The sequence below is a fragment of the Streptomyces sp. BK208 genome (genome assembly GCF_004364245.1).
Classification (GTDB): Bacteria; Actinomycetota; Actinomycetes; order Streptomycetales; family Streptomycetaceae; genus Streptomyces.
This window is the reverse complement of sequence record NZ_SOAV01000008.1, coordinates 114670-230012: the sequence shown is the minus strand read 5'-3', so window position 1 is coordinate 230012 and position 115343 is coordinate 114670. Positions and strand designations below refer to the sequence as shown.

The window sequence follows — 115343 nt, the reverse complement described above, 5'->3', positions numbered from 1 at the left end:
AGACGCCGAGGTCGAACAGCACGCCCTGGACGCGGGGCACGCCGAGCCGGTCGAGCACGTCGGGCAGCTCGTCGTAGACGGCGTGCACGAGGGTGGCGCGTTCGCCGTAGGCGGCCAGCCGCTCCCCGGACAGGCGCAGGGCCTCCTTGTCCCGGTCGAGGGCGACGAGCCGGGCCTCGGGGAAGCGTTCGAGGAGCGCCTCGCTGTGGCCGCCGAGTCCCAGCGTGCAGTCGACGACCACGGCTCCCGGCTCCTGGAGAGCGGGCGCCAGCAGGTCCAGACACCGCTGGAGCATCACCGGGACGTGTCGACTCTGGCTCAAGTGGGGCGGCCTCTCAGGTCCGGCACGGCGACACGCACTGCCGGGTCCCCTCCCGCTCGCATCCGAAGGGGAGGCCTGCCGGCGCCAAAAGCGTCGGCCGGCCGGGAGCGGGAGGAGGCCGAGCCGTACGTACGCGCCGCGCACGTGGGGAGATCTGGCGGGGCGTCGCCCAGGTCTCCGGGGATTCCAGTCCAGCAGGGAGACCCTCGCCTCCCGCTTCGCGTCACTTTAGTCCACCGTGTCGCCCGGTCAATCAACCGGCCTGCGCGTCGCGGGCGCCGGCGTCCGCAAACCGGTGCCGGACGCCTTCTCACTCGTACGGCGGCATCGCACCGCCCTGTGGAGTGGCTCACAACAAGCCGCGATGATGTTCTTTGTCCCCCTTCACAGCGGGCCACCGGCAGGGACGGCCGTTAACGTCATGGATATGACGACTTCTGCATCGGTACCCGCAGGCTCCGAATCCCCCATAGAGGACGGCTCGTCCGCCATCGGCCGGTTCGTCGAGGCGAACACCCGTTACGCCGCCGAGTTCGCCGACGCCGAACTGGCGGGCCGCCCCGCGCTCCAGGCGGCCGTGGTGGCCTGCATGGACGCGCGTCTGGACGTGACCGCGGCGCTGGGCCTGCGCAACGGCGACTGCCACGTCATCCGCAACGCGGGCGGGGTGGTCACCGACGACGTGATCCGCTCCCTCACCATCAGCCAGCGCGCCCTGGGCACGCGCAGCGTGATGCTCGTCCACCACACGGCGTGCGGCATGGAGACCCTCACCGAGGACTTCCGGCACGACCTGGAGCGTGAGGTCGGCCAGCGTCCGGCCTGGGCGGTGGAGTCCTTCCAGGACGCGGAGCAGGACGTGCGCCAGTCGCTCGAGCGGGTGCGCACCTCGCCCTTCCTGCCGCACACGGACGACGTGCGCGGCTTCGTCTACGACGTCAAGACGGGTCTGCTGCGCGAGGTCGACCCCGCCTGACCCGGTGGCCCACCCCGTCGATCCCGCCGGGCAAGCGCCGCAAAGGCCGTAAGGGCCGACATATCGCGGTCAGTTGTCCACAGGCGAGTGACACGAATCGGTAACGGCGGCAAGAATGCGGGAAGCGGTGTCGCGCGGAACCTTTTCCGGGCGGCGTCCGTGATTCGGGGTGGGCCGGTCCGCGCAGCGGGACCGGCCCGGCAAGTTGGGGTACCCCCGCTTCCCGGGAAGCGCGGGGAAAGGCCGAGGAGGGCCGGGTGACGACCTATGACGACCAGGCGAGCCGTGGGGGCACCGCCGCGCGAGCGTACGGGAGCGTGGGGGAAGATCTGACCGCTGTGGTCGAGCGGGTCCGCGCCTCGGTGGAGGGCGTGATCGAGGGCAAGCCGGAGGTCGTCCGGCTCTCGCTGACCGTGCTGCTGGCCGAGGGGCACCTGCTGATCGAGGATGTCCCGGGGGTCGGCAAGACGATGCTGGCCAAGGCGCTGGCCCGGTCCATCGACTGCTCCGTGCGCCGGATCCAGTTCACGCCCGACCTGCTGCCCTCGGACATCACCGGCGTGTCCATCTGGGACCAGCAGCGCAGGGACTTCGAGTTCAAGCCCGGCGCGATCTTCGCGCAGGTGGTGATCGGCGACGAGATCAACCGCGCGTCGCCGAAGACCCAGTCGGCGCTGCTGGAGTCGATGGAGGAGCGTCAGGTCACCATCGACGGCCAGACCTACGAGCTGCCCAGCCCGTTCATGGTGGTGGCGACGCAGAACCCGGTCGAGATGGAGGGCACCTATCCGCTGCCGGAGGCCCAGCGGGACCGTTTCATGGCCCGGGTGTCCATCGGCTATCCGAGTCCGGACGCCGAGTTGCAGATGCTCGACGTGCACGGCGGGGTCAGCCCGCTGGACGATCTGCAGCCGGTGGCGCACGCGCACGAGATCCTGAAGCTGATCGAGGCGGTCCGCGGCGTCCACGTGGCGGACCCGGTCCGGCGGTACGCGGTGGACCTGGTCGCCGCCACCCGCGCCCACCCGGACCTCAGACTCGGCGCCTCGCCGCGCGCCACGCTGCACCTGCTGCGCGCGGCGAAGGCGTCCGCCGCCCTGAGCGGCCGGGACTACGCGCTGCCGGACGACGTGCAGGCCCTCGCGGTCGCCGTCCTGGCCCACCGGCTGCTGCCGACCGCGCAGGCCCAGCTCAACCGCCGCACCGCCGAGCAGGTCGTCCAGGAGATCCTGCAGCGCACCCCGGTGCCCGCGGAGCCGCAGCAGCAGACGGGCCTCGGCATGGGCCGCGGCACGTCGCCGTACGGTCAGCAACCGCCGCGGAGGCTGTGATGGACGCCGGGGGGACGGCCGGGGGCGCGGAAGGCCGGGGCGAGGGCGGCGGGGTCCGGACCGCGCTGGCCGGTCTGACCACCCGCGGACGCTCCTTCCTGGCGGCCGGCATCGCCGCCGCGGCCTGCGCCTACGTGCTCGGGCAGAGTGATCTGCTGCGCGTCGGGCTGCTCCTGGGCGTGCTGCCCCTCGTGTGCGCGGCCGTCCTGCACCGCACCCGCTACCGGGTCGCGGGCAGTCGCCGGCTCTCCCCCGAGCGGGTGCCGGCGGGCAGCGAGGCCCGGGTCCACCTGCGCGTCGACAACGTCTCCCGGCTGCCCACCGGTCTGCTGATGCTCCAGGACCGGGTGCCCTACGTGCTCGGCCCGCGCCCCCGCTTCGTCCTCGACCGGGTGGAGCAGGGCGGCCGCCGCGAGGTGTCCTACCGGGTCCGTTCGGACCTGCGCGGCCGCTATCCGCTGGGTCCGTTGCAGCTGCGCCTGACCGACCCGTTCGGCCTGTGCGAGCTGACCCGCTCCTTCTCGACGTACGACACCCTGACGGTCGTCCCGCGCGTGGAGGCGCTGCCCCCGGTGCGGCTGAGCGGCGAGGCGAAGGGGTACGGCGAGGGCCGGCAGCGCTCGCTCGCGCTGGCGGGCGACGACGACGTGATCCCGCGCGGGTACCGGTACGGCGACGACCTGCGCCGCGTGCACTGGCGTTCCACCGCTCGCTACGGCGAGTTGATGGTGCGCCGCGAGGAGCAGCCGCAGCGGGCCCGCTGCACGGTGCTCCTGGACACCCGGGTCGTGGCCTTCGAGGGCGCGGGCCCCGACTCGGCCTTCGAGTGGGCGGTGTCGGGCGCGGCGTCCGTGCTGGTGCACATGCTGGAGCGGGGCTTCTCCGTCCGGCTGCTCACCGACGCGGGCGACTCGGTGCCGGGCGAGGGCGCCGACGGGTTCGCGGGTGCGAGCCAGGGCACGGCCGACGCGGCCGGCCTGATGCTGGACACCCTCGCCGTGATCGACCACTCCGACGGCACGAGCCTGTCCTCGGCGTACGACACGCTGCGCGGCGGGAACGAGGGGCTGCTGGTGGCGTTCTTCGGGGACCTGGACGAGGAGCAGGCCACGATCGCCGCGAAGATGCGGCAGCGCAGCGGCGGCGCCCTGGCCTTCGTCCTGGACAGCGAGACGTGGTCCCGGGAACCGTCCGACGTGCCCGGCCCGTCGGGCGAGTGCGGGGAGCGGCTGCGCATGCTGCGCGAGTCGGGCTGGACCGCCGTGGCCGTCCCCCGGGGCGTCGCGGTCGAGGAGATGTGGCGCACGGCCGACCAGGAGCGCACCACCCTCACCACCCCGGCCGGCGGAAGGGCGAGGCGATGAGCGGGCGGGCCCGGTTGGCGGTGTGTGCCTGGGCGGCCACGGTGATGGCGGCGTGTGCGTTGCTGCCCCTGGTCGATCCGGCCACCTGGATCCTGCAGGCGGCGGTCCTGCTGGCGGTGCAGTCCGGGGTGGGCGCGGTGACGCGGCGGGTGCCGCTGGCACGGCCGCTGACCGTCGCCGCCCAGGCCCTGGTCGCGCTGCTGCTGCTGACCCTGGTCTTCGCCCGGCAGCAGGCGGTCGGCGGGGTGCTCCCCGGCCCGCAGGCCTTCCAGCACTTCGGCGACCTGCTCCGGCAGGGCGGCGACGACATAGCCCGGTACGCGATCCCGGCGCCGCTGGAGTCCGAGGGCATCCGGCTGATGCTCGTCGGCGGCGTGCTGGTGATCGGGCTGCTGGTGGACACCCTCGCGGTGACCTTCCGCAGTGCCGCTCCGGCGGGTCTGCCGCTGCTCGCGCTGTACTCGGTGGCCGCGGGGCTGTCCGAGGGCGGTGCCGACTGGCTGTGGTTCCTGGTCGCGGCGGCCGGTTATCTGATGCTGCTGCTGGCCGAGGGGCGGGACCGGCTCTCGCAGTGGGGCCGGGTCTTCGGCGGCTCGCCGCGCACTCCGGGCGCGGTGGACCAGGGGCGCGCGCTCGCCCCGGTCCGCACCGGACGGCGCATCGGCGCCTTCGCGCTGGGCATCGCCCTCGTGGTGCCGCTCGCCCTGCCGGCGATGGACGGCGGGCTGCTGGACGGCGCCCGCGGCGGCGTGGGCTCCGGGACCGGGGGCGGCGGCACGATCTCCGCGGTGAACCCGCTGGTCTCCCTGCGGGACAGTCTGAACGTCGACGAGAACCGCGAGGTCCTCAGCGTCCAGACGGACTCCGAGGACCTGTCCGACCTCTATCTGCGCATCGTCTCCCTGGACGACTTCGACGGCTCCACCTGGAAGCCGTCCAAGCGGCACATCACCGGCGTGCCGGACGGCACGTTCCCCACCCCGGCCGGGCTCGGCCCCGACATCAGGCGCACGGAGATCCGCACCATGGTCGCGGCCGCCGACTGGTACGCGCAGACCTGGCTGCCCATGCCCTACCCGCCCAGCGGTGTGCGCGTCGCGGGCAACTGGCGCTACGAGCCCGTCGGCATGACCCTGGTCGGCGACCACGGCCAGAGCACCCGCGGGCTGACGTACGAGGTGCGGAGCCTGAGCGTGCAGCCGACGGCACAGCAGCTCGCCGCGGCGCCGCAGCCGCCGGCGGCACTCCTGCGCGAGTACACGGCGCTGCCGGACTCCCTGCCCGAGGTGGTCTCCCGCACCGCGCGCGAGGTCACCGCCGGTGCCGCGAACCCCTACGAGCAGGCGGTCGCCCTCCAGGAGTACTTCGCGGTCGACGGCGGCTTCGAGTACGACACCCAGGTCAAGGTCGGCAGCGGCCCGGACGCGATCGCCACGTTCCTGAAGGACAAGGAGGGCTTCTGCGTCCACTTCTCCTTCGCCATGGCGGCGATGGCCCGCACCCTGGGCATTCCGGCCAGGGTCGCGGTCGGCTTCGCGCCGGGGGCCCCGCAGGCGGACGGCTCGGTGTCGGTGGGGCTGCGGGACGCCCACGCGTGGCCCGAGCTGTACTTCGAGGGCGTGGGCTGGACCCGCTTCGAGCCGACGCCGACGCGTGGCTCGGTCCCGCCGTACACCGTCGCGGACCGGCCGGGCAGCTCGGTGCCGGATCCCGCCCAGCCGTCCCGGAGCGCGCAGGCGGAGCCGTCGGCGGCGCCCTCGGAGAGCGCCGTCTGCTCCCCGCAGGACAAGAAGCTGGGCGCCTGCGCCACCGAGTCCGCGGTGGCCGTGCCCGTCACCGGCGGCGACGGGCCGAAGTGGTACGCACTGCTGGCGTGGGCCCTGGCCGGAATGGTGGTGCTGCTGGTCCCGCTCGCGCCGATGCTGTGGCGGCTGCGTGCCAGGGCGGCGCGGCTCGGGGCGCACGGTCGGGCCGAGGCCGACGCGGGCCCGCACACCCTCGTGGTCTGGCAGGAGCTGACCGACACCGCGTGGGATCTGGGGATCCTGCCGGAGGAGTCGCAGACCACCCGCAAGGCGGCGGCCCGCATCGTCCGGCTGGGCGGGCTCGAACCGGCGGCCGCCGCGGCGGTGCACCGGGTGGCGGACGCCGTGGAGCAGGTTCTCTACGCGCCCCGCCCGCGTCCGACGGCGGGGCTGACGCAGGACGTCCGGCTGGCCACCGCCGGTCTGCGTGCCGCGGCCGGCCGCGGTGCGCGGTCGCGCGCACTGCTCGCCCCGCGTTCGGCCGTTCGGGTGACCTGGGCGGCGTCGGCCCGGTGGGCGGCTCTGAAACGCCGGGTGACGGCCGCCCGGCCGGTATGGCGGAGGACGTCGGACCAGCAGGGCTGAACGGGGGTGTGGGGCCGTCCCGGGACGCCCGCCGACCCGGAGTGCCCGCCGCCCCAGGGCGCCCGAGTCGCGGGGAAGCCCGGGGCCATCAACGGGGGGCACGGGCATCGCGGGGGCCGTGCCCCCTGTCCATCCGTGCGACGGGCGCGCGGCCATCCCCGCGGCGGGCACTCGGGAAGCACCGGCGGCGAGCGCTCCGACACCACCACGGGGAGTGCTCGGGGACCCGTGAGGACCCTCGGACACCCCCACGGCGAGCGATCGAGGAACCGCCGGGCGTGCGCCGGGCACACGGCCGACGCCCCGGCTCGCCCCGGGCGCCGGCTCACGGCGCACGCGTGAGGGGGTGACCACCGGACGGTGGTCACCCCCTCACGCGGGATGTTCTGGTGAGCGGCGGCTCGGGCGCTACTGGCCGCCCTGCTGCTCGTCTCTGCGGCGCTGCCAGCGTTCGTCGATCCGGTCCATCATGGAGCGTTTCTGCCGTACTTGGCGGCGCGCTGTCTGGGGGCCGGCACCGGCCGCCTGCTGCTCGCCCGGCTTGGGGGCCTTGCGCCAGCCGGTCACGGCGAGCACCGCGCACCCCAGCATGACGAGGAAGCCCACCACACTGAGCCACACCTGCTGGGCGACCATACCGGCCATCAGGAGCGCAATACCCACGAGGAAGCCCGCGACCGCCTGGTAGACCCGTCGCCGGGTGTACGTACGCAGCCCGCTTCCCTCGAGCGCTGTCGCGAACTTGGGATCTTCGGCGTACAGCGCTCGCTCCATCTGCTCGAGCATGCGCTGCTCGTGCTCCGAGAGCGGCACGGAGTCCTCCTCATCGTGCAGTCGCCGGGGCGACCCGGGGGGTCCCTTCAGGATAGGCAGGGAATCGCCCCCGTGAAACCCGCCCCTCTGCGCCAATTGACCAACCGGACTCCGTCATGGCCGTGCCGGCTCGCTGAAGTTCCCATTCCCCAACGGCCGACCCGTCATGCCGGGCCGTCTCCCTCGATCATACGGCGACTGCCCCCCGTTCGGGGGGCCTGTGGCGTACTCCATCTGCCGTCGCGCCGCTGATCAGCGCCTTACCCCACCGGGCGCTCAGGCCTCCTCGGCACCGCGCGTCTCACCGAGCACATGCAACTGGGTGGCGACGGCGTGGAAAGCGGCGATTTCGGCCGCCGCGGCCTCCAGCTTCAGCAGGGCGTCCATCGCGCCCGGCTCGGTGTCGACCAGTCCGCCGGGAACGAGGTCGGCGAAGACGCGGACGCCGTGCACGGCGCCGATCCGGAGCCCGGCGGCCTCGACCAGACCGGTGAGCTGCTCGGCGGTGAACCGGCGCGGCACGGGGTCGCCGGTGCCCCAGCGGCCGTCCGGGTCGGACAGGGCCTGGCGGGCCTCCGTGAAGTGGCCGGCGAGGGCACGCGCGAGCACGGCGCCGCCCAGGCCCGCGGCGAGCAGGCTGAGGACGCCCTCGGCGCGCAGGGCCGCCACCGCGTTGCGGACGCCCTCCGCGGGGTCGTCGACGTACTCCAGGACGCCGTGGCACAGCACCGCGTCGTAGCCGCCGCGCTCGACCACGTCGAAGAGGCCGCCGGCGTCTCCCTGGACGCCCCGCACCCGGTCGGCGACGTCGGCCTCGGCGGCGCGGCGCTCCAGGGCGAACAGGGCGTTGGGGCTCGGGTCCACGACGGTGACGCGATGGCCGAGCTCGGCCACGGGCACCGCGAAGTTGCCGCTGCCGCCGCCGGTGTCCAGGACGTCCAGTGCCTGCCGGCCCGTGGCCTTGACCCGGCGGTCCAGGGCGTCCCGGAGGACGTCCCACACCACGGCGGTGCGCAGGGCCGCCCGGGAGCGGGAGGGCTCGGAGCGCGGCGACGCCGTCTGCGGTCGGGGGTGGGAGGCGGGCGGGCGCATCGGGTCCGACACGGCAGTTGTCTCCTCGGCGCGGCACCGCCTCGGACACGGGCGGAGCGAACGGGCTGCCGCCCCCGCCCGGTGCGGGGAGGGGGAGGCTTCAGGCGTCTCCCACCCTATTGCCTCCGTCGGGCCCGCCGGTCACCCACTCACGACCCGGTCATCCCGCGTCCGGCAGGTCCCGGCCCGGGTGGCCGGACTCGGGGCGGTCGGGGTGCTCCGGGCCCGGTGGGTCCGCGTCCGGGCGCGGCTGGGGCAGCACCGGCTGGAGGACCAGCATCCGCTCCACCAGCCGCAGGAACATCGCCACGTCGCGTATCAGGTCGTCGGCGTCCCGGCGGCCCGCCGCGCCCTGGATGCCCGCCTCGGCCCGGGCCCGGCGGCTCGCGCCGGAGGCGAACAGGGCGCTCCAGTCGGACAGCTCGGGCGCGATCTCGGGCAGCACCTCCCAGGCACTGCGGATGCGGGCCCGGGCCCGTGGGCTGGTCTCCGGGCGGCCCCGGGCGGCCAGCACCGCCGCGGCGGTGCGCAGGGCGGCGAGATGGGCCGTCGCGTAACGCTCGTTCGGCGTTTCGAGGACGGCTGCCTCGTCCAGTCCGGCCCGGGCCTGGGCGAGCAGGTCGAGGGCGGCGGGCGGGGCCGTTGTCCGGCGGAGCACGGGGTGCACGTCGCTCGCCGGTCCGGTCAGTGAGGGTGCAGGGCCGGCTGCGCGGCGCCGCCGGGCGGCGGCTGCGGACGAGTGGGCCATGACGATCCTCCTGTCGTCTCCGTGACGGCACGTCCTGGCAGGAGGTGCCGTATGTGCCCATCGTGAGGTATGGCACTGACAATCCGTTCTGACCTGGGCTTTCCGTTCGATCGGCCGTTCGGTTCGGCGGGCCGGGCCGCTCGGGGCCCGGGGCCTGCGGTGACATCCCCGGGCGGGGTGCTGTGAGAATCGGACCATGGAAAGCAGCAACACCGCGTCGCAGAGCGGCAGCCGTCGCGAGGCCACCCGGCAGAGGCTCTACGAGGCGGCGGTCACCCTGATCGCCGAGCAGGGCTTCTCCGCCACCACCGTGGACGAGATCGCCGAGCGGGCCGGGGTCGCGAAGGGCACGGTCTACTACAACTTCGCCAGCAAGTCCGTCCTCTTCGAGGAGCTGCTGCGGCACGGTGTCGGCCTGCTGACCGCCTCGCTGCGCGAGGCCGCGGAGCGGGCGGCCCGGGAGGGGCGCGGCCGGGTCGACGCCCTGGACGCGATGATCCGCGCGGGGCTCGTCTTCATCGACCGCTATCCCGCCTTCACCCAGCTGTACGTGGCCGAGCTGTGGCGCACGAACCGGGCCTGGCAGTCGACGCTCCTGGTGGTCAGGCAGGAGGCCGTGGCGGTGGTGGAGGGCGTGCTGCGCGAGGGCGTGGCGAGCGGGGAGTTCAGCGAGGAGATCGACGTGCCGCTGACCGCCGCCGCGCTGGTCGGCATGGTCCTGGTGGCCGCGCTGGACTGGAAGGCGTTCCAGGCGGAGCGCTCCCTCGACGACGTGCACGCCGCGCTGTCGCGGCTGCTCCAGGGGCGCGTGAGCGGCCGGGGCTGACCGGCCCGGGCCGAGCGCCCGGAGCCGAGTGCCCGGGCGGGGCCGGGCACGGGCCGGGCGGGGCCGAGCGTGGGCCAGACGGGGCCGGGCACGGGCCGGGCGGGGCCGGGCACGGGCCAGACGGCGCCGGGCACGGGCCGGGCGGGCCCGAGCGCGGGCCAGACGGCGCCGGGCACGGGCCGGGCACGAAGAACGCCGGTCCGTGGTGGCCGCGTCCCCCGCGGGCCGCCGTCGGACCGGCGCCTTCTCCTGCTCCCCCGTACGTCCCCCCGTCGGAACTCCCGTCGCCGGTCGTCCCTCCGGGCTCCCCCGTCTCGCTCCCGCCGACCACGGCCGGCGGAAGGAGCGGATCGCGGGCCCGGCTCCGTTCCGGCGCCCCGTGCCGCCGGTTCCGGAGCCGTGCCCCTCTCCGTGTCTCCACTCTCTCGTTCCCGCAGGTCGCGGCCCATCCGCGCGCGTACTCATCCGGCGGACTAGGTACACCTACTCACGGCTGGGCATCCCGCCTCACGGCGCGGCCTCGCCGACCGGTCACCGGGACGTCCGTCGCGGTGCTCAGCCCTCGCACGGGCGGTGCCGGCCGCGGCGGATAAAGTCCCTGGCATGGCACGGATTGCGGTGATCGGCGCCGGGATGGGCGCGATGGCGGCGGCCGCCCGGCTCGCCGTCGCGGGCCACCGGGTGGTGGTGTACGAGCGGACGCCGGCCTACGGCGGAGCCCTGGGCCGCTTCGAGCGGGACGGGTTCGCCTTCGACACCGGCCCCGGTCTGCTCCCGCTGCCCGCCGTCTGGCGCGACCTGTTCGTGAAGACCGGCAGGGAGCCGCTGGAGTCGTGCGTCGAGCTGGTCCAGGTCGACCCGTCGTCCCGGCACGTCTTCGCGGACGGTACGGAGGTCTCGCTGCCGAACGCCTCCCGGGCGGGTGTGGTCGCCGCCCTGGACGCGGCGCTCGGGGCGGGCGCGGGGCAGCGCTGGGGCGACTTCCTGGTGCGGGCCAGGGAGACCTGGGACCGCACACGCCGCCCCCTGCTGGAGGAGCCGCTGTGGCCGAACTGGCGGGTGCTGGCCGAGCGGGAACCCTATCCGGCGGTCCCGCACAAGCGGCTGCTGCGCACCCGCCGGGCCGGCACGCTCGCCGAGATCGGCGCCCGGGAGCTGCGCGATCCCCGGCTCGCCGCCCTGCTGGAGAGCCACGCGCTCGCGTACGGCCTCGATCCCCGCGCCGCCCCGGCGAACGCCGCCGTGCTGCCGTACATGGAGTACGCGTTCGGCACCTGGTACGTGCGCGGCGGCGGCCTGCGGGAGCTGGCGCGGGCGGTGTACGAGCGGTGCCTGGCCCGCCGGGTCGAGTTCCGCTTCGGGACCGAGGTCACCGGGATCGTCGAGAAGGACGGCCGGGTGGTGGGTGTGGAGTCGGCCGAAGGGGCCCTGGAGGAAGCCGGGTTCGTGGTGTCCGGCGTCGCGCCGGACGTGCTGGACCGCCTCCGCGGCGGTTCGCCGGCAAGGGGCGTGGACGAGGTGCCGGCGCAGCGCGGCGGGGCGAGCCGGCTGACGGTGCTGCTGGCGCTGCGGGGCGGTCGCCCCGAGGGCACGGTGCACCGGACGACGGTGCACGCGGCGGACCGTGAGGCCGAGCTGGACCGTCTGTTCGGCGCCGCTCCCGGGACGTCCGCGCGGCCGACCGTCACCGTCCTGCGGCCCGACGACCCGGCCCTGGTGCCGGACGCGGACCACGAGGCGGTCACGCTGTCCGCGACGGTGCCCGCCCTGAGCGGTGGTCAGGACCGGGCCGCGACCGAGGTGTTCGGGCGCCTCGCCGAGCAGTTGATCGACGCCGCAGAGCGGGCGGTCCCCGGTCTGCGCGACCGGCTCCTGTGGCACGAGGTGCGCACCCCCGCCGAGGTGGCGGCGGACACCGGCGTGGCGGACGGCGCGATCCCGGTGCCGGCGTTCGCGGGCGCCGCCGGGCGTCTGCTGCACCCGGCGAACGCGACGCGCACGGAGGGCCTGTTCACGGTCGGTGGCTGGTCGCACCCCGGCGGGGGCCTGCCGCACGCGGGCATGTCGGGCGCGCTGGTCGCCGGACTGGTCGTCGAGGGGCCGGAGTTCCGCGGCTCGCAGTGAGCGGCCGGGGAGGGGGCCCGTGGCCGCCGCTCGGCGCCCGGGCCCGCGTGCTCCTCAGAAGCGGTACTGCTCGTCGTAGCCCTGGTTCTGGCCCTGCGTCCGGTCCTCGCCCTGGTAAGGGTAGGACTGCTGCTCGGGCGGGAGTTCACCGCCGTAGGGGTCGTCGGTGCTGCGCTGCTGCGGCACCCACACGCCGCCGGCCGGGGTCTCGCCGCCGTAACCGCCGGGCGCGCCGGTGGCGTACGGGTCCTGCCCGTAGTCCTGCTGCCCGTACTGCTGCTGCGCGCCGGTCGCGTCGTAGCCGCCGGTGTCGTACGCACCGCCGCCGTACTGGTGGGTGCCGATGTACGGGTCGGAGTACGCGGCGTACTGCTGCTGGGCACCGGGGTCGTAGCCGTAGCCCTGCTGCTGCCCGTAGCCCGAGTAGTCGTAGGCGTAGGCCTGGTCGGCGCCCGGCGCGGCCGCCGCCTGCTGCTGGCCGGTGCCGTAACCGGAGTCGGCGTACACGCCGTAGGAGCCGGTGTCGTCGGGCATGGGCTGCGGCTCGTAGACGGCGGTGGTCTCCGCGGCGGAGGGGTCGGCGGCGGGGCGGGCCGGGGTGAAGACGTCGTCGCGGTCGTAGTCGTCGGGCCCGTACAGGGGGGCGTCCTGGACCGGGACGTGGCCCTGGGCGTGCTGGTCGTAGCCGTCGTGGTCCTGGCCGCCCTCGGCGGGCCCGGCCGCGGGGACCTCGGGCACCGGCTCGCGGCGGCCGCGTTCGGGACGCGCGCGCTTGCCGACGAGGCTCACCGGGGCGTTGACCGCCCAGCCCGCCTCGAAGCCGCGGCGGAACGAGAGGGTGACGTAGGTCTGGCCGACCGCGAAGGCCGCGGCGCCGAGACCGATGACGAGCACGTTCGACATCAGTACGCCGGCCACGACGCCGACGAAGCCGCCGAAGGCCAGCAGCCGCCAGCGCAGCCGCGCTTTGTACTGCAGCAGCACCTCGCCGAGCAGCCACAGCGCGACGACGCCGAACGCGATGTAGAGGACCGTCCAGCCCATGTACGCCCCTCTCCCAGTGGCCGTTACGCAGTGTGTCGCAAATACGTGCGGCCGGTCTAGGCCCGCGGGGGATGGTGCAGGCCCAGGTTCTCGTAGATTTCCAGCGTCGCGGTGGAGTTGTTCAGCGTGATGAAGTGCAGTCCGGGCACACCCTCTGCCAGCAGCCGCGCGCAGAACTCCGTGGCGAACTCGATACCGATCGAGCGTACCGCCGCCGGATCGTCCTTGACCGCGAGGATCCGCTCTTTCAGCTCCGCCGGGAACGAGGCGTTGCTGAGCTTCGGCAGTCTCTCCAGCATCTTCACACTGGTCACCGGCATGACCTCGGGGATCACCGGGGTCGCGCAGCCGGCCGCGGCGACCCGGTCGCGCAGCCGGAGGTAGGACTCGGCCTGGAAGAACATCTGGGTGATCGCGTAGTCGGCGCCGGCCCGGCACTTGTCGACGAAGTGCGCCACGTCCGTGTCCCAGTCGGCGGAGCGCGGGTGCATCTCGGGGAAGGCCGCCACGCCGACACAGAAGTCGCCCGACTCCTTGATGAGCCTGACCAGCTCGGCGGCGTAGGTCAGGCCCTCGGGGTGGGCGATCCAGTCGGCGCCCGGGTCGCCGGGCGGGTCGCCGCGCACGGCCAGCATGTTGCGGATCCCGGCGTCGGCGTACTGGCCGATGATGTTCCGCAGCTCGGCGACGGAGTGGTCGACGGCGGTCAGGTGGGCCACCGGGGTCAGCGTGGTGTCGGCGACGATCTGCTGGGTCTCGCGGACCGTGCCCGCGCGGGTGGAACCGCCGGCGCCGTAGGTCACGGAGACGAAGTCCGGGGCCACGGCCTCGACCCGGCGGAGCGCGCTCCAGAGGTTCTTCTCGCCCTTGGGCGTCTTCGGCGCCGAGAACTCGAACGAGTACGTCGTCTTGCCGGTGGCGAGGATGTCACGCACCGTGCGGGCGCGGTCAGTCCTCGTGCTTGCGGTTCCGAGGGCCATACCGGCAGGTTAGCCAGGGTGTGACGGTCACCCAACCGGATGCGGGATATTTGTCCCTATTGTCGAGTTGTTGTCCATCTTTTGGACACTCGGCCCGTCCTCGGCTCCGTGCGGCCCCGTGCGGCTGCGCGCTGCTCCGCGCGGTTGTGTCCGGCTACTTCCCGGCCGGCGACGCCTCCCGCAGCCGCTTCGCGAACTCGGCCGCCGCCGCGCCCGGGTCCTCGGCGGCGGTGATCGCGCGGACGACGACCGCGCGCCGGGCGCCGGCGGCCAGCACCTCGTCGAGGTTGCCGAGGTCGATGCCGCCGATGGCGAACCAGGGGCGGTCGGTGCCCAGGGCGGCCGTGTACCGGACCAGGTCGAGGCCGGGGGCGTGGCGGCCGGGCTTGGTGGGGGTGGGCCAGCACGGACCGGTGCAGAAGTAGTCCACGCCCTCCTGGGCGGCGGCAGCGGCGGCCTCGGACTCGGCGTGCGTGGAGCGGCCGACGAGGACGTCGGCGCCGAGGATCGCCCGGGCGGCGGGCACCGGCAGGTCGCCCTGACCGAGGTGCAGCACGTCGGCACGGGCGGCGTGCGCGACGTCCGCCCGGTCGTTGACCGCGAGGAGCTTGCCGTGGCGGGCGCAGGCGTCGGCGAAGACCGCCAGGTGCTCCAGCTCCTCGGCCGCCTCCATGCCCTTGTCCCGCAGCTGCACGATGTCGACGCCGCCGGCGAGCACGGCGTCCAGGAACTCGGGCAGGTCGCCCTGGTCGCGGCGGGCGTCCGTGCAGAGGTAGAGGCGGGCGTCGGCGAGCCGGGCGCGGGCGGTGGTCGGGGCGGTGTCGGGCATGCGGGTGTCCCCCCGGTTCGGTGGCGTGGGCCCACGACGGGCCGCGCGATTCTGGCACACGGCCGCGGACCCGGCCCCTCCCGGGCCCTGGTCCGCGGCTCGTGTGCCGGGCGGTGCGCCGGGTCAGACGGCGAGCGCCTGGGCGCGGCGCTTGACCTCCGTACCGCGGTTCTCACTCAGCGCCTGGGCGGGGGTGCCGGGCAGGCTCGGGTCGGGCGTGAAGAGCCATTCCAGCATCTCCTCGGCCGTGAAGCCGTCGTCCCGCAGCAGCGTCAGGGTCCCGACCAGGCCCTTGACGACCTTGTCCTCGTCGATGAAGGCCTCGGGGATGTGCAGCGCGCGGTTCTCACCGCGGCGTACGGCGATGAGCTGGCCTTCCTTGATCAGCTGGCGTACCCGGGTCACCTCGACGCCGAGCTTCTCGGCGATGTCGGGAACGGTGAGCCAGGCAGGCACGAGAGCATCGATCTTTGCGTCAATCTCGGTCACGCCCCCCAGACTGCCACCTGGCACTGACAGTCGGAAACCGGGCTGCGCCCGACCGCGCCCGGCTACGCCGTCGCGGCCGCCGCCTTCAACGGTCTGGCCGGATCTGCCAGCAGCTCGGGGTCCATCGTGGTGCCCGCCTGGATCAGCCGTCTGCCCTGCGCCAGGTCCCGGGGGCGTCCCACCGCCAGCAGGGCCACCAGACGGCCCGCGCGCAGCCAGCAGACCGTCCACGCGGGGCTCGTGGGGTCGCCGCGCCACAGGGTGGTGTCGGCGGCCGTGTGGTGACCGGCGTACTGGACGAAGCGGCCGAACTGCTCGGACCAGAAGTACGGCACCGGGTCGTAGGCCGGCGGGGTCTCGCCGCCCGGGGCGCCGACGATGTCGGCGGCGACCGTGCGCGGGCCCTGGAGGGCGTTGTCCCAGTGGTGCACCAGCAGCCGCTCGCCGTAGCGGGCGGACGGGAAGGACGCGCAGTCGCCCACCGCGTGCACGTCCGCCGCGGAGGTGCGCAGGCGGTCGTCGGCCAGGACCTCGCCGTGCGTGCCGAGGGCGATGCCGGAGCCGGCGAGCCAGCCGGTGGCCGGGCGGGCGCCGACGCCGACGACGACCGCGCCGGCGGGCAGCCGGGTGCCGTCGTCGAGGACGACGCGGGCCGGCCCGCCGGGGCCGCCCGGCTCGACGCGCTCCACGCGCGCGCGGGTGCGCAGTCCGGCGCCCGCGTCGGCGTACCAGTCGGTCATCGGCGCGGCGACCTCGGCGGGCAGCGCGTCGGCCAGCGGCCGGTCGGCGGCCTCGACCACGGTCACCGCGCAGCCCGCCTCGCGCGCGGCGGTGGCGAACTCGGCGCCGATCCAGCCCGCGCCGACCACCACGACGTCGTGCTGCCGGGCGAGCACCGGGCGCAGCCGTTCGGCGTCGTCCAGGGTGCGCAGCAGGTGGACGCCCGGCACGTCCTCGGTGCCGGGGAGCCGGACCGGTTCGGCGCCGGTCGCGAGGACGAGGGAGTCGTAGGGGACGGGGCCCTCGGAGGTGTCCAAAACGTGGTCGCCCGGGCGGACGCCCAGGGCCTCGCAGCCCAGCCGCAGGGTGATGCCGAGCGCCTCGAAGTCGACGTCGAAGGCGGAGCCCTCGGCGGTGCCGAGCAGGACGGCCTTGGACAGCGGGGGACGGTCGTACGGCTGGTGCGGCTCCGCGCCGATCAGGATCACCGGGCCGGTGAAGCCCTGCTCCCGCAGGGCGACCGCGGTCTGCACCCCCGCCATCCCGGCGCCCACCACGACCACACGGCGCTCCGCGTCCGCCACCGGCTCCCGCCCCCGCTCGTTCGTCTGCTCGCTCACCCGATCACCATAGTTACCCGCGGAACGCCGGTCAGTGCCCCTGCGCGGTGATCTGCTCCACGACACTCGTGCCGCTGCCCTGCTGCGACTCCCACTCCCAGGTCTCCTCCAGGCGCACGCGTCCGTCCGGCAGCTCCACGACGGTCGAGACGCAGTGGCCCGACGAGGTGCTGCCGTCGGTCTTCAGCTGCACGTACCGGAAGTCGAGGCGGTCGCCCTCCCTGGTGCCCACCAGACGGCCGCGCACGACGTCACCGCCGGCGTACTCGGCCCACACGGCGCCGTCCTGCTCGTGGTAGGCGAACCGGGTGCGGGTGCCCACCTGGCCGGGCGCCTGGTCGGCGACCGGCGCGAGGACGAGACCGTCGAGCGAACGGGTCATGGGCACGGGCTCCCTTACAAGTGCGATGCCCTGCGGGCTAGGGTGGCCAACGTAAAGCACTCGCGGGAGCCCGGACGCACCGGGCTGAGAGGGAGGCTGGCGGCCTCCGACCGTACGAACCTGATCCGGGTCATGCCGGCGAAGGGAGGGGCTGGACGCCCATGTCGTCTCCACCACTCGCATCCCGTACTCCTGGTACGTCTCGTGCGCCCGACGTCCTGGTCGTCGGCGGCGGGGTCGTCGGGCTGGTCACGGCCTGGCGGGCCGCGCAGCGCGGGCTGGCCACGGGCCTCGTCGACCCCCAGCCGGGCGGCGGTGCGGCCCAGGTGGCGGCCGGGATGCTGGCCGCCGTCACGGAGCTGCACTACGGCGAGGGGACGCTGCTCGCCCTGAACCTGGCCTCGGCCCGCCGGTACCCCGCGTTCGCGGCCGAGCTGGCCGATCTCACCGGTCACGACCTCGGTTACCGCCGCTGCGGCACGCTCGCCGTCGCGCTGGACGCCGACGACCGCGCCCACCTGCGCGAACTGCACGCGCTCCAGCAGCGCTCCGGCCTGGACTCGGAGTGGCTGTCGGGGCGCGAGTGCCGACGTCTCGAGCCGATGCTCGCGCCGGGCGTGCGCGGAGGGCTGCGGGTGGACGGCGACCACCAGATCGACCCCCGGCGCCTGGCCGGCGCACTGCTGGCCGCCTGCGAGCACGCGGGCGTGGTCTTCCACCGGACGTGGGCCGAGCGGCTCACCGTCGGGCGCGGGGACCGCGCCACCGGTGTCGTCACCTCCGACGGCACCGCGCTGGAGGCCGGACAGGTGGTGCTGGCCGGGGGCAGTCTGAGCGGGCGGCTGACGGGCGTGCCGGAGGCCGTGCTGCCGCCGGTGCGGCCCGTGAAGGGCCAGGTGCTGCGGCTGACCATGCCCAGGACCCGGCCGCTGCTGCACCGGACGGTGCGCGCCGTGGTGCGCGGCAACTCCGTCTACCTGGTGCCCCGCGAGAGCGGTGAGCTGGTCGTCGGCGCCACCAGCGAGGAGCTGGGCTGGGACACGACGGTCACCGCGGGCGGCGTCTACGAGCTGCTGCGCGACGCCCACGAGCTGGTGCCCGGCATCACGGAGCTGCCCCTGACGGAGACCCGGGCGGGCCTGCGCCCGGGCTCCCCGGACAACGCCCCGCTGCTCGGCCCGACCGCTCTGGACGGCCTGTTGCTGGCCACCGGGCACTACCGCAACGGCGTCCTGCTCACCCCCGTCACCGGCGACGTCATGGCGGACGTCCTGACCACCGGGGAGCTGCCCGAGGAGGCCCGCGCCTTCACCCCGCGGCGCTTCGGCACCGACCCCGCCCTCCTCCGCCCTTCGGCCCCCTCGGAACGGACGGAGCAGCCCGTATGACTCCCGTGACCATCTCCGTCAACGGCCAGCCCCGCGAGGTGGCTCCCGGCACGGCCCTGGACGCGCTGGTGGGCACCCTCACCGCGGCACCGTCCGGCGTCGCCGCCGCCCTGAACGAGACCGTCGTCCCGCGCGCGCAGTGGTCCGCCACCGCCCTGGCCGACGGCGACCGCGTCGAGGTCCTCACCGCTGTGCAAGGAGGCTGACCATGGCCGACGATCCCTTCGTCCTGGGCGGTACGTCGTACGGCTCCCGCCTGATCATGGGCACGGGCGGGGCGCCCAGCCTCGATGTGCTGGAGCGCGCCCTGGTGGCCTCCGGTACGGAGCTGACGACCGTCGCGATGCGGCGGGTGAACGCCTCGGTGCACGGGTCGGTGCTGTCCGTCCTCGACCGGCTCGGCATCCGCGTCCTGCCCAACACGGCCGGCTGCTTCACCGCCGGGGAGGCCGTCCTGACCGCGCGGCTGGCGCGCGAGGCGCTGGGCACGGACCTGGTCAAGCTGGAGGTCATCGCCGACGAGCGCACCCTGCTGCCGGACCCGGTCGAGCTGCTGGACGCGGCGGAGACGCTGGTCGACGACGGGTTCACGGTGCTGCCGTACACCAACGACGATCCGGTGCTCGCGCGGAAGCTGGAGGACGCCGGATGCGCGGCGATCATGCCGCTGGGTTCGCCGATCGGGTCCGGGCTTGGCATCCGCAACCCGCACAACTTCCAGCTGATCGTGGAGCACGCGCGTGTGCCGGTGATTCTCGACGCGGGAGCCGGTACGGCGTCGGACGTGGCGCTGGCGATGGAGCTGGGGTGCGCGGGTGTGATGCTGGCCTCGGCGGTGACCCGGGCGCAGGAGCCCGTCCTGATGGCCGAGGGGATGCGGTACGCGGTGGAGGCGGGGCGGCTGGCCCGGCGGGCGGGGCGGATCCCGCGCCGGCACTTCGCCGAGGCGTCGTCTCCGGCGGAGGGCCTCGCCGTGCTGGACCCGGAGCGGCCCGCCTTCTAGGTCCTGCCGGCAGCCGGGGCGGGTGCCCGCCCCGGCTGCCGCGGCGGTCGCGGCCGGCTACGTCACAGGTGCGCTGCAGTCGTGGTGCGATTCCGGGCGGCGGCGCGGGGTGTCCGTGCCGGCTCGTAGACTCCCCTGCGTGGACACGACCCTTCAGGACCCTCTCGTCGGGCAGGTGCTCGACGGCCGGTACCGCGTCGAGGCGCGGATCGCGGTGGGCGGGATGGCCACGGTCTACCGGGCCGTGGACACCCGCCTGGACCGCGTGCTCGCGCTGAAGGTGATGCACCCGACGCTCGCGACCGACGCCACCTTCGTCGAGCGGTTCATCCGCGAGGCCAAGTCGGTGGCCCGGCTCGACCACCCCAACGTCGTCCAGGTCTTCGACCAGGGAGCCGAGGGGGCGTACGTCTACCTGGCGATGGAGTACATCGCGGGCTGCACCCTGCGGGACGTGCTGCGCGAGCGCGGGGCGCTCAGGCCGCGGGCCGCGCTGGACATCCTGGAGCCGGTGCTGGCCGCGCTCGGCGCCGCGCACCGGGCGGGGTTCGTGCACCGGGACATGAAGCCGGAGAACGTGCTGATAGGCGACGACGGCCGGGTCAAGGTCGCCGACTTCGGTCTGGTCCGGGCCGTGGACACCGTCACCAGCACCACGGGCTCCGTCCTCGGCACCGTCTCCTACCTGGCGCCCGAGCAGATCGAGAGCGGCACCGCCGACCCCAGGGTCGACGTCTACGCCTGCGGTGTCGTGCTCCACGAGATGCTGACCGGAGCCAAGCCGCACGACGGGGACTCGCCCGCCGTCGTGCTCTACAAGCACCTGCACGAGGACGTGCCGCCGCCGTCGGCCGCCGTGCCGGAGATGGCGTACGAGCTGGACGAGCTGGTCGCCGCGGCGACCGCCCGCAACCCTGAGATCCGCCCGCACGACGCCGTGGCGCTGCTCGCGCGGGCCCGCGAGACGCGGGAGGCGCTGAGCGCGGACCAGCTGGACGCGGTACCGCCGCAGGCGCTCGCCGCGGAGCACGACGGCGCCGAGGACCGTACGAGCGTGATCCCGCGCGCACTGACCATGCCCCGGCCGCTGCCCGTCGACGAGGACGAGGGCGAGGACGGCCGCCCGGCCGGGGCGTTCCCCTCGGACGGGATCGACCGCACCAGCCGGCTGGCGGCTCCCCCGCCGGCCCCGCCCCGCTCCCGCCTGTCCCGGCCGCGACGCGGTCCGCTGGCGATCGTCGTGGCCGTCCTGCTGCTGCTCGGCGTGGGCACGGGCGTCTGGTACATCAACTCCGGCCAGTTCACCAAGGTGCCGCCGCTGCTGTCCAAGTCCGAGGCGCAGGCCCGGGACCGGCTGGACGACGCCGGGCTGGACGTCGGCAAGGTGAAGCACGCCTACAGCGACACCGTGGAGCGCGGCAAGGTCATCAGCACCGACCCCGGCGTGGGCGACCGCATCCGGAAGAACGACTCCGTGTCGCTCACGGTCTCCGACGGCCCCGACACCGTGAAGCTGCCGGACGTGTCCGGCTACCGGCTGGACCGGGCCCGGAGTCTGCTGGAGGACGAGGGTCTCGAGCCCGGCATGGTGACCCGGGCGTTCAACGACGAGGAAGCCGAGGGCTTCGTGATCTCCACCAAGCCCGGGTCGGGCACCACGGTGCGCGCGGGCTCCGCGGTCGCCCTGGTCGTCAGCAAGGGCAGCCCGGTCGACGTCCCGGACGTCACCGGTGACGACCTGGACGACGCGAAGGCCGAGCTGACCGACGCCGGCCTGGAGGTGGAGGTCGCCGACGAGCAGGTCGAGTCGGAGTACGACAGCGGCCAGGTGGCCCGGCAGACACCGGAGCCGGGCGGCCGGGCCGCCGAGGGCGACACGGTGACCCTCACCGTGTCCAAGGGCCCCCGGATGATCGAGGTCCCGGACGTGGTCGGCGACAGCGTCGACGACGCCAGGCAGACGCTGGAGGACGCGGGCTTCGAGGTGGACGAGGACCGGGGGCTGCTCGGGCTGTTCGGCGACACCGTCAAGGAGCAGTCCGTGGACGCCGGGGACACCGCTCCCGAGGGGTCCACCATCAAGATCACCATCAGGTGACGGGGCGCCGTCCGCCGCATGACACCCTGGACGGGTGAAGAGTCGACAGCCCGCCCCCTCGGCCACCGCCTCCGCCGCCCTCCCCCGCAACCCCGTCGGCGGCCACGTCCCGGTGGCCGGCGGGCTGCACTCCGTCGGGCTGTCCTACGCCCGTGAGCTGCGGGCGGAGGCCGTGCAGGTCTTCGTCGCCAACCCGCGCGGCTGGGCCACCCCGGCCGGCCGCCCCCAGCAGGACGAGGCCTTCCGGGAGGCCTGCGCGGCCGGGTCGATCCCCGCGTACGTGCACGCCCCGTACCTGATCAACTTCGGCTCGCACACCGAGGCGACGGTGGAGCGGTCGGTCGAGTCGCTGCGTCACTCGCTGCGGCGCGGGCGCGAGATCGGGGCGCTCGGCGTGGTGGTGCACACCGGCAGTGCGACCGGCGGCCGGGACCGCGGGGTGGCGCTGAAGCAGGTGCGGGAGCACATGCTGCCGCTGCTGGACGAGCTGACCCACGAGGACGACCCGTACCTGCTGCTGGAGTCGACCGCGGGGCAGGGCGCCTCCCTGTGCTCGCGGACCTGGGACTTCGGGCCGTACTTCGAGGCGCTGGACGCCCATCCGAAGCTGGGCGTGTGCCTGGACACCTGCCACATATTCGCGGCCGGCCACGACCTGACCGGACCGTCGGGCATGCACCAGACCCTCGACCTGCTGGTGGACACCGTAGGCGAGGGCCGGCTGAAGCTGATCCACGCCAACGACTCCAAGGACGTGGCGGGCGCGCACAAGGACAGGCACGAGAACATCGGCGCCGGTCACATCGGCGAGGACCCGTTCCGCGCGCTGATGACGCACCCCGCGACCGAGGGGGTGCCGCTGGTCATCGAGACGCCCGGCGGCAAGGAGGGGCACGCGGCGGACGTGGAGCGGCTGAAGAAGCTGCGCGACGGCTGACCCCCGAGGGGGCCGCGAGGGGTCACGCCTCGGGGCCGTCCCCGGGCTCCTCCTGGTAGGAGTAGCGCTGCTCCCGCCACGGGTCGCCGATGTTGTGGTAGCCGCGCTCCTCCCAGAAGCCGCGCCGGTCGGCGGTCATGTACTCGATGCCGCGGACCCACTTCGGGCCCTTCCAGGCGTACAGGTGCGGGACGACCAGCCGCAGCGGGAAGCCGTGCTCGGCGGTGAGCAGCTCGCCGTCCTTGTGGGTGGCGAAGAGGGTGTGCTCGGCGGCGAAGTCGGACAGCCTGAGGTTGGAGCTGAAGCCGTACTCCGCCCACACCATCACGTGGGTGACGGCGGGCGCGGGCGGGGCGAGGTCGAGGATCGTGCCGGCCGGGACGCCGCCCCACTCGGCGCCGAGCATGCTGAACTTCGTGACGCAGTGCAGGTCGGCGACGACCGTGGTGTAGGGCAGGGCCGTGAACTCGTCGTGGGTCCAGCCGTGCTTCTCGTCGTCGGTGGTGGCGCCGAAGACCCGGAACTCCCAGCGCTCGGGACGGAACTTGGGGACCGGTCCGTAGTGCGTGACGGGCCAGCCGCGCTGCAGTCGCTGCCCGGGCGGGAGCTCGAACCGCGACGTTCCTTGCGAACCGTCTTCTCCCGATCCGTGTTCCACCGGCTGACCCATGTCTCCATCCTGACAGACCCGGACCGATGCCCCTGACCCACCCCACTTACATTCGGTCAAAGAGCAATAAACGCGACGAATACAACTAAGCCTGTCCTTACTTACTAAGTCAAGACTTACTGGACGATCTTCGACGGCGGTGCAATCATGCCGCGCAACACGCCTGTTCCCGTTCGAAGGAGCGTCAAGCGATGCAGGGCGACCCGGAAGTCATCGAGTTCCTCAATGAGCAGCTGACCGCCGAGCTCACGGCCATCAACCAGTACTTCCTGCACGCGAAGCTGCAGGACCACAAGGGCTGGACGAAGCTCGCGAAGTACACGCGGGCGGAGTCCTTCGACGAGATGCGCCACGCCGAGGTGCTCACCGACCGCATCCTGCTCCTGGACGGCCTGCCGAACTACCAGCGGCTCTTCCACGTACGGGTCGGCCAGAGCGTGACGGAGATGTTCCAGGCAGACCGGGAGGTCGAGCTGGAGGCGATCGACCGGCTGCGCCGGGGCATCGAGGTGATGCGGGCCAAGCACGACATCACGTCGGCCAACGTCTTCGAGGCGATCCTCGCCGACGAGGAGCACCACATCGACTACCTGGAGACCCAGCTCGACCTGATCGAGAAGCTGGGCGAGTCGCTGTACCTGTCGACGGTCATCGAGCAGACCCAGCCGGACCCGTCGGGGCCCGGGTCGCTCTAGGTCCCGTCGTCAGCACCCGGCGGGCGGGCGCCGGGCTCAGGCCGCCTCGGGAAGCTCCGCGAGGACCGGCGCGCCCTGGTCGGCCAGCTCCCGGCGGGGGCACGCGCCCCGGCCGAGCAGGGCCTGGATCCGGCGTACGCAGCCGCCGCAGTCGGTGCCCGCCTTGCAGGCGGAGGCGATCTGCCGGGGCGTGCACGCGCCGGCCTCCGCGTGGCTCTTCACCTGTTCCTCGGTGACACCGAAGCAGCTGCAGACGAACACGCGGTTCACCTCCCGGACGGGTACAAGGTCGTGCCGTACCGACGACGACCAGGGGCCCGACTGACGGTGAGGCAAACCTAACCTTACCCATCGCGCCAGGCCGGCAAAAGTGGGAGGGGCGCGGATCCCGTGTGACCCGCGCCCCATTTCACCCGCCCCTCGCGAGGCGGACCGTCACTGGTCCCGGTACATCTCCGCCACCAGGAACGCCAGGTCGAGCGACTGGCTGCGGTTCAGCCGGGGGTCGCAGGCCGTCTCGTAGCGCTGGTGCAGGTCGTCGACGAAGATCTCGTCGCCGCCGCCCACGCACTCGGTGACGTCGTCACCGGTCAGCTCCACGTGGATGCCGCCCGGGTGGGTGCCGAGCGACTTGTGGACCTCGAAGAAGCCCTTGACCTCGTCGAGCACGTCGTCGAAGCGGCGGGTCTTGTGCCCGGAGGCCGCCTCGTAGGTGTTGCCGTGCATCGGGTCGGTGATCCAGGCGACGGTGGCACCGGACGCGGTGACCTTCTCCACCAGCTCGGGGAGCTTGTCGCGGATCTTGTCCGCACCCATCCGGACGATGAAGGTCAGCCGGCCGGGCTCGCGGTCGGGGTCCAGGCGCTCGATGTACTGCAGCGCCTCCTCGGCCGTGGTGGACGGGCCGAGCTTGATGCCGATCGGGTTGCGGATGCGCGAGGCGAACTCGATGTGCGCGTGGTCGAGCTGCCGGGTGCGCTCACCGATCCACACCATGTGCCCGGAGACGTCGTACAGCTGCCCGGTGCGCGAGTCGACGCGGGTGAGGGCCGACTCGTAGTCCAGCAGCAGCGCCTCGTGCGAGGAGAAGAACTCGACGGTCTGGAACTCGGCCGGGTCCGTCCCGCAGGCCCGCATGAAGTTCAGCGCGTTGTCGATCTCCCGGGCCAGCTGCTCGTAGCGCTGGCCGGAGGGGGAGGACTTCACGAAGTCCTGGTTCCAGGCGTGCACCTGGCGCAGGTCGGCGTAGCCGCCGGTGGTGAAGGCGCGCACCAGGTTCAGCGTGGACGCCGAGGCGTGGTACATGCGCTTGAGGCGCTCCGGGTCCGGGATCCGGGCCGCTTCGGTGAAGTCGAAGCCGTTGACGGAGTCGCCGCGGTAGGTCGGCAGGGTCACGCCGTCGCGGGTCTCGGTGGGCTTGGAGCGCGGCTTGGAGTACTGGCCGGCGATCCGGCCGACCTTCACCACGGGCACGGACGCGGCGTAGGTGAGGACGGCGCCCATCTGCAGCAGCGTCTTCAGCTTGTTGCGGATGTGGTCCGCGGACACCGCGTCGAAGGCCTCGGCGCAGTCGCCGCCCTGGAGGAGGAACGCCTCTCCCTTGGCGACGGCCGCCATCCGGGCACGCAGCTGGTCGCACTCGCCCGCGAAGACGAGCGGCGGATACGACTCGAGGTCCGCGATCACTGCGCGCAGAGCCTCGGTGTCGGGGTACTCGGGCTGCTGCGCCGCGGGCAGGTCTCGCCAGGTGTTGCCAGCGCTCGGGCTGGTCTTAGCGTTCACGGTCACCCCTCAACACTAAGGGGTCACGCCACGCGCTCTTCGCGTGGCTCGACAGATGAGACGGGCCCCCGGTGCGGGCGGCGGTCGACGGGTTGGTAACCTCACGCGTTTCCTGGGATCGCGTCCCAGGCATCGCAGACATCACAGCTGCACACGTACATGTTCATACCGAGCGCATACCGGGGTGGGGTTTTGAGCGCTGAGCATCGAAGAGACCGCAAGAAGAAGAGACTGCTGGTCTACGGCGTCGCCACGGCGGTGGTCGTCGCCGCCACGGCCGGCACCCTGGCCCTGGCCTCGCCCGGCCTCCTCGGCTCGGACACCGCCGAGGCGGCCGTACCGGCGGGAGCACGGCTGCAGACGGAGTTCGAGCAGGCCGCCGAGGAGTTCGACGTCCCGCAGAGCGTGCTGATGGCGGTCTCGTACCGGCAGACGCGCTGGGAGGACCACGACGGGCTGCCGAGCACCACCGGCGCGTACAACGTGATGGGGCTCACGGACGTCGACGCGGACAGCCTGGAGAACGGCGGCGCCGCCGAGGAGCGCGAGCACCGGCTCGAGCACATGAACCGCAGCGGTGACCCGGTCGTCGAGAAGCACTTCGACGCCGACAAGGCGCTGGAGAGCCTCGACGAGGAGCCGGTCGACACCGACGATCCGCGGCTGCACACGCTGGACGAGGCGGCCGGTCTCATCGACACCTCCGCCGAGAAGGTGCGGAGCGACACCGGCGAGAGCATCCGGGCGGGCGCCGCGCTGCTGGCCGAGTACCAGAAGGACGCCACCGGTTCGCTGCCCGAGGACCCCGGCGCCTGGTACCCGGCGGTGGCCCGTGCCAGCCAGTCCCCGGACACCAAGGGCGCGCAGCTCTTCGCGCAGCGCGTGTTCGACTCGGTCAGGACGGGTGAGCAGCGCGTCACCGCCGACGGCCAGACCCTGGTCCTCCCCGCCGACCCGGCCGTGAAGCCGCGGCAGACGACGGACCTGGAGCTGGCCGCGGGCTCCGCCGCCCCGGCCCCCGAGTGCCCGTCAGGTCTGCGCTGCGACTTCCGTCCCGCCGCCTACAAGCAGAACGGCGCCATCGACGACTGGGGCAACTACAACATCGCGAGCCGCCCCACGGCCGGCCACGAGATCACCTCGATCGTGATCCACGACACCGAGGGCAGCTACAGCAGCGCGCTGGGCGTCTTCCAGAACTCCCTGTCGTACGCCAGCACCCACTACCTGGTCCGCGCCTCCGACGGTCTGGTCACCCAGCTGGTCGAGACGAAGAACGAGGCCTGGCACGCCGCCAACAAGACCCTCAACATGCACTCGATCGGTATCGAGCACGAGGGTTACGCGATCAAGGACGGCAGCTGGTACACCGAGCCGCAGTACGAGTCGTCGGCCGCGCTGGTGAAGTACCTGGCCGGCAAGTTCGGCATCCCGCTGGACCGTGAGCACATCATCGGCCACGACGAGATCCCGGGCGTCCTGGACGGCAACGTGAAGTCCCAGCACTGGGACCCGGGCCCGTTCTGGGACTGGAACCACTACATGGGCCTGCTGGGCGCCCCCACCGGCGCCGAGGGCCCGGGCGGCCCGTACAAGGCCGGCCAGGTGGTCCGCGTCGTCCCGCCGTTCACCACGGCCAACCAGCCGAAGATCACCAACAGCGGCTCCTCGGTCCCCAAGCAGCCGGCGAACTTCGCGTACCTGTACTCCTCGCCGTCCACCTCGTCGGCCACCCTCACCGACCCCTACCTGGGCAGCCAGACCTGGAGCGAGGGCTGGAACTGGGGCAACAAGGTCCTGGCCGGCGGCGAGTACGTGGTCGCCGAGGCACGGCAGGACTGGACGGCCGTCTGGTACGGCGGCAAGAAGGCCTGGTTCTACAACCGGGGCGGCCAGTTCGCCACGGCCGCCGGCACGCCGGACGTGATCACGCCCAAGGCGGGCGCGAGCTCGGTCCCCGTGTACGGGCGGGCCTACCCCGAGGACAGCGCGTACGCGGGCACCGGGGTGCCGGTCCAGAGCAAGAACAACGAGTCGCTGACCAAGTACGGCGTCCTCGCCGGGCAGAAGTACACCCTCGCCGGTGGCGCCCTGAAGGGCTCGTACTACAACAGCGGCAACATCGACGGGTCGGGCACCGGCTCGCGCACGGTGGTCGTGGGCAACACCACGTACTACCCGATCCGCTTCAACCACCGCGTCGGTTACGTCCGCACGGCCGACGTCCAGCTGGTCAAGGGCGCCGCGCCCGACCCGGGCACCAACCGGTACGACATCCTCGGCCGGGACGCCTCGGGCGTGCTGTGGCAGTACCAGGGCACCGGCACCGCGTCCTCGCCCTTCTTCGGCCGCTTCCGCATCGGCGGCGGCTGGAACACCTACGACGCGGTGACGACGCTGACGGCGCTGCGCGCCGACGGCACCGGCGACATGGTGGCCCGCGACAAGAGCGGCGTGCTCTGGTACTACAAGGGCACCGGCGACCTGGCAGAGCCGTTCGCCGCGCGCACCCGGGTCGGCGGCGGCTGGTCCGTCTACGACACGATCACCGGCGCCCGCGACCTCACGGGCGACGGCAAGCCGGACCTGGTCGCCCGCGACAAGAGCGGCGTGCTCTGGCTCTACAAGGGCACCGGCACGGCCTCCGCGCCCTTCGAGAGCAAGGTCAGGATCGGCGGCGGCTGGAACATGTACAACGCGCTCGCCGACACCGGTGACCTCACCGGCGACGGCAAGCCGGACCTGGTCGCCCGCGACAAGAGCGGCGTGCTCTGGCTCTACAAGGGCACGGGCAAGGCGTCGGCCGTGTTCGAGTCCCGCACCCAGATCGGCCGCGGCTGGTCCGTCTACAACGCGCTGCTCGGCCCCAGCGACCTGAACCGGGACGGTGTGCCCGACCTCGTCGCCCGGGACAAGGACGGCGTGCTCTGGTTCTACCAGGGCACCGGCAGCGCCTCGGCACCGTTCAAGGCCCGGACCCAGATCGGCGGCGGCTGGAACACCTACGGCATGCTGATGTGAGACACCCGCCGGTGACCCGGCACACCGTCCGCGGCGCCCCGGCCGTCCCGCATCGCGGGACGTGCCGCGGCGCCGCGCGGCGGATGCGCTAGGGTCGGCGGCATGTTCGCGCACTCGACCCAGAACTGGTGGTGGACCGCTCGTCCGGCGGCCCACTGACAGCGCGCGACACACGACTCCGCGAAGGCCGCCCGAGGGGCGGCCTTCGGTGTTTCCGCGGCCGGGACCGTCCCTCACCGACAGAGGGACACCACCCATGACACCGCCCCCCGCACCGCGCACCGGTCCGCTCGACGGACTGACGGCCGACTCCCGCCCGTTCGCCCTGCTCCGCCGCCGCACCCCCGGCCACGACCACGACGTGGTCGAGCTGCTGATCGGCCCGGTCGCGCAGCACGACGGACTCGCCGACCTGCCCGACGAGGGGCTGGCACTCGTCCCCTTCCGGCAGATCCGCGAGCGCGGCTTCGACGTCCGCGACGACGGCACGCCCCTGCTGGTGCTCACCCCCGAGGAGCGGTACGACATCCCGCTGGCCGAGGCGCTGGCGCAGTTGCCCGCGCACGAGGTCCGGGTCGAGGGCGGCGGCTTCGACGTCGGCGACGAGGAGTACGCGCGGATCGTCGGGCGGGTCCTCGACGAGGAGATCGGGCGGGGCGAGGGCGCCAACTTCGTGATCCGGCGGACGTACGAGGGCCGCGTCCCCGGGTTCGGGCGGGCCGACGCGCTGGCCCTGTTCCGGCGGCTGCTGGTCGGCGAGCGGGGGGCGTACTGGACGTTCGTGGTGCACACCGGGGACCGGACGCTGGTGGGCGCCAGCCCCGAGGTGCACGTGCGGATGTCCGGGGGCACGGTCGTCATGAACCCGATCAGCGGGACGTACCGCTATCCCGCCGAGGGGCCGACGCCGGAACACCTGCTGGACTTCCTCGCCGACGGCAAGGAGACCGAGGAGCTGTCGATGGTCGTCGACGAGGAGCTCAAGATGATGTGCACCGTCGGCGACATGGGCGGGGTGGTCGTCGGCCCGCGGCTGAAGGAGATGGCGCACCTCGCGCACACCGAGTACGAGCTGCGCGGGAAGTCCTCCCTGGACGTGCGGGAGGTGCTGCGGGAGACCATGTTCGCGGCGACGGTCACCGGCTCGCCGGTGCAGAACGCCTGCCGGGTCATCGAGCGGCACGAGTCCGGCGGGCGCGGCTACTACGCGGGCGCGCTGGCGCTGCTCGGGCGGGACGCCGGGGACGGGACCGGCCGGCCGGGCGGTCACCAGACCCTCGACTCCCCCATCCTGATCCGCACCGCCGACATCGACGCCGAGGGGCGGCTGCGGGTGCCGGTCGGCGCCACGCTGGTGCGTGGTTCGGACCCGGCGGGCGAGGTCGCCGAGACCCACGCCAAGGCGGCCGGGGTGCTGGCGGCGCTCGGCGTACGTCCGTCCCGGCCGCGTGCGGAGGCCGGGCGGCCCCGGCTGGCCGACGATCCCCGGGTGCGGGCGGCGCTGGACGGGCGCCGCGCCTCGCTGGCCCCGTTCTGGCTGCGGATGCAGGAGCCGTCGGCCGCGCTGACCGGGCACGCCCTGGTCGTCGACGCGGAGGACACCTTCACGGCGATGCTCGCGCACGTGCTGCGCTCCTCGGGGCTCGCGGTGAGCGTACGGCGCTACGACGAGCCGGGGCTGCGCGAGGCGGTGCTCGGGCACGAGGGCGGGCCGGTGGTGCTGGGGCCGGGACCCGGCGACCCCGGTGACCCCGCCGACCCGAAGATGCGCTTCCTGCGGTCCCTGACCGCCGAGCTGCTCGCGGCGAATCGGCACGGCGTCCTCGGGGTCTGCCTCGGGCACGAGCTGATCGCGGCGGAGCTGGGCCTCGACGTCGTGCGCAAGGAGGTGCCGTACCAGGGGGCGCAGACGGAGATCGACCTGTTCGGGCGGCCGGAGACGGTCGGCTTCTACAACAGCTTCACCGCGCGCTGCGACGACGCGGCGGCCGCCGCGCTGGCCGCGCGGGGCGTCGAGGTGAGCCGTTCGGCGGGCGGCGAGGTGCACGCGCTGCGGGGCGGGGGCTTCGCCGGGGTGCAGTTCCATCCCGAGTCGGTGCTGACGCTGAACGGCACGGCCGTCGTGCGGGAGCTGGCCGGTCAGCTGCGCGGGACGAGCACGTTCTCGGAGCGGCGGCCCTGACGGTAGTCGAGGACGTTGCGCGCCGTCGTGTCGACGATCTGACCGACGGCGTCCTCGGTGTAGTACGCCTGGTGCGAGGTGACCAGGACGTTCGGGAAGGTGACGAGGCGGGCCAGGGTGTCGTCCCCGACGGCCTCCAGGGACTTGTCGAGGAAGAACAGGCCCGCCTCCGCCTCGTACACGTCCAGGCCCACGCCCGTGAAGCGGCCCGCGCGCAGCTCGCCGACGAGGGCCGCGGTGTCGACCAGGCCGCCCCGGCTGGAGTTGATCAGGATGGCGTCGTCCCGCATCGACTTCAGGGCGGCCGCGTCGATCAGGTGCCGGGTGTCGGGCATCAGCGGGACGTGCAGCGTGATCAGGTCGGAGCGGGCGAGCAGCTCGTCCTTCGGGACGTACCGCATGCCCAGCTCCGCGCAGGCCGGGTTCTCGGCGACGTCCCAGCCGAGCAGCCGCATGCCGAAGCCGTGGGCGATGCGGGCGAAGGCCTCGCCGATCTTGCCGGTGCCGAGGATCCCGGCGGTGCGGCCGTGCAGGTCGCGGCCCATCAGGCCGTGCAGGCGGAAGTCGAAGTCGCGGGTGCGGGTGGAGGCGCGCACGATCCGCCGGTTGACGGCCATGGCGAGGGTCCAGGCGAACTCGGCGACCGAGTACGGCGAGTAGTACGACACCCGGGCCACGGTGATGCCGAGCCGCTCGGCGGTGTCCAGGTCGACGTTGTTGAAGCCGGTGGAGCGCTGGGCCACCATCCGGGTGCCGCCGGCCGCGAGGATCTCCAGGACGTCCGCGCCGAGGTCGGCGTTGACGGACGTGGAGACGATCTCGTGGCCGGCCGCGATGGGCGCGGTGTCCTCGTTGAGGAAGACGTCCAGGCAGCGGACGTCCTCGTGGTCGCGGAAGGCCCGCTCGATCAGGGGCTTCTCGTCGGCCTGGACGCCGAAGGCAAGGATCTCCATGACCGCTCCCGTTCCGGTGGGCTCCGGGCCGAATATACGGCCCTCGGCCCGCCGTCGCGGGTCAGCGGTCGTCCGCCGGGGGTCAGCCGAAGAAGACGCCGACCTCCTCGTACAGCGCCGGGTCGACGGTCTTCAGCCGGGCGGTGGCCTCGGCGATGGGGACGCGGACGATGTCCGTGCCGCGCAGGGCGACCATCTTCCCGAAGTCCCCGTCGCGCACGCAGTCGATGGCGTGCAGTCCGAAGCGGGTGGCGAGCCAGCGGTCGAAGGCGCTGGGGGTGCCGCCGCGCTGGACGTGCCCGAGAACGGTGGTGCGGGCCTCCTTGCCGGTGCGTTTCTCGATCTGCTTGGCCAGCCACTCGCCGACCCCGGACAGCCGGACGTGCCCGTAGGAGTCCAGCGACTCGTCCTTGAGCACCAGGTCGCCGTCGCGGGGCATCGCCCCCTCGGCGACGACCACGATCGGGGCGTAGGACGCCCGGAACCGGGAGGTCACCCAGGTGCACACCTGCTCGACGTCGAAGCGCTGCTCGGGGATGAGGATGACGTTGGCGCCGCCGGCCAGGCCGGAGTGCAGGGCGATCCAGCCGGCGTGCCGGCCCATGACCTCGACGACCAGGACGCGCATGTGGGACTCGGCGGTGGTGTGCAGCCGGTCGATGGCCTCCGTGGCGATGCCGACGGCGGTGTCGAAACCGAAGGTGTAGTCGGTGGCGGACAGGTCGTTGTCGATGGTCTTGGGGACGCCGACGCAGGGCACGCCGTACTCGTCCGCGAGGCGGGTGGCGACGCCGAGGGTGTCCTCGCCGCCGATGGTGATGAGCGCGTCGACGCCGAGCGCGGCGAGGTTGTCCTTGATGCGCCGGATGCCGCCCTGCTGCTGGAGCGGATTGGTGCGCGAGGAGCCGAGGACGGTGCCGCCGCGGGGCAGGATGCCGCGGACGGCCGGGATGTCGAGCGGGACGGTGTCGCCCTCCAGGGGGCCGCGCCAGCCGTCCCGGAAGCCGGTGAAGTCGTAGCCGTACTCCTGGACGCCCTTGCGGACGACGGCCCGGATGACGGCGTTGAGCCCGGGGCAGTCGCCGCCTCCGGTCAGTACTCCGACCTTCATCGCACAACCCCTTTGCCAGGGTGGGTGGTTGAGGCCACTGTCCCGCGTGGGTCAGGCGTCGTCCAGACCGCGTTCTATCGCATACCGCACCAGCTCCACCCGGTTGTGCAGCTGGAGCTTGCCGAGGGTGTTCTGGACGTGGTTCTGCACGGTGCGGTGGGAGATGACGAGGCGTTCGGCGATCTGCTTGTAGCTCAGGCCCTTGGCGACCAGGCGCAGCACCTCGGTCTCCCGGTCGGTGAGCCGGGGCGTGCCGGGATCGTCGGTGCCTGCGGCGGGGGCGGGTTCGGAGGCGAGGCGGCGGTACTCGCCGAGGACCAGTCCGGCCAGCCCCGGGGTGAAGACCGGGTCTCCGGCGGCCGTGCGGCGCACCGCGTCCCGCAGCTCCTCCGTGGAGGCCGACTTCAGCAGGTATCCGGTCGCGCCGGACTTCACCGCCTCCAGCACGTCGGCGTGCTCCCCGCTCGCCGAGAGCACGAGCACGCGCAGCGTGGGGTCGGCGCCGAGGACCTCCTTGCAGACCTGGACGCCGGGCTTGCCGGGCAGGTTGAGGTCGAGGACGAGGACGTCCGGAGCGACGGCCGCGGCCCGGCGCACCGCCTGGTCGCCGTCGCCCGCGGTGGCGACCACGTCGAAACCCGACTCGGCCAGGTCCCGGGCGACGGCGTCGCGCCACATCGGATGGTCGTCGACCACCATGACCCTGACCGGGTCCTCCCGTTCCGGGCCGCGCCGTTCACCCGGCGTCCACTGTCCTTCACTCATGGTCCGCTGCCTTCCCCCGTGCGGTGCTGCCGACGGTCTTCTTCGGTGCCTTCAGCTCGACCTCCGTGCCCTGCCCGGGCACCGAGATCAGTTCGGCCGTGCCGCCGAGGTCGCGCAGCCGGCCGCGGATGGACAGGGCCACGCCGAGCCGTCCCTCGCCCTCGGCCTCGGCGAGCCGGCCCTCGGCGATGCCCGGCCCCTCGTCGCGGACGGTGACGATCACCTCGTCCGGTTCGTCCTCGACCAGGATCCAGGCGCGCGCCCGCTCCCCGACGTGCGCCCGGACGTTGTCCAGGGCGGCGCCCACGGCGGCCGCCAGTTCCCGCGCCGCCCGGGGGGCGAGGAGGACGGGGGCGCCGGGCTCGGCGAGGTTCACCAGCGAGCCGGCGTACGGGGCGAGCAGGGCGCGCAGGTCGACGGGGGCGTCCGGGTCCGCGCCCTCCGGTTCCTCCACCACCCGGACGACCGCGCCGTCGGCCGCGTCCTCCGAGACGCGGGAGACGGGTACCAGGCCGCCGGAGACCAGGGTGCGCAGGGCCACCTCCTGCTCCCCGGCCAGCCGGCCCAGCTCGGCCGCCTCGCCGCCGATGACGGCGCCCCTGCGCTGCACCATCGCCAGCACCTGGAGGACGCTGTCGTGGATGTCCCGGGCGAGCCGCTCGCGTTCCCTGGTCGCGGCCTCGATCTCCAGGGCGCGGGCGAGGGTGCGCTCGGAGGCGCGGGCGACCTCGACGACGTACCCGATGGCGATGGAGGCGACCCAGACGAGGATGACGTTGTGGACGGTGTCGCGGGCCGGGGTGCCGCGTTCGGCCAGGTTGGCGGCGGCGACGAGGGTGGAGGCCACCGCCGCCCAGCGCCAGCCGCCCTTGATCGCGAAGGCCAGTACGGAACCGGCGGTCCATATCGACGGCAGCGTCGGGCCGCCGTCCATGACGCGCTCGTGGGCGTCGGCGAGAGGGGTGAGCAGGATGCCGGTCAGGGCGACGGCGAGGTCGGCGGCGAGGAACCGCCCGGTGCAGCTCGCGGCGTTCGTGACCTTGGGGAGGGTGGCCAGGGTCCACACGAAGAGGACGGCGTAGTAGCCGACGGCCAGCCAGGGCCGGGCGAAGCCGGAGTAGGCGGTGGCGAAGAAGCCGATCGCGTACAGCATGGTGAGCACGCGGTAGCCGGCGAGCGCGCGCCACAGCGGCAGCTCGACCGACATCCTCATGACTCTCTCGCGCCTGGCCATGTCCCCCCTCCCCCGGCGACCGGTGCCCTGAGGTCCCGTCCCCGGTGCCGCCGTGCCCGGGCCCCTGCCCGGACTAGGTCCCGGTTCCGGTCCCGCTCTTCTCGGCCTTGGCCGTCTTGTCCCCCTTGGCCGCGTTCTCGGCCTTCGCCGCGTTCTCGGCCTTCGCCGCCTTCTCGGCCTTCGCCGCCTCCGCGAGCTGCCGTTTCATGGCGGTCGCGTACATGTCGACGTACTCCTGACCGGAGAGCTTCATGATCTCGTACATGACCTCGTCGGTCACCGCGCGCAGCACGAAGCGGTCGTGTTCCATGCCCTGGTAGCGGGAGAAGTCGAGGGGCTTGCCGATGCGGATGCCGGGCCGCATCAGCTTCGGCATCACCTGGCCGGGCGGCTGGATCTTCTCGGTGTCGATCATGGCGACCGGGATGACGGGCGCGCCGGTGGCGAGGGCCACGCGGGCGAGGCCGCCCGGCTTGCCCCGGTACAGGCGGCCGTCCGGGGAACGCGTGCCCTCGGGGTAGATGCCGAACAGCTCGCCGCGCTCCAGGACCTCTATGCCGCTCTTGATGGCGGCCTCCCCCGCGCCGCGCGCGCCGGAACGGTCCACCGGGAGCTGGCCCACGCCCTTGAAGAAGGCCGCGGTCAGCCTGCCCTTGAGCCCGGGGGTGTTGAAGTACTCGGCCTTGGCGATGAAGGTCACCTTGCGGTCGAGGACGGCGGGCAGGAAGAACGAGTCGGAGAACGACAGGTGGTTGCTCGCCAGGATGGCGGGGCCGTCGGCCGGGATGTGCTCCAGTCCCTCCACCCAGGGCCGGAAGGCGAGCTTCAGCGATCCCCCGATGGTGACCTTCATCGTGCCGTACAGCAACCCAGTGCCTCCCGTGTCCGAAGTTCAGACCTTATCCCGCGGCACCGTCAATGGCTCCGACGGCCCTGGTCGGTGTCCGTGCCGTCGCGTACGGTGAAAGCCCCGCGAGTCCCCCTGACGACAGGAGACCGAGACGTGTCGGTCCTGCCCGGAGCCGAGCCGTTCCGCCACGAGGGCGGGGAGGCCGGCGTCCTCCTCTGTCACGGTTTCACCGGTTCCCCGCAGTCGCTGCGCCCCTGGGGCCGGTACCTGGCCGCGCGCGGCCTGACGGTGGCGCTGCCGCTGCTGCCCGGGCACGGCACCCGGTGGCAGGACATGCAGGTCACCGGCTGGCAGGACTGGTACGCGGAGGTGGACCGCGAGCTGCGCGCCCTGCGCGAGCGCTGCACGCGGGTCTTCGTGGCCGGCCTGTCCATGGGCGGCGCGCTGGCGCTGCGGCTCGCCGCCAAGCACGGGGAGGCGGTGCAGGGCGTCGTCGTGGTGAACCCGGCGAACCGGATGCACGGGGTGGCCCAGCACGCCCTGCCGGTCCTGCGCCACCTGGTGCCGGCGACGAAGGGCATCGCCAGCGACATCGCCAAGCCGCTCAGCAAGGAGTTGGGGTACGACCGGGTGCCGCTGCACTCGGCGCACTCGCTGCGCGCGTTCTTCCGTCTGGCCGACGGCGACCTGCCGCAGGTGACCCAGCCGCTGCTGTTGCTGCGCAGCCCGCAGGACCACGTGGTGCCGCCGGCCGACTCGGCGCGCATCCTGGGCCGGGTGTCGTCGACGGACGTGACGGAGATCCTGCTGGAACAGAGCTACCACGTGGCGACGTTGGACCACGATGCGGACCGGATCTTCGCGGAGAGCGTCGCGTTCATCGGCCGGCTCGCGCCCGGTTCCGTCACGGAACCGGAGTCCGGTCTCGGCAAGGAAGGGACGGCCGCAGGTGGCTGAGCACGACTCCGACCGCGAGGACCGCGAGGAGCGGGACCTGGAGCGGGAGCACCGCGAGGGACGGGAGCGCGCGGCGGACGGCGGTCCCGGGGCGCAGGGGACGCCCTTCGACGAGGACGCGGCCTGGGACGCGATCGTCGCCGGGTACGGGGACGAGCCGCCGGACCCGCCGGGCGCGAAGCCCTTCAAGTCGATCGAGGACCTGGCGCTGCTGGAGCCGGAGGTGAACGACGAGAAGCCCGCGGCGGACCGGCCGTCCTCGGAGCGGCCGCTGGGCAGCTCCGTGGCCTTCGCTCCCGGCATCGGCCCCCGCGACCACACCACCGCCGAGCCGTCCGACGACGACTTCGACGCGGACGACGAGGGCCACTTCGTGCCGCCCGAGCCGCCGCCGCTGCCCGACGCCGACCCGACCGCGAAGTTCGCCTGGCTGGGCGTGCTCGGCGGTCCGGTGCTGCTCCTGCTTGCGGTGGTGCTCGGCTGGGAGATGACCTGGTGGCTGACGACCCTGAGCATCGGCGGCTTCCTCGGGGGCTTCGCCACCCTGGTCGTGCGGATGCGGACGGGTGAAGAGGACGACGACGATCCGGGGCGGGGCGCGGTGGTGTAGCCGGCCCGGGAGCGGCACGTCAGGTGCGCGCCGCGGGCACGCGGAGGGCGGTCAGGACCGGCAGGTGGTCCGTGGCCGCCCTCAGGTCGTCCTCGGCCACCCCGGGCAGTCCCGACGGCACCCCGCAGCCGAGGACCTCGACGCCCTCGGTGACGAAGACCGCGTCGATACGGCGGTCCGGCGCGCCGGCCGGGAAGGTGTACTCCCCGCCCCAGGGCGCGGCGGTCCAGCAGTCGCGCAGTCCGTCGCCGAGCCGCCGGAAGGTGCGGCCGCCGGGGCGCTCGTTCAGGTCGCCGCCCGCCACGGCGTGCGTCACGCCGAGGGCGGCCAGGTGGTCGAGGAGCAGACCCGCCTGCTCGTGGCGTTCGTCCGCCCGCAGCGACAGGTGGGTGCTGAGCACGCCGAGACGGGTTCCGCCGATCCTGACCACGGCGGTGGCCAGGCCCCTGCGGTGCTGACCGGGGATGAGCGGGAGCAGCGCGTCCTCGGTGCGCTCCACGGTGGCCCGCAGGGAGCACAGCAGGGCGGGCCCGGCCGCGGTGCCGCCGCCGGAGAGGAGGACCAGATCGCACGCCGCGGCGAGCCGGGTGATCTTCTTGCGCCAGCGGAAGAGGCGCGGGGCCTCCTGGAGTAGGACGAGGTCGGGTGCGCAGGCCCGGATGACGCGGGCGAGGGCGTCGGTGTCGTCGCGCATCGAGCGGATGTTGTAGCTCAGGACCCGGACGACCGCGGAACCGTCGGGTTCGGTATGGGAGTTGGGAAGAGGAGGAAGCGAGGACGTTGCCATGTGGATCAAGATACGACGCGGCCCGTCGTCCCCGGACGGGGCTCGACGGGCTCGGTCGTCCACGAGGCCCCGCGCGTAGGCGGGCCCCGCGATTCCTACATGATCGGGTCGGGTTCCCTCGCCAGGTCGGCCGCGCCCACGAGGCCCGCCTTGTTGCCGAGTTTGGCGGCGATCACGTCGGCGACCGGACGCCAGTTGCCGCCGACCAGCCAGCGCTTGTACGACTTGCGGATCGGGTCGAGGACCAGGTCGCCCTCGTCCGAGAGACCGCCGCCGACGATGAAGGCGGACGGGTCGAAGAGCGAGGCCAGGTCGGCGAGACCGGCACCGGCCCAGCGGGCCAGCTCCCGGTAGGAGTCGACGGCGACCGGGCAGCCCTGGCGGGCGGCGACCGAGATGTGCTTGCCCTCGATGCCGTCGGGGGTGCCGTCGCCGAGCGCGAGCAGCACCTCGGCGCGCTCGGGGGTGGCGTTGGCGCGCTGCTTGGCGTACCGCACCAGCGCCCGGCCCGACGCGTACTGCTCCCAGCAGCCCTGCGAACCGCAGCCGCACAGCAGGCCGTCGGGCACCATGCGGATGTGGCCGAACTCGGCGGCCACGCCGAAGTGACCGCGGCGCAGCTTGTTGCCGATGATGATGCCGCCGCCCAGGCCGGTGCCGAGGGTGATGCAGATGACGTTGCGGTGGCCCTTGCCGCCGCCGAACCTGTACTCGCCCCAGGCCGCGGCGTTGGCGTCGTTCTCCACGACGACGGGGAGGCCGACGCGGGCCTGCACCTTCTCCTTCAGCGGTTCCTGGCGCCAGTCGATGTTGGGCGCGAAGTAGACCGTCGAGCGCTGGCGGTTGACGTAGCCGGCGGCACCGATACCGACGCCGACGATCTCGTGTCCCACGCGCGCGCCCTCCACCGCGGAGGCGATGGCGTCCACGATGGCCTCGGGCGTGGTGGGGGTCGGCACCTTGTGGGTCGAGAGGATGTTGCCTTCCTCGTCGACCACGCCGGCCGCGATCTTCGTGCCGCCGATGTCGACGCCGATGGTGAGTCCCATGAATCCCTCAGTTCGGTCGAGCCCCGCTAAGGGCAACCGTACCCGAGGCGGGGCTCAGTCCAGGTCGATGCGCTGCCCCGGGCCGGTGCCCCCGTCGTCCTCGTCGCGGCCGTCGGTGCCGCTTTCGTCCAGGTCACGGGGGTCGCCCGGGTCCTTCGGGGCGGTGTCGCCCGTGGTCCAGCGGCGTTCCTGGTTCTGGACGGCGGAGCGGTAGGCGGCGAGGAGTTCACCGCCCGCGGCGGCGAGGTGGTCGAACACCCCCGGGTTGCGCTCGATGACCGGTTCGACGGCGGCCTTCGCCTGCTGCACGACCTGCCGGACCACCTGCTGGGCGGCGGGTCCGGCGACCTGGCCGAGCAGCGGGGACTGGAGGGCGGACAGCTTGTCGGCGACGGTGTCGACCAGCCGGCGCAGCTCCTCGGCGGCCGAGCCGGGCGGCGGCCCGTACGCGGCGCGGCGGCGGGCCTGCTCCGACTCCAGGTCCTCGGCGCAGGCCGTCGCCCAGGCGTCGGCGTCGGACGCGGCACGCGTCTCGTCCGTCGCACGCGCCCCGTCGGTGGCACGCTTCCCGTCGGTGGCGCGGGGCTCGCCGGTCACACGCGTCTCGTCAGTCGTACGGGTGTCGTCGGTCGTACGCGTCTCGTCAGTCGTACGGGTCTCGTCGGTCGTACGGGTCTCGTCGGTCACACGCGTCTCGTCGACCGCGTCGGCCTCGTCGGGGCGAGGGGCCTCGGACGGGAGCTCTTCGCTCATCACGGACTCCTGACTACGGTTCGTCCTTACGACGTTACCCGAACGGGCCGCGGTCCCGCCGGGTTCCGCCGGTCAGCGCTCCCGCGGCCACAGCCCGGGGTCCGGAGCGAACCGGACGGCGAGCGTGCCGTCCCGCAGCGCGGCCCCGTCCACGGAGCAGCGGCGCAGCGCGGAGGGCAGCGGGACCGTGCGGCGGAACGGCCCGGCGGCGACGACCAGTTCGTCACCGCGGCGGACCAGGTCGAGCTCCTCGCGCACGGCGCCGGGCAGCGGGATGCGCCAGACCAGCACGCCGTCCTCGGCCAGCCGGTCGGTGACGGGCCACTCGACCGGGGAGGCGGCCGGGTCGACGCCCGGCACGTCGAGGTCCGTCAGGTCGTCCGTGCCCCGGGGGTCCCGGCCGAGATGGGCGACGGCGTGGACGTCGTGCGTTCCCCGCCACTCCTCCAGGGTCTTGCGCTGCTGAGCGAGGAGGCCGCCGAGCCGGCTGTCCGCCGGGACGTCCTCGGGCAGGACGCGGTTCGCGACCAGCAGGTCGGTGCGCAGGCCGCGCAGGGCGAGACCGAGGGTGGTGACGAGGACGGCGTCGGCTCCGGCCGGTCCGGGCTCGGCGACCAGCCGTACGGTGGTGTTCCGGTCGGCCAGGACGGCCTCGGTGGCGGCGAGTTCCAGGTCCCAGCGGGCCGCGGCCTCGTACAGCGCCTCGGTGGGCATGGGGACGCCGGCGAGCCGGCCGAGGACGGGGCGCAGGGCCCGGGCCGCCTGCCGCTCGGGCGGGAGCAGGCGGCGCAGGCTGCGGCGCAGTTCCTCGGGTGCGGCGAGCAGGGCGAGGGCACGCGGGGCGGGCGGCAGGTCCACGACGAGGAGGTCGTGCGCCTCGGCGAGGGCGGCCTCGCGCAGGGCGCGCAGCAGGGCGAGGTCGTCTGCGCCGGGCAGCGGGGTGAGTTCCTCGGGGTCGAGGCGGGAGGCGCCGAGCAGGTCGAGGGCGGAGGCGGCGCGGTCCTGGAGGGCGACGAGGGTCTCCCGGAAGCTCTGGGCGGCGTCGGGGCGCCAGGCGGTGAGGCCGGGTTCGACGGTGGTCGGCGCGGGGCCGGTGCGCACGCCGAGCACCGCGCCGAGGGTGTCGTCGCGGTCGGTGCCGAGGAGGAGGGTGCGGGTGCCCTGGCGGGCGGCCTTGAGCGCGGTGGCGGCGGCGAGCGTGGTACGGCCGGTGCCGCCGGGGCCCGTGATCAGGAGGGTGCGCATGGGGGTGAACGGTACCGGTGCGTGCGGGGCGCCGGGCGGGGGTGCCTTGGCTGCGCCGGGTGGGGGGCGGGGGCGGCGCCGGGTGGGGGTGCCGGGGGCGGGGGCTGCGCGGCCCGGCGGTGCGGGGTGCCGCTGCGCCCACCCGTGCCGCCCCAGCGGCACGACTGCCCGCAGCGGGGGGGCGCGGCGACTGCCCGCAGCGGGGGGGCGCGGCGACTGCCCCGCGGCTAGGGCCGGTTCGACTCGACTCGCTTCTTCAGACCTGCCAAGGCCCGGTCGATGATGACCTTTTCCGCCTTGCGCTTGATCATGCCGAGCATGGGGATCTTGACGTCCACCGTGAGCCGGTAGGTGACCTCCGTGCCCGTGCCCGCCGGGCGGAGCAGGTAGGAGCCGTCGAGGGAGCGCAGCATCTGGGACTTCACCAGCGTCCAGGAGACCTCGTGCTCGCCGGTCCAGGTGTAGCCCAGCGTCTGGTCGTCCTTGATCGCCCCGGCGTCCATGACGAGCCGGACCTGCTCGGCACGCCCCTGCGCGTCGGTCGCGAGGACCTGCGCCTCCTTCACCTCGCCGGTCCAGTCCGGGTAGCGAGCGAAGTCGGCGATCACCGCCATGACGTCGGCCGGTGCCGCCTCGATGGTGATGCTCGAGCTGGTGTGTTCCGCCATCGCCGTGGCTCCTCCGGATGCGGGCCGCTACTGAGGTGGTCGTGCGCCCGTCGCGCGCACGTGTGTGCCGCGTGCAGGCTATCGCGCACGGGGGCGGGGCATGTCACCACCCACCTGCGCGGGTCCGCCGTCCCCGGTCACCACTCCAGCGCCCAGGGCCGTCCCGTCGACGCGAAGTGGCCGACGTTGACGCACTCGGTCGCCCCGACGCGCATCCGCCGGGTCAGCGGCTGGTGGACGTGGCCGAACAGGGCGTAGCGGGGCCGGGTGCGGCGGATGGCGTCCAGCAGCGCGCGGCTGCCCCGCTCGAAGCGCCGGGCCACCGTGTCGTAGAGCAGTTCCGGCACGTCCGGCGGGATGTGGGTGCACAGCACGTCCACCTCGCCGACGGCCTCGATCTTCGCCGCGTACGCCTCGTCGCTGATCTCGTACGGGGTGTTCATCGGGGTCCGCAGGCCACCGCCGACGAAGCCGAAGACGCGGCCGCCGATCTCCACCCGCTCCCCGTCGAGCACGGTGGTGCCGGGCCCGGCGAACTCGGGCCACAGCGGCGGCACGTCGACGTTGCCGTAGGTGGCGTACGTCGGAGTCGGGAAGGCGGCGAAGAGTTCGGCGTACTGCCTGCGCACCGCCCGCTCGATCAGCTCGCGCGGGTCCCCGCCGGTCTCGGCCCACAGCCGCCTGCCGAAGTCCCGGGCCTCGTCGAAGCGGCGGGCGGTGCGCAGCGCCACGATGCGGTCGGCGTTCGCGACGCCGAACAGGTCGGGGAAGATGCCGCGCGAGTGGTCGGCGTAGTCGAGGAAGAGGACCAGGTCCCCGAGACAGATCAGGGCGTCGGCGCCCTCGCCGGCCCTGGCCAGGTCGCGGGCGTTGCCATGGACGTCGCTGACCACGTGGACGCGTGTGCTCGTGTTACGGGGCGGTGTGGGTGCCATGGCGATCAAGCGTAAGCAGCGCGTGCCTGATGTGAACAGTGGCGGTCGGACCTGCGGTTACTGGCTGGTCGGTTGATCCGTCGACTACTGTGCGCAAAGCAAACCCCATCCGTGTGACGCGGCGAACATCTCGCGGGGACCCCCTGTCGGAGAACGCATACCGACGGGTAACGTCCGGGCCGTCCAGTCGTGCTCTGGATTTCAACATGTGAATCGCGCATGAGTTCTCCGGAGCACTTGCCCGACCCTTGGACCGCACCGTCGCATCACACAGTGTCGTGGCGCCGGCGCCCTATGAGGAGCAGCAGTCTTGCGCGAGTTCAGCCTTCCGGCCTTGTACGAGGTCCCCACGGACGGAAACCTGACCGACATCGTCAGGAGGAACGCCGCGCAGCATCCTGACGTCGCCGTCATCGCCCGCAAGGTGGACGGCGCCTGGCAGGACGTGACCGCGCGCGACTTCCTCGCCGAGGTGCACTCAGCGGCCAAGGGCCTCATCGCCTCCGGCGTCCAGCCGGGCGACCGGGTCGGCCTGATGTCCCGTACCCGGTACGAGTGGACGCTGCTGGACTTCGCGATCTGGAGCGCCGGCGCGATCACCGTGCCGGTGTACGAGACCAGCTCCGCCGAGCAGGTGCAGTGGATCCTCAGCGACTCGGGGGCCACGGCGTGCGTCGTGGAGTCGGCCGGGCACGCCGCGGCCGTGGAGTCGGTGCGCGAGCAGCTGCCGGCCCTCAAGAACCTCTGGCAGATCGACGCCGGGGCGGTGGAGGAGCTGGGGCGCCTCGGGCAGGACGTCACCGACCGGGCCGTCGAGGAGCGCGGCTCGATCGCGAAGGCGGACGACCCCGCCACCATCGTCTACACCTCCGGCACCACCGGCCGCCCCAAGGGCTGCGTGCTCACCCACCGCAGCTTCTTCGCCGAGTGCGGCAACGTCGTCGAGCGGCTGCGTCCGCTCTTCCGCACCGGTGAGTGTTCGGTCCTGCTCTTCCTCCCGCTCGCCCACGTCTTCGGGCGGCTGGTCCAGGTCGCGCCGATGATCGCGCCGATCAAGCTGGGCAACGTCCCCGACATCAAGAACCTCACCGACGAGCTGGCCGCGTTCCGGCCCACGCTGATCCTGGGCGTGCCGCGCGTCTTCGAGAAGGTCTACAACTCGGCGCGGGCCAAGGCGCAGGCCGACGGCAAGGGCAAGATCTTCGACAAGGCCGCCGACACCGCCATCGCGTACAGCAAGGCGCTGGACACCCCGTCGGGCCCGGCCGTCGGCCTGAAGATCAAGCACAAGGTCTTCGACAAGCTCGTCTACAGCAAGCTCCGTACGGTCCTCGGCGGCCGCGGCGAGTACGCGATCTCCGGCGGCGCCCCGCTCGGCGAGCGGCTCGGCCACTTCTTCCGCGGCATCGGCTTCACGGTCCTGGAGGGCTACGGCCTGACCGAGTCCTGCGCGGCCACCGCCTTCAACCCCTGGGACCGGCAGAAGATCGGCACGGTCGGCCAGCCGCTGCCCGGCTCCGTGGTGCGCATCGCGGACGACGGCGAGGTGCTGCTGCACGGCGAGCACCTGTTCAAGGAGTACTGGAACAACCCGGCCGCGACCGCTCAGGCGCTGGCCGACGGCTGGTTCCACACCGGCGACATCGGCACCCTCGACGAGGACGGCTACCTGCGGATCACGGGCCGCAAGAAGGAGATCATCGTCACGGCCGGCGGCAAGAACGTCGCCCCGGCCGTCATAGAGGACCGCATCCGGGCGCACGCGCTGGTCGCCGAGTGCATGGTGGTCGGCGACGGGCGGCCCTTCGTGGGCGCGCTGGTCACCCTCGACGAGGAGTTCCTGGGCCGCTGGTGCGAGGAGCACGGGAAACCGGCCGGTTCGAGCGCGGTGTCGCTGCGGGACGACGCGGATCTGCTCGCGGCGATCCAGGACGCGGTCGACGACGGGAACGCGGCGGTGTCGAAGGCGGAGTCGGTGCGGAAGTTCCGGGTGCTCGGGGCGCAGTTCACCGAGGACTCGGGGCACTTGACGCCTTCGCTGAAGCTGAAGCGGAACATCGTGGCGAAGGACTACGCGGACGAGATCGAGGCGATCTACGCCAAGTAGGGGCGCCCATGGGGTGCCGGGTGCGGTTCGACGGCGGCGTCCCGTCCGTCGGGGCTGGATGGGCAGTCCCCCTCGCCCCTGAGGTCAGTCCGACTCCCCCGCGCCGACAAGGCACCCCGCGTTACAGCAGCGCCTTCAGGTGCTCCGCCAGCAGGTCCCAGCGCCACTTCTCCTCGACCCACGAGCGGCCCCGCTCGCCCATCCTGCGGCGCAGTGCGGGGTCGGCGAGGAGGGCGATGACGCGGTCGGCGGACTCGTCCGGGTCGGCGCCGCGGACCACCCAGCCCGTCTCGCCGTCCAGCACCGCGTCGGGGGCGCCGCCCGAGTCGCCGGCGACGACGGGCAGACCGGTCGCGGAGGCCTCCAGGTAGACGATGCCGAGTCCCTCCACGTCGAGGCCGCCCCGGCGGGTGCGGCAGGGCATGGCGAAGACGTCCCCGGCGCCGTAGTGGGCGGGCAGCTCGGACCAGGGCACCGGGCCGGTGAAGTGGACGGAGCCGGCCACGCCCGTCTCGGCGGCGAGACGGCGCAGGTCCTTCTCGTAGGGGCCGCCGCCGACGATCAGCAGGACGGCGTCCGGCTCGGCGGCGAGGACGCGGGGCATCGCGCGGATCAGGGTGTCCTGGCCCTTGCGCGGGACCAGGCGGGAGACGCAGACGACGACGGGCCGGTCGGTGAGGCCCAGGCGGGCGCGCACCTCGTCGCCGCCGCTGCCCGGGTGGAAGGTCTTCTCGTCGACGCCGGGCGGCAGTTGCACCATCCGGGCGGCGGCCTCCGGCGTGAGCGCGCCCGCGATGCGGGAGCGGGTGTACTCCCCGAGGTAGGTGATCGTGTCGGTCGACTCGCCGATGCGGCGCAGCAGTCGGCGGGCCGCGGGCAGCTGGGCCCAGCCCGCCTCGTGGCCGTGGGTGGTGGCGACGAGGCGCTCGGCGCCCGCCTTCCGCAGGGCCGGGGCCATCAGGCCGAGGGGCGCGGCGGCCCCGAACCACACCGAGGTGCAGCCGTGCTCGCGCAGCAGGCCCACCGCACGCCGGGTGGCGCCGGGCGTCGGCAGCAGCATCGTCGTACGGTCCCGTACGACGGTGAAGGGCTGCTCGGCGTCGAAGGCGGCGGTGGCCTCGATGCCCTCGCGGCTCCGCTTCCAGGTGGAGGCGTAGACGACCAGCCGCTCGGGGTCCAGGCGCAGCGCCATGTTGTGCAGGAAGGCCTGGATGCCGCCCGGACGGGGCGGGAAGTCGTTCGTCACGATCAAGGTCTTGCGCACGTCGCCGACCCTACCGAACCGGCCGCCGGGAGCGGACCGGGCCGCCTCCTGTGGCACACGTACAGGTGTCCGGGTCATCATGTCCGCACCGGAAGGCAGCAGCGGCCGGCAGGACGGACGGGCAGGGAGCACGTGGAGACGAAGGACGCGGGGCGGTCACCGGTGTGGCTGCTGTCGACCTGGGGCGCCTCGCGGCTGGTGCTGCTGCTGTTCGTGCTGAAGGTGCTGGTCTTCCCCGGCCCGGACGTCACGAGCGACGTCTCCGTGATCTACCGGGGCTGGTCCGACGTCCTGCGTACCGGAACGTTTCCGCTGGCGGACGTCACCTGGCAGTACCCGCCGGCCGCGGCCCTCCCGGTCCTCTCCCCCGGCCTGCTGCCCTTCCTGGAGTACGCGACGGCGTTCTTCGTCCTCGTCTGCGTCACGGACGCCGCCGTCCTGGCGCTGCTGTGGCACGCGGGCCGGGGATCGGCCCGCTCGCCGCGCGGTGCGTGGGTGTGGGTGGTGGGCGTGCCGCTGCTCGGCCCGACGGTGTACGCCCGCTACGACGTGATGGTCACCGCCGTCGCGGTGGCCGCGCTGCTCGCCGCGGGCCGGCATCCCCGCGTGGCCGGCGGCCTGGCGGCGCTCGGGGCGCTGCTGAAGGTGTGGCCGGCGATGGTGCTCCTCGGGATGCGGGGGCGGACGCCGTGGCTCGCCGCCGTGCTGAGCGGCGCGGGGCTCACCGCGCTGTTCGCCGTGTCGATGCCCGGGGCGTTCGCGTTCCTGACGTTCCAGCGTGAGCGGGGCGTCGAGGTGGAGTCGCTGGGCTCGCTGGTCTTCCACGTCGCGCGGCACTTCGGCTGGGAGGGCGGGGTGCTGCTGAACTACGGCTCCATGGAGTTCCTGGGCCCGCACGTCGGCACGGTGGGCACGGTCTCCATGGCGCTCAGCGGGGTGGCGTTCGGCTGGCTGGTGCTGTGGCGGCTGCTGGCCGCGCGGTCGGGGGGCCGGGGGTTCGCGGCGCACACGGCGGCGGACGCGGCCTTCGTGGCGGTGCTGATGTTCACGGTGACGAGCCGGGTGATCAGTCCGCAGTACCTGGTGTGGCTGATCGGCGTCGGTGCCGTGTGCCGGTGCTTCCGGGAGAGCCGGATGCGGGTGCCGGTCACCCTGGTGCTGGTGGCGAGCCTGGTGACGCTGCTGGAGTTCCCTCTCCTGTTCGGCGACGTCGTCACGAGCACCCCGCTCGGCATCACGCTCCTGGCCGTCCGCAACGTCCTGCTGGTGGCCGCCACGCTCGTCGGCGCCCGCGCCCTGTGGCGGGACACGGTGCGGCTCGGGCGCCCGGACGGCGCCGGGGAGCCCGGCGGGCTCAGCCGAGCCGCGTCCGCAGATACTCCCGCCAGCGCGCCGTGAAGTCCTCCTGGGTCGTCCCGAGCACCTTCCTCGTCGCGTCCTCGACGGCGCCCGCGCGCTCGCCGTGCGCGCCCACGGAGCGGTAGAAGGCGTCCAGCCGGTCCTCGTCCCACTGCTCGGCGATCATCCGGCAGGCCAGCCAGCCGCCCTCGTAGGCCCGGGCCAGTTCCTGCGCGTCGGCGGTGAAGCCGAAGTCCTCGTCCGTCGGCAGCCGCGCCGGCACCTCGCCCCCGGCGACCGCCTCGGCCAGCTCGGGGGCGGCCTCGGCGGCGGCGCGCGCGCTGTCGCGGTAGCCGACCCAGTCGGCGTAGCCCTCGGAGAGCCACAGCGGCGTGGCGGAGGTGGTGTCGGCGCGGGTGGCGACGTGGGTCGTCTCGTGGGTGAGGACGACCTGCCGGCCGAGGTCGCCGAGGAGTCCGTACGCGTCGGGGTTGACGATGATCCGGTCGGCCGGGGCGTGTTCCCGGCCGCCCGTCTCCCCGGTGGTGACCGCGGCGATGCCCCGGTAGGAGGAGGCGGGCGAGCCGAGCAGGCCCGCCATGCCCTCCAGCGACCTGGGGACGACCACGACCACCCGGCGGGCCCAGTCGCCGTCCCAGGCGTCGGCGACGGCGGGCACCGCCCGGTCGGCAAGCCCGGCGAAGCGGCGCAGGGTCCCGGTGGGCTGCCCGACGCCGAGGACGAGGCTGTGCGTCCCCCGGACGACCTCGACCTCACCCTGGTCCCAGGGCTGCTGGCCGGACTTCTTCGCGGGCCGGTCGGAGTCGACGGACCACCGTCCGCCGGCGCCGTCCCGGCTCAGCCGCAGCGTGCGGCCGGTGGCCACGGCACCCCGGTCGTAACCCTCGACGCGGTAGCGCAGCTCGACGTCGGCGGTGGCGGTGTCGCCGCTGCGGTCCAGGTCCCGCACCCGGTACGACCAGGCGGCCAGCGGGATCGCGCTCAGGTCGCCGAAGCGGGCACCGGCGCCGGTGCGCGCGTAGGCGGCCGCGTCGTGGGCGAGGACGGCCGCGGCCCGCCGGTCGAGGACCCCCTGGACCTCGGCCCGAGCGGGATCGGCCACGCTCCGGCCCCCGCAGCCCACGAACCCGACGATCAGCAGGCACAGCACCCCCGCCGACCACCCCGGCACCCGCGTTCGACCAGCCACGTTCCCGATCGTACGGGCGCGGGACCGCGGACGGCACCGGACCGGGACCCCGGGAGCCGGGACCCGGCAGGCCGCGGGCACCGGCCGGGTCGGGCCCGGGGGTCCGGCGCCGGCGTCACACCCGGGTGATGGACGAGATCGGCATCATGCCGACCGGGTCGTAGCGCACCGGCGCTCCGGGGTAGGGGGCGTGGATCACCTGGCCGTTGCCGGCGTACATGCCGATGTGGCTGGCGTCGCTGCGGTAGGCGACCAGGTCGCCGGGGCGTGCCTCGGACAGGGACACGCGGCGCCCGGTGCCGGACTGCGCCTGGGAGGTGCGCGGGATGCCGACGCCGGCCTGCGCGTAGGCCCACTGGGTCAGGCCCGAGCAGTCGAAGCCGGAGGGGCCGTTGGCGCCCCAGACGTAGGGCTTGCCGAGGGCGGAGCGGGCGGCGGCGAAGGCGGCAAAGGCGCGGCCGGAGGCGGGAGCGGCGGCGCCGGCCAGGGCGGTCAGGTCCGCGCGGCCGGAGCGGGAGCCGCGCCCGTAGGCGGCGCGTTCGTCGTCCGGCAGGGCGGCGAGCAGCGCGCGGGCCTCGGCGAGCTTGCGCTCCACGGTCTTCTTGTGGGCGGCGACGGCCTTGCGGCCCCGTTCCAGCTCGGCGAGCTTGGCGGCCGCCTCGGCGCGGTCCTGCGCGAGGTCGCGCATCGCCTGCTGGAGCTCTTTCAGCTCGCCCGCCTGACGGGTGGTGATCCGGTCGAGCACGGAGGCCCGGTCGAGGTAGTCGTCCGGTTCGGCGGACAGCAGCAGCGCCAGCGACGGGTCGATGCCGCCGGAGCGGTACTGGGCCCCGGCCAGCGAACCGAGCGCGTCGCGCAGGGTGTTGACGTGCTGCTGCCGGCGGGCGATGGAGTCCTGCGCGGTGGAGAGCTCCTCGCGCAGCCGGTCGGTGCGCGCGTCGGCCTTGTTGTACGCCTCGGTCGCCTGCTCCGCCTCGGTGTGCAGGCGGTCCACCTCCGCCCGCCGGTCGTCGTGCGGCGCGGCCGTGGCCGGTACGGCGCCCAGGAGCGCGGCGGCGACGGAGAGCAGGCCCACGGCGGCGGTGGAGCCGCGGTCGAACCCGGATGGTGCAAGGCGGCGATGGGACCCCACGGGAAGCCGCACTCCTTCCGCTGGCGGACGGGGAAACGCGGCAGACAGTAACCCCGCGGCGGGGCACCGGCCAACGACCTCCGGGGCCGCGCAACACGACGCCCCGCCGCTGACGCAGGTCACCGGCGGGGCGGGGGGTCACATGACCCGGACGTGATTCGCTCGAACGGGCGGTACGGCGGGGCTGATTCCGGGTGGCGCGGCGGCGCCGGGTCGGGCCTTCGCACCGGGCACGGTCAGAGGCACACGCCGGCCCCGGTCAGACGCGCACGCCGAACATGAACGGGCCGCCGATCGTGCTCATCGACTCGTAGCGGACGTTGGTGCCGGTGCGCGGCGCGTGCAGGACCTGGCCGTTGCCGGCGTAGAGGCCGACGTGGTGCAGGTCGCTGAAGAAGAAGACCAGGTCGCCCACCTGCAGCTGGCTCATCGAGGAGATCCGGGTGCCGTAGTTGGCCTGTGCCTGGGAGGTGCGCGGGATGCCGACGCCGGCCTGTGCGTACGCCCAGGAGGTCAGGCCCGAGCAGTCGAAGGAGGACGGGCCGGTGGCGCCGTAGACGTACGGCGTGCCTATCTTGCCCTGGGCCGCGGCGAAGGCGGCGCCCGCGCGGCCGGAGGCCGGGGTGGACTTGCCGCCGGTGAGCACCTGGCGCTCGCTGGCGCGGTTGGAGCGCTGCTCCTCCTCCTGGAGGGCCGACCGCTCCTGCGCGGTGAGCGTGTTGAGCAGCTTCTGCGCGGACGAGAGCTTGCCCTGGACCTGCTTCTTCTTCTTGCCCAGTTCGGTGCGGGTGGCGGAGAGGTCCTTGAGCTTCTCGGAGGCCTCGGACCGCTGCTGGGCGAGGTCGCGCTGCTTGACCTGGATCTTCTTGAGCGCCTCGACCTGCTGGCCGCTGAGCTGGTCGAGGGTGGAGGCCTTGTCCAGGTAGTTGTCCGGGTCGGCGGACAGGAAGAGCTGGAGGGAGGGGTCGATGCCGCCGGAGCGGTACTGGGCGCTGGCCATCGAACCGAGGCCGTCGCGCAGCTCGTTGAGCTCCTCCTGGCCGCGGGCGACGTTGTCCTGGATGGTGGAGATCTCCTTCTGGAGCTTCTCCTGCTTCTCCTTGGCGCCGTTGTACTTCTCGGTGGCCTGCTCGGCCTCCTCGTAGAGCTTGTCGACCTTGGCCTTGACCTCGTCCTTGCTCGGCTTCTCGCTCGGGGCCGCGTTGGCGGCCTGGGAGCTGAGAGCGACAGCGGCGGCGGCAGCGGTGGTGAGCACGGTCACGCGCGTGCGGCTCGGCTGCTTGGGACGACGGTGGGACGCCACGGAGACGAGCTCCTTCTTGAGAGGGATCACCCGTTCGAGGGTTCGAAGGGTGACCCTAGTGACCCACTCGTGATCAGTTCAAATCCTCCGTCGAAAAATCACGGTTACGCACCGCGTTTTTCGCCACAACTCACCTGCAGTGACGCCCGCCTGACACTACGTTGCGTGAGGCTTCCGTCAATTCGGGCATAGGGCGCCTACGTTGCGGTTGGTACGGAAGTGAATGAGGGGCTAGGAAAGCCGCTTGAGGAGCACCACGGACGCCACCGGGCGTGCGCCGGCGCGCGCCACGCCGTCGGCGACCTCGCGGTCGGTGGAGACGACGATGACCGGCCGGCCCGGCGGCTCGGACCGCACCAGCTGCCGGATCAGCTCGTCGGCGGTGACGCCGGGCTTGGAGAAGAGCACCCGCACCCCGCGCGGCGGCGCGAGCAGCACGGGCGCCGCCAGTTCGGCCCCGTCGAAGACGCAGGTCATCTCGGCGCCGGTCTGCGCGGCGAGCTGCGAGAGCTGGCCGAGCAGCCGCAGCCGCTGCTTCTCCAGCGGCATCTGGGGATAGCCGGTCTTGGTGACGTTGTAGCCGTCGACGACCAGATGCGCCTGGGGCAGCGCAAGCAACTGGTCGAGGACGGCCGGGTCGTTCTCGGACAGGGCCCGGTTGGCGATGTCCTTCGGCGTCATCCGGCCCGGCTCGACCGCGTCCACGGTCTCCGCGGGCCGCACGGACACCGGAGGCAGCGCCAGCTCGCGGCGCAGCCCCTGGGTGGCGTCGAGAAGGGTGTCGAGCAGCAGCCGTACGCGCATGTCCTCGACACTGCGCCCCTCGCGGGCGGCCTTGCGGCTGGCCTCCAGGGCGGCCTCCGCCTCCCCGAGGCGGGCCTTGAGCCGCCGGGCCTCGCTCTCGGCGGTGGACACCTGGGTGTGCGCCTCGGCGCGGGCGGCGTCCGTCTCGGCCCGGAGCTTGCGCAGCGCGGCCTCGCCGCGCTTGACGTCGCTGAGGGCGGAGCGCAGCTTGCGGTGCAGCGACTCGCTCTCCCGCTTCACCGTGTCCAGCTCCGCGCGCAGCCGCTCGGTCTCGGCCTTGGTGTGCTCCCGGGCCCGGGCCAGCTCCTGGTGCAACCGCTCCAGCTCGGCGCGGCTCTCCTCGTCGGCGCGCTCGGCGTCCGCGCGCTGCGCCTCCTCGCCGGCGGCGGTCACCAGCTTCACCCAGCCGTGCGGGCGCAGGACGTAGGCGGCGGCGGCCACGTCCAGCGGGTCGGCGGCCGGGAGGGCGGACCCGGCGTCCAGGGCACCGGCCAGTTCCGGCTGGGCGTCGCGGAGCTTCTCTCCGATGCGCTGGCGGAAGAGCGGGTCGGTCTCCACGGCGGCGGCCATGGCGTTGCCGGCGAACTTGGCCCTGCGGTTGGGGGCGAACCTGGCGTACTGCCTCAGCTGGGCGGGCAGCTCACCGAGGGTGAGCGAGCCGAAGCCGTCGGACACGATCTGCACGACCCGGCGGCGCACGCCGTCGGGCAGCGGGCGGTCGAGCACCTCAGCGGCGCCGTCGCCCGGCCCCCCGCCGTGTGTCTCCACCATCCGTCACCTCAATGTCTCAGGGCGATCCCGCGCCGGAATCGCCTGGTGCGGGGCCGCTCCACTCAGGAGGCGGCATCCGGCCTGTCGACGAGTTCCACCTGGTCCACGGCGTTGCACCAGCGGCACCGCACCGACTCGATGGTCTCACTGAGCACCTCGCGCTCCTCCACCGTCGGCTCACCGGCCAGATCGAGGTGCACGTACTCGACGACCTTCGAGGCCCGGGTCACGTCGAAGCGGGTGAGGTTGCCGCAGAGGGTGCAGCGCCACCGCGTCGTGTCGGTCGGCAGGGGAACCGTCATCGTGGCTGTTCGCTCTCTTCCAGTGTCGGTGACGCGCCGGGCCTGCCCGGTGCGTGTGGCTCGTAACCCTACGGCCTGGCGGGTACCCGACGCCCGCGTGTCCACGGCGGCGAGGCGCTATGACCCCTCGCGTCCGTTACGTCATGCTCTGTATCCATGATCCGCAACTGGAGCAGGACGGCCCGCAGAACGGTCGGGGCGGCCAGGAAGCTCGTCCCGGCCCGCCCGCCCGGGGGCCGGGCGGCGCCGGTGACGTACACGCTGATCACGCTGTGCTGCCTGCTGTTCCTGATCAGCCCGGCGGCGGGTCTGAACCCGCTGTACGGCACCGGGGAGGAGCAGCTGGCGGCGCAGCGCGCCCACTTCCGGCGCTGGGGCGTGATCCCCGCAGAACTGTTCGAGGACTCCCCCGGGTCGGCGCTCACCCCGGCCACCGCGCTGTTCGTCCACGGCGGCTGGGTGCACCTGCTGGGCAACATGCTCTTCCTCTACGTCTTCGGCGCGATGACCGAACAACGGATGGGCAGGCTCCAGTTCACCCTGTTCTACCTCGGCTGCGGCTACCTGGCCCTGCTCGGCTACGCGGGCGCCAACGCCCACTCCCAGGAGTCCCTGGTCGGCGCCTCGGGGGCGATCTCCGCGATCCTCGGCGCGTTCCTGTTCCTCTTCCCCCGGGCCCGCGTGACCAGCCTGCTGCCCTTCCTCTTCTTCCTGCCGCTGCGCTTCCCGGCCTGGCTCGTGCTGCCGTTCTGGGCGGCCCTGCAGTGGATGGCGGCGGGCCGGGCCGGTGACGGGCCCGGGGTGGCGTACCTCGCGCACCTGGTGGGCTTCGGCCTCGGCTTCTTCTTCGCCTGGGCGCGGTTCGGGCGTACGACTAGAGTTGGGGGCGTTCCAGTGACGGCGCCCGAGGGAGAGAACCAGCCGTGATCAGCGCGATCGTCCTCATCAAGACCAGCGTGGACCGGATTCCCGAGATCGCGGAGCAGATCGCCGCGCTGGAGAACGTCAGCGAGGTCTTCTCCGTCACCGGCACCTACGACCTGATCGCCATGGTGCGGGTGAACGAGCACGAGGACCTGGCCGAGGTCATCCCCGGCCGGATCAGCAAGATCCCCGGCGTGGAGGGCACGGACACGCACGTCGCGTTCCGGACGTACTCGCAGCACGACCTGGAGGCGGCGTTCGCCATCGGACTCGACAACTGACCGACCCCGAGCGGGGCGCGCCCCGAAGGGGCGCGTGACCGTACCGGGGCGCGGCTCCCCCACCCCGGAGCCGGCCTCCTCCCCCGTGCCGCTCAGGCGTCGGCGGCCGAGGTGGTGTCGGGCACGCAACGGCCGTCCTCGGTGCGGTACTTCCACCGGGCGCCGTCGCTCACCAGCTCCTTGACGGCGTTCACGAACCGCTCGACGTGCTCGTCCGGGGTGCCCGCGCCGAAGCTCACCCGGACGGCGTTGAGGGACTTCTCGCCGGGCACCGCCTCGGGTGCGCCGCACTCGCCCTGCGCCTGCGGGTCGCTGCCGAGCAGGGTGCGCAGCAGCGGGTGGGCGCAGAAGAGGCCGTCGCGCACCCCGATGCCGTACTCGGCGGAGAGGGCCGCGGCGAAGTGCGAGCTGTTCCAGCCCTCGACGACGAAGGAGAGCACCCCGACGCGCGGCGCGTCGTCGCCGAAGAGGGAGAGGACACGCACCTCGGGAACCCCGGCGAGGCCCTCCCGCACCCTGCGGATCAGGTCTTCCTCGCGGGCGACCAGCGTGTCGAACCCGGCCTCGGTGAGCGCCTTGCAGGCGGACGCGATGGCGTAGGCGCCGATGACGTTGGGCGACCCGGCCTCGTGCCGGGCGGCGCTGTCGTGCCACTGGACGTCCACACCGCCGTCGGCGCGCCGGCTGACCCGGCGGCTGGCGCCGCCACCGGCGAGGTACGGCTCGGCCTCGCGCAGCCAATCGGCCCGTCCGGCCAGCACGCCCGAGCCGAAGGGCGCGTACAGCTTGTGTCCGGAGAAGGCGACCCAGTCGACGTCCAGATCGGTCACCGAGACGGGGTGGTGCGGGGCGAGCTGGGCGGCGTCCAGCACGATCCGGGCACCGTGCGCGTGTGCGGCGGCGGCCAGTTCACGCACCGGCCACAGCTCGCCGGTGACGTTGGAGGCGCCGGTCACGCAGACCAGGGCGGGCCCGTACGGCTCGCGGGCGGCGAGGGCGCGCTCCAGGGTCTGAACGGCCTGCGCGGGGGTGCGCGGGGCGTCCAGGTAGGTCACGTCGGCGTCCCGCCAGGGCAGCAGCGAGGCGTGGTGCTCGGTCTCGAAGACGAAGACCCTGCTCCCGGCGGGCAGCGCGGCGGCGAGCAGGTTCAGGGAGTCGGTGGTGGAGCGGGTGAAGACCACCTGGTCGTCGTCCCGGCAGCCGAGGAAGCCGGCGACCGTCGCCCGGGCGTTCTCGAACAGGTCGGTGGACAGCTGCGACAGGTAGCCGGCGCCGCGGTGCACGCTGCCGTAGTACGGGGCGTAGGCGGCCACGTCGTCCCAGACCCGCTGGAGCGCGGGCGCGCTGGCGGCGTAGTCGAGCGCGGCGTAGGCGACCTCCCCGCCGGTGACGAGCGGCACGGTGACGTCCCGGCCGAGGACGGGCAGCGGGGCGGCCACGGCGGTGGCGGCAGGGGCGGGTGCGGACATGGCGGACTCCCGTGAGGAACCAGCGCGAGAAGCGCGCTGTGAAAGGTGAAGGAAGAGATGCGGAGGCGGGGCTCTGCGGCCCTATCGCATTCGCTGGTTCACGGGAGACTCCCTCGGACGACCCAGGACCCCTGGTTTCGCGAGGGGTCCGCGCTTGCCGTGGACCTTGCTGTCCACGGCCTGGTCTTCACCCGGGGCACCCCGCCACGGACGGAGGGTTGCCGGACAGTCGGCCGGGGCCTCATGACTGTCACTCATGACCTGTCGAAAAACTTATGGGAAGAGATCGGCGTCCCGCAACCCGGGTCCGGATCGCGGGACGCACGTCACACGCGGGGTTCAGGCGTGGCTGGCGGCCACCCAGCGGTCGAGGGCGCGCTTGGCGGCGCCCGAGTCGATCGCCTCGGCCGCCCGGTCCATCCCGGCCCGGAGCTGCTCGGCCAGCGGTGCCCCGCCCGGCTCCAGGGCCACCAGGGCCGCCGCCGAGTTCAGCAGCACCGCGTCCCGTACGGGTCCCGGCTCGCCGGCCAGCAGGCGACGGGCCACGTCGGCGTTGTAGGAGGCGTCGGCGCCGCGCAACGCCTCGACCGGCACCAGGTCGAGCCCGACGTCCCGGGGGTCGAAGGCCTCCTCGGTCACCCGGCCGTCCCGCACGACCCAGACCCGGGAGGTGGCGGTCGTGGTCAGCTCGTCCAGACCGTCGTCGCCCCGGAAGACCAGGGAGGAGTGGCCGCGCTCGGCGAAGACACCGGCGATGATCGGTGCCATCCGGGCATGGGCGACCCCGATCGCCTGTGCCTTCACCCGGGCGGGGTTGGTCAGCGGACCCAGGAAGTTGAACACCGTGCGGATGCCGAGCTGGCCGCGGGCCGCCGCGACGTGGCGCAGGGCCGGGTGGAACTTCACCGCGAAGCAGAACGTGATGCCGGCCTCCTCCGCGACCTCGGCCACCCGCTTCGGCGTCAGCTGCAGGTTGACCCCGAGCTTCTCCAGGACGTCGGAGGCGCCGGACGCCGAGGAGGCGGCCCGGTTGCCGTGCTTGACGACCTTGGCGCCCGTGCCGGCCACCACGATCGCGGACATGGTGGAGATGTTCACCGTCTTCGCGCCGTCACCGCCGGTGCCGACGATGTCGACGGTCCTGCCCGGCACCTCGATCACGTTGGCGTGGTCGTACATGGTGCGGACCAGCCCGGAGATCTCCTCGACCGTCTCCCCCTTGAACCGCAGCCCCACCGCGAAGGCGGCGATCTGCGCGTCGGTCGCCTCGCCGCGCATGATCACGTCCAGCGCCCAGGCGGTCTCGTCCGCGGACAGGTCACGGCCGTCCAGCAGGCCGTTCAGCAGGGCGGGCCAGGAGTGGCCCGCCGCGATGTCGCCTCCAGCGGGGGTCACAGCGCTCATGAGCCGCTCCTGAATCGTGTGTGTGGGGTGTGTCGTGGAAGGGAGGTGCGGTTCCACCCTATCCAGCCCGGACACGGCCGAAGGGCCCCGTCCGCGGAACGGACGGGGCCCTTCGACCGTGGTGTGGCGACGCTGGAGGGTCAGTGGTGGCCGTGGCCGCTCGTGATCTCCTTGTACTCGTCGACGGTCGGCTTCGGAATCTGCGACTCCTCGCCGTAGTAGGCCTCGCTGAGCTTGGCGCGGAGCTTCTCGGAGCCCTTCACCTTGCGCTCGACGCCGTTCTCGTCGACCGTCGGGCCGATCTCGGCCGGCTTGTACTGCTCGTGCGCCGTGAGCGTGTGCAGCTGCTCCTGGCTGAGCGGCTCGTGCACCTCGATGAACTCACCGTGCGGCAGGCGCTTGATGATGCCCGACTCGCGGCCGTGCAGCACCTTGTCCTTGTCCCGGCGCTGGAGGCCGAGGCAGATCCGCTTGGTGATGACGAAAGCGATGACCGGTCCGACGAAGAACCCGATCCGCACGAACCAGGTGACCGAGTTGATCGACAGGTGGAAGTGGGTCGCGACGATGTCGTTGCCACCACCGATCAGCATGATCATGTACGCGGTGACCCAGGCGACGCCGAAGGCGGTACGGGTCGGGGCGTTGCGCGGCCGGTCCAGGATGTGGTGCTCGCGCTTGTCCCCGGTCACCCACGACTCGATGAACGGGTAGAGGGCGATGACCGCGAGGAAGATACCGAAGATCACCAGCGGGACGAACACACCGAGGACCAGGGTGTGACCCCAGAAGTTGATCTCCCAGCCCGGCATGGCGCGGACCAGACCCTCGGCGAAGCCCATGTACCAGTCCGGCTGGGCGCCCGTGGACACCTGGTCGGGCCGGTAGGGGCCGATGCTCCAGATCGGGTTGACCGAGGCGATGCCGGCGATGACCGCGATGACACCGAAGACCAGGAAGAAGAAGCCTCCGGCCTTCGCCATGTACACCGGCAGCAGCGGCATGCCGACGACGTTCTTGTTGGTCTTGCCGGGACCCGCGAACTGCGTGTGCTTGTGGTAGAAGACCAGGATCAGGTGGCCGACCACGAGCCCGAGCATGATGCCCGGCAGCAGCAGGATGTGGATCGAGTAGAACCGGGCGACGAAGTCGGTCCCGGGGAACTCCCCGCCGAACAGGAACATCGAGATGTACGTGCCGATGATCGGCGTGGACAGGATCGCGCCCTGGGTGAAGCGGACACCGGTGCCGGAGAGCAGGTCGTCCGGGAGCGAGTAACCGGTGAACCCGGTGAACATGCCGAGGACGAACAGCAGGAAGCCGAACAGCCAGTTGATCTCACGCGGCTTGCGGAACGCGCCGGTGAAGAAGACGCGCATCATGTGCACGAACATGCCGGCGAGGAAGATGATCGCCGCCCAGTGGTGGATCTGCCGGATCAGCAGACCGCCGCGCACGTCGAAGCTGATGTCGAGCGTCGACTTGTACGCCTCGCTCATCAGCTGTCCCTGCATGGGGACGTACGAGCCGTGGTACGTGACCTCGTTCATCGACGGGTGGAAGAACAGCGTCAGGTACACACCCGTGAGGATGATGATGATGAAGCTGTAGAGGCAGACCTCACCCAGCATGAACGACCAGTGGTCGGGGAAGATCTTGCGCATGTTGGCCTTGGCCAGGGAGTAGATCCCGAGCCGGCCGTCGGCCCAGTCGGCGACGCGCTCGCCGGCCGGTGCCTTCCCGCGCGAGCGGGGTGCGTCGTTGGCTGCAGTACTCATCCGCGCTCCCAGAATGCAGGACCGACGGGCTCCTCGAAGTCGCTGAGCGCCTCGAGATAGCCCTCGTCGTTCACACCGATGCGCAGCTGCGGCAGCGGGTGACCGGCGGGACCGAAGATGACCCGGGCGCCGTCGGAAAGATCGAAGGTGGACTGGTGGCAGGGGCAGAGCGCGTGGTGCGTCTGCTGCTCGTACAGGGAGATCGGGCAGCCGACGTGGGTGCAGATCTTCGAGTACGCCACGATGCCCTCGTGCGACCACTCGAGCTCGCGCTTGTCCTTGATGCTGTCCGGCTCCAGCCGGATGATCATCAGGGCCGCCTTGGCGATCTCGTTCTGGAAGTCGTGGTTGTCCTCCTCCAGGCCCTCGGGCTTGGCGAAGGTGAGGGAACCGACCCCGATGTCCGACGGACGCATGGGCTCGTTCGTGTTCATGTTGACGAGCAGCTTGCCCTTGGACCACAACGTGTGGCGGAGCTTCGTCCCGGGCAGCGGGCCGAGGTCGCGCAGCAGGACGACGCCGGAGAGCGGGACCAGCGTGAGCGCGCCCAGCATCGTGTTGCGGATCAGCTTGCGCCGGCCGATCACCGACTCCTTGGCGCCCTGCTTGAAGTCCGCGTGGACCTTCGCGCGGGTCTCGGGCGACGCCTCGATCGGGTGGCGCTCGTCGGCGACCTCCTCGTCGGACATCAGGGTGCGCGCCCAGTGGACGGCGCCCGCGCCGATGGTGAACAGCGCCACGCCCAGGGTCAGGCCCAGCGCGAAGTTCATCGCGTTGATGTGACCGAGGGGGAAGACGAAGATCGACTTGTCGTGCGGGATCGCGACGAACGAGGCGATGAAGCCGGCGGTGGCCAGCATCGACACCGTGAACAGCAGGGCGACCACGCGCTCGGACCGCTTGGCGGCCCGCTCGTCGACGTCCTGGATCCGGTGCTCGTGGGGCGGCAGCCCCGGGTCCGCGAACGGGTTCTTGTCGTCCGCGGGCTTCGGCACGTGCGTGCCGCCCTGCTCAGCCGGCAGGTTCTCTTCTGGAATGTCTTGGCTACTCATGACTTCTTGGCCTTTGCGGTCCGAGCGGCGACCCACACGGCGACGGCGATGCAGGCACCCAGGCCGAAGATCCAGCCGAACAGGCCTTCGCTGACCGGCCCGAGGCCGCCGAGCGAAAGACCGCCCGGGTCCACGGTCTCGTCACCGTTGACCGCGTCCAGGTAGGCGATGATGTCCTTCTTGTTCTGTTCCGACAGGGTGGTGTCGGGGAAGGAGGGCATGTTCTGCGGGCCGGTCTGCATGGCCTCGTAGATGTGCTTCGGGCTGACGCCCTCCAGGCTCGGCGCGTACTTGCCGTGCGTCAGGGCGCCACCCTTGCCGGTGAAGTTGTGGCACTGCGCGCAGTTGGTGCGGAACAGCTCGCCGCCCTTGGCGATGTCCGCGCCCTCGGGGCCGTACTTCTCCTCGGAGGGGACGGCCGGACCGGCACCCAGCGACGCGATGTAGGCCGCGAGCTGGTCGATCTCCGCCTGGGAGTAGATGACCTTCTTCTTCGGGACCTGCGCGCCGGGCTGCTGGGCCGGCATGCGGCCGGTGCCGACCTGGAAGTCGACGGCCGCGGCGCCCACGCCGACCAGGCTCGGACCGTCGCTGGTGCCCTGACCACCGGTGCCGTGGCAACTGGCACAGCCGACGGCGTAGAGCTTCTTGCCCTCGTCGATGGCGAGGGACTGGGCGCTTTCATCGGCCTGCGCCTTGCTCGCGGGTGCGAACGCGGCGTACAGCCCCCCTGTGCATGCCAGCGCGAGGAGTAGGACGACGAGTGCCGCCAGCGGATGGCGTCGTCGTGCGGAGAGCTTTTTCACGGATTACCCCGGTGTCAGGATCTTCTGCGTCGATGCGTCTGGTATTGCGCGGGTGCGGTGCCGCGACTACTTGATCAGGTAGATCGTGGCGAACAGGCCGATCCAGACCACATCGACGAAGTGCCAGTAATAGGACACGACGATGGCGGCGGTCGCCTGCTCGTGGGTGAACCTCCGGGCCGCGTAGGTGCGGCCGAGGACCAGCAGGAAGGCGATCAGGCCGCCCGTCACGTGCAGTCCGTGGAAGCCGGTGGTCAGGTAGAACGCCGAGCCGTACGGGTCGGAGGACAGGGAGATCCCGTCCTTCTTGACCAGTTCGGTGTACTCGAACACCTGACCGCCGATGAAGATCGCACCCATCACGAAGGTGACGATGAACCACATCCGGAGCTTCTTCACGTCACCGCGCTCGGCCGCGAACACGCCGAGCTGGCAGGTGAGGGAGGAGAGCACCAGGATCGTGGTGTTCGTCGCGGAGAACGGGACGTTCAGCGCGTGAGCCTTCTCGGACCAGAAGTCCGGGCCCGTCACCGATCGCAGGGTGAAGTACATCGCGAAGAGGGCCGCGAAGAACATCAGCTCGGAACTCAACCAGATGATGGTTCCGACGCTGGTGAGGTTCGGCCGGTTGACCGACGGGTGCGCGTGCCCGGTTTCTACTGTCGTTGCTGTCGCCACGACCGACATTATGTCGGTCGCTTATCCCGCCCTCACCCCGGGGGGTGCCGTTCGGAGTGTCCGCCCCGTCTGTACTGCCCGGATGGCCCATCGAACGGTCCGTCGAAGCCGTGTCCGAACCCGTGCTGACGGGGCGTTCGAGGGAGTAGCATCCGGCCCAACGGGCTACGACAGCCTCACGGGCTCCATCGGTCTTCACCGCGTATCGGAGGAAGCATGCAGGCGACCGCCACGGTGCTGGTCTACAGCGACGACTCCAACACCCGCGAACAGGTGCGGCTCGCGACCGGCCGCCGGCCGGCCCCGGACGTGCCGGTGGTCGAGTTCGTGGAGTGCGCGACTCCGGCCGCCGTGCTCAAGGAGCTGGACCGGGGCGGGATCGACGTCTGCGTCCTGGACGGCGAGGCCGTGCCCATGGGCGGCATGGGCATGTGCCGCCAGATCAAGGACGAGATCTTCCAGTGCCCGCCGGTACTGCTGCTCATCGCGCGGCCGCAGGACGCGTGGCTGGCGACCTGGAGCCGGGCGGAGGCGGCGGTGACGCTGCCGGTGGAGCCGGTGGAGTTCGCGGGTGCGCTGGCCTCGCTGCTGCGCGAGAAGAGGCTGCAGGGCGTCTAGGGCGCCTTCCGGCCGGGGGCGCGGGTCAGACCCCCGCGCCCCCGGCACCTGCCTCCTGTGGGCCTCGTCAGACGCTTTCCGGTCTCAGCCTGGCCTGCTCACCCGTGCCCGCGGCACTGCCGGTGCCGCCGGTCAGGGCGCTGCCCGTGCGCCACTTCGCCCAGTCCATGTTCCAGTCGCCGAAGCCGTTGCCGAAGGGCTCCATCGTCTCGCCGCCGGAGTTGACGACCTCGACGAGGTCGCCCTCCTGGACCTCGTTGAAGAACCACTCCGCGTTGTCGGTGCTCATGCCGACGCAGCCGTGGCTGACGTTGGCGATGCCCTGGGAGCCGACGGACCAGGGGGCGGCGTGCACGTACTCGCCGCTCCAGGTCACCCGGGTGGCCCAGTGGACCGGCAGGTCGTACGACTCCGAGGAGCCCTCGGCGATGCCGACGGTGGTGCTGCGCATGCGTACGAAGGATTCCTTGCCGAGGACGACCTTGACGCCGTTGCGGGTCTCGAAGCCGGGCTTGCCGGTGGTGACCGGGAGCTGCCGGACCTCCTCGCCGTCCTTGAAGACCGTGAGGGTGTGCGCGGCGGCGTCGGTGACGGCGACGACGCGGTCCTCGGTGGTGATCTTCAGGGGCTTGGCCTTGCCGCCCCACATCCGGTCGCCGATCTTGATGCCGTCCAGGGTGCTGTGGACCTTGATGGTGGCGTGCGCGGGCCAGTAGTCCTGGGGCCGGTAGTGGAGTTTTTTGTCGTCCACCCAGTACCAGGCGCCCTGCACGGCCGGCGTGGACTGCACCTTCAGGGCGCGCTCCACTATGGCCCGCTGGGCCGGGTCCCGGACCGGCTGGCTCAGTTCCGCGGTGACGGGCTGGCCGACGCCGTACGCGCCCGCCTTGGGCCCGAAGACGACGTCCAGGGCCTTCTTGGCGCCGGGCTTGCCGGTCTCGAAGGTGAGCACCTTGCGGCCGGGTGCCCCGTCCCCGTCCTCGGTGCTGACGCGCACCGTGTAGCTGGCGTTGGCGGCCAGGGGCGAGGTGCTGTGCCAGCGTGCGCCGTCGGCGGACAGTTCGCCCGCGACGTAGCGCCCGGCCGCGTCCATGGCCGTGACGTCCGTGATGCGCCCGTCGGCGCCCTCGGCCACCACCTCCAGGGGTTTGTCCGGGTCGGCCTTCTTCCCGGCCTCCGTGGGGCCGTTGAAGGAGATCTGGCCCGCCGCGTCGTAGGGCGTGGCGGACAGCGGATTGTCGTCGCCGGTGCAGGCGGTGACGCTCGCGCCGAGGGCGATCACCAGCAGGGTGCAGCCGACGACCGTACGCCCCCGCGCCTGGAAGTGAACCGTGATGCTCATGACCTCACGCTAGGGAGGACCGTCGGCGGCGGCGCGGTGGATGAGCCGGAGGAGTGAGAGGCCGTAGGGCAGACGAAGGGCCCGGACGCTCCTGACGGAGTGTCCGGGCCCTTCGGTGCGCGGTGCGTGCTACTGGGTGCGGTTCTCGCCGCGGTAGTACTCGAAGACCCAGCCGAACAGGCCGATCATCAGGATCGGTGCCGAGAAGTACAGCAGCCACCAGCCGATGGCCACGCCCATGAAGGCGAGCGCGCCGCCGATGCCGAGCGCCAGCGGCTGCCAGCTGTGCGGGCTGAAGAACCCGACCTCACCGGCGTCGTCCGCGACGTCCGCCTCCGTGTTGTCCTGCGCGCCCACGTCGACCCGCCGCGCCGTGAAGGCGAGGTAGAAGCCGATCATGATGGCCAGGCCGAAGGCCAGGAAGAGGGCCGTGGTACCGGCCGGCTCCTTGGACCAGTAGCCGTAGACGACCGCCACGGCGAGGATGAAGACGCTCAACCAGATGAACATCTTGCCCTGGATTTTCACTTCCCGGCCTCCTTGCCGCCGGCGAGGGCCTTCTCACCGTGGCCGACGTTCTCCAGCTGATCGATCGCGGAGATCTCGGGGTAGTGCAGGTCGAAGGCGGGGGATTCACTGCGGATGCGCGGCAGCGTGAGGAAGTTGTGCCGCGGCGGCGGGCAGGAGGTCGCCCACTCCAGCGAACGGCCGTAGCCCCACGGGTCGTCCACCTCGATCTTCTTGCCGTACTTGGCGGTCTTCCAGATGTTGTAGAAGAACGGCAGGAGCGACATGCCGAGCAGGAACGAGCTGATCGTCGAGATCGTGTTCAGGGCGGTGAAGCCGTCCGCCGCCAGGTAGTCGGCGTAGCGGCGCGGCATGCCCTCGGCGCCCAGCCAGTGCTGGACCAGGAAGGTGCCGTGGAAGCCGACGAACAGCGTCCAGAAGGTGATCTTGCCGAGGCGCTCGTCCAGCATCTTGCCGGTGAACTTCGGCCACCAGAAGTGGAAGCCGGCGAACATCGCGAACACCACGGTGCCGAACACCACGTAGTGGAAGTGCGCCACCACGAAGTACGAGTCGGACACGTGGAAGTCCAGCGGCGGCGAGGCCAGGATGACACCGGTCAGGCCACCGAAGAGGAAGGTGACCAGGAAGCCGGTGGACCAGAGCATCGGTGTCTCGAAGGACAGCGATCCCTTCCACATGGTGCCGATCCAGTTGAAGAACTTCACACCGGTCGGGACCGCGATCAGGAAGGTCATGAAGGAGAAGAACGGCAGGAGCACACCGCCCGTGACGTACATGTGGTGGGCCCACACCGTCACCGACAGACCCGCGATCGCGATGGTCGCGCCGATCAGACCCATGTAGCCGAAGATCGGCTTGCGGGAGAAGACCGGGATGATCTCACTGACGATGCCGAAGAACGGCAGCGCGATGATGTACACCTCTGGATGCCCGAAGAACCAGAACAGGTGTTGCCACAGCAGCGCTCCGCCGTTGGAGGAGTCGAAGATGTGGGCACCGAACTTGCGGTCGGCCTCCAGCGCGAACAGAGCCGCGGCCAGCACCGGGAAGGCCAGCAGGACCAGCACACCGGTCAGCAGCACGTTCCAGGTGAAGATCGGCATGCGGAACATGGTCATGCCGGGCGCGCGCATGCAGATGATCGTGGTGATGAAGTTGACCGAGCCGAGGATGGTGCCGAAGCCGGAGAAGGCCAGACCCATGATCCACAGGTCACCGCCGATCCCGGGCGAGTGCACCGCGTCGGACAGCGGCGAGTAGGCGAACCAGCCGAAGTCGGCCGCGCCCTGCGGCGTCAGGAACCCGCCCACCGCGATGGACGAGCCGAACAGGTACAGCCAGTAGGCGAACATGTTCAGCCGCGGGAAGGCGACGTCCGGCGCGCCGATCTGCAGCGGCATGATCCAGTTCGCGAAGCCCGCGAACAGCGGCGTCGCGAACATCAGCAGCATGATCGTGCCGTGCATCGTGAACGCCTGGTTGAACTGCTCGTTCGACATGATCTGCAGACCGGGCCGGGCGAGCTCGGCGCGCATGAAGAGCGCCATGACGCCGCCGATCACGAAGAACGCGAACGACGTCACCAGGTACATGGTGCCGATGGTCTTGTGGTCAGTGGTCGTGAGCCACTTGATCACGACGTTGCCGGGCTGCTTGCGCCGTACCGGCAGCTCGTTCTCGTACGAGTCCTCCGCTGCCGAGGCACCCTGGGGTTCGTTGAGGATGCTCACAGGTTGTTCGTCTCCCGGTTCTTCTCGTGGCTCGTCTGAGCGATGCCCGCGGGAACGTAACCGGTCTGCCCCTTCTTCGCGAGGTCCTGGAGGTGCTGCTCGTAGCGCTCCGGGGAGACGACCTTGACGTTGAACAGCATCCGGGAGTGGTCCACGCCGCACAGTTCGGCGCACTTGCCCAGGAAGGTCCCCTCCTTGTTGGGGGTCACCTCGAAGGCGTTGGTGTGGCCCGGAATCACGTCCTGCTTCATGAGGAACGGCACCACCCAGAAGGAGTGGATGACGTCACGCGAGGTCAGGACGAAGCGGACCGTCTTGCCCTTGGGGAGCCAGAGGGTCGGCCCGGGGTTGCCGGTCTGCGGGTTCTCCGTGCCGGGGGTACCGCAGTCGTAGACGCCGCCGGCCTTCGCCGGGAAGTCTTCGATGAACCGGTCCGGAATGCCGGCCAGTTCCTTCGAGGTCTTGGCGTCGCCGGTGGAGCCCGGGACGTCCTCGATGTGGTTGAAGCACCAGCTCCACTGGAAGCCGACCACGTTGACCGTGAGGTCGGGCTTCTTCTTGAGGCTCATGAGATCGGACTCGTCACGCGCGGTGAAGTAGAACAGCACCGAGACGATGACGAGCGGAACCATGGTGTACAGCGCCTCGATGGGCAGGTTGTACCTGGTCTGCGGAGGGACCTCGACCTTGGTGCGGCTGCGCCGGTGGAAGAACACACTCCACAGGATCAGGCCCCACACCAGCACGCCGGTGGCCAGCGCGGCGGCCCAGGAGCCCTGCCACAGGGAGAGGATCCGCGGAGCCTCTTCCGTGGTTGGGGTGGGCATGCCGAGGCGGGGGAAGTCCTCGTATGTGCAACCGGTGGCGGTCGCCAGGACCAGGCCCGCGGTCAGTGCCTGCAGCAGCTTCCGCCGCATCGGGCGCCGCGGCGAGCGGTCGGAGCCGTTGGGACTCACGTAGCGCCTTCCCGAGAGTCTCGCCCGCGCGGTTGGCTGCGGCCTGCCTTCTCGCTGGTCGGTCGCCGCCCTGCGTCGGGCAGGGGTTTGATGTTTATGCGGACCAAACCCTAGCCGACGCCCTCCGGGGGGTCGCGGGGAGGGTGGCATACGCGCCGGGGGTCACTCTTTAAGGGTGGGACGGGGCGCCTACGGGGGGTGGGGGGCTCGGGTCGTTCGGCGGCTGACGGTCCGTCGTGGCCTGTCGCGCCCGCGTGGCGGAGCCGCACATGTCACAGCCCCCCGGCCCCTGACGGGGCGCTGCAGCCCCCGGCGTTCTAGCGTTGCCCCGTGGCCTACTTCGATGCTGCTTCCGCTGCTCCCCTTCATCCCGTCGCCCGGCAGGCGCTGTTGGCGTCGCTCGACGAGGGGTGGGCCGATCCCGCGCGGCTGTACCGGGAGGGGCGGCGGGCGCGGTTGCTGCTGGACGCCGCCCGGGAGGCGGCGGCCGAGGCCGTGGGGTGCCGGGCGGACGAGCTGGTGTTCACCCCTTCGGGTACCCGGGCGGTGCATGCGGGGGTGGCGGGGGCGCTGGCCGGGAGGCGGCGCGCCGGGACTCACCTGATCGTGTCAGCGGTCGAACACTCCTCCGTGCTGCATACGGCCGAGGTGCACGAGGCCGGCGGCGGGAGCGTCACGCAGGTGCCCGTCGACCGGACGGGGGCGGTCGGTCCCGCGGCGTACGCGGCCGCCCTGCGCGAGGACACGGCGCTGGCGTGTCTCCAGTCGGCCAACCACGAGGTGGGCACCGAGCAGCCGGTGGCCGAGGTGGCGGAGGTCTGCCGGGCCGCCGGGGTGCCGCTGCTGGTGGACGCGGCCCAGTCGCTGGGCTGGGGGCGCGTCGAGGGCGACTGGTCGTTGCTCGCGGGCAGTGCCCACAAGTGGGGCGGGCCCTCGGGGGTGGGGCTGCTCGTCGTGCGCAAGGGGGTCCGGTTCGCGCCGCAAGGGCCCGGGGACGAGCGGGAGTCGGGGCGGGCGCCCGGGTTCGAGAACCTGCCGGCGATCGTGGCCGCGGCGGCGTCGCTGCGGGCGGTGCGGGCCGAGGCGGCGGCGGAGGCGGCCCGGCTGCGGGAGCTGACGGAGCGGATCCGGACACGGGTGCCGGCCCTGGTCCCGGACGTGGAGGTGGTCGGCGACCCGGTGCGCAGGCTGCCCGGGGTCGTCACCTTCTCGTGTCTCTATGTCGACGGGGAGACCTTGCTGCACGAGCTGGACCGCGCCGGTTTCTCCGTGTCGTCCGGATCGTCCTGCACGAGCAGCACCCTGACGCCGAGCCACGTGCTGCGGGCGATGGGGGTGCTCAGCGAGGGCAACGTCCGGGTGTCGCTGCCGCCGGGGACCCCGGCCGAGGACGTCGAGCGGTTCCTGGAGGTGCTGCCGGGGACGGTGGCCGCGGTGCGCGAGAAGCTGGGGGCGCCGGCCGCGACTCAGACCGCCCGCGCGGCCGGTCCCGACCTCGTGGTGGACGCGCTGGGCCGGCGCTGCCCCGTGCCGGTGATCGAACTGGCCAAGGTCATCGGCGACGTCCCCGTCGGCGGCACCGTCCGCGTCCTCTCGGACGACGAGGCGGCCCGCCTGGACATCCCGGCCTGGTGCGAGATGCGGGGACAGGAGTACGTGGGCGAGGAACCGGCGGAAAAGGGAACGGCGTACTTGATCCGCCGGACCGGCTGACGCCGGGAAGGGGCTCGGGGCGGTGCCGATGTGCGGCTCCGCCGCGTGGACGCGACCGGCCCCCGCGCACCCGCCCACGGCACCGCGCCCCAAGAGGCTCCCCCTTGGCCGCAGCCCCGCGGGTCAGCCCAGGTGCGCCTGGACCTCCTCCGCGGCCTCGTCCCCGTACGCCTTCGTGAACCGCTCCATGAAGTGCCCGCGCCGCAGCTGGTACTCCTGCGTCCCCACCGTCTCGATGACGAGGGTCGCCAGCATGCAGCCCACCTGCGCCGCCCGCTCCAGCGTCACGCCCCACGCCAGTCCCGACAGGAACCCGGCGCGGAAGGCGTCGCCGACGCCCGTGGGGTCGGCCTTGCGCTCCTCGTCGGGGACGCCGACCTCCAGGGTCGCCTCGCCGGCCCGCTCGATGCGCACGCCCCGCGCGCCGAGGGTGGTGACGCGGTGGGCGACGCGGTCGAGGATCTCGGCGTCGCTCCAGCCGGTCTTGGTCTCGATGAGCCCCTTCTCGTACTCGTTGGAGAAGAGGTAGGTCGCCCCGTCCAGCAGTATCCGGATCTCGTCGCCGTTCATCCGGGCGATCTGCTGGGAGAAGTCGGCGGCGAAGGGGATGGACCGCGCGCGGCACTCCTCGGTGTGCCGGAGCATCGCCTCCGGGTCGTCGGCGCCGATGGAGACCAGGTCGAGGCCGCCCACGCGGTCGGCGACGGTCTTCAGCTCGATGAGGCGGGCCTCGCTCATCGCACCCGTGTAGAAGGAGCCGATCTGGTTGTGGTCGGCGTCGGTGGTGCAGACGAAACGGGCGGTGTGCAGGGTCTCGGAGATGCGCACCGAGTCGGTGTCGACGCCGTGCCGGTCCAGCCAGGCGCGGTAGTCGTCGAAGTCGGCGCCCGCGGCGCCGACCAGGATCGGCCGGGTGCCGAGCTGACCCATGCCGAAGGCGATGTTCGCGGCGACGCCGCCCCGGCGCACGTCCAGCTGGTCGACCAGGAAGGAGAGCGAGACCGTGTGCAGCTGGTCCGCTACGAGCTGGTCGGAGAAGCGGCCGGGGAAGGTCATGAGGTGGTCGGTGGCGATGGAGCCGGTGACTGCGATGCGCACGGCGTGGACTCTCTCCTGAGGGGAGGCGGGTTGACGGTTCACGCTACCCGGGACGGAGGCCCCACCGAAGGAGGCGAAACTACCCGGTAGTACAACTTTCTTCGCGGTACGGGACGTGCCTACGGTTCTGTCATGACGAATCCGCGGACCGCCGACCCCGCCCCGGCCGACCTCGACGGCGACCTGGAGTCGCTGCGCGGTGACTGCGCCCGGATGTCCCCGCGCTGGTCGCCGCCGGCCCACGTCCTCGCCCGGCCGGTGCCGCTCGCCCTCATCCACGGCGTCCGGGTGCCGCCGGCCTCGGCCCGGTTGCTGGAGGCGATGTCGGACTACGGCGACTGAGCGCCCCTGGCCGGCCCGGGGGCCGTTCGGGCGATCCGCGCCGGCGCCGGGAACCGGATCCCGGTCCACCGCGTCCCATCGCTGTCCCCAGCACCGGCCGAAGGAGCGATGCGGTGAACACCGAGCGACCCGACAACGACGACGCCGACGCCGCCCCCGAGGCCGGCTCCGGGCGTCCCGCGCGGCGGCGTCCCCGGGCGGTCGCGGTCGCGTCGATGGCCGCCGCGGTGCTGCTCGTGGGAGCCGGCGGTGCCTACCTGGCCACGTCCGCCACCGGCGACGACCCGGACGGCGGTACCACGTCCGGGGCCGCGGGCGACGACACTCCCCCGCCCCTCCCCCTCGACGACCACGGGACGTCGTCCCCCGAGGGCGGCTCGAACGGCATCGCACCCGGCGAACCCGACCCGTACGGCGTCACCTACCGCGCCGACGGCCCGCTCCCCGAGGGGCCCGGCTCGGCGCCCGTGTACCGGGCCGAGGGCGACGTCACCGAGGCCGAGGTGACCCGGCTGGCCGAGGCTCTCGGCGTCGAGGGAGCCCCCCGCACCCGGGGCGGGGCGTGGCAGGTCGGCAACGCCGGGGACGGTTCCGGTCCGCTGCTCACGGTGGACCGGCGGGCGCCGGGCACCTGGAGCTTCCACCGCTACGCGCCCGGCACCGACGACTGCGGGAAGGGCGCCGCCTGCAAGGCCCCCTCGGCCGACGGGGGCCCGGTGGGCGAGGCGGCCGCGAAGAAGGCGGCGGCGCCCGTACTGAAGGCGCTGGGCCAGGACGACGCCAAGCTGGACGCGAGCCGGGTCATGGGGGCCCGGCGCGCCGTGAACGCGGCGCCTGAGGTGGGCGGGCTGCCCACGTACGGCTGGACCACCGGGATCGTCGTCGGCGCGCGGGGCGAGGTGGTCGGCGGCAGCGGCCAGGTGAAGGCGCCGGTCAAGGGGGACACGTATCCCGTCCTGGACGCCGGGCGGACGCTGGCGCTGCTGAACGAGCCGGGGGCGGGCGCCGGGGCCGTCGGAGGCGTCGGCGGGTGCACCGGGTCCGCGCCGCGCCAGGACCGGACCGACGTGCCGTGCACGCCGCCGACCGGCGCGTCGGAGCAGCCCGGGGCGGGGAGGAAGCGGACTGCGACCGTCGAGGACGCGGTGTTCGGGCTGGCCGCGCATCCGGTGCGGGGACGGCAGACGCTGGTTCCGTCCTGGCTGTTCGAGGTGCGGTCGCCGGGCGTGGACGGCACCGTCACGGTCACCCATCCGGCGGTCGACCCGGAGTACCTGACGACGGCGGCCCCCGCCTCGCCCCCCTCGCCCTCCCCGTCCGACGAGCCGACGTCGAAGCCCGGGAAGCCGCGGGACGTGCGGGTGAGCGGTTACACGGCCGCCGACGGCGAGCTGACCGTGCACTTCACGGGCGGGGTGTGCTCCGACTACGACGCGAAGGCCGAGGAGAGCGGCGGGAAGGTGACCGTCACGGTGACCGAGACCCCGCATCCGGACAAGGTCTGCGTCCTGATCGCCGAGGAGTACGAGCGGACGGTGCCGCTGGACGAGCCGCTCGGCGCCCGGACGGTCGTGGGCTCGGACGGCGAGGACGTCCCGGTGCACAAGCCGGGCGCGCGGCTGCCGGCTCCGTCCCAGGGCCGGTGACACCGCACCCGCCGCCCGACCGAAGTGACGGAAGGGCGGCGGCCCGGGAGGAATCCCGGGCCGCCGCCCTTCGCGCGTTCCGCCGCCTCGCGGCGGCTCAGCCGGTCAGCTGAACGAGTCGCCGCAGGCGCAGGAGCCCGTCGCGTTCGGGTTGTCGATCGTGAAGCCCTGCTTCTCGATCGTGTCCACGAAGTCGATGGTGGCACCGCCGAGGTACGGGGCGCTCATGCGGTCGGTGGTGACCTTGACGCCGCCGAAGTCCTTCACCACGTCTCCGTCGAGCGAGCGCTCGTCGAAGAAGAGCTGGTAACGCAGGCCGGAGCAGCCGCCGGGCTGGACGGCGACGCGCAGCGCCAGGTCTTCGCGGCCTTCCTGGTCGAGCAGGGCCTTGACCTTGGCCGCGGCGGCGTCGGTCAGGATGATGCCGTCGGTGACGGTGGTGGTCTCGTCCGATACGGACATCTACATCTCTCCCGGGTTGTACGGAGACTGCTTGCCGACGGTGTCAACCGACGGAGCCGCGGATTCATTCCGGGCGGGGCCGAGTCTTTGTCCTCGGCGCCCCCTTCATGCTCGCACACGCCCCGGCCGGCGGTCAGCGGCTGTGGACGGACGACGGATCGGACACCGGGATTCACGTCACACCGACACTATGGCCATCGTCAAAGTGACGTGAACCGGTTATGATATATAGCGTCAGTTCGACGAAAAGGGTCGACGAAAAAGAGAAAGGGTGCGTGTCGTGACCACCGCCCAAACCCAGGAGCTCGACGTACAGCCGACGCCCCTCGCCCTGCTGCTCCTCGGCCGTGAGGCCGACCCGAGGAGCGAGCGCGGTGTGGAGTGCCCCGGCGACCTGCCCTCGCCCTCCGACCCGGACCTGGTGGCGCGCGCCCGCGCGGCCAAGGAGAAGCTCGGCGACAAGGTCTTCGTGCTCGGTCACCACTACCAGCGCGACGAGGTCATCCAGTTCGCCGACGTCACGGGCGACTCCTTCAAGCTGGCCCGGGACGCGGCGGCGCGCCCGGAGGCGGAGTACATCGTCTTCTGCGGTGTGCACTTCATGGCGGAGTCGGCCGACATCCTGACCTCGGACGACCAGAAGGTGGTCCTGCCCGACCTGGCGGCCGGCTGCTCCATGGCCGACATGGCCACCGCCGAGCAGGTCGCCGAGTGCTGGGACGTGCTGACCGAGGCCGGGGTCGCCGGGCAGGTCGTGCCGGTGTCGTACATGAACTCGTCCGCGGACATCAAGGCGTTCACCGGCAAGCACGGTGGCACCATCTGCACCTCCTCCAACGCCGAGCGCGCCCTGAACTGGGCGTTCGAGCAGGGCGAGAAGGTCCTCTTCCTGCCCGACCAGCACCTCGGCCGCAACACGGCGGTGCGCGACCTCGGCATGTCCCTGGAGGACTGCGTCGTCTACAACCCGCACCGGCCGAACGGCGGGCTGACCGCGGAGGAACTGCGCGCCGCGAAGATGATCCTGTGGCGGGGTCACTGCTCGGTGCACGGCCGCTTCAGCCTGGATTCGGTCAACGACGTGCGTGAGCGCATCCCGGGCGTGAACGTCCTGGTGCACCCCGAGTGCAAGCACGAGGTCGTCGCGGCGGCGGACTACGTCGGCTCGACCGAGTACATCATCAAGGCCCTGGAGGCGGCCCCGGCCGGTTCCAAGTGGGCCATCGGCACGGAGCTGAACCTGGTCCGCCGCCTGGCGAACCGTTTCGCTGCCGAGGACAAGGAGATCGTCTTCCTCGACAAGACGGTCTGCTTCTGCTCGACCATGAACCGCATCGACCTGCCGCACCTGGTCTGGACCCTGGAGTCGCTGGCCGAGGGCACCCTGGTCAACCGCATCGAGGTCGACCGGGAGACGGAGGCGTTCGCGAAGCTGGCACTGGAGCGGATGCTGGCGCTGCCGTAACCCGGTCGGGTCGGCGCGAGCGGGCGGGAAACCCGTGGCCGCGGTGTCAGTCCGTTGCCATAGGCTTCCCGCCGCCGCACCCCGACTGGGAGGATCCAGAGCATTGACCGGCCTGTCTGCTTTCCCACTGCCCTTCGACTCGACCCGCTCCATACCGTCCGTGAAACCCCGGACGCTGCGGGAGCTCGAGATGATGCGGTGCAGCGCCCACATCCGGTCGAAGCCGGAGTGGTCCGAGAAGATGAACGACCCCGACATCCTTGCCAGATGGTCGCGGGAAGCGGTCGCCCAGGGCCTCACCGAGGCGCAGGTGCGTTACGTGCTCGCCGAACTCGCGCACTACGCCGCGCTGCGGGACGCTCGGACCGGCGTCGAGGTGGCCGCCGTGGACGGGGTGTGGCAGTCGGACACACTGATCGACGACGAGCTCCGCTCCCGGCTGCGTGAGGCGGTCCGGGTCCTGGAAGAGGTCCCCGAAGAAGAGCGGGACTGGCATCCCGGATCCGACGGCCAGGTACTGGACCTGGTGCACCCCTCCCTGTTCTGCCTGGTGCGGGAGGCGAGCGGCGCCCCCGAGCGGGCCTGGCGGAACCCCACGAAGCAGTACGCGAAGTACGAGTTCTCGGAGCGGTTCCAGTGGCTGCCCACGGACGTGGACGTCAGCGACGACGGCGAGGTCGCCTTCCGTTCGTACGTCAACAACGTCCACCCCGAGGACCATCGCGCGCTGGCGTCCGTCCTGCCGGACCTGTTCGCGCGCATGCGCCCGCTGTGGGAGAACGTGCTCACCGACCTGCGCCACCCGCGTCCCCCGCGGATCGAGGCCGATCCGTACGGGTGGTACGACGAGTCGGAGGAGCCGGAGGAACCCGAGGAGTCCGACTTCAGCGACGAAAAGGCCTACGAAGAGGCCGTGCAGGCATGGGAAGAGGCCTGCGACGACTGGTGGGAGAACCGCCGCCCGAACGTCCCGGACGCCCCGGACTTCACCCCGCCCGAGACGCCCGGCGAATCGGCACGCGTCGACCTGCGCGGCCGCCGTCTCCAGGTCATCGTCAAGCTCGCCACCGTCCACCTCACCCCGGACAAGCCCGAGTACGCGGGCGGTTCCTGGCACGTCGAGGGCATGCTGAACGAGCGGATCGTCTCGACCGGCATCTACTACTGGGACAGCGAGAACATCACCGAGAGCCGGCTGAGCTTCCGCACGGCGCTGGGCGACCCGAGCTACGAACAGAATGACGACAACGGAATGCGTGAGGTCTACGGCCTGGAGGACGAGGACGCGCTGAACCAGGTGCTGGGATCGGCATCGACCCCGGCGGGCCGCTGCCTGGCGTTCCCGAACGTCCTGCAGCACCGCGTCGACTCGTTCCGCCTCGCGGACCCCGCCCGGCCCGGGCACCGCAAGATCCTCGCGTTCTTCCTGGTCGACCCGTCGGAGACGATCGTCTCGACCTCCGACGTGCCGCCGCAGCAGCCCTGGGCCGAGACCTCGACGATGACGCTGGAACAGGCCAGGGCCTTCCGCGAAGAGCTGATGCGGGAACGCAAGTTCTTCGTCGACGAGCACAACGAACAGCTCTACGAGCGCGAGTTCTCGTTGTGCGAGCACTGAGCCGTGAGCACTGAGCCGTAAGCACTGACCACCAAGCACCGAGCACTGAGCACTGAGCACTGAGCACTGAGCACTGAGCGGCCGAACGCGGGCGCCCCCGTGGAGAGTCCACGGGGGCGCCCTTCGTCGTGCCGGCGGATTCGCCGTGCCGGGGGTCTCAGACCTGGGCCGGCTCCGGCTCCTCCGAGGGTTGCGACTGCTCGGGCAGGCCCTTCTTCGCCGCCCGCTTCTTCGCGCGCCGCTCCTTGCGCAGCTCCAGCATCGCGTAGAGCGTCGGCACCAGGAGCAGGGTCAGCAGCGTCGACGTGATCAGACCGCCGATCACCACCACCGCGAGCGGCTGGGCGATGAAGCCGCCCTCACCGGTGACACCGAGCGCCATCGGGAGAAGGGCGAAGATCGTCGCCAGTGCCGTCATGAGGATCGGGCGCAGCCGGTGGCGGCCGCCCTCGATCACGGCCTCGACGACGCCGTAGCCCTGCTTGCGGTACTGGTTGATCAGGTCGATCAGCACGATGGCGTTGGTGACCACGATGCCGATCAGCATCAGCATGCCGATCATCGCCGGGACGCCCATCGGGGTGCCGGTGGCGATCAGCAGGCCGATCGCGCCGGTCGCCGCGAACGGGATGGACACCAGCAGGATCAGCGGCTGGGCCAGCGACCGGAAGGTGCCGACCAGCAGCATGAACACGATGGCGATCGCCGCGAGCATGGCGAGGCCCAGGTTGACGAAGGCCTCGTCCTGGTCGGCGGTGACGCCGCCGATCTCGGCCGTGGCGCCGGTCGGCAGGTCCAGGCCGTCGATCTTCGACTGGAGGTCCGCGCTGACCGCGCCGGTGTTGTCGCCGGTCGGCTTGGCGGTGACGGTCGCCGCGCGCTGCCCGTCGATCCGGGTCATCGAGACCGGGCCGTCCACCAGCTGCACGGTGGCGATGTCACCGAGCTTGACCGGACCCAGGTTCAGCGCCTTCAGCTCGGCCATCGTGCGGGCGGGCTGTGCCGACCTGATGACGACGTCGCGCTCGGTGTCGCCCAGGGTCGCCTTGGCCGCCGGGGTGCCGCGCACCGCCTGGGCGACGGCGGCGCCGAGGGTCTGGTCGGTGAAACCGGCCCCGGCCGCCTTCGCGTTGGCCTTGACCGAGATGCGCGGCACGCTCTGCGCCAGGTCGCTGGTGACGTCGGTGACGTCGTCGAGCCCGGCGACCGCCTTGCGGACCTGCTCGGCGGCGTCGCGGAGCACCTGTCCGTCGGCGGCCTTGACGACGACGCTCAGGTCCTGGCTGCCGAAGCCGTCACCGGCGGCGAGCGTGGTGGTGCCGATGCCGTCGCCGAGCTTCGCCAGCCCGTCCTCGATGTGGTCCTGGACCTCCTCGGAGGACGCCGAGTCCTCCAGCATGATCTGGTACGAGGCCTGGTTGGTGTCCGTGCCGCCGCCGAAGGCGGCCATGAAGCCGGACGAGCCGATGGTGACCTGGTAGTCCTTGACGCCCTCGGTGCCGCCGAGCAGCTTCTCGACCTTCTGGACCTGCTCGTCGGTCGCGCCGAGGCTGGTGCCGGGCTTCAGCTCCTGCTTGACGCTGAGGACCTCCTGCTCGCCCTGGTCGAAGAAGTTCGTCTTGAGCAGCGGCGCCATGCCGAAGGTGCCGACCAGCACGACGACCGCGATGGCCACACTGGTCAGCCGGCGGCGGGTGGCGAAGCGCAGGACGGGGACGTAGAAGCGCTGGAGGCGGCTCTTGGCCTCCTTCTCCTCCGCGAGGCGGCGGGCCTCGGCCGCGTCCTCCGGCGTGTTCTTCGGGGGCCGCAGGAACCAGTACGACAGCACCGGGACGACCGTCAGCGACACCAGCAGGGACGCGAGCAGCGCGGCGGTGACGGTGAGGCTGAAGGAGCCGAACAGCTCACCGACCATGCCGCCGACCAGACCGATCGGCAGGAACACGGCGACCGTGGTGAGGGTGGACGAGGTGACCGCTCCGGCGACCTCGCGGACGGCGCCCAGGATGGCGTCCTTGCGCTCCTCGCCGTAGCCGAGGTGCCGCTTGATGTTCTCCAGGACCACGATCGAGTCGTCGACGACGCGGCCGATGGCGATGGTCAGCGCGCCCAGCGTCAGCATGTTGAGCGACAGGTCGCGCGTCCACAGGACGATCAGCGCCAGCACCACCGACAGCGGGATGGAGACCGCGGTGACCAGGGTGGAGCGGATCGACGCCAGGAAGACCAGGATGACCAGGACGGCGAAGAGCAGACCGAGCCCGCCCTCGGTGGTCAGACCGGAGATGGCCTTGGAGACCGCCGGGCCCTGGTCGCTGACGACGGTGAGGGTCGCGCCGGAGCCGAGCTGCTCGCGCAGGTCGGGGAGCTTGTCCTCGACGGCGTTCGAGATGGAGACCGCGCTGCCGTCGTGGTCCATCGTCACGGCGACCGCGAGGGACGGCTTGCCGTTGGTGCGGGTGAGGGAGTCGGCCTTGGCCTCCTCCTCCTTGACGGTGGCGACGTCGCCGAGGCGGACCGGCTTGTCGACGCCCTCACCGGTGACCATGAGGTCCTGGATCTGCCGCAGCGAGGTGAAGCCGCCGCCGACCTGGACGGTGCGGTTGGCGCCCGCCTCGTCGAAGGAGCCGGCCGGGACGGTCGCGCCGCCCGCCTGGAGGGACTGGGCGAGTGCCTGCGGGCTCACCTTGGCCGCGGCCAGCTTCGCCGGGTCCGGCGTGACGGTGACCTGGACGTCGCGGACGCCGTCGACGACGACCTGGGCGACGCCGTCGATGTCCTTCAGCTCGGTCACGACCGTCTTGTCGAGCTGGTCGGCCAGCGCCTGCTGGTCCTTGTCCGAGGTGACGGCGAGGACGACGGTCGGGATGTCGTCCGTCGAGCCGGAGATGACCTGCGGGTCCACGTCGTCGGGGAGCTGGGCGCGGGCCCGGTTCACCGCCTGCTGGACGTCGGCGACCAACTGCTGGGTGTCGGGGCCGTAGTCGAAGGACGCCATGATGACGGCGTTGCCCTCACTGGCCGTGGAGGTGACGCCCGAGATCCCGTCGACCGCTTCGAGGCTGTCCTCGATCGGCTCGACGACCTGCTTCTCGACCACGTCCGGCGAGGCACCCTGGTACGGGGCCAGCACCGACACCATGGGCAGTTCGATGGTGGGCAGCAGCTGCTGCTTGAGCTGGGGGATCGCGATCGCCCCGAAGACGAGCGCGACGATCGACATCAGCCCTATCAGGGCCCGTTGCGCGAGGCTGAATCTCGACAGCCAGGACATGGATCAGGGTCTCTCTTCTGTGGCCGAGCGGGGGACGGGGCACATGGCGGCGCCGGCGCGGGCGACACAGGTGAGCGCCCACCCCAACACCCTGAGCCATGGACGGCCCCGCATCCCTAGGCCCCAGGTCCATTTCCTTATCCCGCGCCTACTCCCTCCGCAGTACACGGAGGCGTAGGTCACTCCACCCTTGGACGTACCAGCCCGGACTCGTACGCGATGACGACCAGCTGGGCGCGGTCGCGGGCGCCGAGCTTGGCCATGGCCCGGTTGACGTGCGTCTTCACGGTGAGCGGGCTGACCTCGAGGCGCTCGGCGATCTCGTCGTTGGAGTGCCCGCCGGCCACCTGGACCAGCACCTCCCGCTCCCGCACGGTCAGCGACTCCAGCCGCTCGGCGCGAGCCGGGTCGCGGTCCTCGTCGTCGGTGCCCTGCTGGGCGAGGAAGCGGGCGATCAGGCCCTTGGTGGCGGCCGGCGACAGCAGCGCCTCGCCGCCGGCCGCGACGCGGATCGCGCTGAGCAGCTCCTCGGGCTCCGAGCCCTTGCCGAGGAAGCCGGAGGCGCCGGCGCGCAGCGACTGCACCACGTAGTCGTCCACCTCGAAGGTGGTCAGTATGACCACGCGGACGTGGGCGAGGGACGGGTCGGCGCTGATCATGCGGGTGGCGGCGAGGCCGTCCGTGCCGGGCATCCGGATGTCCATCAGCACCACGTCGGCCCGCCGCTCGGCGGCCAGCCGGGCCGCCTCCGCCCCGTCGGACGCCTCCCCCACCACCTCCATGTCGGGCTCGGAGTCGACGAGCACCCGGAAGGCGCTGCGCAGCAGCGCCTGGTCGTCGGCGAGCAGGACACGGATCGTCATACGGGGTCCTTGAGGGCGTCGGTGGCGGCGTCGGTGCGGTTCCTGACCGGAAGGATCGCATGCACGCGGAACCCGCCTCCGTAGCGGGGACCGGTGGTGAGGGTGCCGCGCACGGCCGTGACGCGCTCGCGCATCCCGAGCAGACCGTGCCCGCCGCCCTCGGCGGGGGCGTCGGCGGCGTCGCCCTCGGTGGTGCCGTCGTCGAGCACGGTCACCTCGATGTTCGGCCCCACCCGTACGACGCTGACCTCGGCCTTGGCCTGTCGCCCCGCGTGCTTCTGCACATTGGTCAGCGCCTCCTGGATGATGCGGTAGGCGGCGAGGTCGACGGCGGCGGGCAGCTCGGTGTCCTGGTCGGTGCGGGCCAGCTCGATCCGCAGTCCGGCGTGGTGGAAGGTGCCCACGAGTTCGTCGAGGCGGGCCAGGCCCGGGGCGGGCTCGGTCGGTGCCTCCGGGTCGCCCGTCTGGCGGAGCAGCCCGACGGTGGCCCGCAGTTCGTCCAGCGCGCTCCGGCTGGCCTCCCGTACGTGGGCGAGGGCCTCCTTGGCCTGGTCGGGCCGCTTGTCCATGACGTGCGACGCGACCCCGGCCTGCACGTTGACCAGGGCGATGTGGTGCGCGACGACGTCGTGCAGGTCGCGGGCGATACGCAGGCGTTCCTCGGCGACGCGGCGACGGGCCTCCTCCTCCCGGGTGCGTTCGGCCTTCTCCGCCCGGTCCCGGATGGCCTGCACGAAGGCGCGGCGGCTGCGGACGGCGTCCCCGGCGGTGGCGCCGATGCCGGTCCAGGCGAAGACGGCGAGGTTCTCCTGCGCGTACCAGGGCAGGGGTCCGGCCAGCATGGCGGCGCCGGTGAGCACGGTCATGGTGAGCAGGCCGACCCGCCAGGTGGTGGGCCGGTCGGTGGAGGCGGCGACGGTGTAGAGGGCGATGACGGCCGCCATGACGACGGGGGCCCGCGGGTCGCCGGTGACGCTCTCGACGACGGAGGCTCCGCCGGTGACGGCGAGGACCGTCATCGGCCTTCGGCGCCGGAAGGCGAGCGCGGCGGCGCCTGCGGTCATCAGGGCGAGGCTGAGGACGTCGGGGGTGCGCAGGCTCCAGCTGACGCCCTTCGGGCCGTGCGGGTCCACGAAGGAGCCGGCGACCATGCACAGCAGGACGGCCGCGGCCAGGGTGGCGTCCAGGGCGGAGGGGTGGGCGCCGATGGTGCAGCGGGCGCGGGCGAGGGTGCTCACGGTTTTTTACGGTAGCCGGAGTGGGCGTGTCTTTTGAGGGGCCGGTGTTCGGTGGGCGTCGGCTGGGGGCTGCGCCCCCCGACCCCGCTTCGGCCCTGAACGGGCCTCGTCCTCAAACGCCGGACGGGCTGGACATCTCGACCGGCGTCAGCACGGCACCGCACGAGACGGGGATGCCGGCCGGCGTCAGTGCGGCGCCGCAGCGGCTGGAGTGCCTGGCCGGGGTGCTCAGGCGCTTCCCGGGATGAGGCCGTCGTCGCTCAGCAGCTCGCGGACCTCCTCCAGGGTGGCGTCCGGGGAGGGGAGGATGAGGTCGGACGGCTCCAAGGTGTCGTCCGGGAGGGGCTCGCCCAGTTCGCGGACCTTGGCCAGGAGGGCCTGGAGGGTCGCCCGGAAGCCGGGGCCGTCGCCGTTCTCCATCTCGGCGAGGAGCTCGTCGTCCAGCTCGTTCAGCTGGGTGAGCCGGCCGTCGGCCAGCTTCAGCTGTCCCTCCCCCATGATCCGTACGATCATGTCGGCCCTCCTAGGCGTGGGCTACTGCTTGTCGAAGCGCGGGGTGTCCTGCGGCTGCTGCTGGGACTGGGACGGGGCCTGGCCCTGACCCTGGCCGCCCTCGATGGCCTGGCGGTCGGCGGTGGAGCCCCCGGCCAGCTCGGCCTTCATGCGCTGCAGTTCCAGCTCTACATCCGTACCACCGGAGAGCCGGTCCAGCTCGGCCTGGATGTCGTCCTTGCGCATGCCGGACTGGTCGTCGAGGGCGCCGGAGGCGAGCAGCTCGTCGATGGCGCCGGCCCGGGCCTGGAGCTGGGCGGTCTTGTCCTCGGCCCGCTGGATGGCCAGGCCGACGTCGCCCATCTCCTCGGAGATGCCGGAGAACGCCTCGCCGATGCGGGTCTGCGCCTGAGCCGCCGTGTAGGTGGCCTTGATGGTCTCCTTCTTCGTGCGGAAGGCGTCCACCTTGGCCTGGAGGCGTTGGGCCGCAAGGGTGAGCTTCTCCTCCTCGCCCTGCAGCGTGGCGTGCTGCGTCTCCAGGTCGGTGACCTGCTGCTGGAGGGCGGCGCGCCGGGAGAGCGCCTCGCGGGCCAGGTCCTCGCGGCCCAGCGCCAGCGCCTTGCGGCCCTGGTCCTCCAGCTTGCCCGACTGGGACTGGAGCTGGTTGAGCTGAAGCTCCAGGCGCTTGCGGCTGGTGGCCACGTCGGCGACGCCGCGGCGCACCTTCTGCAGCAGCTCCAGCTGTTTCTGGTACGAGTAATCGAGGGTCTCGCGCGGGTCCTCGGCCCGGTCAAGGGCCTTGTTGGCCTTCGCGCGGAAGATCATCCCCATACGCTTCATGACACCGCTCATGGGCTTCGCGCGCCCCCTTCTGACCGACTCCAGCTCCAGCGACTGCAACAGAACCCACAGTACGGGCCCTGCATCCATTACCGCACTGTTCGGGGACGGATGCGCTCATCCCCAAGGACGACTGCGCACGCTCCCCGTCCGGCGCAGGGAGTAGGTGATCCCCGGGGTTGTCCGGAAAGTCCCGGTGTCCGGGACTGTGCGCACCATCCGCTCCGTACTTCCGCTCTGTCCCCTTACAGACGTCCGGCGTTGCCGGATCGTTCCCCGCCGGGCTGGGGTCCACACCCCGGCACCCCGTACCCTTGGGTTTTGTGTTCCGTAGCCGTGCCAAGGATGAGAAGGCCCCGAGCGCCGTCAGTGCGCAGGTGACCGACTCCAAGCAGCCCCGTGACCCGCAGGCCCCCAAGGGAAGGCCGACGCCCAAGCGCAGTGCGGCCCAGTCCCAGCGCCGCAGCGTCGCCCATACGCCGACCACGCGCAAGGACGCCGCCAAGCGGCAGCGCGAGGAGCGGCGCACCGCGATGGCCCGGCAGCGCGAGGCGCTGGCGAAGGGCGACGAGCGGTACCTGCCGGCCCGCGACAAGGGCCCGGTCCGCAAGTTCGCGCGCGACTTCATCGACTCGCGGTTCAACATCGCCGAGTACTTCCTGCCGATGGCCGTGATCATCCTCGTGCTGAGCATGGTCCGGGTGGCCTCGTTGCAGAACGTCGCGCTGCTGCTGTGGCTCGTCGTCATCGTGCTGATCGTGCTGGACTCGATCGTCAGCGGCTTCCGGCTGAAGAAGCGGCTCGCCGAGCGCTTCCCGGACGAGCGCAGGCGGGGCGCGGTCGCCTACGCGCTGATGCGTTCGCTCCAGATGCGTCGGCTCCGGCTGCCGAAGCCGCAGGTCAAGCGCGGGGAGCGGCCCTGAGCACCACACCGTTCGCCGGGGGCGCGGCCGAGGCCTGGACAGCGGGACTGTCCGGGCTTCGCAACGTCGTACGGCAGGAGATGGTGGCCCGGCAGCTGGACGAGCAGATAGCCGGGCGCTTCGCCGTGGGCAGGCGGCTGCGCGTGCTCGACGTCGGCATGGGCCAGGGCACCCAGGCGCTGCGGCTGGCTCGGGCCGGGCACCAGGTGACCGGCGTGGAGCGGGACCCCACGATGATCGCCACCGCGCGCGACGCCCTGGCCGGGCAGCCGGAGGGCATCAGGGAGCGGATGCGCATCGTCGAGGGGGACGGCCGGGACACCGGCGTGCACTTCCTGCCGGGCAGCTTCGACGTCGTGCTCTGCCACGGCGTGCTCATGTACGTCGAGGAGCCCGATCCGCTGCTCGCGGGGCTGGCCCGGATGCTCGCGCCCGGCGGCCTGCTGTCGCTCGTGGTGCGCAACGGCGACGCGCTGGCGATGCGCCCCGGCCTGCACGGCGACTGGACGGGCGCGCTGGCCGCCTTCGACACCACGAACTACCGCAACCGCCTGGGCCTCGACGTCCGTGCGGACCGGCTGTCGACGCTGACGGCGAGGCTCGCGGGCATCGGCGCCCCGCTGCACACCTGGTACGGCGTCCGGGTCTTCACGGACACGGCGCCCGACGGCGCCCCGGCCCCGGACGACCTGGAGGCCCTGCTGGCCGCCGAGGAGCGGGCCGGCCGGACCGACCCGTACCGCGCGGTCGCGGCCCTGCTGCACCTGTGCGGGGTACGGGGCTAGGAAGCCGGCCCGGGCCGACCCGAGCGGGGTCCGGTGCGTCGTGCGGAACCGGCCGGCCCTTCCCGGCGCGCCCGCGGGCGGAGAGCCCGCGGAACGCCCCCCGGGGGCAGGACCGTCTAGGCGAAGGCGACGGCCAGGGTGGCGGCGACGGGTGCCAGGTACAGGACCGGGAAGGCGACGGTCTTGTAGGAGCGGGCGCGCAGGACGGTGACGACGGCCCCGACGAAGTACAGGATCAGGCCCACGGCCGCGACCACCCCGACGGCCGGCACGGCCAGGCCGGCCAGCAGCCCCGCCGCCCCGAGCACTTTGGCGACCGCGAGCGGGGTCCACCAGGACCGGGGCACTTCGTAGGACACCAGCGGATCGACGACGAACGGCGCGCGTCGCAGCAGCGAGACGCCGGAGAAGCCCACCCACACGGCGGTGAGCACGGTGAGGACGGTGGCGGTGACGGACATCGGTGCGGCTCCCGGGCGGTGCGAGTGGACGAGGCGGATCGGTGTGCCGACGTGGCGGCAGTCGGAAGTCTGTTCCGGGCGTCCTGGACCATCAACGTCTGCTTTTGGAAGAATCGATCACACGTGGGTTATCGACGGTGGACGCGGGCGAGGCCCTGACGCCGGGGCCCGAGGACCGAGGCCGGGGGCGCGCGCGTGGAGATGCGGGACATCGAGATCTTCCTGACGCTCGCGGAGGAACTGCACTTCGGGCGGACCGCGACCCGCCTGTACGTGTCCCAGGCCCGGGTCAGCCAGGCCATCAAGGCGCAGGAACGCCGCATCGGGGGCCCGCTCTTCGTCCGCAGCAGCCGGTCGGTGCGGCTCACGCCGCTCGGTGAACGCCTGGCACGGGAGCTGCGGGTCGGGTACGACGGCATCCAGCGGGCGCTGGCGGAGGCCACCGCCGTCGCCGGACGGGTCGAGGGCACACTCACCGTCGGCGTCATGGGCGCACTCGGCCACGAACTCGCGCCCCTGGTGTCCCGCTTCACCGCCCGCCACCCGGGCTGCCGGGTGGACTTCCGGGAGGTGCACTTCAGCGATCCGTTCACCGCGCTGAGACAGGGGAGGACCGACGCGGCACTGCTGTGGCTGCCGGTGCGGGAACCGGGCCTGACCGTCGGACCGGTCGTGCTGACGGAGGGCCGGGTGCTCGCGGTCGGCGCGGACCACGTCCTCGCCGGGCGGGCCGAGGCGAGCCTGGAGGATCTGGGCGACCACTCGGTCCTCGCCCTGGGCCAGGAACTTCCGGAGTCCTGGACCGCCGCCATGCTGCCCGCCCGGACCCCTCTCGGGCGCCCCGTCGCCCCGGCGGGCCCACCGGTGACGTCCTTCCACGAAGTCCTCACCCACGTCGCGGCCGGGACCGGCGTCTGCCCGCTCAACGCCCATGTGCTGCGCTACTACACGCACCCCGGCGTGCGGTTCCTCCCGATGCCGGACGCCCCCGCCACCGAGTGGGCGCTGGTCCGGCGCACCGCGGCCGAGCCGGCGCCGCTGCGGGCCTTCGCCGGCTTCGTCCGTGCGCTCGGCCCGGAGTCCCTCCCGTGACCCGGCTGCTGCCCTGACCGAGCGCGCACACGGTCGTACCCCGTCCGTTCCGTCCCGTCGCCGTCCCGGCGCCCGTTCGGGGGTTCAACGGGGGCCGGGGGCCCGGGGCGCGGTGAGACTCGGGCCATGGACACTTCCCGCGCCCGTCTGACCCGGCTGCTCGCCCCGATCGCCGCCCTGGCCTGCCTCCTGCCGCTGTCGGCCGGTTGTTCCGGCACCGGGGCGGGGACCGACCGGGGGGCGGGGAGCGCACGGGAGGGCGACACGGCGCAGGCCGCGGCGCCGCGCGCCGCCAGTGATCTGCAGGCCGACTACGAGCGGGTGATCAAGGACGTGCTGCCGTCGGTCGTGCAGATCCAGGCAGGCGACTCGCTGGGGTCGGGGGTCGTGTACGACGGGAAGGGTCACGTCGTCACCAACGCGCACGTCGTCGGGGACGAGAAGTCCTTCCGGGTGACGACCGCCCGCGACGAGGGCGCGCTGGGCGCGAAGCTCGTCTCGTCCTACCCGGAGCAGGACCTGGCGGTCATCAAGCTCGACAGGGTGCCCGAGGGGACCAAGGCGGCCCGCTTCGGGGACTCCGCGAAGGTCGCCGTCGGGCAGATCGTGCTGGCGATGGGCTCGCCGCTCGGCCTGTCCTCCAGCGTGACGCAGGGCATCGTGTCGGCGACCGGGCGGACCGTCACGGAGGGCAGCAGCGGGGGCGGCACGGGCGCGACCATCGCCAACATGGTGCAGACGTCGGCGGCCATCAACCCGGGCAACAGCGGGGGCGCCCTGGTGAACCTGGACGGCCGGGTGATCGGCATCCCCACCCTGGCGGCGACCGATCCGGGCCTCGGGGACAGCGCGGCGCCCGGCATCGGGTTCGCGATCCCGGCGTCGATGGTGACGACGGTGGCCGGGCAGATCATCAAGAACGGCAAGGTCACCGACTCGGGCCGGGCCGCGCTGGGCATCACCGCCCGCACGGTCGTCGACGGCTCCTACCGGCCGGCCGGGGCGGCCGTCGTCGAGGTGAGCGACGGCGGGGCCGCAGACGCGGCGGGGCTGCGGTCGGGGGACGTCATCGTCAGGCTCGGGGACACGGACATCACCACCATCACCTCGCTGTCCGAGGCGCTGGCGTCGATGCGGCCGGGCGACCGGACCAAGGTCACGTACACCCGGGACGGCGAGGAGCACACCGCCGAGGTGACGCTGGGCGAGCAGTGACGGGGCGGACACGGGTGGGGGAAACACCCGGGGGCGAGCTTCCGAGGGTGCGAGCGCCGACGGGGGCGAAGCCGCCCCCGCCCGCACCCGGACCCCTCAGGCCTCGGACTCGGCTTCGGCTTCCGCCTCGGCCTCCGCCTCCTCGGCGTGCAGGCTCATCGGGCCGTAGATCTCGGTGGAGTCCTCGAAGAGCCGCACCTGGTCGGTCCCGCCCTCCTGAAGGTCCTTCCAGTGCTCCCCGATCCAGGACTCGGCGTCCCCTTGCGTGGTGAACTCCTCGGGCTGCACCGCGGGCTGGACCTCCGTCCCGTCGGCCGTCTCGAACCGCCACGTCCATGCCGCCATGTACGCCTCCAAGATGTGAGCACATGCAGAGCGGAAGCCGGATCTTGGTCCGGCCCCCGCCCGCAGCCTATGCGCTGAGCCGGGCGCACCGTGGAAGACCCTGGGACAAGCCGGGCCAGGCCCGGGGGACGGGGGGCCCGGAGACCGGCCCGGACACGGCTTGCGGTGACGACGGACGGGGCCCGGCGCGCGCCCTCGGGGGGCTCGGGCGCGCACGTCGCCGGGCGACCGGTGAAAATCGGTGCGTGGACGTCACTCTGCTCGGCACCGGTGCCCCGGCGGGACTGCCCCGCCCCGACTGCCCCTGCGCGGCCTGTGCCGCGGCACAGGGCGAGTACGCGCGCGCGGCGACCGCGCTGCTGGTGGACGGGGCGCTGCTGCTCGACCTGACGCCGGGTGCCGCGTTCGCCGCGGCCCGGGCCGGGCACTCCCTGGCCGGCGTACGGCAGGTGCTCCTCTCGCACCCGCACGACGGCCCCGCCGTGGAGGTGCCGGCCGGGCTGCCGCAGCCGGGCCGGGTGCCGGACGGGCGGGAGCTGGCGCTGCTGACCGGGCACCGGGTGCGGGCGGTGGCACTGGACGCGCCGGGCACCGGCTACGCGGTGACGGGACCGGACGGCGGGCGGTTCCTGTACGTGCCCCCGGGCGGCGCTCCGGCAGGTCTGGAGGCGCCGGCGGAACCGTACGACCTCGTCCTCGCGGACGTCGTGGGGCGGCCGGACGCGCTCGCGAGGCTGCGCGCGGTGGGCGCGGCGGGCCCGACGACGGACGTCGTCGCCGTCCACCTGGACCACGACGCGCCGCCGGGTCCCGAGCTGACGCGGCGGCTGGCGGCGGCCGGCGCGCGGGCGGTACCGGACGGCACGACGCTGGCGGTGGGCTCGTACGAGGACGTGCCCGACGTACCGCGGCGCACCCTCGTCCTGGGCGGCGCCCGGTCGGGCAAGTCGGTGGAGGCCGAGCGCCGGCTGGAGTCCTTCCCGGACGTCGTCTACGTGGCCACGGGCGGCACGCGGGGCGGCGACACCGAGTGGGCGGCCCGGGTCGGCGCGCACCGGGAGCGGCGCCCGGGGTCGTGGCGCACCGTCGAGACGTGCGACCTGGTGCCGCTCCTGAAGGACGAGGGGCCGCCCCTCCTCGTCGACTGCCTGTCGCTCTGGCTGACGGACGCGATGGACGCGGTCGGCGCGTGGGACGACGCGGAGTGGGCCGGCGGCGGCGAACGGGCGCTCAGGGACCGGGTGCGGGAGCTGACGGAGGCGGTCCGCGCCACCCGGCGCACCGTGGTGGCGGTGTCGAACGAGGTGGGCTCGGGCATCGTCCCGGCCACGGCGTCCGGCCGCCGCTACCGCGACGAACTCGGCCGTCTGAACGCCGCGTTCGCGGGCGAGTGCGAGCAGGTGCACCTTGTGGTGGCGGGCCAGGCGCTGGTGCTACGCGGCTGAGGCGTCCTTGCGCGCGATGACGCGGCGGGCCCGGGCGCCGGTGAGGACCGTGCAGCCCCGGGCGACGAGTTCGGCGTTCAGTCCGAACGGGTGCACGGGCAACAGGCGGCGCGGGTCGGCCACGTCGACGAGCAGGTGCCCGCCGGGCCGCAGCATCCCCAGCGCGGCCCGCAGCTCCGCCCGGGGGTCCGGAACGCGCTCCAGGTACTGGAAGAGGCTGACGACGTCGTAGCGCTCCCGCAGCCGGGCCGTGATGTGGCGGTCCGTCAGGCGCCCGACGAACGCCTCCTCCACCCGCTCCAGGGCCCGGGCCCGCAGCACGCGAGGGGTGGGGTCGAGGCCGTCGAACGAGGTGTACGGAAAGTGCCTGCGAGCGGTCAGCGGGAAGTCGGCGTCCCCGGTGCCGACGTCCAGCCAGCTCTCCGGCGCGGGACAGCGGCGGAGCACGGCGCGGGCGGCCAGACCGTGTCTCAGCCGGACCCCGGCCCGGACCAGGGGGTGCTCCGGGCCGGGCGCGAGCGGGGGGTTGCGGAAGACGTGCCGGCAGTCCGAGCACCGCTCGACCGGCGACCGGTGGGGCGCGCCCTGCCGCGGCCCGTCACCGCGCAGCCGGGCACGCAGCCGCCGCGAGCCGCACCACGGGCAGTCCTGCCGGTAGGGCCCGTACGGAGGCACGGGAGGGACGGCGGGCACCGGGGAGGCGAGGGGAACGGGCGGCACCGTCGGAGCGGGGGGAACGGGGGGCACCGGGGGGAGCGGAGGCACCGAGGGGGTGGAGGGTCCGGACACGGGCGGCTCCCGACGCGAGACGAGGACGTACGAAGGGCGTACGAGGCGTACGACATTCCTGGCAAAACGTTACGTAGGTGATCGCGTTCCGGTGCGCAACGACGCAGCCCGGGCGCGCTGCCCACGGGCCCTTAATCGGGTGGGACCGGGGCCGGTACTGTTCGGCGAATGAGCTCGCTGAATCTCGACGACTTCACCGACCTGATCGAGCGCCCCGACGGCGGGGTGCGTCGCGACGCGGAGGCGCGCCGGGAGCGTCAGGCCGTCCCGCCCGGATCGCTGGGCCGCCTGGACGACCTGGGCGAGTGGCTGTCGGCCGCTCAGTCCTCCGTACCGGTCCGGCCCGTCGTGCGGCCCCGGGTGGTGCTCTTCGCCGGTGACCACAAGGTCGCCGAGCTGGACGTCTCCGCGCGGCCCGCGGGCGGCGCCGGTGAGCTGGTGCGCGAGGTGCTGGAGGGCGGCCGGCCGGTGTCGGTGCTCGCCAGGCGCCTGGACGTGCCCGTACGCGTCGTCGACATGGCCCTGGACTGCGATCCCGCGACGCTGCCGGCCGAGGTGGCCGGACACCGGGTGCGGCGCGGCGGCGGACGCATCGACGTCGAGGACGCGTTGACCCTGGAGGAGGCGGAGGCCGCCTTCCGGGCCGGCATGGCGGTGGCCGACGAGGAGGCCGACTCGGGCACGGACCTGGTGGTGCTCGGCGACGTGAGCGTCGGCGGTACGACGGCGGCGGGCGTCCTGGTCGCGGCGCTGTGCGGGACGGACGCGTCGGTCGTCACCGGGCGGGGCGGGCTGCCGATCGACGACCTGGCCTGGATGCGCAAGTGCGCGGCGATCCGCGACGCGCTGCGCCGCGCGCGGCCCGTCCTCGGCGACCAGTTGCAGCTCCTCGCCACGGTCGGCGGGGCGGACCTCACCGCCATGACGGGCTTCCTGCTGCAGAGCGCGGTACGGAAGATGCCGGTGATCCTGGACGGGGTGGTGACGGCCGCGTGCGCGCTGGTGGGGCAGCGGGTCGCCTTCCGGGCGCCGGACTGGTGGCTGGCCGCGCACGACAGCGGGGAGCCGGGGCAGACCAAGGCGCTCGACCGGATGGCCCTGGAGCCGCTGCTGTCGCAGGGTGTGAAGGTGGGCGAGGGGGTGGGTGGACTGCTCGCCCTGCCCCTGGTGCAGGCGGCGGCGTCCCTGGCGGCGGAGCTGCCCGAGGTCTCCGGCGGTGAGGGTGGGGACGACGGCGAGGTCGTGGCAGCCGGCGAGTGAACGGCGTTGCCCGGTGACCCGGCGTGGGTGCGGGGTGGGGAGCGCGGCCCGGCGCTGACCGGGTGCCTCCCCCAGTGCCTGAACGGCCTGGGAGGTACCCCCGGCGCCCACCTGTGCCGCCCTGGGGGTGCCCCCTTCGGGGGAGGCACGAGTGCCCGCAGTCGTGGAGGGCCGGCCGGCAGGGGTTCGTGACTGCGCGGCGGCGCTCTCAGTGGGGGTCCGGGCGGCCGCCGATCCAGTCCTGGAGGGTGCGGCGGGGGCCGGTCCAGCGGCGGTCGTGGCGGTAGGCGCGCAGGCGGGCCCTCGCGCGGGCGCGGGGGCGGCGGGCGTAGAAACGGCGGGCCCACGGGGAGCCGGGCCGGGCCAGGCGGACCGCGCCGACCAGGGCGATCACGGGAACGATGACCCCGAAGACGGCCAGCCGCGCCTTGCCCTTGGCCAGGGAGAGCAGGGAGAAGAGGAAGTTCGCGGCGACCGTCGCGACGACGTTCACGCGGTCCTGCATCTCGTCCTGGGACAACCCGTCGACACCGAACGGCGTGAAGCCGGCGAGGACCAGTCCGACCAGGGCCGCGGTGAGCACCACGGCCTCCACGCTCTTGCGGCCCGCCTCGGTCCAGTAGACGTCGTCCAGGTGCAGGATCAGCGCGAACTCGTCCAGTACGAGCCCGGCGCCCACTCCGAAGACCACCGCCGCGAGCGCGGACCCGAATCCGTGCCGGCCGCCCGCCACCGCGCCGAAGCCGCCGACGACGGTGAGCACGACCCCGGGAACCACGTGGTGGATGTGCACCCCGCCCGTCTCGACGTTGCCGAAGGGGCCCTTGCCGGCCCTGATGAGCCGGGTGACGACCCGGGTGATCACGAACGTCAGCACGAAGGCGCCCAGGGCGAGGAGCAGCGGCAGCTTTCCCGGTTCCATGATGTTGCGCTGCCACCAATCTCCCATATGCGCACTTTATCCCCGGGGCCCGTCAATGCCTCGCCGACCGCCGGGTAGTCTGCGCCGGTGCTCAGGACCCCCTCCCCCGACGGTCTCCGTTTCGCCTTCGGCACCTTCACCGTGTTCCCGGTCGAGGTGACCCGCTGGGACCGGGACGCCGCGCGCGGCGGCATGCTCTGCGCGCCGCTGGCCGGGCTGGCCGTCGGCGTCGCCGCCGCGGGCACCGGGCTGTTGCTGCAGTTCCTGGGCGCGGGGAGTCTGCTCGCCGCGGTCGCCACGGCCGCCGTACCCGCCCTGCTCACACGTGGACTCCACCTGGACGGGCTGGCCGACACCGCCGACGGACTGGGCAGCGGCAAGCCCGCCGAGGACGCCCTGCGGATCATGAAGCAGTCGGACATCGGACCGTTCGGCGTGCTGGCCCTGCTGTTCACGCTCCTCGCCCAGGTGGCCGCCCTGGCGCAGGCCTACGACGGCTCGTGGGCGCGGGGCGCGCTCGCCGCGGTGGTGTCGGCGACGGCCGCCCGGCTGGCGCTCACGGCGGCGGCCCGGGCCGGGGTGCCCGCCGCCCGTCCGGAGGGACTGGGCGCCGCGGTCGCCGGGGCGGTCCCGGCCGGCGGGGCATGGGCCGTGGCGGCTGCCGTCACCCTGGCCGGCGCGACGGCGGGGGCGTGCCTGGGCCCGTACGACGCGCTGCGCACGGCGCTCGCCGTGGTGGGCGGGGTCGCGGCCGCCGAACTGCTGCTGCGGCACTGCGTGCGCCGCTTCGGGGGCGTCACGGGCGACGTCTTCGGCGGGGTGGCGGAGACGGCGGCCACGACCGCGCTGGTCGTCCTGGTCCTGGGCTGAGCCGCGAGGACGGGGCCCGGGACCGAGGGGTTCAGCAGGCCTCGCGCCACGCCCCCAGCTCGTACTTCTTCAGCATCGAACTGAGCCGCAGCTCACGGGAGTCGGCGCAGAAGCGTTCCGTCGGCAGCTCGTACTCGACGTGGAAGACCGCCTTGCCGGCGTCGATGAACGGCTGGTTGTCGGCGCACTCCCGGTACTGGGCGCACTGCTCGTTGACGGCGAAGTCGAAGTCGTCCACCAGCTCCGGTATCTGGTCCAGGTCGTTCTTCAGGCCGACGGCCATCCCCCGGTCGTGGGCGAGCTTCGCGATCAGCCGGTTGTAGCGGAGCTGGTCGTCACCGGTGAGTGGGAAGCCGGTCTCGTTCTTGTAGCCGTCCATGTTGTCCGGCTCGACCGCGTCGAAGCCCTTCTCCCGGCACATGTCGAGGCGTTCGGCCATCAGCGGCTCCAGGACGTCCGTCGCACGGATGTCCAGCCACCGCTCTCCCTCCCAGCCGTTGCCCTTGCCCAGCACCGCCGCCGGGAACTTCTCGGCGTCGGGCCGGAAGTCCTCCCAGGCGCCGGTGGAGACGTAGCAGATCACCTTGCGTCCGTCCTCGTGCAGGCCCGCGACCGCCGTCTCGTCGTGGTCGAAGCCGTCGATGTCGTAGACGGGTACGTCGACGGACGTGTCGAGTCTGCCGCTGAGCTGCCACTGCCAGGCGGTGCCCGGCGTCGGCCGCCAGCGGCCGCCGGCCCCGCCGTCGTCACCGTCGTCGTCGGGCGCCGGCGCGCAGCCCGCGAGCAGCAGCAGGAGAAGGGCTGTCGACAGGACCGGGCGTCTCACGGGCGTTGCTCCAGAGTGAGGTCGGGGCGGGCGGTCGTACCTCGGGAATGATCTCCCATCCGCGGCTCCGGGCGGAAACCGCGGCCCGCGGGAGGGGGCGCGGCCCGGGGCGAGCGTAGGCTCGTGCCGAGTGTTCGCCTGCCCAGGCGAGGACCGCATCGCAGGAGGGATCTAGGGTCGGTTGTCGGGCCCGGTCGACCCACCCGCATTCGGCCACACCAGACTTCATACGGAAGCGAGAATTCACCACCGTGACTGCTCTCACTCTCTCCACCGCCGCGGCGCCCGGTCTCCGGGCCGACGCGATCGTGATCGGCGTCGCCAAGGGCGCAGGCGGCCCGGCCGTCGCCCCGGGCGCCGAGGCCGTGGACAAGGCGTACGACGGCCGGCTCGCCGGCGTCCTGGAGACCCTCGGTGCCTCCGGCGCCGAGGGCGAGGTGACGAAGCTGCCCGCTCCGGCCGGCTTCAAGGCGCCCGTCGTGGTGGCGGTGGGTCTCGGCGCCGAGCCCGAGAAGGACGCCGGCTTCGACCCGGAGTCGCTGCGCAGGGCCGCCGGTGCGGCCGCCCGTGCCCTGGCCGGTGCCAAGAAGGCCGCCTTCGCCCTGCCGCTCGCCGAGGCGGCCGACGCCGGTGTCGTCGCCGAGGGTCTGCTGCTCGGCGCGTACTCCTTCGACGCGTACAAGGAGTCCGCGAAGGAGGCCAGGGGGGCCAAGGGCAACGGCAAGGCCCCGCTGGCGGAGGCGGTGCTGCTCGGCGGCAAGCCCCGCGACAAGGCGTACAAGGCGGCGACCGAGCGCGCCGTGGCCGTCGCCGAGGAGCTGAACCGCGCCCGCGACCTGGTCAACACCCCGCCGAACGACCTCAACCCGGAGGCGTTCGCGGCGGTGGCGCAGGCCGCGGCCAAGGAGCACGGCATCAAGGTGCAGGTGCTCGACGAGAAGGCGCTCACCAAGGGCGGTTACGGCGGCATCCTCGGCGTCGGCGCCGGATCCGCGTCGGGGCCGCGGCTGGTGAAGCTGTCGTACACCTCGCCCAAGGCGAAGAAGTCCCTGGCCTTCGTCGGCAAGGGCATCACCTACGACTCGGGCGGCATCTCGCTCAAGCCGGCCGGGCACAACGAGACGATGAAGTGCGACATGGCCGGTGCCGCCGCCGTGTTCGCCGCGGTCGTCTCCGCCGCGCGCCTCGGCCTGGAGGTCAACGTGACCGGCTGGCTGGCGCTGGCCGAGAACATGCCCTCGGGTTCCGCGACGCGCCCGGGTGACGTGCTGCGCATGTACAGCGGCAAGACGGTGGAGGTGCTCAACACCGACGCCGAGGGCCGGCTCGTGCTCGCCGACGCCCTGTGGGCGGCCTCGCAGGAGAAGCCGGACGCGATCATCGACGTGGCGACCCTGACCGGCGCGATGATGCTGGCGCTGGGCAGCCGGACGTACGGGATCATGGCGAACGACGACGCGTTCCGCACCGCGGTGCACGAGGCGGCGGAGGAGTCCGGCGAGCCGGCGTGGCCGATGCCGCTGCCGGAGCACCTGCGCAAGGGCATGGACTCGCCGACCGCCGACATCGCGAACATGGGCGAGCGGATGGGCGGCGGTCTGGTGGCCGGTCTGTTCCTGCGCGAGTTCGTGGGCGAGGGCATCACCTGGGCGCACCTGGACATCGCGGGTCCGGCCTTCAACGAGGGCGGGCCGTTCGGGTACACGCCGAAGGGCGGCACGGGTACCGCGGTGCGGACGCTGGTGCGGGTCGCCGAGCGGGTTGCCCTCGGCGACCTCGGATGACGTACGCCTGAGAGCCCGGGGGTGCGGGTGGTACTGCGGCTGCGGGTCCGTCGTGGCTTGTCGCGCAGTTCCCCGCGCCCCTGGGGTGGGGTGTGCTGGCCTCGGCCCAGAGGGACCCCGGGCCCCCGCGCCCACGCGGCGGAGCCGCACATCGGCACAGCCCCGCGCCCCTGGGTGGGGTGTCCTGGCCTCGGCCGAGAGGGACCCCGGCCCGTCGCGCCCACGCGGCGGAGCCGCACATCGGCACAGCCCCGCCCCCCTGGGGTGGGGTGTCCTGGCCTCGGCCCAGAGGGACCCCCGGCCCCCGCGCCCACGCGGCGGAGCCGCACATCGGCACAGCCCCCCGCCCCTGGGCGGGGTGTCCCCGGCGTCGGCCGAAGAAGGATCCCCTGCGCCGGTCGCGCCCGCGCGGCGGAGACGCGGATCGATTCAGTCCCCTCGGTCGGTCGGCCCTTCGTCGGGCAGGGGTGAACCCCGCTCACCTGAACGTGGGGTGTCTCACACCCCGGCCCCACGTCTCGTTCGCCTCTTACAAGTGCGAAGATGGAGCCCGGCAGGACAGGGCCCACCCATAGGGCCGAGAACAAAGAGCGGCCGGACACCAGCCGCCGACCGGTCACTGGAGACCGGCGTGGCGCACATGCATGGAGGACGTGACGTGGCGAACGACGCCAGCACCGTTTTCGACCTAGTGATCCTCGGCGGTGGCAGCGGTGGTTACGCCGCGGCCCTGCGCGGGGCGCAGCTGGGCCTGGACGTCGCCCTGATCGAGAAGAACAAGCTCGGCGGCACCTGCCTGCACAACGGCTGCATCCCCACCAAGGCCCTGCTCCACGCGGGCGAGGTCGCCGACCAGTCCCGCGAGAGCGAGCAGTTCGGCGTCAAGACGTCCTTCGAGGGCGTCGACATGGCGGGCGTGCACAAGTACAAGGACGAGGTGATCGCCGGCCTGTACAAGGGCCTGCAGGGCCTGGTGGCCTCGCGCAAGATCACCTACATCGAGGGCGAGGGCCGGCTGTCCTCCCCCACCTCGGTGGACGTCAACGGCCAGCGCGTCCAGGGCCGTCACGTCCTGCTGGCGACCGGCTCCGTGCCGAAGACGCTGCCGGGCCTGGAGATCGACGGCAACCGGATCATCTCCTCGGACCACGCCCTCACGCTGGACCGCGTGCCGAAGTCCGCGATCGTGCTGGGCGGCGGCGTCATCGGCGTCGAGTTCGCCTCCGCGTGGAAGTCCTTCGGCTCCGAGGTCACGGTCATCGAGGGCCTCAAGCACCTCGTCCCGGTCGAGGACGAGAACAGCTCCAAGCTGCTGGAGCGCGCCTTCCGCAAGCGGGGCATCAAGTTCAACCTGGGCACCTTCTTCGACAAGGCCGAGTACACCCAGGACGGTGTCAAGGTCACCCTCGCCGACGGCAAGGAGTTCGAGGCCGAGGTCCTGCTCGTCGCCATCGGCCGCGGCCCGGTCTCGCAGGGCCTGGGCTACGAGGAGAACGGCGTCGCGATGGACCGCGGCTTCGTCCTCGTCGACGAGTACATGCGGACCAACGTCCCGACCATCTCCGCCGTCGGTGACCTCGTCCCCACCCTGCAGCTCGCGCACGTCGGCTTCGCCGAGGGCATCCTGGTGGCGGAGCGGCTGGCCGGCCTGAAGACCGTGCCGGTCGACTACGACGGCGTGCCGCGGGTGACGTACTGCCACCCGGAGGTCGCCTCCGTCGGTCTCACCGAGGCCAAGGCCAAGGACGTCTACGGCGCGGACAAGGTCGTCTCGATCAAGTTCCCCCTGGGCGGCAACGGCAAGAGCCGCATCCTGAAGACCGCGGGCGAGATCAAGCTCGTCCAGGTCAAGGACGGTGCCGTGGTCGGCGTCCACATGGTCGGCGACCGCATGGGCGAGCAGGTCGGCGAGGCGCAGCTGATCTACAACTGGGAGGCGCTGCCCGCCGAGGTGGCCCAGCTCATCCACGCCCACCCGACGCAGAACGAGGCGCTCGGCGAGGCCCACCTGGCGCTGGCCGGCAAGCCGCTCCACATGCACGACTGACCGCTTCGGTCTTCGGGCGCGACGACACAGACTTCCGCAATTCGTAAGGAGCAACCGAAACCATGGCGGTTTCCGTAACCCTTCCGGCGCTCGGCGAGAGCGTCACCGAGGGCACCGTCACCCGTTGGCTGAAGGCCGAGGGTGAGCGCGTCGAGGCCGACGAGCCGTTGCTCGAGGTCTCGACCGACAAGGTCGACACCGAGATCCCGGCCCCCGCCTCCGGCGTGCTGTCCTCCATCAAGGTCGCCGAGGACGAGACCGTCGAGGTCGGCGCCGAGCTGGCGCTGATCGACGACGGCAGCGGCGCCCCGGCCGCCGAGCAGGCCCCGCAGGCCGAGCAGGCCGCCGAGCCCGCTCCCGAGCCCGCCGCTGCCGCCCCGTCCACGGAGCAGGCCGCCCCGGCGCCCGCGCCGAGCGCCGAGCAGTCCACCGGCGGCGGCTCCGCCGAGGGCACCGACGTGGTCCTGCCCGCGCTGGGCGAGTCCGTCACCGAGGGCACCGTCACCCGCTGGCTGAAGTCGGTCGGTGACAGCGTCGAGGCCGACGAGCCGCTGCTGGAGGTGTCGACGGACAAGGTCGACACCGAGATCCCGGCCCCCACCTCCGGCACCCTGCTGGAGATCGTGGTCGGCGAGGACGAGACCGCCGAGGTCGGCGCCAAGCTCGCCGTCATCGGCGAGGCGGGCGCGGCTCCGGCCGCCGCCCCGGCCCAGCAGGCTCCGGCCCAGCAGGCTCCGGCCCAGGAGGCCCCGGCCGCCCCCGCGCAGCCCGAGCCCGCCCAGGCCCAGGCCCCGGCTCCGGCTCCGGCTCCGGCTCCGGCTCCGGCTCCGGCTCCGCAGCAGGCGGCTCCGGCCCAGCAGGCCCCCGCCGCTCCGGCTCCGCAGGCCCCCGCGGCCCCGGCTCCGCAGCAGCAGGCCGCCCCGGCCCCCGCGCCGGCCCAGGCCGCCGCTCCGGCTGCCCCGGCCGCCGCCCAGCCGGTGGACGACGGCGCCTACGTCACCCCGCTGGTGCGCAAGCTCGCCGCCGAGAACGGCGTCGACCTGTCCACCGTCAAGGGCACCGGCGTCGGCGGCCGTATCCGCAAGCAGGACGTCGTCGCCGCCGCCGAGGCCGCGAAGGCCGCCCCGGCTCCGGCTGCCGCCGCCCCTGCCGCGACCGCCGCGAAGAAGGCCCCCTCCCTGGAGGCCTCCCCGCTGCGCGGCCAGACCGTCAAGATGCCGCGCATCCGCAAGGTCATCGGCGACAACATGGTCAAGGCGCTGCACGAGCAGGCCCAGCTGTCGTCGGTCGTCGAGGTCGACGTCACCCGTCTGATGAAGCTGCGCGCCCGTGCCAAGGACGCGTTCGCGGCCCGTGAGGGCGTCAAGCTCTCGCCGATGCCGTTCTTCGTCAAGGCGGCGGCCCAGGCGCTGAAGGCGCACGCGCCGATCAACGCCAAGATCAACGAGGCCGAGGGGACCATCACCTACTTCGACACCGAGAACATCGGTATCGCGGTGGACTCCGAGAAGGGCCTGATGACCCCGGTCATCAAGAACGCCGGTGACCTCAACCTGGCCGGCATCGCCAAGGCGACCGCCGACCTGGCGGGCAAGGTGCGGGCCAGCAAGATCAGCCCGGACGAGCTGGCCGGTGCGACCTTCACCATCAGCAACACCGGTTCGCGCGGCGCGCTGTTCGACACGATCATCGTGCCGCCGGGCCAGGTCGCCATCCTCGGTATCGGTGCCACGGTCAAGCGTCCGGCCGTCATCGAGACGGAGGACGGCCCGGTCATCGGCGTCCGCGACATGACGTACCTGACCCTGTCCTACGACCACCGTCTGGTGGACGGCGCCGACGCCGCCCGCTACCTGACGGCGGTCAAGGCGATCCTGGAGGCGGGCGAGTTCGAGGTCGAGCTCGGCCTGTAATTCCCCCCGTCAGCGGGCCTGTACGGTGCCCCCGCCCGGACCTCTACGGGCGGGGGCTTCGCCGTGTTCCGGGCGGGGCACGCTGTGTAAGTCTCGTCTCACCTGCGTGGAAGCGCCCCCGTGCGCCCTTCCCGCCCGCCGTGACGGCCGTATTGTTTCTCCACGTCAGTCGCCCCAGGGGTCCGAAGGTGACCCTCCCGAAGGAGCTCCCATGACCGCGCCCGTCGTCCACTCGCTGCGCGAACAGATCCGCGAGCACATCCTGGAAGGGATCATCAGCGGACGCTGGCAGCCGGGCGAGCGGATCGTGGAGCGCCGGATCGCCACCGAGCTGGAGGTCAGCCAGACCCCGGTGCGGGAGGCGCTGCGGGAGCTGGAGTCGCTGCGGCTGATCGAGTCGGCGCCGAACAAGGGCGTGCGGGTGCGCAACCTGACCGCCGCCGACCTGGAGGAGAGCTACCCGGTCCGGGCCGGCCTGGAGGCCATCGCGGCGGAGCTGGCGGCGGAGCGGCTCGCCGAGGACTGCTCGGCCCTGGAACCGCACGTCGCCGCGCTCTACGAGGCCGACCGGGTCTCGGACGGCACGGGCCAGGTGCGGCACACGGTCGGCTTCCACCGTGAGCTGGTACGGGCCGCGGGCAACTCGGTGCTGCTGCACACGTGGGAGGGGCTCGGGATCGAGGTGTTCACGGCGCTGTCGATACGGTGGCTGGGCACGGTGCAGCAGTCGTACGCGGAGGAGCACGAGGAGCTGGTCGCGGCCTTCCGCCGCCGGGACCCCCGCATCCCGGAGATCGTCAAGTCCCACGTCCTGGGCTGCGCCCCGCGCCCCTAGGGGGTGTCGTTTGGATCTTGCCGTGGGTCGCGGGGTCCGGCACGCACATCTGCGGCGTTGTCGTCGGTTGCCAGGGCTCCGCCCTGTCGCCCTCCCCCGCCTTGCAGCCGCACGCACCAGAACCCGCTCGGGTCGGCAACAGGGCACCGTCGCCCGAAGCCGGCCTGATCCAAACGACACCCCCTAGCCGTCCCCACCTCCGCTGACGCGAGCCCGGCAGAACCCCCGGGCTCATCCGCGCCCACCCCTCCTCACCTGCACGAATCCTCGGCGGGGCGGTCACCGCGTGCCACCGTCGAAGGCACCCCGTGCCTACTTTCTCGTGATCAAGAGGTTTTGGCCCTCAACCCTTTGATCGATCATCGATCAGGGAGTTACAGTCACGCTTGGGTCTCCCACCGGAGCCCAGCCCTGTCCTGCCAAAGACCTAGGGCACCCCCGAACCCTTGCCGATGAGGGAACCCCCTTCGACTGAGGAAGGCGGCGACATGACCGACCCCAAAGCCATCCAGCCGAGCGAGCTCGACCAGCTCCCGGACCGCGACCCGGAGGAGACCGCCGAATGGCAGGCCTCCCTGGACGCCGTCACCAAGGCGGCCGGGCCGCACCGTGCCGCGTACCTGATGCGCCGCACACTGGAGCGCGCCGAGGGCGCGGGCCTCGCCCTGCCGAAGCTCCTCGAGACGGACTACGTCAACACCATCCCGACCTCCGCCGAGCCCACCGTGGACGGCGACGAGGCGCTGGAGCAGCGGATCACCGCCTGGAACCGCTGGAACGCGGCGGCGATGGTGACCCGAGGGAGCAAGCACGGCGTCGGCGGCCACATCGCCACCTTCGCCTCCGCGGCCTGGCTGTACGAGACCGGCTTCAACCACTTCTTCAAGGGCAAGGAGGGGGACGGCTCCGGCGACCAGCTCTACGTCCAGGGCCACGCCTCCCCCGGCATCTACGCCCGCGCCTTCCTCGACGGCCGCCTGAACGAGGAGCAGCTGGACAACTTCCGCCGCGAGGCGGGCGGCAACGGCCTGCCGTCCTACCCGCACCCGCGGCGCCTGCCCTGGCTGTGGGAGTTCCCCACGGTCTCCATGGGCCTCGGCCCGATCTCCGCGATCTACCAGGCGCGGTTCAACCGCTACCTGACCAGCCGCGGCATCAAGGACCTGACGAACTCACACGTGTGGGCGTTCCTCGGTGACGGCGAGATGGACGAGCCGGAGTCCACCACCGCGCTCACCCTCGCCTCCCGTGAGGGCCTGGACAACCTGACCTTCGTGATCAACTGCAACCTGCAGCGCCTCGACGGTCCGGTCCGCGCCAACTTCAAGATCGTGCAGGAGCTGGAGGCCCTCTTCCGCGGCGCCGGCTGGAACGTCGTCAAGTCGCTGTGGGGCACGGCCTGGGACGAGCTGTTCCAGCTCGACACCACCGGCGCCCTCGTACGCCGCCTGCGCGAGGTACCCGACGCGCAGGTGCAGACGTACCAGACGCGCGACGCCGCCTACATCCGCGAGGACTTCTTCAACAAGGACCCGCAGCTCGCCGAGATGGCGAAGCTGCTGTCCGACGACAAGATCCTCGAGTGCTTCCACTCCTCGCGCGGCGGTCACGAGTCCCGCAAGGTGTATGCCGCCTACCGCGCCGCGCTCGCCCACAAGGGCGCGCCGACCGTGATCCTGGCCCAGACGGTCAAGGGGCACACCCTCGGCACCGGCTTCGCGTCGAAGAACGCCAACCACCAGATGAAGAAGCTCTCGGTGGACGAGTTCAAGGACATGCGCGACCTGCTCGGCCTGCCGATCAAGGACAGCGACTTCGTCGACGGCGTGGTCCCCTACGGCCACCCGGGCGCCGACTCCCCCGAGGTGCGCTACCTCCAGGAGCGCCGCGCCGCCCTCGGCGGTCCCGCCCCGGCCCGCCGCGTGCACCCCCTCGCACCTCTGCCCGCGCCCGCCGAGAAGGCCTTCGCGTCCTTCGACAAGGGCTCCGGCTCGCAGAACGTGGCCACCACCATGGCCTTCGTCCGCCTGGTCAAGGACCTGGTCCGCGACAAGGAGACCGGCAAGCGCTGGGTGCCGATCGTCCCCGACGAGGCGCGCACCTTCGGCATGGAGAGCCTCTTCCCGTCCCTTGGCATCTACTCGCCCAAGGGCCAGACGTACGAGCCGGTCGACCGCGACCAGCTGATGTACTACAAGGAAGCCAAGAACGGCCAGATCCTCAACGAGGGCATCACCGAGGCCGGCTCGATGGCCGACTTCATCGCCGCGTCCACCGCGTACGCGACGCACGGCGAGGCGATGATCCCGTTCTACATCTTCTACTCGATGTTCGGCTGGCAGCGCACCGCCGACCAGATGTGGCAGCTCGGCGACCAGCTCGGCCGCGGCTTCCTGGTCGGCGCCACCGCGGGCCGCACCACCCTCACCGGTGAGGGCCTCCAGCACGCGGACGGCCACTCCCCCGCCATCGCGGCGACCAACCCGGCGGCGCTGTCGTACGACCCGGCGTTCGCCTACGAGGTCGCGGCGATCGTCAAGGACGGTCTGCGCCGGATGTACGGCGAGGCGGCTCCGGGCGAGGACCCGAACGTCTTCTACTACCTGACGGTCTACAACGAGCCGATGCCGCAGCCGGCGAAGCCGTCCGCCCCCGGCGTGGACGAGGGCATCGTCAAGGGCCTGTACCGCTTCAACACGGCGGAGACTGCGGGCCTGACCCCGGCCGCCAACGCCCCGCGCATCCAGCTGCTGGGTTCCGGCACGGCGATCCACTGGGCGCTCAAGGCGCAGCGGCTGCTCGCCGAGGAGTGGGGCGTGGCCGCCGACGTGTGGTCCGCGACCTCCTGGACGGAGCTGCGCCGGGACGCCATGGACGCCGACGCGGCGCTGCTGCGCGGCGAGGAGCGGGTGCCGTACCTGCGCCGGGCGCTCCAGGGCGTCGAGGGCCCGGTCCTCGCCGTCTCGGACTACATGCGTCAGGTCCCGGACCAGATCGCGCAGTGGGTCGAGCAGGACTACTCGTCGCTCGGTGCCGACGGCTTCGGCCTGTCGGACACCCGTGACGCCGCCCGTCGTCACTTCGGCGTGGACGCCGAGTCCATCGTGGTCGCGACCCTGGCCCAGCTCGCCAGGCGCGGCGAGGTCAAGGCGACGGCCGTGAAGGAGGCGCGCGAGCGCTACGGCCTGTAGAGGTCGTGACGGAAGGCCCCCGCTCCGGCGGGGGCCTTCCGCGTCCCTGCATGATGTGCACATGCGTGCTGCCCGCCTCATCAAGATGGTGCTGCTGCTCCAGTCCCGCCCGGCCATGACCGCGGCCGAGCTGGCCCGGGAGCTGGAGGTCTCGGAGCGGACCGTGACACGGGACGCGCAGGCGCTGTCGGAGGCCGGCGTGCCGGTGTACGCGGAGCGCGGCCGGGCCGGCGGTTACCGTCTCGTCGGCGGTTACCGCACCCGGCTGACCGGGCTGGCCCGGGGCGAGGCGGAGGCGCTGTTCCTGTCCGGGGTCCCCGGGGCGCTGCGCGAGATGGGCCTGGAGGACGCGGCCTCGGCGGCCCGCCTGAAGGTGTCGGCGGCCCTGCTCCCCTCCCTGCGGGACGCCTCCCGTACGGCGGCCCAGCGCTTCCACCTGGACGCGCCGAACTGGTTCCGCGAGCCCGAGACGCCCGGGCTGCTGCCCGCGGTCGCGGCGGCGGTCTGGGACGACCGGCGCGTCGCCGCGCGCTACCTGCGGGGATCGGACGAGGTCGTCCGGGAGCTGGAGCCGTACGGGCTCGTGCTGAAGGCCGGGGTCTGGTATCTGTGCGCGAGGATCGCGCGGGCGACGCACGACGGGGCCTTCCGCGTGTACCGCATCGACCGCTTCACGGCGGTGGAGGCGGGCGAGGAGCGTTTCGAACGGGACGGGGACTTCGACCTGCCCGCGTTCTGGGCGGAGCGGGCCGAGCAGTTCTCGCGGTCCATCCTGCGGGCCGAGGTCGTGGTGCGGCTGTCGGCCGACGGCGCACGGAGGCTGCCGTACGCCGTGGACGCACCGGTCGCCCGGGAGGCGCTGGAGGGTGCGGGGACGCCGGACGCGGACGGCTGGGTGACGGTGACGTTGCCGGTGGAGTCGGAGGAGGTCGCGCACGAGCAGCTCAGGGCGCTCGGGCCGGAGGTGGAGGTGCTGGCGCCGGCGGCCCTGCGGGAGCGGTGTGCGAGGGATGCGCGGCGGTCGGCGGGGTTGTACGGGGGGTGACGTCGCGCCGGGGCGGTGGGGCGGGCCGCGGCCGGACGCCGGCCGGTGGCCCGTGCGGGTCGGGTGGGCCGCGGGCATCCGTAGATAACGATCCGCCGCACTCCACGTGCGCCGTCACCGCCCAGGGCCGATGCTGGACGCGTGATGGACGAGACGGAGTTCTGGGAGCTGATCGATGCCGCCCGGCAGGGCGCCGACGGCGATCCCGAGGACCAGGCAGACCTGCTCGTGGAGCGGTTGCTCGACATGGACCCGGACCAGGTGCTCGACTTCGCCCGTCACTTCGAAGCCCGGTACAACCGCGCCTGCGCCTGGGACCTGTGGGCCGCCGCGTGGATCCTGCTCGGCGGCGCGAGCGACGACGCCTTCGACTTCTTCCGCTGCTGGCTGATCGGCCAGGGCCGTGAGGTGTACGAGGGCGCCGTGCACGAGCCCGACTCGCTGGCCGAGCTGCTGGACGACTTCGACGAGGAGCTGGACGGCGACGGCGAGGAGCTGGGCTACGCGGCCGACGAGGCCTACGAGCAGCTCACCGGCACCGTCGCCCCCGACCTGGGCATCGCGCCCGCCCCCGCGGAACCCCTGGGCACACCGATCGACCTGGAGGACGACCGCGCCCTCGCCGAGCGCCTGCCCCGCCTGTGGGCGAGGTTCGGACCGGGCTGAGGCGCGAGCCGGAGCCGGAACACGGTCCAGTGTCGGCCGCGCCCGCCCACGCGGCCTGACCGGCCGCGCCCGCCCGCGCGGCCGGTCAGGCGCGGCCCTGGAGGCGGGCCGCCGTGTCCCTGATGTCCGCGAGCCGGGCGGTGAGGGCCGCGCCGGGACAGCTCGTCGCGTAACCGTCGTCGTGCCCCGCGACGGCGGGCAGCGTGGCGGTGGCCCCCGCCGCGTACCGGCTGAGGCCGTTGCTGGAGACCAGGGCGACCTTCGCGTGCGGGTCGGTGCCGGTCTCACCGAGCTTCCAGGCCGCCACGGCGGCGATCGCGTCGGTCAGCTCGTCCGGCACGGGCACCCCGGCGGTGTAGGTGCCGAGGGCGGCGATCCCGGTGGTGCGGTGGTTGAACCCCTGCGTGTGGGCACCGGTGACCGGACGGTCGATGCCCCCGGCCCGGCCCTCGTAGATCGTGCCGCAGCGGTCGACGACGAAGTTGTACCCGATGTCGTCCCAGTCCCGCGCACCGGTCTGGCCCTGGTACACACCGCGGAGGATGGACGGCACGTCGGCGCAGTCGTAGCCGTTCGGCGTGTCGGTGTGGTGGACGAAGACGGCGACGACCCTGTCGTCGTAGCGCGGGGCCGGCTGGGCGCGGGCGGCGCCGCCCAGCCAGACCGACCGGGGCACGATGTCGGGCCGCGGCGCCGCGTACCGGTCGGCGGCGGAGGCGGCCGGGGCGGCATCGGCGTCGGCCGCCCGTTGCACCCCGTTCGCGCACAGGAAGAGGGCGGCGACGGCGGCCAGCCCCGGCAGGGCGCCGAGCAGCGCCCGGACCGCGACCGGCAGGCGGGGGGCGCCGGGTATCCGGGCGGCCCGTCGCTCCCGGGCCCGGCGCGGTCCTCGGAAGACTCGCATGGTCCTACTGTCCGGCGGATCCGCTCTGTCCGCGATGTGTGCGATGCCACCCGGTGGAACCATCGTCCCGGTGCCCGGCGTTCCACGGTGGACCGCACACGTTCGCGACCGCGTCCCGAGGGATGCGACCGGTTTTCGGACAGGTGTGCGCCTCGGACTGATCGACCGGCCCGGTACGGCACGTACTGAGGGCCCAGGGCTCCGGCAGAAAGGCGGTTCGCGTGGACCTGCTCGACCTCGTGCTGGCGCTGGTGGTGCTGGCCTACGCGGCTTCCGGGTACCGGCGCGGCCTGGTGGCCGGCTGTGTGTCGCTGGCCGGCTTCGTGGGCGGTGCGGTGCTCGGCGTGTGGCTCCTGCCGTGGGTGACGGACCTGGTGGCGCGGGGCTCGACCGCGGCGACGGCCGTCGCGGTGGTCACGGTGCTGCTGCCGGCCATGGTGGGCCACGAGCTGGCGGGGCGGCTCGCGCTGCGCCTGCGCCGGGAGCTGGCCGCCGGCCCGCTCCGGGTGGCCGACGGCGTCGGCGGGGCGGTGGCGCACGCGGCGGCGGCGCTGATCGTGGCGTGGGTGGCGGCGAGCGTGCTGGCGGCGTCCTCGTCGTCGCTGCTCACCTCGGCGATCCGGGGCTCGGCCGTGCTGGACGCGGTGCAGCGGGTGATGCCCGACACCACCCCGGCGTGGTTCTCCCGGGCGACGTCCGCGCTGGCCGACGCCGGGTTCCCCCAGGTCTTCAACCCGTTCGAGAACGAGTCGGCCGCCGAGGTCGCCGAGCCCTCAGGCGACAGTGTCACGCCCGCGGCCACCCGGGCGGCCAAGCTCGGCACGGTGAAGGTGGAGGGCGTCGCCGGCGCCCAGGGTCGCGAGGGCAGCGGCTTCGTGTACGCGCCGGAGCACGTGATGACCAACGCCCACGTGGTGGCCGGCATCGACGACCCGACCGTGCGGATCGGCGGTGTGGGCCCGGCGTACGAGGCGCGGGTGGTGCTGTTCGACCCGGACAAGGACGTGGCCGTGCTGTACGTCCCCGGCCTGAGGGCGCCGGTGCTGCGGTTCGACGAGGACGCCGCGCGCGGCGACGCGGCGGTGGTCGCGGGCTATCCGCAGGACGGGGCCCTGGACCTGCGAGCGGCGACGGTGGCGAACCGGATCCGGGCCACCGGCCGGAACATCTACGGCGACGAGAGCGTGACGAGGGAGATCTACTCGATCCGCTCCACGGTCCGCCCCGGCAACTCGGGCGGACCGCTGCTGACCACCGACGGCCGGGTGTACGGCGTGGTCTTCGCCCGTTCCACCTCCGACGCGGAGACCGGGTACGTGCTGACGGCGGCCGAGGTGGCCCCCGAGGCGCGCAGCGCGGCGGACGCCACGCGGGCGGTGGACACGGGCGACCCGGTCACGTCGTGAGCGCGTCCCCTGCCGGGCCTGCCGAGTCTGCCGGGCCGTCCGGGTCTGCCGGGCCGGTCAGCATCTGCCCCATCAGCACGTCGTCGACGTACCGGCCGTCCAGGAGGAACTCCTCGGGCTGCACGCCCTCGACGAGGAAGCCCTCCGACTCGTACAGCCCCCGCGCGGCGGTGTTGTGGCCGAGGACCCGCAGGGTGATGCGGCGGAAGCCGCCCTGCCGGGCCTCCTCGACCGCGGCCCGGACCAGGGCCCGGCCCACGCCGTGCCCGCGGGCGGCGCCGGCGACGGCGAGGCCGCGGATCTGGCGGACGTGGGTGTTGGAGGCGAGCGGGGTGGGGAGGCCGAGGCGGACGTAGCCGACGACGGCGCCGTCGAGTTCGGCGACCAGGTGGGCGTCGGGCCCGCAGGTGTCGCGGAAGAACGGGTCGTCCGGCCCCGGCGGGGGCGAGACGGCGTGCAGGTAGGACCAGGTCTCGAGGTCGATCCGGCGCAGCGGCTGCTCGTCCTCGGGCCTGGCTCGGCGTATGTGCGGGGCTGGCATGGCGATCACTGTACGGCGCGGTGGCCGGGACCGTTCCGTGGTTTTCCCCGCACGACCCGGCAGGATGGGCCCATGGACGACGGACAGGTGGACGGCGGGCGCAGGGGCGGACGTTCGGGCGGGGGCCGGTCCCGCGTCGCGGTGGCCGGCGCGTCCGGTCTCATCGGCGGCGCGCTGGCGCGGTCCTTGGCCGCGGACGGGCACGAGGTGGTGCGCCTGGTGCGGCACGACCCCGCCGGCGCGGACGAGGTCCGCTGGGATCCGGAGCACGGGCGGGTGGACGCGGCCGGTCTTGAGGGATGCGACGCCGTGATCAACCTGGCCGGCGCCGGGGTGGGCGACCGCCGCTGGACGGACGCCTACAAGACGCGCATCCGCAGCAGCCGGGTGCACGGCACGACGGCGCTGGCGGAGGCCGTCGCCTCGATGGAGCGGCCGCCGCGCGTGTTCGTGAACGGCAGCGCGGTGGGCTACTACGGGCAGACCGGCGACCGTCCGGTGGACGAGAGCGCGCCGGCGGGAGAGGGTTTCCTGCCGGCCCTGTGCGTGGAGTGGGAGGCCGCGGCCGCCCCGGCCCGCGAGGCGGGCGTGCGGACGGTGTTCACCCGGACCGGTCTGGTCGTCGCGCGCGGCGGCGGGGCCTGGGGGCGGCTCTTCCCGCTCTTCCGGGCGGGGCTCGGCGGACGGCTGGGCGACGGGTCGCAGTACTGGTCCTTCGTGGCGCTGCACGACGAGGTGGCGGCCGTCCGGCATCTGATGGACCGGGACGACCTGTCCGGCCCCTTCAACCTGACCGCCCCGCGGCCGGTGACGAACCGTGAGGTCACGCTGGCCATGAGCAGGGTGCTGCACCGGCCGGCGCCGTTCGCGGTGCCCGCGCCGGTGCTGCGGGCGGCGCTGGGCGAGATGGCGGGCGACGTCCTCGGCAGCGCCCGGGTACTGCCGGCCCGCCTCCTGGAGTCGGGCTTCCGCTTCGCGTTCCCGGAGATCGACGGGGCGATCCGGGCGGCGTTGTAGGCATCACGGCGTCGTACGCCGACCGGGCGCCCGGACCGCTTCCGGCCCCTGGCCGACCGGGCGCCCCGATCACCGGTCTCCCCGCCCACGGCCCGTCGCCCTCCCCGCCGCGGGCCACCGGTCGGCCACCCACGTGTCAGCCGCCCGCCGCACGGGTCCACCGCCCGCCCCCGTGGCCCACCGGTCGCCCCCCCCACGGACCACCGCCCAGCCGGTACCGATCGACACCGACCGACCTCGACCGACCTCGACCGCACGGCAACCACATCGCATCCGCATGCGACCACTGTGCGACCGTGTGCTGCCCCCGTGCGACTCCCGCTGACCATTTCGGGCCCTAGCCTCGTCTCGAACTCGGGTATTCCTCAAGCCTGTTGGGGGCATGACGTCTCCAGCGGCCGCGCAACCTCGAGGAGGGGCACGTGTTTGAGCCCGCGTACCAGGCGGACGTCGTCGTCGTGGGAGCCGGGATCGCCGGACTCGCCGCGGCTCAACGGCTGACCAGCGCAGGAGTGACGACCACGGTCCTGGAGGCCGCCCACACGGTGGGCGGCCGGATGGCCACGGAGAAGGTCGACGGTTTCCGGCTCGACAGAATCGGACAGCTGCTGTCCACGGCGTATCCCGAACTGCGCCGCACCCCAGGGCTGGACGGCCTCGCGCTGCTGCCCTTCGCCCCCGGCGTCCTGCTGCACAGCGAGGGACGCCACCACCGCGCGGGCGCCCCGGCGGGCGTACGGAGCGCACGGGGCGCACTCCATGCTGTGCGCGCCCTGGCGAGCGCCCCTCGCTCGATCCCCGCGCCCCGGCGCACGGTGAACGCGCCCGGCCCGTCCGCCGGACCCGCCGCACTCCGCACCCGCGCCGGTGCCCCGCTCGGCACCGCCGTCGACCAGGCCAGGCTCGGGGCCGCGCTGGCCCGGCTCGCGCACACGCCGGCCGAGCGGCTGCTGGCCCGTCCGGAGCTGCCCGCCGCCCGCGCACTGGCCGCCCGCGGGCTGCCGCCCCGCACGATCGACGGCTTCCTGCGTCCGCTGCTCGCCGCCCTGCTGTGCGACCCCGACCTGACGACGTCCAGCCGGTGCGCGGACCTCGCGCTGCGCGCCTTCGCCTGCGGTCGGCTCGCCCTGCCCGAGGGCGGTGCGGAGGCGCTGCCGGACCACATGGCGCGGTCGCTGCCGCCGGGCACCGTGCGCACCGGGGTGCGTGTCACCTCGGTGGCGACCAACGCCGTGACCACCGCGGAGCACGGCGTCATCCGCTGCCGGGCCGTCCTGGTGGCGACCGACGCCCGCGCCGCCGCCGAGCTGCTGCCGGGCCTGCGGGTGCCGGACTTCCACCCGGTGACGGTGGTGCACCACACGACCGACGAGCCGCCGACGACCGGCGCGTCCCTGCTGCTCGACGCCGACCGGGGCGGTCCGGTGGCCCACACGGCGCTGGTCAGCCGGGTGGACCCGTCCCGCGCGCCCGCCGGCCGCGCGCTCGTCTCCTCGACGGTCCTCGGCCCTCCCCCGCCGGACCTGGACACCGCCGTGCGCATCCACCTCTCCCGCCTCTACGGCATCCCGACCACCCGGTGGGAGACCCTCGCCGTGCACCACACGCCCGAGGCGGTGCCCGCGATGCGCCCGCCGCACGACCCGCGCAGGCCGGTACGGCTGCTGGCCGGGCTGTACGTGTGCGGCGACCACCGCGACACCAGCACCCCCCAGGGCGCCCTGCACTCGGGCCACCGGGCGTCGGCGGCGATCCTGTCGGACCTGGGGGCGGGCCGGCCGATGCACGCGGCGGAACCGACGGCGACCGCCCACGCGGCCTAGAAGGGTGTCGTTCGAGGCCCTGGACCCCTCCACCCCTGCTGTCCCAGCTATCCCAGGGCCGCCACCTTGTCCCGGTACCCCCGTACCGGGGCGGCGTCCCGGTACGGCTCCAGGCGGCGCTCGAAGTCGCGGACGTACTCCGTGGCCCGTACCGAACGCATCTCGGCCGCCTGGCCGGCCGCTTCGGCGGCCAGCTGGCAGGCCTGGTCGAGTTCGCCGAGCCCCAGCCGGGCGGTGGCGAGGACGACCCGGCAGAAGAGCCTGCTGCGGGCGTAGACGGGGGCGCGCAGCTGCAGCGAGCGTTCCGCGTGCTGGGCGGCGGCGCGGAACTGCTGCAGGTCGCGGTGGCAGTGTCCGAACTCGTCGGCGAGCTGCGCCTCGTCGAAGAAGCGGGCCCAGTGCGGCACCTCGTCGCCGGGCCGGGCGGCCTCCAGCGCCCGCTCGGCCCGCACCAGGGCCGCGGTGCAGGCCCGCACCTCGCCGAGAAGGGCGTGCGCCCGCGCCTCGGCGGCGTGCAGCAGCGTCTGCACGACCGGCGGTGCCGAGGTCCCCACGCCCTGCTGCGCCACCCGCGCCAGCTGCACGGCCTCACGCCCGTGGCCCAGGTAGACGGCCTGCCGGCTCATGGTGACCAGCACGTACGAGCCGTACGCCCGGTCCGCCGCCGCCTGCGAGAGCCGCAGCGCCTGCACGAAGTAGCGCTGGGCCAGCCCGTGCGCGGCGATGTCGTACGACGTCCAGCCGGCGAGCCGGGTCAGGTCGGCCGCGGCGGCGAAGAGGCGGCGGCCGGTCTGCTCGCCGTAGGTGCCGCGCAACATCGGCTCCAGCTCGTGCTCCAGGTAGCGCACCAGGGCCTGGCGGGCGTGTCCGCCGCCGTACCGGTCGTCGAGGCTGCGGAACAGCTCGCCGACCGAGCGCAGCGCGGCGAGGTCGCCCCCGCCGACCTTCTGCCCCGGGCCTCGCTCGGCCGGGGCCCGGCGCCGGGACGGGTCGAGCCGGACGGCGAGCCCGGGGGTCGTGGGGCGGCCCTGCGCGGGGATGCGGACGGGCACCTCGGCGCGGGCCACCTTCTCGTCGGCGCGGCCGATCAGCCAGTCGCGGCTGGGCACGACGAGTCCGGCCGGCGTGAAGGCGATCTTCCGCAGTTCGGCGTGGGAGCCGGAGTCCTTGCGCCACAGCCCGCCGACGATGTCGACCGCCTCGTCCGGGCTCCCGGCGAACTCCAGGCCCGCGTAGACCGGCGCGCAGGCGTCCAGGCCGAGGTCCTGGGCGGTCAGGCGCCGGCCCAGGCGCCGGGTGAAGACCTCGGCGATCAGGGCCGGGGTGGTGCCGCGGGGCTGCTGGCCGCGCAGCCACCGGGTGACGGACGTCTTGTCATATCTGAGGTCCAGGCCGTGTTCGAGTCCGAGCTGGTCGACGCGACGCGCGAGACCCGCGTTCGAGAACCCCGCTTCGGCGATGAGCGCGGCGAGCTGGCGGTTGGGGGTGCGCTGCGCGGGTCGTTCCGTCATGGTGCGGTGCGGTCTCCTGCCTTCCGGGTGTTCGAAGTGCCCGGAGCGCCTGTGAGCAGCCCTTATGGCCTCGTGAACGGCGCGAATGTAGCGGAGAGTAAACACCCGATCGCACAATTCGCCCGGCATTCATCCGATCGTGTGAGGATCGCCCGCCCGGCTGACGACACGTGGACGGTCGTACAGTGGCGTGGGCACGCTTCGTGCCTTACGACCTTGCAGGGAGGCACGTGCCGTGAGTGAGCTGCGCTTCGTCCGGATGGGCTTCGGTGCCGAACGCGTCGAGTACCAGGAGGCGTGGGACGAACAGCGCCGGGTGCACGCCGCGCGGTTCGCCGACGAGGTTCCCGACACCGTGCTGCTCCTCGAACACCCGCCGGTCTACACCGCCGGCCGGCGCACCGAGGAGAGCGAGCGTCCGCTGGACGGCACGCCGGTGATCGACGTGGACCGCGGCGGCAAGATCACCTGGCACGGCCCCGGCCAGCTGGTGGGCTACCCCATCCAGAAGCTCCCGCGTCCGGTCGACGTGGTGGCCCACGTCCGCCGCCTGGAGGAGGCCCTGATCCGCACCTGCGCGGAGTTCGGCCTGGAGACCACCCGGGTGGAGGGCCGCAGCGGCGTCTGGGTCCTCGGCGATCCGGTCGAGCAGCGCCCGAAGCTCGGCGGCCTGTCCCTGGACTTCGACCCCCGTCTGACCGACGACGAGTTCGACCCCCGCCTCAACGGCCCCGAGTACGCCCCGTCCAACGCGGGCCAGCGCCGCGAGGACCGCAAGATCGCCGCGATCGGCATCCGGGTCGCCAAGGGCGTCACGATGCACGGCTTCTCGTTCAACGTGAACCCTGACAACAAGTGGTTCGACAAGATCATCCCCTGCGGCATCCGCGACGCGGGCGTCGCCTCCCTGGCGAACGAACTCGGCCGCGACGTGACCATCGAGGAGGTCCTGCCGGTCGCCGAGCGCCACCTGCGGGACGTGCTGGAGAACGCGGAACTCAAGCCCCGGGTGATCGAGAAGGCGCCGGCGGCATAAAACCAGCCCGTCCGGCGTTTGACGTCGAGGCCCGTCAGGGCCGAAGCGGGGGCCTGGGGGCGGCAGTCCCCGGCAAGGCCAGCACCAACGCCGACCAACTAATCATCGGGCGTACCCTGAAGAACGCCGAAGAATCAAACGCTAGGGAGCCGGTCGTGTCCGCAGTCGCACCCGACGGACGCAAGATGCTGCGCCTGGAGGTCCGCAACAGCCAGACCCCCATCGAGCGCAAGCCCGAGTGGATCAAGACCCGGGCGAAAATGGGCCCCGAGTACACCAAGATGCAGAACCTCGTGAAGAGCGAGGGCCTGCACACGGTCTGCCAGGAAGCCGGCTGTCCCAACATCTACGAGTGCTGGGAGGACCGCGAGGCGACCTTCCTCATCGGCGGCGACCAGTGCACCCGGCGTTGTGACTTCTGCCAGATCGACACCGGCAAGCCGGAGGCGCTCGACCGCGACGAGCCGCGCCGCGTCGGCGAGTCCGTCGTCACGATGGACCTGAACTACGCGACCATCACCGGCGTCGCCCGCGACGACCTGCCCGACGGCGGCGCCTGGCTGTACGCGGAGACGGTGCGCCAGATCCACCAGCAGACCGCCGGACGCGAGGCCGGCCGCACCAAGGTCGAGCTGCTCGCCCCCGACTTCAACGCGGTGCCGGAGCTGCTGCGGGAGGTCTTCGACTCCCGCCCCGAGGTCTTCGCGCACAACGTCGAGACGGTCCCGCGGATCTTCAAGCGCATCCGCCCCGGCTTCCGCTACGAGCGCTCCCTGAAGGTCATCACGGACGCCCGCGACTACGGCCTGGTCACCAAGTCGAACCTGATCCTCGGCATGGGCGAGACCCGCGAGGAGATCAGCGAGGCGCTGAAGCAGCTGCACGAGGCCGGCTGCGAGCTGATCACCATCACGCAGTACCTGCGCCCGTCCGTGCGCCACCACCCCGTGGAGCGCTGGGTCAAGCCGCAGGAGTTCGTGGAGCTGAAGGAGGAGGCCGAGCAGATCGGTTTCTCCGGCGTGATGTCGGGCCCGCTGGTGCGTTCCTCGTACCGCGCCGGACGGCTCTACGGGATGGCCATGGAGCAGCGCCGCTCCGCCACCGTGTGAACTCCCGCACAAGCCACTACTGGCCGGTAATGGCCGAGGTGCCGCGGCCCCGACCGTCCTCGCTGATGAGGGCACCGGTCGGGGCCGCGCATCTGTTCCGGCACCCGGCCACGCGACTTCATGTGCGTTTGACCGGCGGGTCACGCCCTGGTAACACCAATCAGTGACCCTGGAATCACAGCACGTACACCACCATGTACACCCGTCTCCGGGAACCGGAGCCGTACCGAGGGGGACCTCCGCGATGCAGGCCGCACCCGTTCGTGCCACCGCCGCTCGTGACACCGTCGTCCGTGCCACCGCCATCCCGTCGTTCACCACCGCCCTGCGGGCCGTCGAGTCGCTGCTGATGAGCGGCGGCCAGCGCACCGCCCGGCGCAACGCGTGGAACTCCGTCCTGGAGGACCGCCGTCGCGCCAAGGACCGCATCGAGACGGAGCGCGCACTGCGCCAGTCCGTCGCCGGCCGGCCCTAACCGCACACCCGACTGCCCGCCCGGCCGCTCGCCCCGCGCGCCGGCGGCACCGTCCCGCCGCGATCCCGCCTCCCCCGCCGGACACTGCCGTCGTCGGCGCTTCCGGGGGCACGTAGACTTCGTGCCATGGCGAGGAAGGAACCTGCAGCGGACGCTGCAAACCCCGGGCGACTGAAGCAGATCGCTCTGACCTACAAGATGACCCGCAAGGCCGACAAGAAGATCGGTCTTGTGCTCGCGAGTGTCGGCATCGTCGTCTTCGGTGTCCTCCTCGGGATCGGTTTCTTGATCGGTCACCCCATCTATCTCGGCATCCTGGGCCTGCTGCTCGCCTTCCTCGCGACGGCGATCGTCTTCGGGCGCCGGGCCGAGCGGGCGGCCTTCGGGCAGATGGAGGGACAGCCGGGCGCGGCGGCGGCCGTACTGGACAACATCGGCCGGGGCTGGACGACCACCCCCGCGGTGGCGATGAACCGCAACCAGGACGTGGTGCACCGCGCGGTCGGCAAGGCCGGCATCGTGCTGGTCGCGGAGGGCAACCCGAACCGGGTGAAGTCCCTGCTCGCGGCCGAGAAGAAGAAGATGAACCGCATCGTCGCCGACGTCCCCGTGCACGACCTGATGGTGGGCACCGGCGAGGGGCAGGTCGAGCTGAAGAAGCTGCGCACGACCATGCTGAAGCTGCCCCGCGTGCTGTCCGGCCCGCAGGTCACCGTGACCAACGACCGGTTGCGCGCCCTGGGCGACCTGATGAGCAACATGCCGCTGCCCAAGGGCCCGATGCCGAAGGGCATGCGGATGCCCCGGGGCGGCAACCCCAGGCAGCGCTGACCCCCTGAGGGCTCCGGCAGGACTCCGGAGCGCCGGTACGGCGATGGGGGCGGCCCGATCACTCGGGCCGCCCCCATCGCCGTACCGGCGCCGTCCTCACCGGGCGTCGCACTCGCCCCCGGGAGGCGTCAGGTCCGGACTTCCACCGTGCGGGCCAGCCGGTCGTGCAGGCCGCGGCCGTCTCGGTCCCAGATCAGCGCCGGCAGGGCGAGGCACAGCAGGACCGAGCGGAGCAGGGCACGCAGCGGGCTGGGCCGGCCGGTGGCGAGGTCCACCACCCGCAGGCCGAAGAGGCGCTTGCCCGGGGTGAAGCCGATCGTGCCGACGGTCAGCACGCTCAGCACGAAGAAGATCAGCAGGGCCCAGTTGCTCGCCGTCTGCCCATAGCTGCCCGTGATCAGGCCGTATGCGATCAGGACGCACAGGGCCCAGTCGACGGCCAGCGCGCCGAGACGCCTGCCCGGGCGGGCGATCGAACCCGGCCCCTCCTCCGGCAGACCCAGCTGCTCACCGCGGTACCCGAGATCGGTGCCGCCCTCCTCGATGGCCGCGCGGGGGCCGGAGAGCCACGATCCGATTGCTTGCCTGTTGTCCACCCGACCACGGTACTGCGCCGGTGCGCGAAGCCGGGACGGTGGGGTGTGACGGGGGCCGATGCGGCCTAGGCTGGGAGGAGGCCGGT

The 115343-nt window shown here is 72.8% G+C and carries 103 protein-coding genes and 2 riboswitches (1 of these 105 running past the window's edge); of the genes, 47 read left to right on the top strand and 56 right to left on the bottom strand.

All coding sequences use genetic code 11. From position 1 onward, the window contains the following. Positions 1–322 carry the 5' end (the start) of a 16S rRNA (cytosine(1402)-N(4))-methyltransferase RsmH gene (gene rsmH, locus EV562_RS21285; protein WP_133888415.1) on the bottom strand. It extends 635 nt beyond the left edge of the window, so only the first 322 of its 957 coding nucleotides appear in the window; the start codon lies at positions 320–322; its stop codon lies off the left edge, out of view. A gap of 421 nt (positions 323–743) precedes the next feature. On the opposite strand from rsmH, the gene EV562_RS21280 reads away from it, so the two are divergent. The 4 genes from EV562_RS21280 (at position 744) to EV562_RS21265 (ending at position 6383) form a co-directional block, all read left to right on the top strand. After that, positions 744–1298, top strand: a complete 555-nt coding sequence (locus EV562_RS21280; RefSeq protein WP_243860108.1) for a carbonic anhydrase — start codon at positions 744–746, stop codon at positions 1296–1298. Positions 1299–1615: 317 nt separating this feature from the next. Further along, entirely contained in the window at positions 1616–2629 is a 1014-nt protein-coding gene (locus EV562_RS21275) for a MoxR family ATPase (RefSeq protein WP_133888560.1), read from the top strand. After that, on the top strand, positions 2629–3993 hold the full coding sequence (locus tag EV562_RS21270) for a DUF58 domain-containing protein (protein WP_166661921.1): 1365 nt from the start codon (positions 2629–2631) through the stop codon (positions 3991–3993). The genes EV562_RS21275 and EV562_RS21270 overlap by 1 nt, the downstream gene beginning before the upstream one ends. Beyond that, positions 3990–6383 (top strand): DUF3488 and transglutaminase-like domain-containing protein, encoded by a 2394-nt coding sequence (locus EV562_RS21265; protein ID WP_133888412.1) that lies wholly within the window; start codon positions 3990–3992, stop codon positions 6381–6383. Before EV562_RS21270 ends, EV562_RS21265 begins: the two co-directional genes overlap by 4 nt. A gap of 408 nt (positions 6384–6791) precedes the next feature. Here the strand turns inward: EV562_RS21265 and EV562_RS21260 are convergent, their stop codons facing one another. The 3 genes from EV562_RS21260 to EV562_RS21250 form a co-directional block, all read right to left on the bottom strand. Then, entirely contained in the window at positions 6792–7196 is a 405-nt protein-coding gene (locus EV562_RS21260; RefSeq protein WP_133888411.1) for a spore wall synthesis complex protein, read from the bottom strand. A gap of 276 nt (positions 7197–7472) precedes the next feature. Beyond that, positions 7473–8300 (bottom strand): methyltransferase, encoded by an 828-nt coding sequence (locus tag EV562_RS21255; RefSeq protein ID WP_166661920.1) that lies wholly within the window; start codon positions 8298–8300, stop codon positions 7473–7475. Between the two features lie 148 nt (positions 8301–8448). Next, on the bottom strand, positions 8449–9036 hold the full coding sequence (locus EV562_RS21250) for an SAV_6107 family HEPN domain-containing protein (RefSeq protein WP_133888410.1): 588 nt from the start codon (positions 9034–9036) through the stop codon (positions 8449–8451). Positions 9037–9232: 196 nt separating this feature from the next. Between EV562_RS21250 and EV562_RS21245 the strand changes: the two genes are divergently transcribed. Both EV562_RS21245 and EV562_RS21240 read left to right on the top strand, forming a co-directional pair. After that, positions 9233–9862 carry a TetR/AcrR family transcriptional regulator gene (locus EV562_RS21245; protein ID WP_133888409.1) on the top strand — a complete coding sequence of 210 codons (630 nt, stop codon included), beginning with the start codon at positions 9233–9235 and terminating at the stop codon, positions 9860–9862. Between the two features lie 603 nt (positions 9863–10465). Continuing rightward, positions 10466–11986 carry an NAD(P)/FAD-dependent oxidoreductase gene (locus EV562_RS21240; RefSeq protein WP_133888408.1) on the top strand — a complete coding sequence of 507 codons (1521 nt, stop codon included), beginning with the start codon at positions 10466–10468 and terminating at the stop codon, positions 11984–11986. Positions 11987–12040: 54 nt separating this feature from the next. On the opposite strand, the gene EV562_RS21235 is transcribed toward EV562_RS21240, so the two are convergent. The 6 genes from EV562_RS21235 to EV562_RS21210 all read right to left on the bottom strand — a co-directional run bounded on the left by EV562_RS21235 (position 12041) and on the right by EV562_RS21210 (position 17050). Continuing rightward, positions 12041–13030, bottom strand: a complete 990-nt coding sequence (locus EV562_RS21235) for a hypothetical protein (RefSeq protein ID WP_133888407.1) — start codon at positions 13028–13030, stop codon at positions 12041–12043. A 56-nt stretch (positions 13031–13086) separates the two neighbouring features. Further along, positions 13087–14010, bottom strand: a complete 924-nt coding sequence (metF, locus tag EV562_RS21230; RefSeq protein WP_133888406.1) for a methylenetetrahydrofolate reductase [NAD(P)H] — start codon at positions 14008–14010, stop codon at positions 13087–13089. Positions 14011–14164: 154 nt separating this feature from the next. After that, positions 14165–14839, bottom strand: coding sequence for a thiamine phosphate synthase (gene thiE / locus EV562_RS21225; RefSeq protein WP_133888405.1), 675 nt, complete (start codon positions 14837–14839; stop codon positions 14165–14167). Positions 14840–14962: 123 nt separating this feature from the next. Continuing rightward, positions 14963–15328, bottom strand: a complete 366-nt coding sequence (locus tag EV562_RS21220) for an Rv2175c family DNA-binding protein (RefSeq protein WP_133888404.1) — start codon at positions 15326–15328, stop codon at positions 14963–14965. A 62-nt stretch (positions 15329–15390) separates the two neighbouring features. After that, the gene (locus tag EV562_RS21215) at positions 15391–16668 is read right to left on the bottom strand and encodes an FAD-dependent oxidoreductase (protein WP_279588509.1); all 1278 of its coding nucleotides are present in this window, start codon (positions 16666–16668) and stop codon (positions 15391–15393) included. A 31-nt stretch (positions 16669–16699) separates the two neighbouring features. Then, positions 16700–17050 (bottom strand): hypothetical protein, encoded by a 351-nt coding sequence (locus EV562_RS21210; protein WP_133888403.1) that lies wholly within the window; start codon positions 17048–17050, stop codon positions 16700–16702. Between the two features lie 52 nt (positions 17051–17102). After that, positions 17103–17214: riboswitch (TPP riboswitch) on the top strand. On the opposite strand from EV562_RS21210, the gene thiO reads away from it, so the two are divergent. The 5 genes from thiO (at position 17212) to EV562_RS21185 (ending at position 22476) form a co-directional block, all read left to right on the top strand. Next, positions 17212–18438, top strand: coding sequence for a glycine oxidase ThiO (gene thiO, locus EV562_RS21205; protein ID WP_133888402.1), 1227 nt, complete (start codon positions 17212–17214; stop codon positions 18436–18438). It overlaps the preceding riboswitch by 3 nt. 5 nt (positions 18439–18443) lie before the next feature. Beyond that, a complete protein-coding gene (gene thiS / locus EV562_RS21200) occupies positions 18444–18644 on the top strand; it encodes a sulfur carrier protein ThiS (protein WP_133888557.1) in 201 nt (66 codons plus the stop codon). Positions 18645–18646: 2 nt separating this feature from the next. Further along, positions 18647–19441 (top strand): thiazole synthase, encoded by a 795-nt coding sequence (locus tag EV562_RS21195; RefSeq protein WP_133888401.1) that lies wholly within the window; start codon positions 18647–18649, stop codon positions 19439–19441. A 139-nt stretch (positions 19442–19580) separates the two neighbouring features. Beyond that, positions 19581–21539 carry a Stk1 family PASTA domain-containing Ser/Thr kinase gene (gene pknB, locus EV562_RS21190; RefSeq protein ID WP_166661919.1) on the top strand — a complete coding sequence of 653 codons (1959 nt, stop codon included), beginning with the start codon at positions 19581–19583 and terminating at the stop codon, positions 21537–21539. A gap of 34 nt (positions 21540–21573) precedes the next feature. Beyond that, positions 21574–22476, top strand: a complete 903-nt coding sequence (locus EV562_RS21185) for a deoxyribonuclease IV (RefSeq protein ID WP_133888400.1) — start codon at positions 21574–21576, stop codon at positions 22474–22476. Between the two features lie 22 nt (positions 22477–22498). Here EV562_RS21185 and EV562_RS21180 read toward each other — a convergent pair whose 3' ends face one another. Next, positions 22499–23146 (bottom strand): sulfite oxidase-like oxidoreductase, encoded by a 648-nt coding sequence (locus EV562_RS21180; protein WP_133888399.1) that lies wholly within the window; start codon positions 23144–23146, stop codon positions 22499–22501. Between the two features lie 191 nt (positions 23147–23337). Between EV562_RS21180 and bfr the strand changes: the two genes are divergently transcribed. Next, positions 23338–23841 (top strand): bacterioferritin, encoded by a 504-nt coding sequence (bfr, locus tag EV562_RS21175; RefSeq protein ID WP_003976703.1) that lies wholly within the window; start codon positions 23338–23340, stop codon positions 23839–23841. 36 nt (positions 23842–23877) lie between these two features. On the opposite strand, the gene EV562_RS21170 is transcribed toward bfr, so the two are convergent. Then, positions 23878–24111: a (2Fe-2S)-binding protein gene (locus EV562_RS21170; protein ID WP_133888398.1), complete on the bottom strand. Its 234-nt coding sequence runs from the start codon at positions 24109–24111 to the stop codon at positions 23878–23880. 165 nt (positions 24112–24276) lie between these two features. Beyond that, the gene (locus EV562_RS21165; protein ID WP_133888397.1) at positions 24277–25629 is read right to left on the bottom strand and encodes a 3-deoxy-7-phosphoheptulonate synthase class II; all 1353 of its coding nucleotides are present in this window, start codon (positions 25627–25629) and stop codon (positions 24277–24279) included. Between the two features lie 186 nt (positions 25630–25815). On the opposite strand from EV562_RS21165, the gene EV562_RS21160 reads away from it, so the two are divergent. Further along, complete coding sequence (locus tag EV562_RS21160) at positions 25816–28644, top strand: N-acetylmuramoyl-L-alanine amidase (RefSeq protein ID WP_133888396.1); 2829 nt, start codon at positions 25816–25818, stop codon at positions 28642–28644. A 256-nt stretch (positions 28645–28900) separates the two neighbouring features. Next, the gene (locus EV562_RS21150; protein ID WP_133888395.1) at positions 28901–30826 is read left to right on the top strand and encodes an anthranilate synthase family protein; all 1926 of its coding nucleotides are present in this window, start codon (positions 28901–28903) and stop codon (positions 30824–30826) included. Here the strand turns inward: EV562_RS21150 and EV562_RS21145 are convergent. The 5 genes from EV562_RS21145 to EV562_RS21125 all read right to left on the bottom strand — a co-directional run bounded on the left by EV562_RS21145 (position 30784) and on the right by EV562_RS21125 (position 35742). After that, positions 30784–31779, bottom strand: coding sequence for a 2-hydroxyacid dehydrogenase (locus EV562_RS21145; RefSeq protein ID WP_133888394.1), 996 nt, complete (start codon positions 31777–31779; stop codon positions 30784–30786). The genes EV562_RS21150 and EV562_RS21145 overlap by 43 nt on opposite strands. 82 nt (positions 31780–31861) lie before the next feature. After that, complete coding sequence (locus EV562_RS21140; protein ID WP_133888393.1) at positions 31862–32890, bottom strand: 6-phosphofructokinase; 1029 nt, start codon at positions 32888–32890, stop codon at positions 31862–31864. A 51-nt stretch (positions 32891–32941) separates the two neighbouring features. After that, positions 32942–33655 (bottom strand): response regulator transcription factor, encoded by a 714-nt coding sequence (locus EV562_RS21135; protein ID WP_166661918.1) that lies wholly within the window; start codon positions 33653–33655, stop codon positions 32942–32944. After that, a complete protein-coding gene (locus EV562_RS21130; RefSeq protein WP_133888392.1) occupies positions 33648–34889 on the bottom strand; it encodes a DUF5931 domain-containing protein in 1242 nt (413 codons plus the stop codon). The genes EV562_RS21135 and EV562_RS21130 overlap by 8 nt, the downstream gene beginning before the upstream one ends. A 73-nt stretch (positions 34890–34962) precedes the next feature. Then, positions 34963–35742, bottom strand: a complete 780-nt coding sequence (locus EV562_RS21125) for a lysophospholipid acyltransferase family protein (protein WP_208298394.1) — start codon at positions 35740–35742, stop codon at positions 34963–34965. Between the two features lie 150 nt (positions 35743–35892). Between EV562_RS21125 and EV562_RS21120 the strand changes: the two genes are divergently transcribed. Next, the gene (locus tag EV562_RS21120) at positions 35893–36696 is read left to right on the top strand and encodes an alpha/beta fold hydrolase (RefSeq protein ID WP_133888390.1); all 804 of its coding nucleotides are present in this window, start codon (positions 35893–35895) and stop codon (positions 36694–36696) included. Then, the gene (locus EV562_RS21115; protein ID WP_133888389.1) at positions 36689–37306 is read left to right on the top strand and encodes a hypothetical protein; all 618 of its coding nucleotides are present in this window, start codon (positions 36689–36691) and stop codon (positions 37304–37306) included. The genes EV562_RS21120 and EV562_RS21115 overlap by 8 nt, the downstream gene beginning before the upstream one ends. Positions 37307–37325: 19 nt before the next feature. On the opposite strand, the gene EV562_RS21110 is transcribed toward EV562_RS21115, so the two are convergent. From EV562_RS21110 to EV562_RS21085, 6 genes are all read right to left on the bottom strand, one after another. After that, a complete protein-coding gene (locus EV562_RS21110) occupies positions 37326–38093 on the bottom strand; it encodes an endonuclease/exonuclease/phosphatase family protein (RefSeq protein ID WP_133888388.1) in 768 nt (255 codons plus the stop codon). Between the two features lie 95 nt (positions 38094–38188). Beyond that, on the bottom strand, positions 38189–39142 hold the full coding sequence (locus EV562_RS21105) for an ROK family glucokinase (RefSeq protein WP_133888387.1): 954 nt from the start codon (positions 39140–39142) through the stop codon (positions 38189–38191). Between the two features lie 54 nt (positions 39143–39196). Further along, on the bottom strand, positions 39197–39895 hold the full coding sequence (locus tag EV562_RS21100; protein ID WP_133888386.1) for a DUF5304 domain-containing protein: 699 nt from the start codon (positions 39893–39895) through the stop codon (positions 39197–39199). Between the two features lie 72 nt (positions 39896–39967). Beyond that, on the bottom strand, positions 39968–41140 hold the full coding sequence (locus EV562_RS21095; protein WP_133888385.1) for an ArsA-related P-loop ATPase: 1173 nt from the start codon (positions 41138–41140) through the stop codon (positions 39968–39970). Between the two features lie 227 nt (positions 41141–41367). Next, the gene (locus tag EV562_RS21090) at positions 41368–41808 is read right to left on the bottom strand and encodes an SRPBCC family protein (RefSeq protein WP_133888384.1); all 441 of its coding nucleotides are present in this window, start codon (positions 41806–41808) and stop codon (positions 41368–41370) included. Between the two features lie 137 nt (positions 41809–41945). After that, positions 41946–42743 (bottom strand): metallophosphoesterase, encoded by a 798-nt coding sequence (locus tag EV562_RS21085; protein ID WP_133888383.1) that lies wholly within the window; start codon positions 42741–42743, stop codon positions 41946–41948. 310 nt (positions 42744–43053) lie between these two features. On the opposite strand from EV562_RS21085, the gene EV562_RS21080 reads away from it, so the two are divergent. Next, positions 43054–44850 carry an AMP-dependent synthetase/ligase gene (locus tag EV562_RS21080; protein ID WP_133888382.1) on the top strand — a complete coding sequence of 599 codons (1797 nt, stop codon included), beginning with the start codon at positions 43054–43056 and terminating at the stop codon, positions 44848–44850. Positions 44851–44971: 121 nt separating this feature from the next. Here EV562_RS21080 and EV562_RS21075 read toward each other — a convergent pair whose 3' ends face one another. Next, on the bottom strand, positions 44972–46114 hold the full coding sequence (locus EV562_RS21075; protein WP_133888381.1) for a glycosyltransferase family 4 protein: 1143 nt from the start codon (positions 46112–46114) through the stop codon (positions 44972–44974). A 132-nt stretch (positions 46115–46246) separates the two neighbouring features. Between EV562_RS21075 and EV562_RS21070 the strand changes: the two genes are divergently transcribed. Beyond that, positions 46247–47512 carry a glycosyltransferase 87 family protein gene (locus tag EV562_RS21070; RefSeq protein ID WP_133888380.1) on the top strand — a complete coding sequence of 422 codons (1266 nt, stop codon included), beginning with the start codon at positions 46247–46249 and terminating at the stop codon, positions 47510–47512. Here the strand turns inward: EV562_RS21070 and EV562_RS21065 are convergent. The 5 genes from EV562_RS21065 to EV562_RS21045 all read right to left on the bottom strand — a co-directional run bounded on the left by EV562_RS21065 (position 47469) and on the right by EV562_RS21045 (position 52974). Continuing rightward, the gene (locus EV562_RS21065) at positions 47469–48662 is read right to left on the bottom strand and encodes a hypothetical protein (RefSeq protein ID WP_166661917.1); all 1194 of its coding nucleotides are present in this window, start codon (positions 48660–48662) and stop codon (positions 47469–47471) included. The two genes, EV562_RS21070 and EV562_RS21065, sit on opposite strands and share 44 nt — an antisense overlap. 115 nt (positions 48663–48777) lie before the next feature. Then, positions 48778–49794 carry a C40 family peptidase gene (locus tag EV562_RS21060; RefSeq protein WP_133888379.1) on the bottom strand — a complete coding sequence of 339 codons (1017 nt, stop codon included), beginning with the start codon at positions 49792–49794 and terminating at the stop codon, positions 48778–48780. A gap of 259 nt (positions 49795–50053) precedes the next feature. Further along, positions 50054–51097: a C40 family peptidase gene (locus EV562_RS21055; protein WP_133888378.1), complete on the bottom strand. Its 1044-nt coding sequence runs from the start codon at positions 51095–51097 to the stop codon at positions 50054–50056. Between the two features lie 231 nt (positions 51098–51328). Continuing rightward, entirely contained in the window at positions 51329–52672 is a 1344-nt protein-coding gene (locus EV562_RS21050; RefSeq protein ID WP_133888377.1) for an NYN domain-containing protein, read from the bottom strand. Between the two features lie 62 nt (positions 52673–52734). Further along, positions 52735–52974 (bottom strand): hypothetical protein, encoded by a 240-nt coding sequence (locus EV562_RS21045; RefSeq protein ID WP_030402115.1) that lies wholly within the window; start codon positions 52972–52974, stop codon positions 52735–52737. 156 nt (positions 52975–53130) lie between these two features. On the opposite strand from EV562_RS21045, the gene EV562_RS21040 reads away from it, so the two are divergent. Continuing rightward, positions 53131–53901: a rhomboid family intramembrane serine protease gene (locus EV562_RS21040; RefSeq protein WP_133888376.1), complete on the top strand. Its 771-nt coding sequence runs from the start codon at positions 53131–53133 to the stop codon at positions 53899–53901. Then, a complete protein-coding gene (locus EV562_RS21035; RefSeq protein WP_055416531.1) occupies positions 53898–54179 on the top strand; it encodes an Lrp/AsnC ligand binding domain-containing protein in 282 nt (93 codons plus the stop codon). Before EV562_RS21040 ends, EV562_RS21035 begins: the two co-directional genes overlap by 4 nt. A 92-nt stretch (positions 54180–54271) precedes the next feature. Here EV562_RS21035 and EV562_RS21030 read toward each other — a convergent pair whose 3' ends face one another. The 6 genes from EV562_RS21030 to EV562_RS21005 form a co-directional block, all read right to left on the bottom strand. Further along, positions 54272–55648 carry an aminotransferase class V-fold PLP-dependent enzyme gene (locus tag EV562_RS21030; RefSeq protein WP_133888375.1) on the bottom strand — a complete coding sequence of 459 codons (1377 nt, stop codon included), beginning with the start codon at positions 55646–55648 and terminating at the stop codon, positions 54272–54274. Positions 55649–55793: 145 nt separating this feature from the next. Next, a riboswitch (SAM riboswitch) is annotated at positions 55794–55910 on the bottom strand. Between the two features lie 77 nt (positions 55911–55987). Next, on the bottom strand, positions 55988–57052 hold the full coding sequence (gene trpD / locus EV562_RS21025; protein ID WP_133888374.1) for an anthranilate phosphoribosyltransferase: 1065 nt from the start codon (positions 57050–57052) through the stop codon (positions 55988–55990). Between the two features lie 140 nt (positions 57053–57192). After that, positions 57193–58830, bottom strand: a complete 1638-nt coding sequence (locus EV562_RS21020) for a cytochrome bc complex cytochrome b subunit (RefSeq protein ID WP_133888373.1) — start codon at positions 58828–58830, stop codon at positions 57193–57195. After that, positions 58827–59882, bottom strand: coding sequence for a Rieske 2Fe-2S domain-containing protein (locus EV562_RS21015; RefSeq protein ID WP_133888372.1), 1056 nt, complete (start codon positions 59880–59882; stop codon positions 58827–58829). Before EV562_RS21015 ends, EV562_RS21020 begins: the two co-directional genes overlap by 4 nt. Beyond that, positions 59879–60688 carry a c-type cytochrome gene (locus tag EV562_RS21010; protein WP_133888371.1) on the bottom strand — a complete coding sequence of 270 codons (810 nt, stop codon included), beginning with the start codon at positions 60686–60688 and terminating at the stop codon, positions 59879–59881. Before EV562_RS21010 ends, EV562_RS21015 begins: the two co-directional genes overlap by 4 nt. 66 nt (positions 60689–60754) lie before the next feature. Beyond that, positions 60755–61375 (bottom strand): heme-copper oxidase subunit III, encoded by a 621-nt coding sequence (locus tag EV562_RS21005; RefSeq protein ID WP_030186375.1) that lies wholly within the window; start codon positions 61373–61375, stop codon positions 60755–60757. Between the two features lie 207 nt (positions 61376–61582). On the opposite strand from EV562_RS21005, the gene EV562_RS21000 reads away from it, so the two are divergent. After that, positions 61583–61984, top strand: a complete 402-nt coding sequence (locus EV562_RS21000; protein WP_133888370.1) for a hypothetical protein — start codon at positions 61583–61585, stop codon at positions 61982–61984. Positions 61985–62051: 67 nt separating this feature from the next. On the opposite strand, the gene EV562_RS20995 is transcribed toward EV562_RS21000, so the two are convergent. The 4 genes from EV562_RS20995 to coxB all read right to left on the bottom strand — a co-directional run bounded on the left by EV562_RS20995 (position 62052) and on the right by coxB (position 66543). Then, on the bottom strand, positions 62052–63326 hold the full coding sequence (locus EV562_RS20995) for an Ig-like domain-containing protein (protein ID WP_133888369.1): 1275 nt from the start codon (positions 63324–63326) through the stop codon (positions 62052–62054). Between the two features lie 129 nt (positions 63327–63455). Beyond that, a complete protein-coding gene (locus EV562_RS20990; protein ID WP_133888368.1) occupies positions 63456–63854 on the bottom strand; it encodes a cytochrome c oxidase subunit 4 in 399 nt (132 codons plus the stop codon). Then, positions 63851–65587, bottom strand: a complete 1737-nt coding sequence (gene ctaD, locus EV562_RS20985) for a cytochrome c oxidase subunit I (protein ID WP_133888367.1) — start codon at positions 65585–65587, stop codon at positions 63851–63853. The genes EV562_RS20990 and ctaD overlap by 4 nt, the downstream gene beginning before the upstream one ends. After that, positions 65584–66543, bottom strand: coding sequence for a cytochrome c oxidase subunit II (gene coxB / locus EV562_RS20980; protein WP_133888366.1), 960 nt, complete (start codon positions 66541–66543; stop codon positions 65584–65586). Before coxB ends, ctaD begins: the two co-directional genes overlap by 4 nt. 330 nt (positions 66544–66873) lie before the next feature. Here coxB and EV562_RS20975 point away from each other — a divergent pair, with 330 nt between their 5' ends. Then, entirely contained in the window at positions 66874–68256 is a 1383-nt protein-coding gene (locus tag EV562_RS20975; protein ID WP_133888365.1) for a cysteine desulfurase/sulfurtransferase TusA family protein, read from the top strand. A 123-nt stretch (positions 68257–68379) separates the two neighbouring features. On the opposite strand, the gene EV562_RS20970 is transcribed toward EV562_RS20975, so the two are convergent. Next, the gene (locus EV562_RS20970; protein ID WP_133888364.1) at positions 68380–69354 is read right to left on the bottom strand and encodes a carbohydrate kinase family protein; all 975 of its coding nucleotides are present in this window, start codon (positions 69352–69354) and stop codon (positions 68380–68382) included. Between the two features lie 132 nt (positions 69355–69486). Between EV562_RS20970 and EV562_RS20965 the strand changes: the two genes are divergently transcribed. Together EV562_RS20965 and EV562_RS20960 are read left to right on the top strand one after the other, a co-directional pair. Continuing rightward, positions 69487–69696 carry a hypothetical protein gene (locus EV562_RS20965; RefSeq protein WP_133888363.1) on the top strand — a complete coding sequence of 70 codons (210 nt, stop codon included), beginning with the start codon at positions 69487–69489 and terminating at the stop codon, positions 69694–69696. A gap of 113 nt (positions 69697–69809) precedes the next feature. Beyond that, entirely contained in the window at positions 69810–71342 is a 1533-nt protein-coding gene (locus EV562_RS20960; RefSeq protein WP_133888362.1) for a hypothetical protein, read from the top strand. A gap of 105 nt (positions 71343–71447) precedes the next feature. Here the strand turns inward: EV562_RS20960 and EV562_RS20955 are convergent, their stop codons facing one another. Then, complete coding sequence (locus EV562_RS20955; RefSeq protein WP_133888361.1) at positions 71448–71804, bottom strand: iron-sulfur cluster assembly accessory protein; 357 nt, start codon at positions 71802–71804, stop codon at positions 71448–71450. A gap of 280 nt (positions 71805–72084) precedes the next feature. Between EV562_RS20955 and nadA the strand changes: the two genes are divergently transcribed. Further along, positions 72085–73269, top strand: a complete 1185-nt coding sequence (gene nadA / locus EV562_RS20945) for a quinolinate synthase NadA (protein ID WP_133888359.1) — start codon at positions 72085–72087, stop codon at positions 73267–73269. Positions 73270–73372: 103 nt separating this feature from the next. Next, the gene (locus EV562_RS20940; RefSeq protein WP_133888358.1) at positions 73373–74887 is read left to right on the top strand and encodes a DUF4246 domain-containing protein; all 1515 of its coding nucleotides are present in this window, start codon (positions 73373–73375) and stop codon (positions 74885–74887) included. A 157-nt stretch (positions 74888–75044) separates the two neighbouring features. Here EV562_RS20940 and EV562_RS20935 read toward each other — a convergent pair whose 3' ends face one another. The 5 genes from EV562_RS20935 to EV562_RS20915 form a co-directional block, all read right to left on the bottom strand. Beyond that, on the bottom strand, positions 75045–78161 hold the full coding sequence (locus EV562_RS20935) for an efflux RND transporter permease subunit (RefSeq protein WP_133888357.1): 3117 nt from the start codon (positions 78159–78161) through the stop codon (positions 75045–75047). A 179-nt stretch (positions 78162–78340) separates the two neighbouring features. Beyond that, on the bottom strand, positions 78341–79024 hold the full coding sequence (locus tag EV562_RS20930) for a response regulator transcription factor (RefSeq protein WP_133888356.1): 684 nt from the start codon (positions 79022–79024) through the stop codon (positions 78341–78343). Further along, positions 79021–80262, bottom strand: a complete 1242-nt coding sequence (locus tag EV562_RS20925; RefSeq protein ID WP_133888355.1) for a histidine kinase — start codon at positions 80260–80262, stop codon at positions 79021–79023. Before EV562_RS20925 ends, EV562_RS20930 begins: the two co-directional genes overlap by 4 nt. Positions 80263–80490: 228 nt before the next feature. After that, positions 80491–80775 (bottom strand): hypothetical protein, encoded by a 285-nt coding sequence (locus EV562_RS20920; protein ID WP_133888354.1) that lies wholly within the window; start codon positions 80773–80775, stop codon positions 80491–80493. A 21-nt stretch (positions 80776–80796) separates the two neighbouring features. Then, the gene (locus EV562_RS20915) at positions 80797–81594 is read right to left on the bottom strand and encodes a PspA/IM30 family protein (RefSeq protein WP_279588508.1); all 798 of its coding nucleotides are present in this window, start codon (positions 81592–81594) and stop codon (positions 80797–80799) included. Positions 81595–81878: 284 nt separating this feature from the next. Here EV562_RS20915 and EV562_RS20910 point away from each other — a divergent pair, with 284 nt between their 5' ends. Both EV562_RS20910 and EV562_RS20905 read left to right on the top strand, forming a co-directional pair. Further along, positions 81879–82517, top strand: coding sequence for a DUF3043 domain-containing protein (locus tag EV562_RS20910; protein ID WP_166661935.1), 639 nt, complete (start codon positions 81879–81881; stop codon positions 82515–82517). An 83-nt stretch (positions 82518–82600) separates the two neighbouring features. Further along, on the top strand, positions 82601–83302 hold the full coding sequence (locus EV562_RS20905; RefSeq protein WP_133888551.1) for a methyltransferase domain-containing protein: 702 nt from the start codon (positions 82601–82603) through the stop codon (positions 83300–83302). A 116-nt stretch (positions 83303–83418) separates the two neighbouring features. Here EV562_RS20905 and EV562_RS20900 read toward each other — a convergent pair whose 3' ends face one another. Next, a complete protein-coding gene (locus EV562_RS20900; RefSeq protein WP_133888352.1) occupies positions 83419–83763 on the bottom strand; it encodes a DoxX family protein in 345 nt (114 codons plus the stop codon). Between the two features lie 201 nt (positions 83764–83964). Here EV562_RS20900 and EV562_RS20895 point away from each other — a divergent pair, with 201 nt between their 5' ends. Together EV562_RS20895 and EV562_RS20890 are read left to right on the top strand one after the other, a co-directional pair. Further along, positions 83965–84855, top strand: a complete 891-nt coding sequence (locus EV562_RS20895) for a LysR family transcriptional regulator (RefSeq protein WP_166661934.1) — start codon at positions 83965–83967, stop codon at positions 84853–84855. 126 nt (positions 84856–84981) lie between these two features. Further along, positions 84982–86070 (top strand): trypsin-like peptidase domain-containing protein, encoded by a 1089-nt coding sequence (locus tag EV562_RS20890; protein WP_133888350.1) that lies wholly within the window; start codon positions 84982–84984, stop codon positions 86068–86070. A gap of 96 nt (positions 86071–86166) precedes the next feature. Here EV562_RS20890 and EV562_RS20885 read toward each other — a convergent pair whose 3' ends face one another. Next, entirely contained in the window at positions 86167–86415 is a 249-nt protein-coding gene (locus EV562_RS20885; RefSeq protein WP_133888349.1) for a hypothetical protein, read from the bottom strand. 245 nt (positions 86416–86660) lie between these two features. On the opposite strand from EV562_RS20885, the gene EV562_RS20880 reads away from it, so the two are divergent. Next, a complete protein-coding gene (locus EV562_RS20880; protein WP_133888348.1) occupies positions 86661–87860 on the top strand; it encodes a bifunctional adenosylcobinamide kinase/adenosylcobinamide-phosphate guanylyltransferase in 1200 nt (399 codons plus the stop codon). On the opposite strand, the gene EV562_RS20875 is transcribed toward EV562_RS20880, so the two are convergent. Continuing rightward, positions 87849–88535, bottom strand: coding sequence for a class I SAM-dependent methyltransferase (locus EV562_RS20875; RefSeq protein WP_243860107.1), 687 nt, complete (start codon positions 88533–88535; stop codon positions 87849–87851). The genes EV562_RS20880 and EV562_RS20875 overlap by 12 nt on opposite strands. A 282-nt stretch (positions 88536–88817) precedes the next feature. Here EV562_RS20875 and cobT point away from each other — a divergent pair, with 282 nt between their 5' ends. Next, entirely contained in the window at positions 88818–89909 is a 1092-nt protein-coding gene (cobT, locus tag EV562_RS20870; protein WP_133888346.1) for a nicotinate-nucleotide--dimethylbenzimidazole phosphoribosyltransferase, read from the top strand. Between the two features lie 208 nt (positions 89910–90117). Here the strand turns inward: cobT and EV562_RS20865 are convergent, their stop codons facing one another. Further along, the gene (locus EV562_RS20865) at positions 90118–90858 is read right to left on the bottom strand and encodes a hypothetical protein (protein ID WP_133888345.1); all 741 of its coding nucleotides are present in this window, start codon (positions 90856–90858) and stop codon (positions 90118–90120) included. 60 nt (positions 90859–90918) lie between these two features. Here EV562_RS20865 and EV562_RS20860 point away from each other — a divergent pair, with 60 nt between their 5' ends. Then, entirely contained in the window at positions 90919–91701 is a 783-nt protein-coding gene (locus EV562_RS20860; protein ID WP_133888344.1) for an adenosylcobinamide-GDP ribazoletransferase, read from the top strand. 31 nt (positions 91702–91732) lie between these two features. On the opposite strand, the gene EV562_RS20855 is transcribed toward EV562_RS20860, so the two are convergent. After that, the gene (locus EV562_RS20855) at positions 91733–92527 is read right to left on the bottom strand and encodes an endo alpha-1,4 polygalactosaminidase (protein ID WP_133888343.1); all 795 of its coding nucleotides are present in this window, start codon (positions 92525–92527) and stop codon (positions 91733–91735) included. 251 nt (positions 92528–92778) lie between these two features. Here EV562_RS20855 and EV562_RS20850 point away from each other — a divergent pair, with 251 nt between their 5' ends. From EV562_RS20850 to EV562_RS20820, 7 genes are all read left to right on the top strand, one after another. After that, positions 92779–94311, top strand: coding sequence for a leucyl aminopeptidase (locus EV562_RS20850; RefSeq protein WP_133888342.1), 1533 nt, complete (start codon positions 92779–92781; stop codon positions 94309–94311). Between the two features lie 658 nt (positions 94312–94969). After that, positions 94970–96358: a dihydrolipoyl dehydrogenase gene (lpdA, locus tag EV562_RS20845; protein WP_166661916.1), complete on the top strand. Its 1389-nt coding sequence runs from the start codon at positions 94970–94972 to the stop codon at positions 96356–96358. A gap of 62 nt (positions 96359–96420) precedes the next feature. Next, positions 96421–98271 (top strand): 2-oxoglutarate dehydrogenase, E2 component, dihydrolipoamide succinyltransferase, encoded by a 1851-nt coding sequence (gene sucB, locus EV562_RS20840; RefSeq protein ID WP_133888341.1) that lies wholly within the window; start codon positions 96421–96423, stop codon positions 98269–98271. Positions 98272–98482: 211 nt separating this feature from the next. Beyond that, positions 98483–99106 carry a GntR family transcriptional regulator gene (locus tag EV562_RS20835; RefSeq protein ID WP_133888340.1) on the top strand — a complete coding sequence of 208 codons (624 nt, stop codon included), beginning with the start codon at positions 98483–98485 and terminating at the stop codon, positions 99104–99106. A gap of 488 nt (positions 99107–99594) precedes the next feature. Beyond that, on the top strand, positions 99595–102297 hold the full coding sequence (gene aceE, locus EV562_RS20830; protein ID WP_133888339.1) for a pyruvate dehydrogenase (acetyl-transferring), homodimeric type: 2703 nt from the start codon (positions 99595–99597) through the stop codon (positions 102295–102297). 61 nt (positions 102298–102358) lie between these two features. Then, a complete protein-coding gene (locus EV562_RS20825; protein ID WP_133888338.1) occupies positions 102359–103342 on the top strand; it encodes a YafY family protein in 984 nt (327 codons plus the stop codon). Positions 103343–103486: 144 nt separating this feature from the next. Beyond that, complete coding sequence (locus tag EV562_RS20820; RefSeq protein WP_133888549.1) at positions 103487–104008, top strand: DUF4240 domain-containing protein; 522 nt, start codon at positions 103487–103489, stop codon at positions 104006–104008. A gap of 85 nt (positions 104009–104093) precedes the next feature. Here the strand turns inward: EV562_RS20820 and EV562_RS20815 are convergent, their stop codons facing one another. Next, positions 104094–104975 carry a peptidoglycan recognition protein gene (locus EV562_RS20815; RefSeq protein WP_133888337.1) on the bottom strand — a complete coding sequence of 294 codons (882 nt, stop codon included), beginning with the start codon at positions 104973–104975 and terminating at the stop codon, positions 104094–104096. Between the two features lie 158 nt (positions 104976–105133). Between EV562_RS20815 and EV562_RS20810 the strand changes: the two genes are divergently transcribed. After that, positions 105134–106318: a MarP family serine protease gene (locus EV562_RS20810; protein ID WP_133888336.1), complete on the top strand. Its 1185-nt coding sequence runs from the start codon at positions 105134–105136 to the stop codon at positions 106316–106318. Here EV562_RS20810 and EV562_RS20805 read toward each other — a convergent pair. After that, on the bottom strand, positions 106308–106859 hold the full coding sequence (locus tag EV562_RS20805) for a GNAT family N-acetyltransferase (RefSeq protein ID WP_133888335.1): 552 nt from the start codon (positions 106857–106859) through the stop codon (positions 106308–106310). The genes EV562_RS20810 and EV562_RS20805 overlap by 11 nt on opposite strands. Before the next feature lie 72 nt (positions 106860–106931). Between EV562_RS20805 and EV562_RS20800 the strand changes: the two genes are divergently transcribed. Together EV562_RS20800 and EV562_RS20795 are read left to right on the top strand one after the other, a co-directional pair. Next, positions 106932–107876: a TIGR01777 family oxidoreductase gene (locus EV562_RS20800; RefSeq protein WP_133888334.1), complete on the top strand. Its 945-nt coding sequence runs from the start codon at positions 106932–106934 to the stop codon at positions 107874–107876. 422 nt (positions 107877–108298) lie between these two features. Beyond that, positions 108299–109699: an NAD(P)/FAD-dependent oxidoreductase gene (locus tag EV562_RS20795; RefSeq protein ID WP_133888333.1), complete on the top strand. Its 1401-nt coding sequence runs from the start codon at positions 108299–108301 to the stop codon at positions 109697–109699. 47 nt (positions 109700–109746) lie between these two features. Here the strand turns inward: EV562_RS20795 and EV562_RS20790 are convergent, their stop codons facing one another. Next, positions 109747–111210: a regulator gene (locus tag EV562_RS20790; protein WP_133888332.1), complete on the bottom strand. Its 1464-nt coding sequence runs from the start codon at positions 111208–111210 to the stop codon at positions 109747–109749. A gap of 235 nt (positions 111211–111445) precedes the next feature. Here EV562_RS20790 and lipB point away from each other — a divergent pair, with 235 nt between their 5' ends. From lipB to EV562_RS20770, 4 genes are all read left to right on the top strand, one after another. After that, on the top strand, positions 111446–112246 hold the full coding sequence (gene lipB / locus EV562_RS20785) for a lipoyl(octanoyl) transferase LipB (RefSeq protein WP_133888331.1): 801 nt from the start codon (positions 111446–111448) through the stop codon (positions 112244–112246). 155 nt (positions 112247–112401) lie between these two features. Beyond that, complete coding sequence (lipA, locus tag EV562_RS20780; protein ID WP_133888330.1) at positions 112402–113355, top strand: lipoyl synthase; 954 nt, start codon at positions 112402–112404, stop codon at positions 113353–113355. A gap of 244 nt (positions 113356–113599) precedes the next feature. Further along, positions 113600–113830, top strand: coding sequence for a hypothetical protein (locus EV562_RS20775; protein ID WP_133888329.1), 231 nt, complete (start codon positions 113600–113602; stop codon positions 113828–113830). Positions 113831–113956: 126 nt separating this feature from the next. Continuing rightward, positions 113957–114661, top strand: coding sequence for a DUF4191 domain-containing protein (locus tag EV562_RS20770; RefSeq protein ID WP_133888328.1), 705 nt, complete (start codon positions 113957–113959; stop codon positions 114659–114661). A 128-nt stretch (positions 114662–114789) separates the two neighbouring features. Here EV562_RS20770 and EV562_RS20765 read toward each other — a convergent pair whose 3' ends face one another. Next, positions 114790–115257 carry an RDD family protein gene (locus tag EV562_RS20765; protein ID WP_133888327.1) on the bottom strand — a complete coding sequence of 156 codons (468 nt, stop codon included), beginning with the start codon at positions 115255–115257 and terminating at the stop codon, positions 114790–114792. Positions 115258–115343: the final 86 nt, after the last annotated feature.

Coding starts and splice junctions, on each gene's coding strand:
- sucB (WP_133888341.1), top strand. CDS start 96,421: ATGGCGGTTTCCGTAACCCTTCCGGCGCTCGGCGAGAGCGTCACCGAG.
- EV562_RS21250 (WP_133888410.1), bottom strand. CDS start 9,036: ATGGCCCACTCGTCCGCAGCCGCCGCCCGGCGGCGCCGCGCAGCCGGC.
- EV562_RS21020 (WP_133888373.1), bottom strand. CDS start 58,830: ATGAGTACTGCAGCCAACGACGCACCCCGCTCGCGCGGGAAGGCACCG.
- EV562_RS21000 (WP_133888370.1), top strand. CDS start 61,583: ATGCAGGCGACCGCCACGGTGCTGGTCTACAGCGACGACTCCAACACC.
- EV562_RS21005 (WP_030186375.1), bottom strand. CDS start 61,375: ATGTCGGTCGTGGCGACAGCAACGACAGTAGAAACCGGGCACGCGCAC.
- EV562_RS20820 (WP_133888549.1), top strand. CDS start 103,487: ATGGACGAGACGGAGTTCTGGGAGCTGATCGATGCCGCCCGGCAGGGC.
- EV562_RS20965 (WP_133888363.1), top strand. CDS start 69,487: ATGACGAATCCGCGGACCGCCGACCCCGCCCCGGCCGACCTCGACGGC.
- EV562_RS21015 (WP_133888372.1), bottom strand. CDS start 59,882: ATGAGTAGCCAAGACATTCCAGAAGAGAACCTGCCGGCTGAGCAGGGC.
- EV562_RS21100 (WP_133888386.1), bottom strand. CDS start 39,895: ATGAGCGAAGAGCTCCCGTCCGAGGCCCCTCGCCCCGACGAGGCCGAC.
- thiE (WP_133888405.1), bottom strand. CDS start 14,839: ATGCCCGACACCGCCCCGACCACCGCCCGCGCCCGGCTCGCCGACGCC.
- EV562_RS21195 (WP_133888401.1), top strand. CDS start 18,647: ATGGCCGACGATCCCTTCGTCCTGGGCGGTACGTCGTACGGCTCCCGC.
- EV562_RS21085 (WP_133888383.1), bottom strand. CDS start 42,743: ATGGCACCCACACCGCCCCGTAACACGAGCACACGCGTCCACGTGGTC.
- EV562_RS21095 (WP_133888385.1), bottom strand. CDS start 41,140: ATGCGCACCCTCCTGATCACGGGCCCCGGCGGCACCGGCCGTACCACG.
- EV562_RS21130 (WP_133888392.1), bottom strand. CDS start 34,889: ATGGCCAGGCGCGAGAGAGTCATGAGGATGTCGGTCGAGCTGCCGCTG.
- EV562_RS21090 (WP_133888384.1), bottom strand. CDS start 41,808: ATGGCGGAACACACCAGCTCGAGCATCACCATCGAGGCGGCACCGGCC.
- EV562_RS20890 (WP_133888350.1), top strand. CDS start 84,982: ATGGACACTTCCCGCGCCCGTCTGACCCGGCTGCTCGCCCCGATCGCC.
- EV562_RS20930 (WP_133888356.1), bottom strand. CDS start 79,024: ATGACGATCCGTGTCCTGCTCGCCGACGACCAGGCGCTGCTGCGCAGC.
- metF (WP_133888406.1), bottom strand. CDS start 14,010: ATGGCCCTCGGAACCGCAAGCACGAGGACTGACCGCGCCCGCACGGTG.
- EV562_RS20995 (WP_133888369.1), bottom strand. CDS start 63,326: ATGAGCATCACGGTTCACTTCCAGGCGCGGGGGCGTACGGTCGTCGGC.
- EV562_RS21145 (WP_133888394.1), bottom strand. CDS start 31,779: ATGGAGATCCTTGCCTTCGGCGTCCAGGCCGACGAGAAGCCCCTGATC.
- EV562_RS20885 (WP_133888349.1), bottom strand. CDS start 86,415: ATGGCGGCATGGACGTGGCGGTTCGAGACGGCCGACGGGACGGAGGTC.
- EV562_RS21040 (WP_133888376.1), top strand. CDS start 53,131: ATGATCCGCAACTGGAGCAGGACGGCCCGCAGAACGGTCGGGGCGGCC.
- EV562_RS21105 (WP_133888387.1), bottom strand. CDS start 39,142: ATGGGACTCACCATCGGCGTCGACATCGGCGGCACGAAGATCGCGGCC.
- EV562_RS20900 (WP_133888352.1), bottom strand. CDS start 83,763: ATGTCCGTCACCGCCACCGTCCTCACCGTGCTCACCGCCGTGTGGGTG.
- EV562_RS21210 (WP_133888403.1), bottom strand. CDS start 17,050: ATGACCCGTTCGCTCGACGGTCTCGTCCTCGCGCCGGTCGCCGACCAG.
- EV562_RS21150 (WP_133888395.1), top strand. CDS start 28,901: ATGACACCGCCCCCCGCACCGCGCACCGGTCCGCTCGACGGACTGACG.
- EV562_RS21050 (WP_133888377.1), bottom strand. CDS start 52,672: ATGGTGGAGACACACGGCGGGGGGCCGGGCGACGGCGCCGCTGAGGTG.
- EV562_RS21045 (WP_030402115.1), bottom strand. CDS start 52,974: ATGACGGTTCCCCTGCCGACCGACACGACGCGGTGGCGCTGCACCCTC.
- EV562_RS21270 (WP_166661921.1), top strand. CDS start 2,629: ATGGACGCCGGGGGGACGGCCGGGGGCGCGGAAGGCCGGGGCGAGGGC.
- EV562_RS20935 (WP_133888357.1), bottom strand. CDS start 78,161: ATGTCCTGGCTGTCGAGATTCAGCCTCGCGCAACGGGCCCTGATAGGG.
- EV562_RS20775 (WP_133888329.1), top strand. CDS start 113,600: ATGCAGGCCGCACCCGTTCGTGCCACCGCCGCTCGTGACACCGTCGTC.
- trpD (WP_133888374.1), bottom strand. CDS start 57,052: ATGAGCGCTGTGACCCCCGCTGGAGGCGACATCGCGGCGGGCCACTCC.
- thiO (WP_133888402.1), top strand. CDS start 17,212: ATGTCGTCTCCACCACTCGCATCCCGTACTCCTGGTACGTCTCGTGCG.
- EV562_RS21180 (WP_133888399.1), bottom strand. CDS start 23,146: ATGGGTCAGCCGGTGGAACACGGATCGGGAGAAGACGGTTCGCAAGGA.
- EV562_RS21125 (WP_208298394.1), bottom strand. CDS start 35,742: ATGAAGGTCACCATCGGGGGATCGCTGAAGCTCGCCTTCCGGCCCTGG.
- EV562_RS20825 (WP_133888338.1), top strand. CDS start 102,359: ATGCGTGCTGCCCGCCTCATCAAGATGGTGCTGCTGCTCCAGTCCCGC.
- EV562_RS20955 (WP_133888361.1), bottom strand. CDS start 71,804: ATGTCCGTATCGGACGAGACCACCACCGTCACCGACGGCATCATCCTG.
- EV562_RS20920 (WP_133888354.1), bottom strand. CDS start 80,775: ATGATCGTACGGATCATGGGGGAGGGACAGCTGAAGCTGGCCGACGGC.
- EV562_RS20800 (WP_133888334.1), top strand. CDS start 106,932: ATGGACGACGGACAGGTGGACGGCGGGCGCAGGGGCGGACGTTCGGGC.
- EV562_RS20770 (WP_133888328.1), top strand. CDS start 113,957: ATGGCGAGGAAGGAACCTGCAGCGGACGCTGCAAACCCCGGGCGACTG.
- bfr (WP_003976703.1), top strand. CDS start 23,338: ATGCAGGGCGACCCGGAAGTCATCGAGTTCCTCAATGAGCAGCTGACC.
- EV562_RS21245 (WP_133888409.1), top strand. CDS start 9,233: ATGGAAAGCAGCAACACCGCGTCGCAGAGCGGCAGCCGTCGCGAGGCC.
- EV562_RS20895 (WP_166661934.1), top strand. CDS start 83,965: ATGCGGGACATCGAGATCTTCCTGACGCTCGCGGAGGAACTGCACTTC.
- EV562_RS21235 (WP_133888407.1), bottom strand. CDS start 13,030: ATGGGCTGGACGGTCCTCTACATCGCGTTCGGCGTCGTCGCGCTGTGG.
- EV562_RS21135 (WP_166661918.1), bottom strand. CDS start 33,655: ATGAGTGAAGGACAGTGGACGCCGGGTGAACGGCGCGGCCCGGAACGG.
- EV562_RS20865 (WP_133888345.1), bottom strand. CDS start 90,858: ATGGGAGATTGGTGGCAGCGCAACATCATGGAACCGGGAAAGCTGCCG.
- EV562_RS21265 (WP_133888412.1), top strand. CDS start 3,990: ATGAGCGGGCGGGCCCGGTTGGCGGTGTGTGCCTGGGCGGCCACGGTG.
- EV562_RS21140 (WP_133888393.1), bottom strand. CDS start 32,890: ATGAAGGTCGGAGTACTGACCGGAGGCGGCGACTGCCCCGGGCTCAAC.
- EV562_RS21030 (WP_133888375.1), bottom strand. CDS start 55,648: ATGTCCGCACCCGCCCCTGCCGCCACCGCCGTGGCCGCCCCGCTGCCC.
- EV562_RS20805 (WP_133888335.1), bottom strand. CDS start 106,859: ATGCCAGCCCCGCACATACGCCGAGCCAGGCCCGAGGACGAGCAGCCG.
- aceE (WP_133888339.1), top strand. CDS start 99,595: ATGACCGACCCCAAAGCCATCCAGCCGAGCGAGCTCGACCAGCTCCCG.
- EV562_RS20835 (WP_133888340.1), top strand. CDS start 98,483: ATGACCGCGCCCGTCGTCCACTCGCTGCGCGAACAGATCCGCGAGCAC.
- cobT (WP_133888346.1), top strand. CDS start 88,818: ATGAGCTCGCTGAATCTCGACGACTTCACCGACCTGATCGAGCGCCCC.
- EV562_RS20790 (WP_133888332.1), bottom strand. CDS start 111,210: ATGACGGAACGACCCGCGCAGCGCACCCCCAACCGCCAGCTCGCCGCG.
- EV562_RS20815 (WP_133888337.1), bottom strand. CDS start 104,975: ATGGTTCCACCGGGTGGCATCGCACACATCGCGGACAGAGCGGATCCG.
- EV562_RS20915 (WP_279588508.1), bottom strand. CDS start 81,594: ATGAAGCGTATGGGGATGATCTTCCGCGCGAAGGCCAACAAGGCCCTT.
- EV562_RS21240 (WP_133888408.1), top strand. CDS start 10,466: ATGGCACGGATTGCGGTGATCGGCGCCGGGATGGGCGCGATGGCGGCG.
- EV562_RS21280 (WP_243860108.1), top strand. CDS start 744: ATGGATATGACGACTTCTGCATCGGTACCCGCAGGCTCCGAATCCCCC.
- EV562_RS21110 (WP_133888388.1), bottom strand. CDS start 38,093: ATGGCAACGTCCTCGCTTCCTCCTCTTCCCAACTCCCATACCGAACCC.